We start from the raw sequence: 115,343 nt of genomic DNA, 5'->3' as shown, positions 1-115,343 counted from the left end.
CAATAAGGGGCAAAAGACGAGCACTGTCAAACACCAATTGGTGTTCAGCGAACGGCCCGCCCCGCCGGGGACTCGCAGAATATCAGAGCACGTAGCCGAGGCGCAGCAGCACCGCCGGCCCGATCGATACGTCAAGTTTGCTGTTGCCCCCGACGGGCGCGTGGAACACCCCCAATTCGATTATCCATGCACGCTGCTTGGGCAGGAGAAAGTGAAGCTGCACGAGGACCTTAATCGTCAGGTAGCTGGTGGCGTCCATGAACGTGATATTGGCCAGATGACCCAAGCCGAACGCGATCACCGGTCTGAGCAGCATGCGAGCCCGCGGGAATTCGTACGCGTACGCGACCGGCAGGGAGACGTCCAGAAGAAACTGCTGCTGGCCGGCGGCCTCGATGTTATGCCCGTCAATCCAGATACCGGAGTAGGCGTGACGCGTGAACGGGACCTCCCAGAACAGTCCCAGGGAGAGATCAATCATGGACTGAAGGTTGCGTTCCGCCCCATAATCAATGGTGGCCCGGCCGATGATACCCGCCCTGATCCCCACCAGTCCTTTGCTTTTCGGGGCGTAAGGCAAAACGGCGAGGACACTGACAGACGAGAGTAATATGACAGCGCTGATCGCGGCTGTTATCCTCCTGGCGCTGTCCATCTCGACTCCGAAGCGATCCGTACCTGATAGTCCTCATCGCTATGACGACTGCTGAAGCCCCTTTGTCAACAAGGAACTAGCTGCCCGTGCGGCAAAGTGTCGTCAAAATATGATTCCCCCCGAAGGTGTTTTTCAGTATATTCCGGCACCATGAGCTACCTGGTATTTGCCCGGAAGTACCGTCCGCAGACGTTCGAGTCCGTTGTGGCACAAGAACATGTCACCCGCACCCTGCGCAACGCGCTGAAGAACGACCGCATCGGCTCAGCCTACCTCTTCTGCGGACCGCGCGGGACGGGCAAGACGACGGTGGCCCGTATCCTGGCCAAGGCCACAAACTGCGTCAACGGTCCCACCGAAACGCCGTGCGGGGAGTGCCCCGCCTGCGTCGAGATCACCGCCGGTTCATCGCTGGACGTCCTGGAAATCGACGCGGCTTCGAACACGGGCGTCGACGACATCAGAACGCTCCGCGAGAACGTCCGGTACCTCCCGACCGGCGGCAAGAAACGGATTTACATAATCGACGAAGTCCATCGCCTCTCCGGCTCGGCTTTCGATGCTTTGCTCAAAACGCTCGAAGAGCCGCCGCCGCACGTGATATTCGTGTTCGCCACGACCGAACCGCTGAAAGTGCCGGAGACAATCCTTTCGCGCACACAGCGATTCGACTTCCGGCGCGTCTCGGTGGACGACCTGGCGTCGCACCTGAAAAGTATCGCCCGGCAGGAAAACCTCCGCGTCGACGAGGCGTCGCTGAACCTGCTGGCGCGCAAGGCTGACGGTTCGGTCCGCGATGCCCTGTCGCTTCTCGACCAGATTGCCGCCTTCGCCGGTGACAACATCTCGGAAATCGACGTTGTCAGCGCCCTGGGCCTGGTGGACCGCAGGTTTCTGTTCAAATTCGTGACGTCCGTGGCAAAGGCGGACAAGGCCGAAGCCCTGCACCTGATCAAGGAGCTCTTTGAGGGCGGCGTAGACGTCGGCGATTTCGTGGCTGAACTGCTGGACCACCTGCGGTCCTTGCTGGTGCTGGCCACCGACGAGAACGCGGCCGAGCTGCTGAACCTGCCGGACGCGGAATTGAACGAGTATAAGACCCAGGCGGTGGACTTCACGGTGGGAGATGTCCTGCGCCTGATGAAGATGGTCGCTGACCTCAATGCCGACCTCAGATCCGGTCTGGACCAGCGTCTGCTTCTCGAAATCACGGCCGTGAAGATGGCTGAACTGGAATCAACGGTGCGACTGGAAGAAGTGCTGGCCCGAATCTCGTCGGACGCGGAAGCGCCGGGGGCCGCCCCGGCCGAGGATACCGGTCAACCCGATATATTCGCCGAACCTTCTCAAAAAAAAAATCCCTTAGGTCGAGCGGCTGGACAGCCGCCCGTCCCGGATGAGACCCGGCCGACCGCCGATCCGTCCGCCTACTCCCGGTCGATCAATCTTGCGCAGGTGAAGGCCGGCTGGGAGAATTTCCTGGCCTACCTGCGAAACGACAACCGGATGCTGGCATCCCAGTTGAGCATGGCCGTTATCCGTTCAGTTCAGGATAATGAGCTGGTCCTTGTCTTTTCCGGGGCCGTGGAACCGTCACTGCAACTGGTCAGCAAGCCGGAGAACAGCGGCCTGATTACCAGGCTGCTGCGAGAGCACTACAAGGCCAACCTGCGCCTTACGGTTGAGAGGGACCGCAACAACTCGCAACCTGCCGGGGATCACGACGAGGGCCCGTCCGCCGGGATCAACTCCGGGGACCTGGTCAAGCGATCCCCGCGTCTGAAGAAACTGTTGAAACTGGTCGATGGTGAAATCATAGGTGTAAAAAAAATACAGTAGCGTTCAAAATGGCAAGCAGAGGAGCATATCTATGACAAAGGGCGGTCTGGGCGACATGATGAAACAGGTCCAGAAGATGCAGAGCAAGATGGCCCAGGTGCAGGCCGAGCTCGAAGCCGCAGAGGTGGAGGCCTCCGCCGGCGGCGGCATGGTGAAAGTGACCGTGAATGGCAAGAACGAAATCCTGTCGATGTCCATCGACCCGGAGGTTGTGAACAAGGACGATGTCGAAATGCTCCAGGACCTCATCATGGCAGCCGTCAACCAGGCGCGTGAAAAGGTACAGGAACTGCAAGCTGAACAGATGTCGGCTCTGACGGGCGGCATCAAAATCCCGGGCATAAGCCTTCCCTTTTGAGATGCGCCTGAACCATGTTTGACTCCGCGGGATCCGTAGAACGGCTCGTCAACTGGCTGTCCCGCCTGCCCGGTATCGGGCGCAAGTCGGCCGTCAGGCTGGCCTTCTATATCCTCAAGCTGTCGCGGGAGGAGGCCTGCGAACTGGCTGACCTCATCCGCGAGGTCAAGGACAAGGTCAGTTTCTGCTCCGTCTGCAACAACGTCTCCGAGACCGACCCGTGCCGCGTGTGCACCGACGCCAATCGAAACAGGAGCGTCATCTGCGTGGTGGAGGAGGCAACCGACGCCGCCGCCATGGACAAAGTCGAGGGGTACAACGGCCTGTTTCACGTGCTCGGGGGGCGGCTGTCCCCGCTCGACGGCATAGGCCCCGACGATCTCAAGATCGAGGGACTGATAACCCGCCTCAAGGACGGGGTCACGGAAATCATCCTCGCCACCAACCCGAACGTCGAAGGGGAAGCCACGGCCGCGTATCTTTCCGGATTGATTAAGCCCATGAGCGTCAAAGTAACGAGAATCGCGCGGGGCTTGCCGGTCGGGTCCGACCTCGAGTACGCCGATTCGGTCACTCTGTCACGAGCCCTCGACGGCCGCCAGGAACTATAGAGAACGACATGACTTCACGCTCCGTTCACACCCTGGGTCTCGTTCTGCTGGCCGTAGTCATGCTTGCGTGGTACTCGGGGCACGCCTTCCTCGCCGGATTGTTCGAGAACAACTGGTCGTTCAGTCACTGGGGGTACCTGCCCGGGTGGTACGGCTACCTGTGGCTGGTCCTTCTGGCGGCGGCCATGTTGCTCGTATGGAGATTCGCCGCGCGCCTCGGCAGCGCCCTTACCTCCGGGCGCGTCGTCGTCATCGGCCTGATCGTGCTCTTTGTCCTGTTTGTTCTGTTCCGTTTCGATTCCATCGTGTACGGCGGCGGAAACCTCCGCGTGGCCCAGATATCACAGGTTCCCAGGATCATGTTTCGCTGGTTCGAATTCGGCGCCGTGGGTCTGGCTGCGGCCGTCTACAAAGTGATCCTGCCGTTTGCGGCCAGAGCCGACACGGCGGCAGGAATAGCCTGGCGCATCATCTCCTTCGGAGCGGCCGCGGCATCACTCGTGGGAGCTGCCCGGATCGTGTCGGAACTGACCGAAGACCGCGCCCGTCGTTTCTTCTGGTTTGTCATCCTTCTCTTTGGACCGCAGACGATACTGTATCTCGGTTTCGTGGGCGTGGAGCCGCTGATCGTGGCGGTAACCATCTGGTTCTGTCTGCTGGCCGTGCGTCTGGAACGGCAATTCCGTCCCGGCCGGCTGGCGGCCTTGTGGGGAATCGTACTGGGCGGGATTATCATTCACTATACCCTTGCCTTCCTGGTCCCGGCCGCCGTCTACCTGACTATCGCGACTCCCGGCCGGCAGAAAGCGCGATCCCACCTGGCCTTCCTGTTCTCGGCGGTCGCCTACGTGGCTCTGGTCGTCCTGCTGTATCGCCAGGCGCACAATTCACTGGAATTCTCGGCCTTTATCCTGTTCCCGGTGGCCGGGCCGCCTCACACCGACTACGGTCTCTTCTCACCGAGGAGGATCGGGGATATCTTTCAGTTGTTCTTTCTGTTTGCCCCTCTTGCGATAGTCATGAAGCTCGTTGCCTTTGCGTCGCGAGTCTGGATGAAGCCGGGCCCGGCCGGCATGGCGGCATGGCTCACGGCCGTGGCCGGGGTTACCGTGGTTTTTGTTCTTAACCCGGTCGACTCCATTGTCGTTGACGCCCCGCGACTGGTCGCCTACCTGACCCCGTTCTCGTTCCTGTTTGTCCTTGTCCTCAGCCGGCTGAACAATGACAGCATGAGGTCGCTGCGGCTCACGTCCGCGCTGGCCGTCGCCTGCGTTTGGTTACCGCTTGCCTACGCGCCGGCGTACACGGCGATTGACCGGGCGGCGCCGTACGCGGAAGACTATTTTGACAAGCACGATGCCTTTCACCGTATCGGCGGTTATGCCTTTCGTGACGCCTACTTCTACAACCGGGACTTCACCAAGGCCGACAAGTGGGAAGTGGACCTGCCGATAAAATCCCCCGATATCCTGAACCTCCGCGGGTGCACGGAACTCGCGGCCGCGGGAAAGGTTAACGACGCGCTGCCCATCCTGCATCGCATTATCGCCAGGCATCCATACTGGCTCGAGCCGAGGGAGATAACGGCGGCCGTTCTGTTAAACGATGGTCAGCCGGACCTGGCCAAACCCCAGATTGACACCTGCCTGATGCTGGCCCCGTACCGCAAGAACTGTCACTCGAATCTGTACACCTACTATCGTAATACGGGGCGTGTGCGCGAAGCGTTCGCGGCCATGGAGAGGGCGCTGCGGATCTTTCCGAACGACAAGGACATTCTTGTCGACCACATGTTCCTGGCCAGCCGCACCGGTCAAGTTGACCTGGCCGACTCTGCGGCCTCCCGGCTGCTCGCCATGGATTCGACCCTGGCCCAGCCGTACCTGGTGAAGGGGAACCTTGCCGAGCGCAGAGGAGAGTTCAGGCGTGCGACCGAATGCTATGAAAGGTTCGTCGTTCTTGCCCCCGGGGACCCCCTGGCACCTTTGGTGATGGAGCGGCTGGAGGAACTCAATCAGCGACTCGACGAGAACTAGCCCGGGACGCGCGGAAGGCCAGGCGCGACAGGCCGTCCAGAGCGGCTACCTTGTACGCCTCGGTCAGGGTCGGGTAGTTGAACACCGTATCGACAAAGTAATCGATGGTGCCGCCGTAAGTCATCACCGCCTGGCCGATGTGGATTAGCTCGTTAGCCCGCTCACCTATGATATGCACGCCCAGCAGGCGGCCTGCATCAATGTCAAAGATCAGCTTGAGCAGACCATCGTGATCGTTGATGATCTGGCCGCGGGCCAGCTCAAAGTATCGGGCCGTGCCCACCTCGTACTCGTGCCCTTGGGCGGCCAGCGATTCCTCGGTCTCGCCCAGAATGGCGACCTCGGGAATTGTCCAGATCCCGAAAGGCAGGAGGTTGTTCAAACAGGCAATGTCGTCCGACCTGAAGGCGTGCACTGCCGCAAGACGCCCCTGGTCCATCGACACGGAAGCCAGTGACGGGAACCCGATGACGTCACCGACCGCAAAAACGTTCGGCACCGCCGTCTGGTACTTCTCGTTGACCTTGATAAGACCCAGGTCGTCCGTCCGTATCCCCAGCCCCTCGAGCCCGAGGGCTTCAGTGTTGCCGCACCGACCGGCAGCGTACAGCAGGCGGTCGGCGACTATTCGGCGGCCGGCTCTCGTCAGCGTGACAACCTCGTCGCCCTCCACCGAGATCTTCTCAGAGACGTCCGCGAGCACAAAGGACACACCGTACTTGCGCATAAGGTACATCAGGGCATCGCCGAGTTCGTGATCCAAAAACGACAACAGGCGCGTTCGCAGATCCACGATCGTGACCTTGACGCCGATATGCGAGAAGATCGAGGCGTACTCGCAGCCGATGACGCCCCCGCCGATGATCGTGAGTCGGTCGGGGATGCGGTCGAGGTCTATAATCGACTCCGCGTCGTATATATACGGGCCGTCAAAGTCGATATCAGGCGGTCGATATGATCGGGTGCCGGTAGAGATGATGATGGCTTCTCCGGTCAGGCTGCGGGTGCCGCCGTTGCGGCCGTGCACGAGAACCGTATGTGGATCGACGATTTCCCCGGTGCCGTGAATGACCTCAATGCGGTGGCGGGCCATATTCTGCGCGATAACGTCCAGCTCCTGCTGGACCACCTGCCCTTTACGATACATCAACTCCCGGACGGTGAGATCTGTTCTCATTGCCGCCGCGAGGCCGTAAACCGAGCGCTGCCGCAACCCGGACATGTAGACAACGGTTTCCCTGAGGGTCTTCGACGGAATGGTTCCGGTGTGCAGGCAGACGCCCCCCTGCACCGATTCCCGCTCGACAATGGCCACCGACCTGTGCATCTTGGCAGCCTGTATAGCCGCCTTCTCACCGGCCGGCCCCGATCCGATGACGATGAGATCGAAGTCTCGCTGGACCATGCGTCGTTATTCTCCCGCTCGTCCTGGTAAAAAACAGCCCGGCGGAGTGCCGGACAACCGGATTGTCAATCGGCAGTGTCCTGGCGGTCGGAAACGGCGACGGGCTCTCCCGGCAGGTCTTCCGGCCGCCCCAACTTCTCCAGGTTCAGCCGAATCTGTCGCAATTCGGATCGGGACTTCTCGAGAGCAGCCGTCAGCGACCGAAGTGAAGCCTCCATACGCTCGTGAAGCCGTTCCAGGCGAACCGACGTTTCCGTGAGTTCGTTAATGCCTGTAACCAGCCAGCGGTTGCCGCGCTCGACGGAAGCCTGGGCCAGGCTCACCTCGGAGTAAACGGCAGCCACGGAGGCGAGAAAGCCGTAGAAGTGTCCCGGAGAACTGGGAATGATTTTCTTCGACAGGGCGTATTCAAACGCCGAGCCGTCCTTGTCGGCGATAAGCTGATAGTAAACGGCCTCGGCCGGGATATACATGACGGCGAAATCCGTCGTCTGCTCGCCCGGCTTGAGATACCGGGAGGCAATGGCGTCCACGTGCTTTTTCAGCGTCCGCGTAAACTCTCTCCGGGCGCCAGCGTCGTCCGGTTGCGCTACCAGCCGTTCATAGGATTCCAGCGGGAACTTGGCGTCGACCGGCAGGAGCCTGTCCCCCAACCTTACCACCGCGTCGACGCGCAGACCGTCGGGGAACCGGTACTGTGTCTCGTAGAGGGAGCGGGGAAGAATCTGCCCCAGCAGGTTCTCGAGCATCAGCTCGCCCACTCTGCCGCGGGATCGCGGCGGTCGCAACAATTCGGAGAGCATCTGGACGTTCTTGCCGACGGAGGCAATGCCGGCTGCCTGCTCGGTAAGTTGGCCGAGCTTGTTTTCGATTTCGCCGAAAGTGGACATGCGCCTGTCGATGGCGCTGGCGCCTTCGGCGAGTCGTTCGTTGACGATTCGGTTGGCCGAATCAATAGATTCGCGCAGCGCCGTCAGTGATTCGGCCTGCCGGCCGATCAACTCAGCCTTCAGCAGTTGCATCGCGGTGTCAACGCGGGACGTGTCCGCCGTGCGCGAAAGGCGGCTCACGCGCGCGATCAGCCACAGGGCCAGAGCCAGATTGAGCAGGACAACGGCAACGATTACGAGGCTGGTGATCTCCATGCCTGCTCCCAGCGGCCTATTCCGGCAGCAACACGCAGTCCCCCCGGGCCGGCATCCGGCCGTCCACGAGGTCCCTCCGGAATTTTACGGCAATGGTGCGGGACTCGCGGTCAAAGTACTCCTCTGACGGGGATATTCCCCAGATGTACTTGGCCAGAAGTCTGTTGGTGGCGTAGTCGTACAGCCCGGCTTCGTTCTCATCGAAACGTACGGCGTACCGGTAACCTTCAAAAGGACGGCGATCGTCAAATTGCTCCGTAAACAGAACCGACGGCTTCCCGTCCAGCCGCTTATCATGGCTGAAAAGCAGGCTGCCCTTCACCGGCTCTTCCCCGGCTCCAGCAAAGACGCACCCGAACCATTCACCGTTCCGGTCGACGCTGAACCGCTCGCCGCTGACGACACCGCGGCCGCGGGCGACTCTTCCGGGCAGGGCGGCCGCCCGGGTGATCAGGTTTTGATCGATGTAGCGCTCGAATTCCGCTTTCAGTTCCTCCCAGTCGCCGACCCCCGCAGCGCCGGCAATTGTCTCCTGAACCTGTTCGGTGGTCAGTGCCGAGAGAGTCTTGAAATCTCCGGAAAGCGCCAGGTAGAGGTCAAGAAAGTTGTCCTGTCCCATCCTGTCGATAAGGAAGAACGCGAACACACCCACCATCGGGTAGGCAATGTCGGCACCGGTGTGCGCTTGAAAGCCCTGCAACGTGAGGATGGAATCCAGTTCGATCAGTTTTTCCCGGTGCAGAAAGACGCCCAGGTCCATGAGTGCCTCTGCATTCTTTCCCCACCGGCCTCCGTATGCCACGGCCACTCCCTCGGCGACGACGGGCAGCGTATACAACGGCAACCGCTGCAGTTTGATGTTTACGAGCAGGTGAACGAGTTCATGCAGGTGCGGGAAGCTGGCGGAGATGATATCGTTGGAGGCCTTGTCGAGCACGCCGCGCGTGGCCTGGCCGGTTATCGTCGCCACTCCCTGGTCGGATGAACAGTAAAAGAACTCTATCTTTTTGTCCTCGATCCGCCTGAGATCGTCCCCCGAAAGATGCAGCGTTCCGGCCAGGCCCTCCACCAGACGGTCGGCTTCCTCGAGGACAGCCTGGTGAATGAACTCCTGCCTGTCCGGATGGACGTGGACACGGAAGTATCGCGACTGGACAATCGGCCAGTCCTCGGCATAGTAATCCTGCGGGTAGCAGAACCACTGCCAGTCGCCGTCGGCTCTGGTGTAGTAGAAATGTTCCACCAGTTGGTCATCGATGACCTGCGAGTAGTGAAGCCTGAAGTAGCGGTCGCCGGGCAGACTCTCCACGTTTTTGGCCGCCGGCATCATATAGTTGGTCATGACCGCGAGATCCTGAACAATGGGAGACACGCAGTCGATTTTCAGCGGGATCCCCGTGTACTCGATGTCGAAGCGGCCCGCGCGCTCCTGTGCCTCGGGTGTCCACATGAGACGCGCGGTCTCGAAGTTCCCCGAGGACAGCACGTCAAAATAGTCGACAATAACGGTCAGCGAAAGATTGCTGCGGGCGGATGCCGAAAGCGCCGTCACGATGCCGAGGGCGAGATATATCGCGGAGCGTAGAAGTGACTTCATCATATTCCTGTGCCGTTCCCTTCGTAGCCGATTCGTCAGATCAATAATACATTCTTATACCGTCAAAGTCCAGCCGCGATAAAAAAAGGCCCCGATCCTGCCGGGGCCTTTGCAATCTGGCCGAATCCGTTAGAAGGCAAAGCCGACGGAAAACCGCTGCGCGGAATTCAGCCGCCCGAAGTCCTGCCAGGAATAGTCGATTACGAGCGAAGCATCCGAGCCGACCGAGGTTCGCAAGCCGCCGCCGAAGGAGAGTGTTTCCTCCTCGTAGTTCAGCTTGTAGCCGCCGCGCAGGAAGAACTTCTCGGCGAAACCGTACTCCGCGCCGATGCCGCCCTGCTGATTGTTGTCGTTAGGGTGCTTCATCTCGGCCGAGACGGTCAGAACGGAGTTCTGAGCCATCTCGAGGTCGTAGGCAACACCGACCCGAAACACGAGGGGCAAGTCGTAAGGCGTTGTCTTCAGTTGAGCGTCAAACGGATCGTTGGCACCGTCACCCAGCAGTTCGTCGTAGCGCACGTCGGGCCCGGAAAACTGCAGTTCCGGTCCCATGTTGGAGATGCTCATGCCCAGACGCAGCGAGCGGAAGCCCGTGTACAGAAGGGTTCCGAAGTCAAAGGCGAAGCCTCTCGATTCCTCCAGGTAGATCTTTTCGCCGACGTACTTGAAGGAGGCGCCGAAGGCGAACTTGTTGGTCAGGTGACGCGCGAAAGAGACTCCGATGGCATAGGAACCGGCGTCGTAGCGCTCCCCCGTACCCTCGGGCATATCCGCCCGCGTGACCTCCTGTTCGTCCATCGACAGCACCGTCGCCGAGGCGCCGAAGACACCGACGTCCTCGAAGTTCTTGGCGATGGCCACATAGTTCAGGTCGACGTCGAGGATCCAGTTGACGTTGGTAAAGCTGACGGCGGCGTTTTCAATCTCAGCCAGGCCGGCCGGGTTCCAGTACATCGCGTACACGTCGTTGGCACAAGCCACCGAGGCCTCCCCCATCGCCTGGTACCGGGAGCCGACACCGATCTTGAGAAACTGCGCTCCGGCGGAACCAACCTTCGACTGTTCAGCGGAGGCTGTCCCCACCAGGGCGAACACCAGCAGAAAAACGACTATTTTTTTCACGCTCCAGCCTCCTTTACTTGATGACGGCGAACCGTCCCAAATGCTCGCCATACGGCGAGTCCAGGTGATAGATGTAAATCCCCGACGCGACCTGCTGCCGGTCCTGCGAAAGCAGATCCCAGCGCGCCGTGCCGGAAACACCTTCATGCTCTATGGTCTTGATGAGGTCTCCGGACAACGAGTAAATCCGGATGGTGCACTTGTCCGGGATATTCTGGAACTCCAGAACGGGCTCCGCGCCCGAAAGCTCAATCTTGGACCAGTTGTGCACAAGGTACGGATCCGGCACAACCCTGATGTCGTTCAGGGAGGCTTTGGCCGTCGCAACGCTGATGCCGTCAACCTTGAAGGTAAAAGCGTCGGCGGGGCTGTTCAGCGGACTACCCTCGATTGTGAACACGTCTCCGACGGCCGGATTGTAGACGGTAGTGTCGAAGCCGAACATCCAGTTGAAATAGTACGGCCAGGCGGTGACGAACGGATCCTCCATTGGGTCGTACGGATAGTTTACGACAATCAGCAGGTCCCGGGGATCCCAGGCACCGTCGAGCCCGAAATCGTACACGACCAGCGACACGCGCTGGTCAGTGGTGGTGTTCCAGACCTCAAACGGCACCGACCAGGCCGTACCCTGGCCGAGCGTGTCGTTGAACGCGCTGGCCACCGTCGAGTTACCGGTGTACCGGAATTCATACGTGGACCGGTAGTGCTCGCAGCCGAAATACACGCCGTAGAAGTACTCAATGACCACCCCGTAGAATGCTCCCGGGTCGGCCACCAGGGTTGCCTCGGCGCCGCCCAACTCCGTCTGTTCCATGTTCAACGGGACCCGGTCGGCGTCGCGGACGACCACTCGCAGACCCTCGGCAACCTCGTACAGGCCGGGGTCACCCTCAGAGCGGGTCTGATTGGCCAGGACGGTGTCTCCCGTGGTCACGTTGATCAGATGCCAGTAAGTACGTGCAGGAGTATCCTCAAACACGACCCTGTAGTCGGCTCCCAGCAGGGCATTCCGGTCGAATACGGTCGGGATAACGTTGCCTGCCGACGGCGAAACGACCCCGGAGTATTCGTGTGCCACCGTACCGGCGGCCTCGTAGAACCCGGCCGGGTCGTCGCGCGGCGTGACGGCCACCACGTTGGGCACTCCGCCGGCGACACCGAACCCGGATTGCAGCCAGTCAACGCCCAGGTCAATAGCCCCGGTGTCATAGGCCACGAGCGTATACCAGTATTCAATGCCGTTGAACAGGTCGGTGTCGATGTAGCTGTGCTGAATCGGATCGCCGGGGGTGCTGACCCAGTAGTCGCCGATGGCCTCATAGTCGACCGCCAGGCAGTTGTTATCGAGGTCCTCGACCACTTCGCCCCAGGTTCTCCCCTGGTTGTCGCTGCGGTAGAGTTTGTAGCCTCGGAAATCGTTTTCGCCCGACAGCGGGTCGGTGCCGAATTCCGCCGTGTCGTCCCATTTCAGGTAGACCTTCTGGTCACTGGCCTCGACGGTCAGTGTCGGCGTTGGCGGCGGTTCGGGACCGACGAAGTAGTTGTCATATAACTGCTGGGCAAGCTCCGCGTTGTCCCGGAACTCGAGACTGTCCTCACCGGCCACCAGCGCGTACACGACCCGAACGGTCTTGCCGGCCTCCAGCGAGATACCGCGAGTGCACTGGATATAGTACTGATCGGTAGGCGGCAGTTGCGGGTCAAAACCGGCCGAGTCAAGAAAGCGGAAACGACCTTCATCGGTCTCCGGCACCAGGCCCCAGTCGCCGGTTCTGAAACCGGTCATACCGATGTCGTCCGGCGTCTCGAGATATTTCGTGCCCATGATGCCGGTCTCGGTTTGCCAGCCTTCATCATAGCTGTCGTAGTCGTAGGTCCAGGCGAGGTTGGCGGCCGAGTCGTAGGCCACCAGGTCATGGAGGCGTCCGTTCTCGCCCGTACCGTCGGGACCGCCGACGTCAAGATCGACGTAGAGTCCGAAAGCAAAGTCGGTGTAGTCGATCGCCGAGGTGTTCGCAATGTCGAGGATCACGAAAACGAAATCCTCGTTGTAGCAGTAGTTCCACTGCAAGACGGTGTGGGTCATCTCGAGGCCCATCAGCGAGGAACCGCCGGACGCGTCATTGAAGCGATAGTGCGACTCCTGCAGTGAAACGGGTCCCCCGGGGAAGAAGATCATGTCGCGCGGATTGTAGTTCTGGGTGCAGACCCAGGCCGCGGAGTCGGCGTTCCACACGCGCCACCCGTGGGCCGGGTTGCCGTTGCCCAGCCCGGTGGTGTCCTCCAGGTTGTAGTCGTAATAGCGCGTCGTGTCGGTCGACAGCAGAATCTTCTGCTGCGGAACGCTCGAGATCAGCGACGGAAGACCCTGAAAGTCATCGTAGGTGTTAGCGACCAGAGTGTCGCCGCCGGCGTCAACGGCCCCCATCCAGTACTTGATTTCACCGATGTAGTCGTGCCCGGAATTGCGCGGCCACTCGCCCGAAGGCAGTCCGTAGTATTGGCTCCCGCCGATGTACCCCCAGTTGTCGACTGTGGTAAGGATGTTACCGCGGTCGTGAATGATCTGGTCGATCGTCAGGGGCGAGGGGAAGAGAGCCAGTCCTCCGGTACCTCCGGTACTGCCGGTGTCGACCCGCGGGGGCCTGGCCGAGATCGGCTTGGCGCTCACCGGCGCGGCCTGCAACAGGACTGCCACCACCAGCCCGAGCGCCACCAAATATGTCATCATGCTCCTTTTCATACTTCCGCTCCGTCAAAAGCTTAGCTCAAACCCCGTTCTGATAGTCCGCGGCGGGGAATAATGCTGTGGGTCGTGATCATACAACCGGTTGGCCTCATCGATCTCCTCCTGATTGGTCGCCAGGCTGCCGGAGACAGACACGGCGTCGTTGTCAGGAAGACCGGTGCGGCTGAAAACGTCGATCACGTTGCGCCGGTTGAAGACGTTATCTACCTCAACAAAGAAGGTCAGGATCTGGCTGGCGCCCGTCCGGAAGTCCTTGTTAAAGCGCATATCGACACTGTAGTAGGCGGGCAGCCGGCCTTCGTTGCGTTCTCCGAACCGGTTGCCGTCGGCATCGGTCTTGGTGTAAGGCAGACCGGAGCCGTAGTAGCCAACCATGGAGAAACCCCAGGCACCCGGCAATTTCAACCCGAACAGGTTGCCGCTCCACTGCGGTGGGACGTGCCAGTCCGCCATGGCCGTGACCGTGTGCCGCTGGTCGAAGTCAAGCGGGTACTCGGTGACCGGCAGGATAGTGTCCGAGGTGTTCAGGTTGTAGTACGGCTCCAGGGCATTGGACCCGTTGCCGCTGGCCAGCATATAACCGTACGAAACGGACCCGCTCCAGTGGGCGTCGCCGGGCAGCTTCTCCAGAGAAACGTCAAATCCCTTGACTGAGCCGTAATCGTCGTTGGTGAACCGCGTCACGGTGATCGTACTGACCCTGAACGACCGGGCCGACACCAGGTCCTTTATGTCCTTGTAGTATGCCGTGGCGTCCAGGCGGATGTCGTCGCCGATCAGGTGATCGAGACCCAGTTCATAGGAGGCGGTCTGCTCGGGAGCCAGGTCCGGATTGCCCAACAGCGGCAGGCCGGAGGAGATGTCGCCTTCGGGGTTGAAGTACAGAAACCTGAAGGTCGGCATCTGGTAGTACACTCCGTAGTTGAAGTGCATCACCGTCTTCGTCGAGACGGGGAACGAGACGCCCAGGCGCGGCGACCACCTGGACTTGGGATCGGCGTCCTTGTAGTGCGCCACCGTGTCCTCCGGTGTGGAGTTGTACTCGATGTCGGCGTCACGATAGTCGTAACGGAGCCCGACATTGACGACGAAGGCGGCGTACTCAATCTTGTCCTGGAGGAAGCACGACGCGTACAACGGGTTGGCCTCGTACGTCTCGTAGTAGGGCTTGGTATTATAGAACTGCCGGAAGTCCTTGGCGATGTCATACTGGCGGTATTCGAATCCCGCCTTGACCTGGTTGTTCTTGTCGACCTGCTTGACCAGGCTGCCGCTCAACGAACTGTACTTCGTCTCGCGAAACGAGTAGGTCGGTTCGAAGTCATCGCCGGTGGTAAAGCCGAATATCTCATAGGGATCGGAGTTGTCCGGGTTGTTACCGTAGTTGTCCTCGTGGATGGTCCCGTCGTAGGTGCCGTCCGCATCCTCTGAATAGCCCGGCCACCGGCTCCAGTGAACGTCCATCAGGTGTCCCGGCGCCGTGAGCGTGCGCGTCGAAAACCGGTTGAACGCGGCCGACAGGATGGTACGTTCGTTGAAATGGTAGTTTCCGGACACGCCGGCCAGGTAGGCTCGCTTTTCGAATGACGGCAAACCGTCAAGGTTGAAGTCATACGACCGCCCGTTGACGTCTCGATGCGTGTACAGGTCGCCATTGGAGTCGAAGAACGTCACGTTCGACTTTAGTTTCAACCTGGGCGTCGGCTGCAACGACAGCTTGGCCGCCGTCGTGTAGCTTGCCTCCCGGTCATGGGGAAGGTGTGTCCGCTTGTCCAGGTACTCGCCGGCGGCGAAGAAAGAATATCGTTTGCCGTCAAGTCCCGGCACCGGCCCGGAGACGTCGAAGCTGAGCGACCGGTTGCCGTGCCGGTCCATTTGGCCCCAGTCGGCGTCGCCGACGGAGTACGTGTGCGTGAAGCCCTCGTAGGACCGCAGGCCGCCGCGGTAGGCATGGCCTCCCTCTCGCGTAACCGCGTTAACCACGCCCGAAAGGGCCTCGCCGTACTCAGCGGTGAACCCGCCGGAAGTCAGCGAAAGCTCCTCGAGAGCGGTCGGCATAATCCGAATGCCGGCTTTGTTCACGAACGGATCCTGTACCGAGAACCCGTCGAAGTAGTATGAAATCTGACCGGACCGCCCGCCGCGCACGTGCAGTTCTTCGCCGCGGTCGACCACCACTCCCGGGTAGTTGGTCAACACGGTCTGAACGGTGACGATATTGGGCAGGTTCTTCAACCGATCAGCCGTGAAAATGCTGCGCGACGCCGTCAGGTCCCGCCGAATAATCGGCTCGGACGCGTACACGACCACCGCCTCCCCCAACTCGACCGCTATTTGGTCGAGATTGAAGTCGACCGGAGTTGTTAGATCGACGAGTATTCGTACTTCCTTCCGGGTGACCGTTTCAAAACCGACGTGGGTGGCGACCAGGTCGTACTTACCCACCGGGACGTTGATAATGAAGTACTCTCCGTCCTCGTCAGTCTTGGTGGCCAGGCTGGTGCCCGCAACGCGAACCGTCGCTCCGATTACCGGCGCCCCTGTGTTTCCGTCCTCCACCGCACCCGAGACTTTGCCGGTCACACCGGCTTGCACCGGTCCTGCCGCGATCACCAGCAGAAGTGTCAGGGTTGCGGGAAGGAAGTTTGACAACCGTCTTTTCAAGGCTTCCTCTCCAGTATTTCAATGGTTCCGCTTGTATTCGTCCACGTTGACAAAAACTCTCACGGTGTCGAATGATGATTGTCGCAGGTGACTATCTGTGAAGATCGGATTACCGGGGAAAAACTTGACTCTACCTTATACGGTTTTTTCGGGCGGTTGCCGACTTCGCCCGGAACGCTCGGGGTCAATTAAACTTTTACCGATTTATCCCGATACCTATCCGATAGACAGGGCGAGCACTTATCATCCCGGAAACCCGGAGTGACAAGGGCCGGCGCAAAAGGGATCTGGTTACCTATTTTATGGTGCCCCTCATTGGCTAGCAACTGGACCAAAAGAACTCTTGTGGGACTACTGTGTCTTGCCGTGCTGGTCGTCGGCCACGCCCGGGAGGCGCGGGCACAGAAAGTCGCGGTTCTGACCACGGACAGCCTGATATCAACCCTGCGAACCATCAGCGGGGCCATCAAAGTTGTCCAGAGTCAACACCCCGAAGCTGTTTTTATACAGTACCTTATATCCCCGGATTCGGCCCAGTGCAGCCGCCAGATCGACTCCGTCAAAGCCGCCAGGCCGGCCATCATTCTAACGGTCGGAAGCGGCGCCACGGAATGCGCCAAGGATAATTTTACCCGGACACCGATCGTGTTTTCCGCCGTCATGTACCCGGTCGTCTCGGGTTTCGTGGAATCGCTCGTGAACCCCGGTCACAACATAACCGGCGCCTCTCTGAATATCCCGGTGAACATCCAGTTTCGGAATTTCCGGAAGATCATTCCCAAGCTCCGAACCATCGGCGTGCTCTATTCGAGCAACACGGCCAAGCTCATCCCGCCGTCGAAGGTGGTGGCACAGCAACTGGGGCTGGACCTTGTGGCGCTGGAGGTGAACGACCAGAAGGAACTGCCGCGGGCGCTGGATTCCCTGACCGGGGTTTGCGACGGAATCTGGTCCGTGGCCGATCCGAACCTGTTCAGTCCGCAATCGACGAAATTCATCCTGCTGCATACGATCCGCCGGGGAGTCCCCTTCATGGGTTTTTCCCGCTACGTGGTCGAATCCGGGGCTCTGTTTGCACTCGATTTTGACTACAAAGCGGTCGGCCGACAGGCCGGGAAGACTGTCAATCGGATACTTGAGGGAACGAACCCGGGTGGAATCAGCATCACTTCGCCCGACATTATCTGGTTTCACTACAACGAGAAGACGGCCCGCCATATCAGCGTTACTATCCCGGACGACATGATTGCGATCGCCAAGGAGGTATACCGATGAGCCTCTTTGGTCGCCTGATTCAGGTCAACCTGCGGACGAGGTTCGTCCTGCCGATTTCGGCGATGGTGGTCGTCAGCATGCTCATCACCAGTGGTTACCTGCTTAAGCGCCAGGATGACGGCTTCCGGCGCGAGCTGGAAACCAGCGGCAAAACGATGATACAGATGCTGGCCATGAACGCTGAAAGCGGTGTCCTGTTTGAGTCCACCCACGAGTTGGAGGACCTCCTGCAAGTGCTGGCGCCGTTCGAGACGGTCGAGTTCGCCATCGTCATCAATCTTGCCGGGGACGTGTTATCCCGGACCGGTAATTGTGCCATCAGTCCGACGGTATGGAAGGTCCGGGACCTTGCCGGCGACCAGCAGGTCGAGACGGCCAAATCGTACGTCACGGATTCCTCCGGGCAGGGGATTCTCATTCTGACAGCGCCCGTGCTGACCCAGCGCGAGAGGATCAGCCGCGAGAATCTCGGCATCACGAGCGGACTGGACAAGTCCATCCCCTACTCGTACGAGCCGGAGCTGATCGGCTACATCGCGCTCGGTCTGTCGGAAGAAAGCGTCAACCGGTCAATCGCCGAAGGGCGCATCGTCGTCATTGTGCTGGCCCTGCTCATCGTCCTGACCAGCATCATCCTGGTCACCTTCATCGTAAGTGCCATCACCAATCCGGTCACGGAACTGGTGAAGGTCACCGATCAGATAAGCCACGGGGACCTGAGTCGGAAGGTGGAAATCAACCGTAACGACGAGATCGGTCACCTGGCCAAGACGTTCAACAAGATGATTGAGTCTCTCAAACAGTCACGAGACGAGATCGAGCAGTACAATCGGACGCTGGAAGAGAAGATCATTGAACGGACCAGGCAGCTCGAGGAGGCGCAGGCGCAACTCATTCAATCCGAGAAGATGGGCGCTATCGGTCAGCTGGCCGCCGGAGTGGCTCACGAGTTGAACAACCCCCTGGGCGGGATTCTCGGGTACGCCCAGTTCACCCTCGAGAAACTGTCCAAGAACGTCCCGGAAAAGACGACGACCAAAGATATCGCCAGCTACGTGAAATACGTCTCCGATATCGAGGCCCAGGCGCGGCGCTGCAAGACCATCGTGCAGAACCTGCTGAAGTTCTCGCGATCCTCGCGGACGGTCGATTTCGAGGAAATCGAGGTGAACAGGGCGATCGAGGAAACGATCAGCTTCGTTGAACATCAACTGCGCATCAACCAGGTTGAACTGATCGTGTCGCTGACGCCGGGCATTCCGACAATTCAGGGAAACATCGGGCAGCTTCAGCAAGTGTTCACCAATCTCATAATCAACGCCATGCACGCCTCCGAAAAGGGAACCGCCATCGAGATCGTCAGCCGATATTCTCCCGCGGTCGGAGAGTTCGGCGGCGCCGTCGAGCTGCTCTTTATCGACCACGGACATGGCGTATCAGCAGAGAATCTCAAGAAAATCTTTGAACCTTTCTTTACGACCAAGGAGGTGGGCAAAGGCACCGGGCTGGGCCTTTCGGTCAGCTACGGTATAATCCGCGACCATGGGGGCGAAATTCTCGTCAAGTCCGAGGTGAGTGAAGGCACGACCTTTACGGTTGTTCTGCCGGTACAGAGATCGCCCCGCTCGTCCGATACAGTAAGGGAAAGCGAAACCAGTCTGAGGGGTTAGCCGGGTACCTGCATGAGTACGGAAAACAGGCACTCAATACTCGTAGTCGATGACGAGGAGATCATCCGCGATTTCCTGTCGGAAGTACTGGAAGATTACGAGGTTACACTGGCCTGCGACGGTGATGAGGCTATAGCCAGGTTGAGGCAGCGCCGTTTCGACCTGGTGATCACCGACCTGCGCATGCCGCGAGTCCCCGGAGAAGAAGTGGTCAAGGCAGCACAGGAGATCGACCCGAGTACACGGGTGATCGTGATCTCGGGCTATTCCAGTCTCTACACGGTCAGCCGATCGGTTGCCAGCGGTGCGTGCGCGTTTTTGTCCAAGCCGTTCAGCATCAAGGAACTGATCCAGACGGTGACAACTGCCCTGGCCTAGAAACGGTGGAGCGATGGCAAGAATACTGATAATTGACGATTCGCTGGTGATGAGAAACCTGCTGACGGATTTTCTCACTGAACTCGGCCACGAGGTAGATGTATCAGCCGACGGCCCGGAGGGGCTGCAAATGGCCTTGAGCAACGATTACGACGTCTGCATTTGCGACATGCACATGCCGAAGATGCACGGTTACGACGTCATGAAGGAGATTACCCCGCAAAAACCCGAACTGCGGCTCATTTTCACTGATTCGCTGCCCGACTCACTTTCGGAGAAGGTGCACCGGACCGGCCGACACCACCTCCTGAGAAAGCCGTTCGAACTGAACCAGTTGCGGGAAACTCTGGACGCGATCCTCAAACCCGTCAGGAAAACATGAGTCTGTCGCAAGAACGGACATTCCGCATTCTCGTCGTTGACGACGAAGAAATCGTGCTTTCGCTGGTCACGGACGCGCTGGAAGACGAGGGGTGGGAGGTAGTCACGGCGTCCAACGCAGACGAGGCGCTGCGCCAGATGTGTGGCGGGCCGTTCGACCTGATACTCAGCGACATCCGTATGCCCGGTACGGACGGCATTGAACTGGTGCGGCGGGTCCGGGAGCAGGCGCCCGACATAGCCGTCCTGTTCATGACCGGCTACGCCAACCTCAGCTCCGCCAAGGAGGCGATCAAGCAGGGGGCCATTGACTACATAATGAAGCCGTTCGAGTTGATGGAGATCCGCCAGGCCGTGCACAGCGCTGTCCAGAAGAAGCTCGAAGCCGAAGAGCGCAGCCCCGACCACCAGCTCAAAGGGCTCTCCGATCTGAACTACATGCTCTTCCACGCCGGTGACCGCAAGTCGCTGATCGTTTCATCGCTGAAGTTCGCGCTGATGCACCAGCACGCCGACCACGGCTCCATTCTGTTCGTCGACCCCGACCAGGATCGCTTTATCATGGTGTCGATCAACGACGATTCCACCCAGGAGCGGTCTCTGGCCAAAGAACCCCTGGCTTCCTGCCTGGATTCAGCCGAATCCGACCTGTTGCGAGAGCCGGTCATCATTTCCAGCTTTGAGGAACACCCGGTATTCAAGCATAACCCGGACCCGAATCTGAAACCTTACCTGTGCCCTGACTGGATGCACGAGAATCTGCACATGGTGGTCGTCCCGGTGACGCGCGCCGACGGGTTCTATGGCATGATCATGCTGGGTTTCGAGGACGACACCGTCAAGCTCTCCGGCCGAACCCTGCAGTTTCTGGCCATCACCGCCAGCCAGCTGGCCATCACGCTGGAAAACCTGTCACTGCTGGAACAGTCACGCCAGGCGTACGCCCGTCTCAAGGAACTTCAGGATGAAACCATCGAGTTGGAGAAGATGGCTACGCGCGGCCAGATGTCGGCGGAGATCGGCCACGAACTGAACAACTTTCTGGGAGTAATTGCGGGCAGCATTTCCCTGCTGGACGTCCACCTGAAAAAACAGGACCACCGGGAGGCGAGCCGGCACGTCAAAACAGCGGCTGAGACTATCGAGAAGATAAAGACGTTCACGGCCAACCTGATGGATCTCCATCCAATCTCTTCCCGCAAGGAGATCCTGTACTTCGACCGCGTTATCCGGGAAGTCATCGAGTACCTGACGCCTCAGCGGCGGTTTCGAGACGTTCAGATCGACATCATAGAGCTGGCCGACGAAATCCCGTTCCAGGCCGATGCCATGCAGATCCAGCAGTTGCTGTACAACGTTTTTAACAACGCCGCCGACGCCACTCAGGAGAAGGGCGACGGGCAGATCGCCGTTTCCGTGATGACCGATCCTGAGCGGGAATCGTTCCGGGTCACGGTCTCCGATAACGGCGTCGGGATCGAGCCGGAACTACTGGAGAAGGCGTTCAGCCAGCGCTTCACGACCAAGCCGACCGGCCACGGATTCGGACTGGTTGTCTGCCAGCGGATAATCGAGAACCACGGCGGCGAACTGTCGATCGACTCGGCTCCGGGCGAAGGTACCACGGTCACTATCGACCTCCCCATGGCGGTCCGAGTGCCTCAACCGGCGTAGCCGCCCCAGAGCGCCCCTCAGAACTTCCTGCTCCCCCGCTGCGTCAACGCTTCTCCCCTGGCACACAACGGACACTCTTCGGGGGCCCAGCTGTCAGCCGCCACGGTAGCCAGCGGATGGAACGGGTAGTCGAGGCTGACGGTGCCCCCGGAGCGATCAAGCAACTCGCCGACCGCGACGATATCGGCCTCGTACGTTTTTACCAGATCGATGACCTCGAAGACCGAGCGCCCGGTGGTCATCACGTCATCAACGATTATCACCTTCTGCCCCCTGGCAAGCGAGAAGCCGCGTTTGAAGATCCGCCCGTGCTCTCCGGGCTCGGCATAGATGGATTCGATGCCCAGGTACCTGGCAACATCGTAGGCGATGATGATCCCGCCGGTTGTCGGGCCGACCACCGTGTCTGCGTTCAGGGCCGCAAGCTGATCAGCCAGTTCACGACACATCCGTGTGCAGACGGTGGGGTTTTTCAGCAACGTGAATTTCTCGTAGTAGACGTCTGAATGCCGGCCCGAGGACAGCTTGAAATGCCCGCTGAGCAAAGCCCCCGAGTCTTTGAAAAGCTTCAGAATCTCGTCAGTAGTCATGTTTCCTCCACATGGCGGGCCAGGCAGGCGGCGGCGCGACGGGTAATCCGGCGCCGGGGGCGGCCCGCAGCCCGTTTTGGCACGGAACATACCCAACGGGCCCGGATGTGGCAACTACCCAAAAAAAATATTGCATCTTAAAAAAGTATACGCGTATTATACTAACAGTAGAGAGAAAAGCGGAGAGAGTTGAGTCATTTGAAAATCTCTAACACCTCTCCCATGAAGGTTGTCTCTTCATCGCTGCGTGCACGCCGTGACCCGTTTTTCGAAACGGCAGCGAACACTAAATGCGGGAAGTGGCTGTAAAAACCCTTTACCGTGTAAAGCTGGGAGTTTTTCAAATCACGACGCTCTCTCCGTTAAAAGTATGAGCCGCCCCACGGGCGGCTCTTTTTGTCTGCGGGGCGTTCAAAGATCGGTGCTGCGGGCGGGATAGGGACGGGCGCGGCTGCGGGTAACCTTATACGGACCGGGGTCGGAACGGATCCGGGTCGATCACGTGCTTGATGGCCTTCTCGTAGTCCATGGTGAAATCGACCGGCTTGACCAGTATGAAATAGCACTCGGCGCCAGCCGAGGCCAGGTAGAGACGGCTGCGTTCGATCTCACAGACGCCTTTCTCCCGGGTCACCCCGACCCCCGGCTCGAGCACAAAAACCTCGATCAACTGGCGGATGTTCTTGAAAACCTCGGCAAACGACCGTTTAAACTGATCAGAAGTGGAACCTCCCACGAAGTTCCCCTCGTTGTCCAGCCGGAAGACGTGCTGCACGCCGGAAATGGCGCACAACTCGTCGTAGAGAGTGACCGGCCGCCTCTGCGGCCGGGAGGGCAGGCCGACGGAAAGCGGGATTCCGGATGACTCGTTTCTGATGATGGCCAGGACTTCCGTGTGCTGACGCTTGACGGCTTCCTCCACCTTCTCCTGCCTGGCCAGCGAATCGATGGGCTTGTCGAGCCCCCGCTCGATCTTGTGCACCACCTTCCCACCGTCGAGTATGGTGGTGGTGATACGCGGTAACGGGCGGTGGGCGTATTCGGTCTGCACTTGCAGCGTAATGTCACGCCGCTTGATAATGGACGTCCGACCCGCCGGTATGTACGTGCTTGCCGCCATAATACGAACCACGAAATCAGCGAATGCCTCTGTTCGTTACTATATCGGCAGAATTAACAGCTGGAATAACCGCAGGACAGGCAGAGGTAACAGCCGGCATCGAACTTCATGGCCGACGCGCACTCAGGGCAGATATCGGCCGCTTCCCCGTGCTCGAATGACCCGGCCGATGGCCGGCGGGAACCGAAGTGCTTCTGCAGCACCTGCGCAATAGCGTCCGGGATGGAGAATACCCGGCTGCCTCCCGAGAAAACCTGGGCCGAGCCGCCTATCCCCCGAAGTTGCTTGATTATCTGCTGCACCGGAACCGACGAACGAAGGGCGAGCGATATCAGCCGGCAGATCGCCTCCGTATCGGCCATAGTAGTGTAGCCGGATCGGCCGATCTGCGCGAAGACCTCGAAAGGCCGGCCGTCCCTGACGTTGATCGTCACGTACAGGTTGCCGTACCCGGTCTTGATCTTTTCAGTAAAACCGCTCAGAACAGCCGGTCTTCGGGCCACCGCCTCACTCGGCTCCGGCCCGACGCCGGGAGGTGCCGCGGCGGTATCAACCCCCGAGGCCGAGGTGGCCAGAACCTGGTCCGGGCGTGAATAGTCGCGGTAAATAGTCGCCCCTTTGCACCCCGTCTGGTAGGCCAGCTCAAAAGCAGAACGTACGTCCTCGCGGGTGGCACTTTCCGGGAAGTTGATGGTCTTGGAGACCGAGGAATCGCAGTGCTTCTGGAAAACCGCCTGCATGCCAATATGATCCTCCGGGCTGACGTCGGCCGCCGTCACGAACAGCGACCGAACCTCCTCGGGGATATCAAGCAGATCGGCAATGGAGCGCCGCGACGAAATCTGCTTCACCAGGTCCTCGGAATAGAAACCGCCGTCGCGGGCGGCCTGCTCAAACAGCCGGTTGACCTCCGTCAGCCGGGTACCGTCCATGACGTTTCGTTCGAAGGCCAGCGAGTAATACGGCTCGATCCCGGAGGAGCAACCCGCAATGATCGAGATCGACCCCGTGGGCGCAATCGTCGTCACGGTGGCGTTGCGCATGGCCAGCTCCTCGCCCCGGTAAACCGACCCCTCCCAGTTGGGGAATTTCCCTCGAGTACGCACCAGTTCCGAGGACTGGTTTCTGCCCTCGGTCTCGATGAACTGCATGATTTGCTCGCCGAATTCCTGTGCCCGGGGGCTGTTGTACGGCAACCGGAGCCTGACCAGCATGTCCGCCCAGCCCATCACCCCGAGGCCGATCCGGCGGTTCTTCCTGGTCTGATCTTCGATCAGGGAAATGGGGTACCTGTTCTGGTCGATGACATTGTCAAGGAAGTGCACGGCCGTATGAATGACCGAGGCCAGGCGTTCCCAGTCCACGGCGTCGCCGGGATGCGCCGGGTCATAGGCCGGCGGCAGCGGGTCCCTGACAAAGCAGCCCAGGTTTATCGAGCCCAGGTTGCACGAGTCATAGGGCGGCAGAGGCTGCTCCCCGCAGGGGTTGGTCGATTCAATCACCTCGGACGGCGAGGTCGGGTTCAGCCGGTTCATGCGGTCGACGAAAATGATCCCCGGCTCGCCCGTACGCCAGGCATGGTCGATAATCTGCTGCCAGACGTCGGCGGCGCTCAGGCAGACCTCTGTGTCGTCGATACGGTGAGTCTTGCCCGTGTGCGGATTGTGCAGGGCGTAATCCCGCCCCTCGGCAAGCGCCTCCATGAAAGCGTCGGTGACGGCCACGGAGATGTTGAAGTTGGTAATCTCGCCGGGGTCATCCTTGCAGGCAATGAACTCGAGGATATCCGGGTGGTCCACCCTGAGAATGCCCATGTTGGCGCCGCGCCGGGTGCCCCCCTGCTTGACCGCCTCGGTCGAAGCATCGAACACCTTCATGAACGACACCGGTCCGGAGGCCACGCCTGAAGTCGAGGCCACCACCGAATTGCGCGGGCGAAGGCGAGAAAATGAAAACCCGGTCCCGCCCCCGGATTTGTGTATCAGGGCGGCGTACTTGTTGGCCTCGAAAATCTCCTCCATGGAGTCGCCCACCGGCAGGACAAAACAGGCCGAGAGCTGCCCGAGCGGTTTGCCGGCGTTCATCAGGGTCGGCGAATTGGGCAGAAAACGCAAATCCGCCATGACGTTGAAAAACTCGACGGTGGTCTGGTCCACCTGCCGGTCGTCAGCGCCGTAAGCGCGGTCGGCCTCGGCGATGAACTGCGCCGCGCGCAGAAACATCTCCTTCGGCGTCTCGACCACGCGCCCCTCGTTATCCCTGCGAAGGTAGCGGCGACGAAGGACGGTCAGGGCGTTGTCGGTTAGTTCGACCTGTTCTCTCATGGCTATACTACACCTATCGGAAGGGCACTCAGGCGCCCTTATCCCTGTCCATATTATAACGAATATCCGGGCCGAGAGGGGATCACTTTTCAGAGGGTCGCGCCGCACGAAGCAAGGCCGAGAAAAGACCGCCGGCCTGATTAAAGCGGCTCCCGGCTCTCGTGGACTGTCTGCCCGCGCCCTACTCCGCCGGGAGCAGGTCGGGATTGGAGTTGGCTATCATGTCGAGGTAGCCCAGGCCCTTGAGGCCGTAGTAAGCTTCGCGCCGCGAGTAAACCTTGTCCTGAAGGGCCCGGTCCAGAGTGATGAACTTGTAACCGGCGTTCTCCAGGGCGCCCAGCAGTTCGTCGAGGTAGACGGCGTTCAGCCGGTTGGCGCGCAGGAGCAGTATGTGCCGGACCGGCCGCTTGACCAGATCCAGGGCCAGCCGTTCCATGCGCTCCAGCTCGTCCAGGACATGGTTGATGTATTCGTTGAGAAGTTTGTCAAAGGCCGCCGAGTCCGGGACTTTGCCAAGTTTGTCCAGCGACAGGTTATACAGGTAATCCTCCGGGATGACGGTGGCATGGACCACCGCGACGTTCTGATCCGCCAGGAAAAGCGCGGCCTGCTTTTTCCCCTCGACCGTGGTGCCGTAATGAAGGTACGGGTACCGGAAATACCGCTTTTTCTGCCCGAACCCGGAGAGCATCGGCTCGATTGTCGCTATGCCGCGGCGAATATCCTCGATGAAGGCCTCGATCCCGATGTAGTTGTAATCCTGGTTGGTGAAAGTCATACTCCCCAGGGTGTGGCCGTCATTGAGCCACTGGCCGAGAATGTCAAAGGAATCCTCGATCCCTTCTCCAACTATAAATCCGGCGGCCTTGACCTTGTGCCGCTTGAGAGCATCGAGGATCAGGTAGTTGACCGCCTGGCGGTCCACCTCGCCGAAGGACCGGGCCGCCGGCAGTTCATCGAACGTGATGCAGATCTCCTTGTTGCTCTTTTTGCCGTCGCGGGATGCCGTTTTCTGAGCCAGCACCGGAAGGGCGGTCAGAACGCACGGAAGAAGCAGGATCAGCAATCGCCTGGTAGCCGCGGGCCGGAAATACATCAGTTCACCTCACCTTCTGGTACGCCGTAAAAACTGGCAGGTACGGCACTTCCCGGTCGCCCAAGGGCTGCCCGGGCCGGGGCTGCAAAACCCCAAGTAGTAATGCGCAAACAACTTAAGAGTGGCGCAACGACCCGACGTAACAATAACCGCGACGTTGTGGCACAAGAAACAGGGGCCGGAGTGCATTTCGCGAGTATGCCGGTGTTTTCCACACCTTGATTTTGCCCGAAAACTCCCGCCAATCAACAAAAAAAGCGAGCCGATCCCGGACCGGCCGAAAGGCCGGCCTCGGCATTGGTTCCGGTAACCCCTTGCGCTGAAACGTCTTAATGCCCAGAACTGTTTTTTGTTGACTTTTTTGTTATAAGCTCTTCACAAGTGGCAAACTTTTTCGTATATTGAGTCTCTCCAAGCGCAGGCCTTCAGCAGAGGTGAATCATAAAGACTGATGTTTGAGGGAGGAGTGGTATGAGCAAACGGGTAATTATTGCTGTCAACAACATGATATTCACTTCCAAGATTATGTCGGTGCTGGACAGACTGGATGCGGAGGGCATCAAGGCCATAAGATCAGATGACATTTTCAGCAAGGCTCATGAGCTGAAGCCCGATCTGATCATCATTGACCTGAACCTCAATGGAATTGAGGCACCGTCACTAATCAACAAGTTGCGCTCCTACAATGCCACCAGCAAAATCCCGATTGTCTGCTACTCACCGCATATGCTTGCCGATCAGATGAAGGCGGCCCTTACCGCCGGTGCCAACGAGGTATTCCCCAACTCGAAAATGACCTCGCGGATGAACCAGATTCTGGGCAAATACATTGAGAATTAGCCCCGACGGCCGGTAACAGGAAGATTCGGCGAATATACGACCGGCGGCCCCGCAAGGGTCGCCGGTCGCGTTTTGCCTGAGATTCTACGGGCAGTCCGCCGGCGGGGTTTGAGTCAGGTAAAGGTAGTCGATAAGCACCGTCAGGTCGGCGATATCCACCACCCCGTCAGGGTCGCCGTCGAGGTTGGCTTCCTCGATACACACCGGCGGAGTATGGCTGATAAACAGGTAATCGATCAGAAATGTCAGGTCGCCCAGATCGACAAATTCATGCTCATCCCAGTCTACATTGCCGGTGATCCCGTTGCAGCACCCGGCGCCCGCAAGAGGAATACCCTTCACCGCATTCACGGTCGGGGCGGTCTCCAGCGGCGAACCTCCCACCGCCATGGAGCCGCAGTCATACGCCGTCACCGCAATCCAGTAAGGAACACCCCCCAGCAAGCCGGTTATGGTGTATTCGTACTCGTAGTACTTGAAGTAACCATCACCGGTCAGGTACTTGCTGGCGGAATCCGGCGGCACGTCTTCGGAGCGCTTGTACGGCGGCTCAAGTGCGTCAGCGAACCGCTTGATGAACGGGGTCTCCAGCCCAAACTTGGCCGCATTAGCACCGAACGGCTCGAAGTACATGATCGTGCCATCGTGCAAATGCGGGCGGGTGCGGGGATAGTCCAGGGGGTACCAGAGTCCATCGTCACAGCCGGCGGGGGCGTAATGACATCGAAGCTCGTCCAGTGTCCGCGGCGGTCCGAAGAGTTCCCATCCCATGACGTCATCCCAGACGTAGGTGAGGTAATCCTCGATATCGTAGGTAGCCAGCTTTGAAAAGCTCGACGCTGACTGATTCGTTGCCAGGTACGCGTTGTAACCCTCAAAGTCCTTGTTGTGAGAAAGCGCGTCGAAAGCCGTCTCTGACAGGTGGCCGTTCCAGTGGATTATCAGACCTTCAAAGATCGGCTCGACCCGGACCACCGGCGGCGGCGGCGGGCTGGCCGCCCGGAAATCCGGCACACCATCCCCCTTGCGCGGCGTAAAGATGGTATCGTCGCCGACCACGCAGGTGTCAACCCGACCGGCATAACCGTCGTCGTCAGAATCGTAGCCGGGGTTGTCGTAAATCCAGTCCGCCCAGATGGCGTTACGGGCCAGGTCGGAGAAGTCGAGGTTTTCATAATAGGCGTCCGGGGCCGCCGGGAGGTTGTAATCATTGCCCATAACGGTGTGGAGGTTTTCACCGGCTACGTAGGCAAACGACAGCGGCAGGCTCTGACCGGGGTCGATATCGAACGGCCCGAACGAGAGCAAATAACGCGTGTCAAACCCGGTCGACAGATAATCCTTAATATACGGGTTGGGAGGCAACCAGATCGGATCGTCATCGCTGATGCTGGCCGTGTAGATCTGATCGTAGTCAATCTCGCCGTTGCTCAACACGTGATACTTGTTTCGATCTCCTTCGGGGGTCCCCATTCCACCCGTGCCGAAGTCCCGATACGTCGCCCGCGCCTGGGGCCCGAAGTCAATCCACGGGTCCATGTTGCTGATCCACCAGTTAAACGACACATTTGGCGACTCCGTGGGTGCGCGGACAATACTCACGCCTGTCACGTGGGGCACGTGCAGGCTTGACGGCTGCAGCAGGTCACCTTCGTTGTCAGCTATCCATGCCAGGTTCACCACGTCGCTATCAGAACACTGCTCCGGAAGATACTCCGCCGGGACGCGGCGCAGGAAGCCCGAGATATCATCCTGAGCCCCGACGCCACCACTGAAAGCCTCTGAATGCACGTCACCGTCGACGTAAATACCCAGGTAGAGCTTACTGAGCGGCTCAGTACCGATATTCCTGATCTCGTAGTCGAAAAGCACAAAATCTTCAGCCACCGGGTAGCTCCACGCGTAGGACCGCTGAGTGACCTCGACGTTTAGTGGGATATGGGGTCTGCCGTCCATGAAGTCATAACATAAACCCGTCACCCCGAAGGTGAAGGTATCCGCATACACGGCGATATAGTCCTGTTCGGAGACAGCCCCGTAATAGGCGGAACTGGTCGGGTCAACGGTGGAACGATAGACCATTTCGCCGAAAGGAGCCTCATCAGGGTGCAACTCGGCACAGTATTGCCAGCCATCCTCCCCCACTGAGACGAGCGTATCGGTGCCGACGATCGCGCCGATCCAGAAAGCACCCCCGAAGAGATATCGTGTATTGGATCCTTTAGGGTACTCGCACGAGGGCACCGGTTCTCCCGTGAAGCAGTCCTGCTGAGTAAAAGAGAACTGGCTGCCAAAGGTGCCCAAGTTGGTTACCGACAGGGCGATGTTGCCCACGTTGTGCGCCGCTGTGCAGTACGCCGGACTGGCCATGGCGGTGCTTGGTGTCTCACGCCCGGGTGCGGGATCGGCGACCGCGCGCCCGAAAGTGACCGAGGCGGGCAGAGAACACAGCGTTGCCGCGACTATTAACGGTCTGAAATGTTTCATTTGCTTTCCCCCCGAAACAGGTCTGCTGGATTCGTTACGGGTGATGCCGGCGGCCCCAATGATTGTTCTCGCTTCGCGTCATTCTCTTGCTCCGCCAACCTTCGGAAGTATCGTTCGCGCACCTGTGACTGATTAACCGGAACCGGGGCATCCGTATACCTCGTGGAAAGGGGAGGCGTGACCAGGTACGGATCATACAGCCAGGACAGCACGGTGTCGATGACCGTCTGCGCGGCTGATTCCTCCAGGGCGAACGGCGTGAACATGAAGAATGCGGTTCTGAACAGGCCGCGATTCAACCGGTGCGCCACGTCCCTGCCTTCAAACGTATACTCAGGCCCGAGGAAGTGGCCGCCGGGATACAGGGAGGCATAACTGTACATCGGTTGGACATCCGCGCCAAGCTGATACCAGTCCACTTCCGGCATGGCGGCCAGCGTGTCTACCCAGGGATAAATGTACTCCCACCTATATCGGCGATGAAGCAGCGCCGAGTCCACAGTCAGATCGGGCCACTGTTCCTCGTCATAGCTGTGCGCACCGATGAAGTCCTCAATTCTGCAGCCCGCCTGCACCTTCATCCGGGCGTCAAAATAGATGTGCCATTCCCACCCTGAGAAGACCATCTGCTCGACACCGAAGTAGAAGCTGAAACCCTCAGCGAGGTTCGGAGGTATGGCGGAGAAAACGTCAAACTGCGGCGGGGCTGCCTCATCACCGTATATTAGCGTCCGGCCGCACATCCAGGCGTTGACACCGGCGTCGATGACGGTCAACACATCACCGCTGATCGCCCACCATGCCAGACATCCGGGGAGGACATTGTCGTCGACGAAGACCACCGTCTTGTACGCAAGCACTTCACGAAGCGTAACCCCGATTCCCATAGCACTATTAACGACCCGATAGTCGCGAGTTGGTTCGTAGTCAATCGTCAATCCGCTGCTGCCGGCCCACGAATCGAGGGCGCGATCCCAGAATGCTCTTGCGCTGTCTCTGATACAGGCATTGATAGAAAACCCCTGCTGAAGGTCCAATATGCCGACGTCGTGCTCATAACGCGGATCGATGACCCGGCACGCTTTGAAATCCGGAGTGGGGTCGTACAGATTGGAGTCGACCACATCGCGGGCGCGCACCCAGAAGATGAAATACTCCTCCCGGGTGGTGTCGTCCGAATCATAACGGTAAACGTCGTACAGCGTGTCAGTCAGGTCGAAAACCCAGACGTCGCCCGGACCGTCCCCCTGCGACCGCAGGGCCACACGGTCAAAGAGCGGATCGTCGACAAAATCCGGATCGTCGACATCGAGAACCGTATCGAGCCACCCGTACACATTCGCCCCCGTGATGGTGTCCACGAAGACCGTGTCGCACGTGATGACAAAGCCGACCGAATCGTCCCCGATCGGCACCGGGACGCTGTCGCAGACGATAATGCCACCCCCCTCGCCGAAAAGGTATACTTCGCCGGTGAGGCACCGGAAAGCAGGTTTGATGAATCGGTCGGTCAGTTCCTCCCAGGTGCTGTCGTGAATGGTATCGGAAACGTACGGGCCGTACAGGCGCCATTCGCATTCAAACGGCGGCGGGTAGTAGGGGTGGTCGACCAGATCAAACGCCTCCCAGGAGATGGGAATCCCCGTTACGGGTGAGCCGGGCGCAGGGGCATCGATATACGGCCCGACCGGGAAATACAGAATTTTCGTCCTCGGAGGGCAGTTCGGCGGGGCCGGGCAGGGCGGAAGATCGGAATGGGTAATGAATAGATGATCTATCAGCGCCGTCAGGTCGCCGATATCAATGACCCCGTCGGGATCCCCGTCGGTGTTGGCCTCCTCCCGGTTCGGCAGCCGCGCGTGACTGATGAACAGGTAGTCAATCAGAAACGTCAGGTCACCGACATCGACAATATCCGCGTAGTCGCAATCGACGTTGCCGACCATGCCGACACAGTAGCAACCGGGAAGCGCACCCGGATCGTCCGGCTCAGCCCGCGCCGGGTCGGCGATAAGCAGTATGACCGTGATCAGGCCCAGGAAAGGCCGTACTATCCCTCGGCTAACGAAATGCTTTGTCACAATACTCCCCCTTCGGGTCACGAACTTCCGCCCTGACCGGACGGGCAGTCCTCGACTGAAAAACTCTAGCCTTTCTGTCTCAGGTACTCCAGGCGGGCTGTTGCGGTGATTTACCCTCTGGCTGCGGAACCCCCAGCTCAACCTTCTACATCAATCAGACGAATCCACTCATGATCTGTCGAACTCGTTTCGTAAGACCAGATACCTTGCATTGCAAGGATCGACTTGCCCGGGCGATGGATACACGAAGGAGTAAAGTCGTTGCCCCGCTGCTATCATATTATTATAACCATAACCGTAGGAATGTCAATCAGTTTGTATGACGAGCAAACGGCCGTGCGGCACGCGGCGACAAGAAACAGCCCCCGGCGGTCAGGCGGCCAAGGGCCTTATCTATATGCGGAAGGCGGGACTCGAACCCGCACGAGTTGCCTCACTACCCCCTCAAGATAGCGTGTCTACCAGTTCCACCACTTCCGCAATCGATATCAATCACAGATTACTACGTGCTAATTGCTGTCCGGCTGCGGCGGCAGAAGATCGACCGGCTGGTCCTGCACCGTGGCCCGGGCGATCGAATCCTGTCTCGTCGCCTCCTGCGCCGCCTGCTGCTGCTGGAGCATCCGCTCCTGTTCCTCGGCCATTTTGCGGGTCACGACCGACTCACCGGTCTGCTGCACGTCGGTCGTGGTTCGCGTCTTGGCCGACATGAATGCCAGAACCCCGCAATTGACCATAAACACAATCGCCAGCACGGTGGTCGCTCTGGACAGGAACGATGCGGCACCCCGCCCACCGAACACGGCGCCGGAGAGACCGCCGCTGAACGCGGTGCCCGCCAGCCCGTCTCCTTTGGCGGACTGCATCAGCACAACCAGCATCAGGGCGATGGAAATAAGGACATGGAAAACTACCCAGATGGTGAACAAGTAATTCGCCTCCGTTCAAACTGCTTCAATAATCGCTCTGAAGTCATCCGCCTTGAGTGACGCCCCGCCGACCAGCGCACCGTCAATGTCAGGCTCCCGCAGGAGCCCGGCGGCATTGTCGGGCTTGACCGATCCGCCGTACAGGATGCGGACCGCGTCCGCAGCTTCGCCGTAACGGCTGGCGAGTCGTTGCCTGATAAACCGGTGCACGTCCTGCGCCATCTGCGGCGTGGCCGTGCGGCCCGTGCCGATCGCCCAGATCGGCTCGTAGGCGATGACTATTCCTTTCAATTCATCGACCGTTAACTCTGAAAGTGTACCGTCAATCTGCCGTCCCACAACCTGCTCGGTCTCGCCCCTCTCCCGCTCCTGCAGCGATTCACCGACGCAGATGATCGGGATGAGGCTGGCTTCGAGGGCACGCCTGGCCTTGGCGTTGACTATACGGTCGGTTTCGGCATGGTACTGCCGTCTTTCAGAATGACCCAAGATAACGTAGCGCACCCCCACTGTCAAGAGCATCTCCGCGCAGACTTCCCCGGTATACGCACCGGGCCCGTGGGCCGACATTTCCTGGGCACCCAGCGCGACAGCCGAACCGGACAACAGACGATGTGCGGCTTCCAGGAACGGGAAAGGCGGACAGATTACCATGGTCGCCTTCTCGTTGCCTGACAGCCCGGCCAGCAGTTCCGTAATGAGCGCCTCGGTCAGGTCGGCGGTACCGTTCATTTTCCAGTTACCGGCAATAATGGGTTTTCGCATATCAGACCACCCTCGCCTTGGACACGTCGGTCAGCGCGGCAACGCCCGGCAGCGTCTTGCCTTCGAGGAACTCCAGCGATGCGCCGCCTCCGGTCGAGATGTGTGTCAGCCGGCCGTCCAGCCCTTGCTGTGCGACGGCCGCCGCGGAATCGCCTCCGCCAACCACGGTAGTCGCGCCCTCGTCGGTCAGATCGGCCAGCAGCCTGGCCACGGCGGCGGTGCCGGCGGCAAACGGCTTGCACTCAAAAACCCCCATCGGGCCGTTCCACACCACCGTACGCGCACTTCTGAGCGCTTCGGAAAAGAGCGCAATCGTCGCCGGACCGATATCCAGTCCCATCATTCCGTCCGGTATCTTGTCGATATCGACCACTTCGGTCGGCACGTCTTCGGAAATCTCCGGGGCCACCACGACGTCGGTCGGGAACACCAGCCTCACTTTTGCCTGGTCCGCCCGCGAGATGATCTCCCGGGCCAGCTCAACCTTGTCCTGCTCCAGCAGGGAGTTACCGATAGGATACCCCCGGGCCTTGCTGAAAGTAAAGGCCATGCCGCCGCCGATCAGCAGGATGTCCACCTTGCCCAGCAGGTTCTGTATGATGTCAATCTTGCCGGATATCTTGGCCCCGCCGAGGATGGCCGCGAACGGCCGCGCCGGATCGGTGATCGTCTGCGCGAGAAATCGGAGTTCTTTTTCCATGAGGAACCCGGCGGCGGCCTGATTGAAATAGCGCGTCACGCCCTCGGTCGAGGCGTGCGCCCGGTGGGCCGTGCCGAAGGCGTCGTTGACGTAAATGTCTGCCAGGGCGGCCAGTTTCCCGGCGAACTCCGGGTCGTTCTGTTCCTCGTCGGCATGGAAACGCAGGTTTTCGAGCAGCAGGCAGTCGCCGTCCTTCATCCTGTCCACGACGTTGGACGCCTCCGGGCCGATGCAATCCTCGGCAAAGAGCACTTCCCGCCCGAGCAGCTCCGAGAGCCGCTCGGCCACCGGCCGGAGCGACATCTCGGGTACAGGTTTGCCTTTCGGACGGCCCAGGTGCGAACATGCGATGACCCTGCCGCCGTCATCAAGTATCTTGCGGATGGTGGGCAGGCTGCTGCGGATTCGCCGGTCGTCGGTAATGTTCCGCCGGCTGTCGAGCGGGACGTTGAAGTCGACCCGCAACAGCACCCGGCGGCCGCGAAAGTTGATATCCGAGACGCTTAGTTTGCTCATTTGGACGTGTCCTTTCCCGGCTACATCATCAACATCATGTCAATCATGCGGCAGGAGAAACCCCACTCATTGTCGTACCACGCGAAGACCTTCGTCAGCCGACCTTGCACCGACGTCAGGGCCGCATCAAAAACACAGCCGTGGGGGTTTCCGATGATGTCAGTCGAGACGACGGGGTCCTCGCAGTATTCAAGCGTCTTGGACAACGGTCCGGACGCGGCCGCCTTCTTCACGGCGGCATTGATCTGGTCCACCGTCGCTTCCTTCTCTAGGATAACGGCGAGATCGACAATCGATCCGTCCGGAGTAGGCACGCGGATGGCGGCACCGTCCATCTTGCCCTCGAGCTCCGGGATCACCTGGGAGATGGCGCGGGCGGCCCCGGTAGTGGTGGGGACCATCGACAGGGCGGCGGCACGTGCCCGCCGCAGGTCCTTGTGGGGCGCATCCTGCAAACGCTGATCGGCCGTGTAAGCGTGGATGGTCGTCATGACACCGGTCTGGATGCCGAAGTTGTCGAGCAGCACCTTGACCATCGGAGCCAGGCAGTTGGTGGTGCAGGAGCCGATTGAGATGATGTGGTGCTTCGATTTGTCGTACTGGTCGGAATTGACGCCGAGCAGAAACGTACCGTCGTGCCCCTTGGCCGGGGCGGAGATCAAGACCTTTTTAGCCCCCGCATCCAAATGCTTGGCTGCATCGTCGCGCTTGGTGAACCGGCCGGTGCATTCCAGCACGACCTCGGCGCCCAGCGATTTCCACGGCAGCCTGGCCGGATCCAGCTCCTTGAGAACCGGTATCTTCTTGCCCTCCACAACGAGGCTGTCACCCTCGAGGCCCACTTTGCCGGGATAGCGTCCGTGGATCGAGTCATACTTCAGCAAATGCGCCAGCGTTTTCGCGTCCGTGATGTCATTGACACCTACAACGTCTATGTCGGTGCCGCGAGCCGCCCTGAGAACCAGCCGGCCGATCCGCCCAAACCCGTTAATGCCTACCTTCATCGAATCCTCCCGATCCTGAACTCCAAGATTTACGATTCCATATCGAACAGGTACTTAACGCCCACAGTGAAAGTCAGTGACGACCAGTCGTTGACACCGATAATGGCGCTGCCGAACCGGATCGGCATATACTGGGCATTGAACTCAAGCCCGACAGCGGCGGCCACGGGCCAGTCAAATCCGCCGCCGACGACAAAGTCAAAGGACGTTTCTGAGGCTTCCTCGTAAAAAGCGGCGAAACCGGCGTATTGCCCGCTGGCATACTGAATGTCGTGCCTGGCGTGGTAAATCCCGCCACCAACCGAAAGGTACGGGTGATACTTCGGATTTAAAGCCGATAACGGGTAGTACCTCAGTCTCAGCAGAACCGGGTACACGATGAGACTGCCCGAATAGCTGGTGCCGGACTCAAGAAGCTGAATGTCGCCGCGGCTGACTATGCCCGCCGAGAGTTCGCCGACCAACTGCGTCATGATGCGGTAACCGAAAAACCCCTCGATGTAGAAACTGGCCGAGTTAAAATCGTTGTTGAAGATCGAGGAGCCCAGCGTGTCGACGGTCATGGGGATTTCGCCGAGGTTCCCCCAGACGCCGATTCGCAACCCGGCCTGATGACGGTGGTTGAATGACTCCCTCGGCTCCGGACTGCTCTCACCGGCCGCCGCGGCGCCGACAGTCAAGAAGAGTACTGCCAAGCATAGAAAGAAAGCAACCCCCACCGGGACCATCCGCCCGCAGAGACGTGAATACATGCAGTTTGCCGCCTTGTTGAAACTTCCGGACATATACAAAATCTAACCCTAACTTGCTCCCGCTCAAAAAGTTATACCGCCCGCTTCCGGCGAGAGGTACAGAATCCTAATATATCCTCCGCAACAATAGTGTCAAGTCATTTGGCACTCTCGGCACGCTCATAGAAGATGAGCCGGTTGTTTCCAAAATCGAATAAAACACGGAATTGTTCCAGGAGAAGATTACCTATGCTGCCGGCCAGCTCTTCCGAACCGGAAATACCCTCACCGCCCTCGGGCAGCAGCACCCTGAGCGACTCAACGCGCACGTCCCCGAAAGCAAACGATGCGGCATAGGCGCTTCTTCCCTTTACCGACCCGCCCAGTCCTGAGAGCGTCCGGGATATGGGACGTATGTCCTGAAGCTGCTGATCCAGGTTGTGCCGTTCGACAAACGGTGCGTGCACCATGACGCCGAAGGGGCTGCCCAGGTCGATCAGGAAGTCCCCTTCGGTTCCGACCAGTCGGGCCTCAATGGTGGGCACGTGCATCGTCAGGTGGAACGGGACCTCGCTGCCGCCGGCGGGAAGTTCCCGGCTGCCCGGCTCATAGACGGTCAACTGTCTCCCGGCATAGTCGATGAGAACGGGAAAGCGGGAAAGAAAATCGAATCCGAGGACACCGCCGAACGGAGTGCCGTCGCTGCCGGCACGACCGATTCCTTCCAGGTTGACGGCGCCCGCCACCTGATCCAGCAGCGTCAGCGGTCCGATGTTCACCGAGTCGATTCGCACAAGCGTAACCTCCCGGTATCCGCCGATCCCTTTGGCCGGGAGAGACCCGACCGAAGGCAGATTGAGATCGGACAATATCGGTTCGTGGAAGACATTGGCCGAGGCGCCGGAATCCAGGATGAAACGCGCTCTCTTCCTGCCGTTCACGGTGCCGGTGACATAGATGTGTCCGAAGCTGAAGTCAAACGGTACCGTGACGGAGCGGACATCGGCCGGGAACCTGAAATCCACCTGACCGGCGGCAGGCTGCCTGAACAGGGCGTCATCAAGCGGTTGGTCAAAGAGGACGCGCCCAACGCTAAACTCAAGGACGAGCGGTGCCCCCACAATCTCGGCCCGCGAGAAGAACGGTATCCGGATGCCCGATACATCCCGGTAATCGTCGGCCGTGGTACGCGTCTGGGTGTTGTCGAGCCAACTGATCATCAGCCGCTGCAGGCCGGTCTCAACGTCCAGGTAAACCAGCACGGTGTCGGTGTTCAGCGGAACCAGGGCGATCTCGTGGCAGGTTCTTCCGTCGATCACGGCCGTGCCCCGGTACTCCCTGCCGCCCGGCATGCGGTCGTCGAAAAGGAACGAATAGGATTGAAAGTACGCCTGGCCAAGCAGTTCACGCTTCTCGAACCCTTCCAGTCGCGAAGTAACGCCGTTGAAATCTCTCTGCCAGGCCACCTGACCGTCGTATGCATGAACAATGGAGACGGATCCCAGGCTCAGTTCGAAGTACACACGGTCCGGTTTCGCGTACACGGAAACGAAAGTTCCCTGCTGACCGTTGATAGATACCGTTCCCTCAGTCCGGTAGTTGTCGACCGTGGCCAGCCGTTCCAGGGCGGTGCGGCCGCCGATCGATACGATCAGGAGAGAATCGAGATTGACGGCTTCAGAAAGCGACGGGCCCAGGGTCAGGGCAAGGGCTGCCAGTATGTGCCTAAGGCGTGTTTTAAGCATGGCCGACCTGCCGTTTATCGGGCTTGACGTCCCCGACCGGAATAAACCCGCTATGACTAATACTCCTGCCACCGGTAGTCAGCCGAAACAATCAGGCCGATCAGCGCCCATGAGAGCATGAGTGCCGTGCCCCCATAGCTGAGAAACGGGAGCGCCAGGCCGGTCACCGGCATGAAACCCAGTGTCATGCCGACATTGATCACGAACTGGAACAGAAGAATACCCGCGGCCCCCATGACCACCAGGGAGGCAAACCGTGATCGACACCGCACCGCAATCCGCATCGCCCGGTAAAAGATGAAAGCGAACAGAGCGAGGACGACAAACGCTCCCCAAAGGCCCAGCTCTTCACCGAGCACGGAAAAAATAAAGTCGGTGTGGCGTTCCGGCAGGAAGTCCAGCCTTGCCTGCGACCCGCCCAGGAGGCCTTTCCCCCAGACGCCGCCCGAACCAATGGCGATTTTGGACTGGATGATCTGGTAGCCCGCCCCCCGGGGATCACGACCGGGGTCAATGAACGTCAGCATGCGCAGCTTCTGGTAATCGGCCAGCCGTCCCCACATGTACGGAGTGATGATGCCGAAAGCCAGGTTGGCAATCACTGTGAAAATACCGAAGAGCATGCCCGGCCGCAGGAGAAACAGGAAGACCAGCAGCACGGCGAAGTATATCGCCCACGACAGCCAGTGGAAGGCCGTCACCAGCGACACGATCGGAGAGAGAATCAGCAACAGGTACCACGGCGACAAACCGGACCAGAACCAGAGCACGAACAGGATGATCGGGAATACCAGCGACGTGCCCAGGTCGGGTTGGTTGACAATCAGGGCCGCCGGCACGGCCGTCAGCAACGCCGAGACGGCAAGGCGCCGCTTGGACGTCACGGGCAGTTTCGTGTAGGCCAGAAAACGAGCCAGGGCCAACAGCAGGGCCAGCTTGGCGACGTCCGAGGGAGCCAGGTTGATCGCACCGAACGAGAACCACCGCGCCGGACCGCCCCCGGACCCACCGACCATGAGGACCAGGATCAGGAGAACCAGTGCAGTCCCGTAGAATACATAGGCCGTAACGTCGAACAACCTCAGGGGCACGTGGATAACGGTCGCAAAGAGAACCAGGGCAAAGACCAGCCAGAGCATTTGCCTGAGGTGGTACGCGCGCTCAAAGGGGCTGGCGGCGTGATGTTGGGCCGACATGATCAACAGAACGCCGGTCAACGACAGCAGCAGGGCGGCGATGATCAGTTTCCAGTCCAGGTCGCCGTATTTCAGCATCACGGTTCCTCCCGGTCACCGGTGGCCAGGAACTCGTCGCTGCTGCGTTCCTTCATCATGTAAGCAGATATAACCCGCTTGACAACCGGCGCTGCAATCTCGGACCCGTGGCCGGCGTTCTCCACGATGGCGCAGACAACGATTTCCGGCCTCTCAAGAGGCGCAATGCCGACGAACAACGAATGGTCCTCACCGTGTGGATTCTGCGCCGTTCCGGTCTTGCCGCCAATCGTGTACTCGTCGTTGCGCAGGCTGCGCGCCGTCCCCTTTTCACCCTCGACCACCAGACGCAGCCCTTCGTTGAGGTCGTCAAGCGTCTTCTGGGAAAACGGAAGGGTGAACGCGACGCGGGGGGGCACGGTGACGGTCTCGCCGTTCAGCCTGGAGATGGCCCTGACGATATGGGGCTGGTACACGATCCCCCGGTTGGCCAGACCACAGAAGAACTGGGTGAGTTGAAGCGGCGTGGTAAGAATCTCCCCCTGGCCGATGGCGTTGTTCAACACCAGGGCGCGGGTCCATTTCCCCGTGCCGTAACGTCCGTTGTAGTAATCACTGTTCGGGTTGAGTCCGGCGACCTCGTTGGGCATATCCACCCCCGTCACACGCCCAAAACCGCACTTGCCGATGTAATCGCTCAGCAGGTCGACACCGAGTTTAAGACCCGTCTGATACAGATACACATCGCACGATCGCTCTAACGCCTGGATCGGCGTCAGCGTGCCGTGACCGCCTCGATCCCAGCAACGAAAGTTACGATTGCCGAACCGCATGCTGCCATAGCAGGGCATGAAACCCGGGTCCTGAGCAAAAATGCCTTCATCGAGCCCGGCCCCGATAGTCACCAGCTTCAGTGTCGAGCCGGGCGGATACAGGCCGGACAGCGGCCGGTTGATAAGCGGATTGTTCGGATCGTTGCGCAGCGCCTGCCACACTGAATCCGGAATCACGGAAGAGAATATGTTGGCGTCGTAGCCCGGGTACGACGTCATGGCCAGGATCTCGCCCGTCCGGGGATCCATGGCCACGATGGCACCGCAGCAGAATGTGTCCAGAGCGCTGACACAGGCCTGCTGCAGATCCAGGTCAATAGTGAGCGTCAGGTCGCTGCCCGGTATCGCCTGCAGCCACTTTTTACCTTCGTACGGCCCGAGAATCTGTCCTGAAGCGTACACCTCGATGTAGGCGGTTCCCTCTACGCCTCGCAGCAGGTAATCGTACTGTTTCTCCAGACCCTTTTTCCCGATCATGCTTCCGAGGCGCAGATCGGCCAGCCCGGCCTTGCCCAGTTCATCCTCTGATACCTCGCCCACGTAGCCGGTGAACGACTCGGCGTCCAGCCCGTCAGCGTACTCGCGCACCCGTTCCATGTGATAGCTCACTCCGGGGAACCGGCGCGATTGCTCCTCCAGGACCGCCAGCATTTCGAACGGTATGTCCTTCTTGACCGCCGCCGGCTGATACCGACTGACCAGGTTGCGCCGAACGCGTTTGCGGATTTCGGTCGTATCCAGCCCGATTACGGTGGAGAGGTTAAGCAGACTGACCCCGGCCACCTCTTCGGCGGGCACAACCGAGACGGTATAGGACGGCCGGTTGTCAATCAGGACACGCCCACTGCGGTCGTAAACGATCCCCCGTCGCGGCACCAGAGGCACCACTCGAATCCGATTATATTCCGACTGGGCGGCCAGTTCAGCGTGGTTTAACACCTGGAGCTTGATCAGGCCCCCGATAAGAAAGAGCAAGAGGGCGGCAACTACCAGCAGGCTGGTCTTCTCTCGGCCTGCCAGCGAGAGCTTGAAACGGTCCATTTTGCAACTCAGAAAATGGCTTTAAGCTTCTGATACGTCACCAGGCCTTCTTTGAAGGCAAAGAACAGCATGGCAAGAATGCTCGTGTACACGGCCCCGGTCAAGGCGTTGGCGAACAGGAGATACGGAAATCCGCCGGCCTGATCGATCAGCAGCACCAGTACATTATGAAGTAGTATGCCGCAGAACATCAACAACAACTTTGCGAACAGGGAGTCAAGATTGAGGCGGGCCCGCACGGTGTAAGCGACCTGCGCGACCAGCGCAAGGGCCAGAGCGTGCCAGCCGAAACTCTGAGGCAGCCCCGCCGCAAGCACCAGACCGGCGGCAAAGCCGAACCAGACGGAGATCACGTCGGACTTGTAAAGAGTTACAGCCATCACGAGAAAGGCGGCCAGGTTGATGCTCACCCCGAAGATGGAGGTGACGTCGCGCCAGATCACCTCATGCATGCCCAGCACGAAAAGGTACAGTATGTAAGGTATCAGTCTCATCTCATGTCCGGCCGCAGGATGAAGAGTTCTTCAAGGGAACTGAAGTTGGCCGCCGGCGTCAGCCGGACCTTGCAGAACGGCTCGTCCTCGGGCCGCCGGATCGAGGCTACGGTGCCTACCACCAGGCCCGCCGGGTAGATTCCCCCGAGACCCGACGAAATAACCAGTTCCCCCTCGCTGATCTGTCCCTGAATGGGGAAATTGTCGAGAATCATGCCTTCCGAGGCCACGTATTTGACGATACCCATTTCGCGGCTTGAAGTGACCCGGACGGCCGTCCGGTTGGCCGGATCGGTAAGCAACTGGACCGTCGCATTATCCGGCATCACGGCGACGATTCGCCCGATAAGACCTTCCTGGTTGATCAGCGTCTGGTCGACAAACACCGAATCATGGTAACCACGGTTGATAACCGCCGAGACCGGCATACGCTCTCCGGATACTGACAGGACCCGGGCGGGCAGCAGTTTGTATCCGGGCGGCGGCTCAAAACCCAGCACGGAGCGCAGCCTGATGTTCTCGAGCTTCATTTCCTCCAGCTCAGACAGCCTCAGGGAGGCCTCGACCAGGGATTGGCGAAGGCGATGATTCTCGGCGTTGACGGCGCTGAGTTCTTCGACGGAGCGCTTGATCTTGGCAAACGGTTGGTAGAAAACGACCAGCGCGGTCTGGCTGACGTACCCGTTAAAGCGCTGGCTGCCGAAAGTCAGGAGGGCAGAAAGCACGATAACCGCAATGAAGTGAACGTTGCGCCAGTGTCTGGACAGAGTGCCGGAAATCCATTTCATACCGCAGCCGATCCCTGCCGAGCGGTGGTTACTTCACGTTGTCCATCAACGCCAGGACATCACCCGGCGAGGTGGCCCGCATGAGCTTCTCGCGATTCTCTTCCGACTTCATCAGGTACGACAGGCGGGCCATGACGTTGAGGTGGGCGCCGATAGCGTCTTCCGGGGCCGCAATCAGGAAAAGCAGATGAACCGGCTTGTGGTCCATGGCATCGAAATCAACACCTCCCTCGCTGCGGCCGAATGCGATGACAATGCCCTTGGCCGAACTCGTCTTGGCGTGCGGAAAGGCTACGCCGTACCCGACACCGGTCGTGACCAGTTTCTCCCTTTCCCTGACGTCGTTCATCAGGGTATCATGGTCCTTGATCATATTCGACGTCGCCGCGAGATTAACGAGCTCCATGATGACGTCGTCTTTCGCCTTGGATTTAAGACTGAACGCCACCAGACTTTCATCGCAGAACTTGGAGAGTTTCATCAGTCGCACCTTCACTCATTGATTTTCTCGGCCTCTTGAAGCAACAGAACGGGGATATCATCGGTTACCCTGTACCTGAGCTTGCACGCCGTACAGGTCAGGGAATCGTTGGCCCGGTCATACTCCAGCGGCCCGTGACACTTCGGGCAGGCAAGCTTGTCCAACAGCTTTCTCGACAGCACCATACCGGCACGTCCTCTATTCCTTGAACCGGCCCATCCGGCGGTACTTGGCCAACCTCTCGGCCAGCAGCACATCAACCGGTTTCCCCTTGAGTTCTTCAAAGACCGCCACGATCTCAGCCTTCAGTAGAGCGGCCGCCTCTTTGGGATCGTTGTGGGCTCCGCTGGGCGGCTCAGGAATTATCTTATCGACCACCCGAAGCTCCATCAGATCCTCCGATGTCAGCTTCAGCGCCTCGGCGGCCTCCGGCGCCTTGGCCGCATCCCGCCACAGGATGGCCGCGCAGCCTTCCGGCGAGATGACGGAATACCAGGCGTGCTCCATCATGAACACGCGATCACCGACGCCGATGCCGAGGGCGCCGCCGGAAGCACCTTCGCCGACGATCGCAATGACAATCGGCACCTTGATGGCAAACATCACCTGGATGTTCTTGGCGATAGCCTCGGCCTGCCCGCGCTCCTCGGCCCCGATCCCGGGATAAGCGCCGGGCGTGTCAATCAGCACGAGAATCGGAACACCGAACTTCTCGGCCAGGTAGAACAGTCGGCGCGCCTTGCGATACCCCTCGGGGTGAGCCATACCGAAGTTGCGAAACAGCTTCTGTTTGGTGTCGCGTCCCTTCTGCTGCCCGACTATCATGACCGGGTCACCATGCAGCCGGGCGAAACCGCCCACCACGGCTTTGTCGTCGGCGAAACACCTATCCCCGTGCAACTCGACAAACTCGGTGGTCATCATCTCGATGTAGTCGAGCGTGTAGGGGCGTCTCGGATGGCGGGAAAGCTGCACCCGCTGCCAGCGCGTCAGGTTGCTGTATATCTCCTCGCGGAGACGGTGCAGTTTCTTTTCAAGTGAGGTGATCTCGCCGTCAAGCTGGATGCTTTCACCCACCGAGAAATCGCGCATGTCGGAGATCTTCTTCTCCAGTTCGATTATGGGTCGCTCGAAATCCAGATACGGTCCCTCACTCATCGTACATATAACTCCCCTGGCGGTTGCTGCTCCCGTCTGCGCTAAGGGCCTGACGGCCGCTTCCGCGAACGGCTCAGAGTGGTCATAAAGATATAGAACGCAACGGAAATTACAACCATAAAAAGGACCAGAAATCCGAACACCCAGCGGCGATTGAGATAGATCATGGCCACGGTAAACACGCCGAAGGCCAGCGACAGGCCGTAGAACAGAATGACTACGGTGCGCGGTGACAGGCCGGCCAGCGACAGATAGTGAAAAAGGTGACGGCGGTCGGCCTTCATGAGGCTTCTACCGGCTACCAGGCGGCGTGACAGGGACACGACCGTCTCGAGGATCGGCACACCCAGGGTCAACAGCGGCAGGTACAAAGCGGCCGCCGTCAGGGTCCGGATGGGCACCAGCAATGAAATGACGGCAAAGTAGTAACCGAGCTGCAGCGAACCGGAGTCGCCCAGGAAAATGCGAGCCGGGTATCGATTGTACCACAGGAACACGGCCAGGAATCCGATCAGGGTGCAGGCGAAGATAACCACCGGCTGGACACCATAAATAGTACCGACTGCAACAAGCGTTCCCGCACCGATCAGCGAGACTCCGGCCGCCAGACCGTCCAGACCGTCGATCAGGTTGATGGCATTACTCAGGCCGACCACCCACAGGACGGTGACCAGTATGGACAACGGGCCAATGCCCACTGAGCCGACGAAAGGAATCGTCAGCGGATCGATTTTCATGCCGCCCATGTACAGCATCAGGCCCGCGGCCACCTGGGCCGCCAGCTTGATCCACGGCGACAGCGGCGACAGGTCATCCGAGAGACCGACAAGAAAGATAATCAGGGCACCGGCCAGCACGTACGGCAGGACCGGTAACTGTTCCCCGAGAACGTCGGGAAACAGGAGGGCCGCTATCCCGATCGCGAGCCAGAAAGACACGAACATGGCCGCGCCGCCCAGAATCGGCACCGGCTTCTTGTGCCGCTTGTGATGCCCCGGACGGTCCATCAGGTCGTACGCGACGGCAATTCGCATCGCCACCGGAACCAGTACCGCCCCCGCTACGAGACCGATGCCGAAGACCGGAAGACCGATTTGCCACCACACGGTCATGCTCCCCGTCTTGGTTCCGGCAACAGCGACGTCAGCAGGAAATTGGCGGCCAGAAGAACCGGAAGGACGAGACTGGCGTAGGTGCCCGGCTCGTGTTTACGAAAGTACTTCCAGACCGATCGGTGGTGATGCCAGCGACGGCGGAGGCGACCGGCGTTGCTGCCCTTCCGCCAGTGATGGACCCCCCCGGAGGCGGGAACAAACACATTGACGTAGCCGTCGTTCACGAGACGCAACGAGAGGTCGGTATCCTCCATGTACATGAAGAAACGCTCGTCGAAACCGCCGACGTGCCAGAAGAGGTCCCTGCGAATCATGGCCATCGTCCCGGCCACGGCATCGACGATCGTGGTCTTGTGAAAGTCAGGCATCGTATAACGGTGCGTATCCCGTTTGCGGGCTGTCCGGGGCAGGCGCGCAAAGAACGACCCCCGGGAGAACAGCAGGTTTTCGACGGTGGGAAACCTGCGGCAGGTTGCCTGGAAGGTCCCGCTGGGGTGACGGAGACGCGCCCCGGCCAGACCGATCCGGTCTTTCCGAGCAAAGACGGCCAGAATATTCCTGACTCCGTCAAGATCAACCCTGACGTCGGGATTGAGGAAAAGCAGGAACTCTCCGCCGGCGATCCCGGCCCCCTGGTTGCAGGCGGCGGCGAACCCCCGGTTGTCACGGTTTGTCAGGACACGTCCACCGGGGAAATGCCTGGCCGCCACGGTGGCGGAGTGGTCGGAGGAGTTGTTGTCAACAACGATTACTTCGTGTTCCAGATGATGCAAGGCCGCCTTCAGACCTTCCAGGCAGTCTTCCAGCAACGGCATCGAGTTGTGGGTAACGATGATAGCGGAGATTCTGTTCTCAACTGCCGACACTGCTACAGATCAATTCAGCTTGCCGAATATCGCCTTGAGGCGCAGCCACCAGACCATCCACATGGCCTCGCGCATGATTTTCTTGGACATTTTGGAGGTCCCCGCCACCCGATCAATGAAGATGATCGGTATCTCCTTGATACGGAACCCCTTCTTCCAGACGCGCATATTGACCTCGATCTGGAACGAGTACCCGGAAGAATGCACGCTGTCCAGGTCGACCGCCTGAAGCACCTCCCGGCGAAAGCACTTGAAGCCGCCGGTGGCGTCCCGTATGGGCATGCCCGTTAGTATGCGCGTGTACACGTTGGCGTAATATGAAAGCAACAGGCGGGTCATCGGCCAGTTGATAACGTTGACACCGGAAATGTAGCGCGAACCGATCACGAGGTCATGATTCTGAATCTCACGCAGGAAATGCGTGATGTATTCCGGACCGTGAGAAAAATCAGCGTCCATCTCAAAGATGAAATCGAACTCGCGCTCGATGGCCCACTTGAAGCCGGCGATATACGCCCGACCCAGACCCTGCTTCCTTTCCCGATGCAGGACGCTCACCTTGTGCTCTTCGGCGGCCAGCTGGTCGGCGATTTTGCCCGTACCGTCCGGCGAGTCGTCGTCCACGATCAGCACGTGGATCCGCGCGTCGAGCGGAAGCACGGCATGTACAATCTTCTCGATGTTTTCCCGTTCGTTGTAGGTCGGAAATATGATGAGGGCTCGCTGGGTGTGTGCCATGGTGACTATTCGCCTGTTCCTTTTGGCCTGGACCGCCAGGCGTGAAAACCAATAATAACGAGTAGATACAGACAAGTCAACCAGGTGACCAGCCGTCCCGTCCGGTAACGTGAGGAGTCGAACTTGAAGAGCACCTGGCGGGCACCGGCGGGCACCGCCACCGCCCGGAGAGCGCCATAGGCACGCAGGAGCCGGGCCGGTGCACCGTCGACAAACACCTTCCACGCGTCGTAATACGTGTCGGTCAATACGAGAATCCGGTTGGCCGTGCACTGAAGGCCCACGACGACGGAATCGACGGCATGATCGATCACCCAGGCCGAATCGGGGCCGGGCACGTCGGAAGCTACCTGCAGATCGGGCATCTCCTCCAGGTAGACTACGCGTCTGAGGTCCTCGGGGCCATCCAGGACGTTCGGGTAGATCTGCTGCCGATCATTGAAAACCTGGAACCTGTCGACGAGGTATGCCCGCGGCAGGGCATTATCGTTGCGGAAAACGCGCACGGGACCAAGGTCTGCCTCGAGGGCCAGCGGCGCGTCGCCTAAGAAATCAGACGGAAGCTGCCGATCCGCCGGCATGACCAGATAGCGCGTGCCCACGAGGTTGAGATACCGCGGCTTGTTAAGGCTTGACTTGCTCAGATCACCGAGCAAGTTGTCATACCATCGCAACTGGTTGCCGTGGTAGCCCACCGGAACCTCGATGTGATGATAGGGGAGGTCGTTTCCTTCGAAATTCAGGAGGTTGAGCACGCGATAGCTGCCGGGTTTGCGGGCAAAATAATCGGTCATGGCGTTGGGCGCAAAGTACCGCGCGTACGTGCTCTCCTCGATAACACTCACAAAACGCGAATCGAAGCGAATACCGGCTATGACCGGGATGGCCACCAGGGCGAGCAGTACCCACGTTCCCGTGCGGCCGGTACGGTAGGTCCATACGCCCACGGCCACCAGGGCCGCAAAGAGAAATCCGAGCCAGGCCCCACTCTGAATGGCCGGCAGATTCATCAGAGCCAGGTCAAACCGGCTCGTTCCTGTACGCACCATCGTCGTCGCCGCCTCGCTGTAAAAAAGCGAACACCAGGCCTGGATCATCCCGCGGCCCGCCACCGTGAACAGGAACGCCAGCACGAGCATTACACCCGGCACCGCGAACAGAAGGTAGTCGAAACGTCGACCGGTTTTCCCCTTGGACGAGGGGGCGGCATCCCGCACGAACTGGATGCCCATGCCGGCCAGGAGAGCAACTGAAAACGAGAACAAGAACATTATCATCGACGGCGCCCGCAGCGACGAGACCTTGGGAATCAGGGCGTAGAACAGCCGGAATAACGGCGTGGTCCCTCCCAGGGCGTAGAAAAGGGCAAAGAGGGCCAGCCCGCTGAAGAAGTACGCCTCCCTCCGGCGGCAGAAGCAGGCGCCGAGCAAAGCCAGAAAGAGCGGCACCAGCCCGACCGTCTCCGAGTTGTCCTTGAACGCGTTCTTGCCCCAGTAGACGGTCCGGGCCTTGCGGGAAGACGCACCGCTAAACTCCGGGATGACCAGCGAAAACGCTTCCTCCTCGTGCATCGACCATGACGTCGCCCACTGCCACCCTTTCTTCGTCTCCGCCCGTGGGGAGAACTCGCTCGTGTAAAAGTAACCGGGATAGAACTGGATGGCGGAAAGCAACAGCCCGACAACAACGGCATACACCGTCAGAAGCCCCGGCCTGACGAGCGGCCCGAGGGATCGCTTCCGTCTGAACAGTACGACCAGTTTGAATACCGCATACAGGGCCACCGCCCAGAGCGTGAAATAGGACATCTGCGGGTGCGGCGACAGAATGATGACGCCGATCACCAGCCCGAGAAGCGAAAAGTTGAGAAAGGATTTGCGTTCGAAACCGCGGTCGAGAAAGAGCATGACGAGGGGAAACAGAGTAGCCACGAATATCTTGCCGTCATGTCCGGGCGCCACCAGCGAGACGAGATACCCCGCGAACATGTAACAGACCGCCGAGAAGAGGGCGGCGATTCGTGACAGCTTGAACTGGCGCGCCGCCAGGTACATGAAGAGGCCCGCCAGGAACACGTGCAGTAGCAGGTTCCAGCCGAGCATGCGGCGAAGCGGTCCGAAAAACTTCAGCACCGAAAGCGGGTAGAAGATGTCGCCGTGGAAGGCCTCGACGAACGGCATACCCCCGAATATGTATGGGTTCCACTGAGGGACGGCACCGTATTCCCGAACGTAGTCGACGTAGAAGGAGCGGAAGAAATACCCGGCCTGGAGCGTGTCGGAGCCGTAGAGCATCTGTTCTGAAAAGACAAAATCGCTAAACAGCCAGATTACGGCCAGAAAGAGAACGGCGAACACGACCAGCGGAAAAAAGGGCGAAGACTCCAGGCGGAGAGTTTTTGACGTCCCCTGCGCGGCGGCGGTTGTCGCTTTTCGTTTCTGAGCCAAGCCTGTCTCCTGCCTGCGGTTACTTCCTGACGGCCAGCGCTATGGCGGTAGCCAGGGTCTCAATAACGATCGTCCAGATGCGGGCCATTATGGCTACGGCGGCGCCCAGAGGCCCGATGAACGGCATCAGAAACGCGCCCATAACCAGCTCCCTCGGACCCAGACCACCGGGAGCAAAGAGCATCAGGTATCCGACCTGGTACGAAACGTTGTAGAGGCCAAGACATACAATAAACCCAGGGCTGGACGCACCCATTACGGCTCGGATGAAGAGCCAGAAAGCCGCACCGTAGACAATCCAGGCGATAAAATAGCCGAGAAAGATAACGGGAGCAACTTTTTTATCCCCCGTGAAGACGACCGGAGGACGGCCGGCACGCCGCAGAAGCCTGTTGCCCAGATTGAGAATCGGCTGCAGCCACAGGATGATGGCGGCACACCCGGCCAGAATGAGTACGGCGATCACATAAACCGAGGCGCTGCCTACGACAGCGGCCGGTGCGCCCGCCACCTGAGGCTCAATCAGCGCGGCCAGGACAAAAACCAGCAGTGAGGCGGGCACGCAGAACACCTGGATCATCACCGCTGAAGCCGTCGTGGTCTCGGGCGGTATCCCCTGCCGGCGGGCCAGGTAAAGCATCCCGAACACCTGCCAGACCTTGCCCGGAATATACCGGCCAAGGTTCGAAAGGTACGCGATGCGAAAAGCCATCATCGGCGTGACGCGATGACCGAAACCGCCGATAATGAGCTTCCAGCTGCCGGACAGTATTAACAGCGCCACAAGACCGCCCAGGATCGACAGGCAGAGCATGGGCACGTCCACCTGCCATTCATAGTCCTTTATGTCCGTCCAGTGGCCGGCCACCTGCCTGTACAGGAAATACAGGATGACGACCGTAAGAGCCAGCTTGAGCAATCTCACCAGGTGTTTTTTCATCGCCATAAGCCGTGCGTTCTCCGGGTCCGAGAAGCTAAGCCTCCGCGCCGGGTTGAGGCCGGTCATGGCGCTGCGGCGTTTTCCCCTGGCGGTAATCGCGCCACTCGCGCCACGTGGGAGTGGTGAAATACCGGCCTTCCCCCTGCGGCCGCCGGGATATCGACTCGATGCCGTCGCGGCGGACGGCCTGGATGAACGCGGCCAGCGCCCCGATCCCCTCGGTCAGCATTTTTGCCCTTAACTGGGCGGGATTTTCGTCGTGAACCGGCGTGAAATGCTGGAGCACAATGTCACCCGCGTCGAGTTTCGGCGTCATGAAGTGCAGCGTCCAGCCGGCTCTGTCGTAATCCCGGCAGAAGAGCGTCCAGAACTCCGACTTGACACCACGGTAATCCGGAAGGATACCGGTGTGCAGGTTCAGAAAACCGTTCTTGATCCGCTTGAGCGTCCGCGCAGTGATATAGGAGGTTCCGAACCCGACCACGAGATCGTCGTCAGCGAACAAACAGGTGTTGATGTTTTCGACCTTCTCATGGCGCGGCATGGGGAGGTCGGGCAGGCTCTTTCGCCCCTGCCGTTCAAACCAGCGATTGAGCAGATACCCAAAGAGGAAATTCACGGGTCCGGCGCTTTTCAGTTTGCGCCAGTAGAATTTCCGGGACGGTCGGCCGGTTTCGATGATGACACGGTCGAGGCAACCGGTGTCGAACAACCGGGCGGCCAGACAGCGCCCGTAGATGGAATCATGCGTTACCAGAATCACGTTCATCGAAAAGAACCCCGGCCAGCTCGCGGATATTGACAAACCGGACGGTGAAATCGTGCTGTCCGGCCAGACGCACCAACGTCCGAATATTCAACTTCAAATTCTCGTAACTGTACAGGTACCGCCGCCAGTCACCCAGGGCGGAGACGATCTCGTCAATGTGAAAATAGGTGACAAAGAAATCAGACCCGGTTCTGAAGAAATCCCTCAGCAGCAGGCGGTACAAAAACGGCGCCGTGGTCGTTGTCAGCATCACGCGCTCGGTGCGAAAGCGAATCGACAGCAGCCTGTTCCTGAGCGTGTACGTCGGAATCATCCGGACACCGTGCCAGAGGCTGGGACGGTAGGCGAAACGCGACCAGTCCGAGGCGTCCGTTCCCTTCCGGCCCGCAAAGCGGTAACGGGGCAGCGGCGAGTAGTCAACCCGCACCCCGGCCTCGTACAGGTGACGGATGGAGAAATCATTTTGAAACGTCCAGCCCATGTGCACCAGGTCCGGTCGCCCCAGCGCCTCCGAACCGAGGCGGATGTTCGCCAGGATATTCTCCTCGGAAACGTCCTGGCGCCCGTCGCGGTCGAAATAGTGCAGGTGCCAGGCCAGGGCACAGCCGCGGCCGGCGGCTTCGTCCCACGTCTTACGGTATCGCTCGTAACAGTAGGCGGCGCTGCCGTGGAAATCACGAACCTGGGAATCGGCCCGGATGTTGAACGTCCACTTGACGTCCTTCAGGTCAAACAGGCGCGGGATGGCCTCGATGCCCCGCCAGGTCAGCTCCCGCGGGTAGCTGTCCCGGTCCGGATCGCAGTCCACACCTATCGCTACGTACAGCTCTCTCATCGTATCATCAGTTCGGATACAGACTGCACTCTCATGCCGTTGCACGGCAGACTGCACAATGCCGCAGGAATGTACTTTTTTTCTTATACCGCTGGCAACGAAAAAGGTGGCTCGCGCCTCGAGGACCGGTCACTGTACAGCGGGCCGTCGTCGCGGTAACGTCTCTAGACACTGCTCAGCCGGCCCTTCGAGTCAAAAAAAAACCGCCGGCGGGCGGTCGCGACGGACGCAAAGGCCACTGCGGATGCGCGGCGCCTACGTCGTATCCTCGTTCCGGTGCTTGCGTTCCTGGTGCGCAGCGCCGGTCTTTTTTCGAAGGTCAGCGATTTCTTCCCTGAGGGCCGTAAGCCCCTCGGCCATAAAGCCCATCATGAACAGGCCCATGCCCACACCGATCAACAGCACCGTGAGGGTCAGCAGGTTGCGCTCGCCATGCCCCGCGATGTATCTCAGGTAGAGGGCAAAAAGGCCCACCAGCACACCGAGGAGAAACATGAGCGCGCCGGCCGCACCGAAATACAGCAACGGCTTGGCCAGAAACGTGATCTGGAACTTGACCGCCAGCATGTCGAGCACGCCTACCGGTATCCGCCAGACGGAAAACTTCGTCTTGCCCCATTTCCTCTCGTACACCGGCACCTTTCTCTCTTCGATCCGAAAGCCCTCGTTGGCGGCCAGTACGACAAGGTAGCGGTGCCAGTCGCGGCGCAGGAAAATGCTCTCGACCACTTCACGTCTGAACGCCTTGACGGAGTTAAGGTCATGGACGGCCAGGTTGAAGATCCTGCGCGAAAACCAGTTGTACACGCGGGAGACGAAACGCTTCTTGTATTTGCCCTGCTTCCAGCCGGTGCAGATGTCAGCGCCACGGGCGATCGGCTCCACCAGGGCGGGGATGTCCTCCGGAAGGTACTGCAAATCAGCGGGGTAAAATATGAACACGTCGCCCCGGGCGGCCGCAAACCCGGTCTGGAGTGCCTCGGTCAGGCCGCGGTTGCGCTGGTGCGAGGCGAACCGGACGAAGTCGTACTTGCGCGCATTCTCCATGACTTTCTCGAGGGTGCCGTCGGTGGAACCGTCGTCGACAAGGACCAGTTCCCCATTGAACGGGGCCGTGCCGAGCATCTCGCCGTACAGCCGGCACAACTCGTCGATGTTGCCTTCCTCGTTCAGCGCGGGAACGACAGTCGAGACGAAGAAATCGTATTTGGGCTCCGCTTGCACGTCTGTTAGTCCCTGTCGAGGGCACCAGGATCAGTTTCTGATAATCCTGTTTCCCTGGTATACGCCTTTTTGCTTCATGTCCCGATATGCCAGGACGCGTGTCTTCGCCGGCAAGTCGGTCGTTATTACCGTTCCCGATGCGATATCACAGTCATCGCCGATCTTTACTCCCGGTTCAAGGACGACACCGCCGCCGATCCGGCACCGGTTTCCGACCCGGACCGAGCCGGACAGGAAACACCCGGGGCCGAAAAGGTTGCTGTCCCCGATAACGTTATGGTGGTTGATCACGGTGGCCGAAGAGATCACGTTGTTGTCACCGATACTGGCGAACGGCTCAATAAGACTATGGTCAAACACGAAGTTGCCGACTCCCATGGTGATTAACGGCGGATTATCCCTGTACAGGCAGGCAAAGTCAAAACGGTCCCGGAACCGGTCGAACAGGTCGCTCCTGAGTTTCATGTCTTTGCTGAAGGTGATAAAGAGATCATACTTCTCGGGATCAAGCTTGTCAACGTCGCTGAACTTGCCCAGGCTCTCGATGGTGCCGGGCGACAGTTGTATATTGAGTTCACCGAGGTCGATGGGCTTGCTTACGTTATCATCGACAAAGACGATATCCCTGTAAATGGGGACGTTGCCAATGCTGTTCTGAATCTCGGCGATCCTGTTGATAATGTAACGGGCGCCCTTCCCGCCGCCGATCAGGCACAGAGTCTTGCTGCCTTTACCGGAGCCGCTTTTTACCATTATCCCAACCTGCAAACGCTGCTACTGCGTTATATCGCTTTCACACTGTATATCGTACAGATTCTTGTATTCCCTGATAATGTGCACCGGCTCCGACCAGTCCGACTCGTCATTCCCCGACGACGCCGTTGCCGCGCCCCCGTTAATTATGGCCTCGTACACCTGCTTGACGTTGGTCTTCAGATCCAGGTCGTGAAGGCACGCGTGGGGAATGGCCTTCAGCAGCCACGACATGTCCTGGCAATGCGTGGGGCCGTACATGCGGTCGTCACACTGCATGGTCCTGATTATGATCCTATGATCCTTCTTGTGGTGCTCCCACATTTTGCCGGCGACGTTCACAATCTGGTCGACCGTCAGCGTCATGAAATCCGAGAACATGATTTCAACGATGGGAATGTACCCCTTGAGGGCAAGCCCGTTGGCTACGCCCACCATCATAGCCTCGGATATGGGCGTATCAAGAATGCGGTCGCCGAATTGTTTTGTCAGGCCCCTCGTTACCTTACAGGCGCCCCCGTAAGGATCGCGGATCGACTGCCCCACCAGAACGGCATTGGGGTACGTCTCCAACAGGTATCTCAGGACTTCGTGAATTCTCCGCCTATAGGTAACCATGAAACGCCTCTTCGACCATCTCCTTGACGTGGTGAAATTCGTCGGGATCATAGGAGGAATGCAGTACATCCGCTTCCTTCCTCCATTCAGCCGTTCTCTCCTCGGACGGCCTGTAGCGTTCGGTGTCGTTGCAGCTGTGGCCGCACAGGCGATTGGTATCAGCAATGATCAGACTCGGCCTGAGTTCGTCAAGCCGTTTCAGATGATCCCTGGTGGCGTCAAAAACCTGTTCAACCGTTGCGGATTCGTCAAAGACCGTTTTCTGTACGTCAAAAGCGGCACTCAGCCCGCTGCCGACGCGATTGGCATAACGTGAACTGTGGGAGGTTCTTGACATGGAATACTTGTTGTCAATTATAACGAAGGTTACCGGCAGCGACTCCTCGGCGGCGTAATTGAGGGATTCATAGAAGATGCCTTCGCCCAGCGTACCATCACCGATGAAACACAAAATGCGCCGGTCGGACTTCTCCTTTTTCAGCGCCGTGGCGGCGCCGATGGCGACGGGAGTCATGGATCCCTGGATGCCGTTGCTCATGAAGGCGCCGGGATCATACAGGTGCTGCGTGCAGCCGTCGAACACCTGCGTTATGAGAGAGCTGAGGTTATTCGTTACCGCCAGGAACTGGCCGTGGCTTCTATGGTTGCCGAGAACCCAGTCGAGCTTGTTCAGGTCGCGAAAAGCTTCCACCACGCCGACGTCGACACATTCCTGGCCGATAGAGAGATGAACCGTGCCCGTCAATTTACCAGCCTGAAAGGCCCGAAGAAAACCCTCTTCAGCATATCGATTGAGAAAGATCTTCTCTTGCAAAGTCATGCCTACTCCAGGAAAAAACCGTAAAGGGCCGCTACCGATGTACAGGCGGCGCCGTTTCTTCGATACAGTATACCAACATACATCGGCGGCGGCCGTTCCCAAAAGCTCCGTCAGGTTTTGACTGTCCACAAACCAGCCGGCGGATTCTCCCTGATTATACAGGTGAGAGCCTTCATATTTCAAGCCGGGAGCGATTCTACCAGCCTCCCGGCAGCCTGACGACGCGTGTCCATTGCAAGGAACGAAGATCGCCGGCCATATTCAACCGCTTTTTTCCGTCAATCAGCGACTTACAAGCTACATGTCGGCAACCGGCGCCCATCTCGCCATCAGCCGCGGCGCCTCTTCCCTCTCCGACCCGACGCCCGGACCCCGCCGCGACCGGGGCCTTGGCGCCACGCCGGTCCCGCTCCGGCCGGGCAGGCTGTCGGCCGGCCGCGAGGTCGCGGCTCCCGGCCTATGTGCGTGCAAGATAGTCAGATACGTGAAACAACGGGTCCTCGCCGCCGAAATAGCAGCGGGGTTTCGGCCGACCTGCTGCGAACGCAGGAACAAAGACTGAGTTAGTCGATGTTGTATATGATATCGCACCCGCGAAAACGGAAAACCCAAACGTGGTTTGAGGAGGAAGCATGATTCGCAAGACCAGTTGGCTTCTTGTTGTCATCGTCTCGATGCTTGCCGTCGCCGCCACGGCCGACGACCACGGCAAATCCAACCCGGAAGGCACGACCGAAAAGGCCGACCAGAAACGCGTGACCCTGAACGGCACCCTCGTATGCATGGGCTGTGATCTCAAGAAGGCCGAGAACGCACGCGCCGAATGCAGCGAGTACGGCCACACGCACGTGCTGAAGACCGAGGACGGCCGCTATATCAACCTTCTGGAGAACAAGTACTCCGCCGACCTGCTTCAGGCCGACAAGTACCACAATAAGAAGATGGAAATTCACGGCATCCACCACGCCAGCGCCAACGTCATAGACGTCGAGGCTTACGCGCCCCAGGGTGGCAAGAAGATGTCCTGGTGCGATCACTGCAAGGGCATGGATGCCTGCATGGCCAAGTTAGAATAACGCGACCTTCGCTAAAGAACCGCGGCATCGCGGTTGTTTTAAGCACACAGCTGCCGGACCACAGGTCCGGCAGTTTTTTTTCATCCGGGCGGCGGGAACGGTCTCTACAAGTCAACGTCGAGTATTGTCTCGGAGGTCTCGTCCGCCTCCGCGATCACCGAGCCGTCAGAGGCCAGCACGGCGGACCTGCCGCCGAATTCGTTCACGCCGTCGTTGCCGATCGCGTTTATGCCCACCACCGGGCACCGGCATTGTCTCGCCCGTTCGATAAGCAGCCGCGACCAATCGCCTATTCGCACGCGCGGAAAAGCCGCCGGGACAAAGAGCGTTTCGACCTTCCGGCGCCTCAACTCAGTGAATAGTCCCTCAAAGCGGATATCGTAACAGATGGCCACGCCGACCCGCCCGAAATCCGTCTGCCAGATTCCGGGTGACGTTCCCGCCGTGTACACCTTGTCCTCGTTCATGGCTGGAAACAGGTGTACCTTGGAGTACGTAAGGTACCTGCCCTCGTAACAGTACAGGTACACGTTTTGCAGGCGTGCCTCTTCATCCCGCACGGGCAGGCCGCACATTACGCGCAGCCCGTAGGGTGCAAACAACTCGAGCCAGCTTTCAATCGGCTTCACCGCCCGGCGGGAATACAGGCACCCGCTGACGGCCAACTCACCAAAGCAGATCAGCTCGATGCCGTCCTCCCGGGCGGACCGGAGATACGCGGTCAGGTCACGGTTGGTGACGTCCTTCTGGACAACGCGTGTTCTCATGACGGTAAAGTTCTGCGGACCGCCCGGCAGCTTTCCCTCTGCCGCCGAAAAGGGCCGGCGCTAAGCCTCCTCGTCAAAGACCACCCGGCCGCCCAGAATCGTCTTGACCACCTGTCCCGAAAGCCGCCGTCCGACAAACGGGGAATTGCGCGACCGGGACCGGAAGCGGTCGGCCCGGACGATCCATTTCTTGTCCGGATCGATGATGGTGATGTCGGCTACGCCACCCTCGCTGAAGTCTCCGCCCTGCAGCCTGAAAATGCGAGCCGGATTCACGGTCATCTTGCGGATGGCGTCACCCCAGTTCAGGTAGCCTTTGTCGATAATGTGAGTCTTGACCAGCCCGAGCGTCGTTTCAAGGCCGATCATGCCGGAAGGCGCCCGGTCGAATTCACAGTCCTTGTCCTCGTCCGGGTGGGGGGCGTGGTCGGAGGCAATGCAGTCAATCGTTCCGTCCACGAGCCCCTTTATCACGGCGTCACGGTCCTCGGCGCTGCGGATGGGCGGATTGACGCGAAGGTTGGTGTCGAACTTCTTCCCGATCTCGTCATCCGTTAACACAAAGTGGTGCGGGCAGGCCTCGCTGGTGATCGGAAGGCCCTCGGCTTTGGCCTGGCGAACGGCCTCGACCGCCCGTCTTACCGAGAGGTGATGGATGTGCAGGCGTGCACCGGTCATACGGCACAGGGCGATATCGCGCAGCACCGCGATCTCTTCGGCCGCGGCCGGTCGACCGGTCATGCCCAGGCGGCTGGACTGGAACGACTCGTTCATCACTCCGTCCGCGCACAGGTACTGATCCTCGGCGTGCTGGGCCACCGGGATATCGAACATCTTGCAGTACTCGAGGGCTCGGCGCATGATCTCCGGATTCTGGACATAGTTGCCGTCATCAGTGACCGCTACCGCCCCTACCTTGACGAGGTCGCCGATCTCGGAGAGTTCCTTGCCTTCAAGGTTCTTTGTAATGGCTCCAAAAACGTAAACGCGGGCGTCGGCCGTCTTGGCACGATCCTGAACGAACTTGACGGCTTCCTGGTTGTCGATACTCGGGTTGGTGTTGGGCATGCAACAGACGGCCGTGAAGCCGCCGGCGGCCGCCGCCCGGCAGCCGGTCTCTATGGTCTCGGCATCTTCCCGGCCGGGCTCACGGAGGTGCACGTGAACGTCGATCAGACCCGGCACGACCAGCCTGCCGGCGGCGTCGATAATCTGGTCGTGGTCGAAAGATCGGAGCATTTTGTGGAGGGCGGCGGATTCCTTCTCGACGCGCGCGATCCTGCCGTCCTTGATGAACACGGAGGCGTCCCGGCCGAAACCGAGTTTGGGATCGATCACCTGCCCGCCCGCAATCACCATGTCATACTTCCTGGAGGTCATGTTCACTCCTCTCCTTCCTTACGCCCCGACAGCAGGTACAGCACGGCCATTCGCACCGCCTGGCCGTTGGTCACCTGTTCGAGAATGACGGACCGATCGCTGTCGGCCACTTCGCTCGTGATCTCCACGCCGCGATTCATCGGCCCGGGATGCATGATGGTATAGTCCTTGTTAAGGCCTCTCAGACGTTCCCTGGTTATGCCGAACAGGTTCGTGTACTCGCGCTGCGACGGGAGCAGCCCCGCCTGCTGCCGCTCAAGCTGGATGCGCATGATGTTGACCACGTCGGCGCCGTCAAGGGCCTCTTCGATGTCGGTGTAGGCGTCGCAGCCGAATTTCTCGACCTCGGAAGGAAAAAGCGTGGCCGGCCCGCACAGGGCAACCGAGGCGCCCATCGTCCTGAGCCCCCAGATGTTGGAGCGAATCACCCGCGAGTGTTTGACGTCACCGACCAGGACCACCCGCAGGCCGTCCAGCCCGCCGTACTTCTTGTAGATCGTATACATGTCCAGCAGCGCCTGCGTGGGGTGCTCGTGGGAACCGTCCCCGGCGTTGATGATGTTGGCGGCCATGCACTGAGTAAGATAGTACGGCACCCCGGGCGAATTGTGACGCACCACGACCATGTCGATCTTCATGGCCTCAATGTTCTGCACCGTGTCGCGCAGCGATTCTCCCTTGGCGACGGAGGACGTGGACTTGGTGAAATTGACCGTGTCCGCCGAAAGGCGCTTCTCGGCCAGCTCGAACGAGATGCGCGTGCGCGTGGACGGCTCGTAGAAGAGGTTGAGAACCGTAATGCCGCGCAGGGTGGGCAGTTTCTTGATCGTCCGATCAAGCACTTCACGGAAGGTGTCGGTGGTCCTGAGGATTTTCTCGATGTCCGTGCGCGGAACGCCTTCCAGTCCCAGCAGATGTCGCGAAGAAAGCCGGCTCACTTTTTCGCTCCTTTCTTGGAGGCGGGACGGCGCCCGCCCGTACCCCCGGCGCCGGTCTCCCCCGCCTTCGCCTTCGGGCGCTTGCGTTTTCCGGTCGCCGATGACCTACCGTGGAGAACGTACACGCGGTCGGCTCCCTCCTTTTCAAGCACCTCGAGCACCACCTGGTCGGCGCGATTGGTCGGGATGTTTGCGCCCACGTAGTCAGCCTTGATCGGCAGTTCGCGATGGCCGCGGTCGATAAGCACCGCCAGTTGAATCGACCGGGGGCGCCCGAAATCGATGATCTGATCCAGGGCGGCACGAACGGTCCGGCCGCTGAAGAGAACGTCATCGACCAGGATTAAATTCCGATCGACCACCGAAAACAGGATCTCGGTGCGCTGGATAACCGGCTGGTCCAGCTGGGAGTGCACGTCGTCACGATACAGCGAGATATCCATGAAGCCGACCGGCACACGAATGCCCTCGAGCTGCTCGATCAAGTCGGCGATTCGCCGCGCCAGGTGTGCTCCGCGAGTCCAGATCCCTATTATGGCCAGAGTTTCAGCTCCGGCGTTGTGCTCGAGAATCTCGTGGGCAATCCTGGTCAGGGCACGGCTGATTTTCTTCTCGTCGAGAATTATCTCAGGTTTATGCGGCAAGGTTGATCCTCCCGTTAGAATTGGAAAACGGCTGGCAGTCAGGTCCAGGTTGCAGATGTGCGGAAGAGCGGCTTTTCAGGTATATCAACGTATTCATCGTTCTCGACCTTTTGTGACCTCACGGGATCACATTAAAAGGCGTTGGCCGTTTACGGCCGGCACCGGGCGAACGACAACTGGGCGCGGCAGGGGTCCTCACGACCCGACCGCACTGCCTTAGACTAAAACGATCCGGACACAGAGTCAAGCGGTCGCTCGAAAAAAACGGGGTATTAACCCGGTCTCTCCGGCAGGTTAAACGTACGCGAAAACGGCGACACGACATCCCGGCATTCGTCGCGGGCAAACAGGTCGTCCACCGTCGTTTCGACCGCTTCGCCGTTCCCTTTCAGCCACAGCACCCGGTCCGCCACGGCTTTGATCAGATCCCCTTCGTGACTGATCACCACCAACCCGACGTTGCGGCTCTTAAGCAGCCGGGACAGCGCGAGAAAGCGGCTGACACCTTCAGTATCGAGACCGCAGGTCGGCTCATCGAAGACGGCAAAAGCAGGAGCCATCGACAGCACTGCGGCGAAGGCCAGCCGGCGTTTTTCCCCCATCGACAAAGTAAAGGGGTCCCGTGTGCCGAATCGCGCGGGATCAAGATCGACCAGGTCAAGCAAAGCGGCAAGTTCCTCCGGCGACAGGTGCCGACCCATGTTTTTCGGGCCGAAGGCGATTTCCTCCTGGCAGCTTGACAGGAAGAACTGCCGCTCGGGTTGCTGGAACGACCCGACCACCTGCCCGGTCACTCCGGCCCCCGGCAGAGACTTGCCGTCGCGATCTATCATCCTGACGATGCCTTCCACCGGTTGATATATGCCGCACAGAAGGAGTCCCAGAGTGCTTTTGCCGACACCCGTCGCACCGATCACGGCGAGAACCTCCCCGCGATTAAGAACCAGGTTCAGGTCCCGCAGCAGTGGTTTCTGAGCAGCATACCCGAAGCCGACACCTTCAAGATGAATAGCCCGCAAAGTCCGGCCGTGAGGCTGCGCGGGCGCCGCAAGGGCAGCCGGCAGGGCCTTCGCCGACGCCTGGCTGTCCGTAAGGCAGAGGCGGGCGCGGTCAACTACGGCGGCATCCGCGAACACTTCGCCCGGCCGGCCGTCGGCAACTACGCCACCTTCGGCCAGCACGATCAGGCGGGGATAACGGGCGGCCACCGACGGATACTGGGTGATGCGAACCTCGATCAGGCCCGGCTGGGAGGTCCTTATGCGGACCAGTTCCTTCTCCAGAATCCGGCGGCCGGGAACGTCAAGAAATGAATCCGGTTCGTCCAGGACGAGCACCGGCGGCCTCGAGACCATCAGCGCCGCCAATGCCACCCGCTGCTTCTCTCCCCCGGAAAGCTCGGTCGTCAGCCGTCGGAGCAGGTGCTCGATCTGAAAGGAACGGGCGGTTTCGGCGACCTTCCGCTCCATCTCACGGCACGGCATGGCCTGATTCTCCAGAGCAAAGGCGATCTCCTTTTCCACCAGCGTGGCGACCATCTGGTTGTCGGGATTCTGGAAAAGGACGCCCACGCGGCTGCGGCCGTCACGCTCGCCGGCCGGGCACCCGTTGACCGTGGCCGAGCCGCCGTAACCCCTGACCAGGCCCGCCAGAATGTGGGCCAGCGTCGTCTTGCCGGACCCGTTCGGGCCCATGATACAGACTGACTCCCCCTTGCGCAGGGTCAGGTTCACATGTTCGAGAACCGGCGGTCCGCCGCGACCGTAACGATATGAGACGTCCTTGAATTCAATCATATAAAACAGACCGACCCCTTGACGGCAGAAGTCGGTAGACTATGACAGAGGCCGCCGAGTCAGCCGGCGTAGTTGACATCCTGCAAGCGCGATGCTTTGGTTTCATCCAGGCGGCGCACCGGCGTGGAATGAGGCGCCGATGTAACCACCTCAGGCGACTGCTCGGCCTCGCGCGCAATCTGCTTCATGATCGCCGCGAAGTGCTCCAGCGTCTCCCTGGTTTCCGTTTCCGTCGGTTCGATCATCAGGGCCTCAGGCACGATCAGCGGGAAGTAGTTGGTGGGCGCATGGACTCCGAAATCCAGCAGTCGCTTGGAGATGTCCGCCGTCCTGACGCCGAGTTTCTTCTGCCGATTGCCCGAAAGAACAAACTCGTGCATGCAGTGCGAAGTGTACGGCAGGTCGAAATCGTGGCGCAGGAGCGCCAGCAGGTAGTTGGCGTTGAGGACGGCGTTCTCCGAGGCCCGGAGCAACCCGGCACCGCCAAGGGTCCGGATATACGCGTAGGCGCGCACCATGCTCGCGAAATTCCCGTAAAATGAATGGATGCTGCCGATCGAATCGGGCCGATCGCTGTTCAAAGACAGCTCCCCTTCCTCATTCCTCTGCAGCACCGGGTACGGCAGGAACTTCTCCAGCTCGTCGACGACGCCGATGGCCCCGCCGCCCGGCCCGCCGCCGCCGTGAGGCGTGGAAAAGGTCTTGTGCAGGTTGAAGTGCATCATGTCGAACCCGATGTCGCCGGGGCGGAAAATACCCATGTTGGCATTCAGGTTGGCTCCGTCCATGTACATCAAGCCGCCGCCACGGTGAACAACCTCCGCGATTTCGGCAACGTTGCTCTCGAAAAGCCCCACCGTGTTCGGATTCGTCAGCATCATCCCGGCCACGTCGTCAGTCATCACCTCGGCCACCGCCTCCGGCGATATCATCCCCCGTTCGTCCGACCTGACCTGGACGGTGGTGTATCCCACGGACGATACGGAAGCCGGATTGGTGCCGTGCGCCGAGTCGGGAATAATGATCTTGCTGCGGTTGGCGCCCCGCTCAAGGTGACAGGCGCGCATGATGAGCAGCCCGCACAACTCACCGTGAGCGCCGGCCACCGGCTGGAGGGTCACGTGCGGGAAGCCGGATATCTCACTCAGATCGCGGGCCAGGTCCCACATAAGTTGCAGGCTGCCGACGGCACTGCTGCACGGCGCCAGCGGATGAAGACGGGTGAACCCCGGCAGCGCCGCCGCAACATCATTGAGCTTCGGGTTGTACTTCATCGTACACGAACCAAGGGGGTAAAAACCCCGGTCGATGTGGTGATTTTTCACCGACATGTTGACGAAGTGACGCACCACCTCGGGCTCGGCCATTTCCGGCAGGGCGGCATCCTCGGTACGCCGGAATCCGGCCGGGATGGCCGAGAGGATCTCCTCCTCGGTCCGCCCGGTCTCCGGCAGCGTGTAACCCACGCGACCGGGCACCGATTTCTCGTAGATCAGAACCTTTTCTTCCACCGTAGTCACTTACCTCGCGCGCCGACACAACGTTCGGCTGGCACCATGCTATTTATCCCCTGCCGCCGGGTTCTTCAGTTTCTCAATCTGACTTTGCGCGTACTCAACGTCTTCAGATTCCGGGTAGTGCTCGATGTAGCCCTCGAAGGCCTCAATGGCCGTAGCCGTATCGCCTTTCTGGTGATAGATTATGGCCTTGTAGATTTCCGCATCCTGGGCGTACATCGTGCCTGCGAAGTCTTCGGCAATCCCGCTGAATTCCTCGAGGGCGCGGTCATAGTCCCGGTCGCGCCGGAACAGGTCGGCGATGGCCGTGCGCGTCTCCCCGGCCAGCGAGTCACGCGGATCGCCTGCCTCGAGCACGCGGGAATACCAGGCCAGCGCTTCTTCGGAACCGCCGCGATACTTGTACTTATCCGCAATCTCGGAAAAGAGGGTACGGTCCGATTCGGTCTCGGCCCGACGCAGCAGGTCGTCGAGCGTCCCTATGCCGTTGGCATAGTCGCGGATTGTCTGGAGGAACTCCTCCGCCGGCTTGTAGCCGACAATCCGGTCGATCTCCTGTCCGTCTTTGTCCATCAGGACGGAGGTGGGATATCCACGCACGTGGTACTGTTGGGCCAGGACGGTATCAACTTCAGCATTGACCTTGGCCAGCACAACGTCATTAGCAAAGAAATCAATGGCAACACTATCTACGAACACGACCGTGTCCAGCATCTTGCAGTACTTTCACCAGTCGGTGTAGAAGTCGATCAGAATGTTGCGGTTCCCGTCCGCGGCGGCCGCCGTCGCGTCCGCAAAGCTGGTGTGAAACGGCGCCATGGTCAGGCCGGCCACCGACACGCGGTCCTTTGTGGCCGTACACGACAGCCCGGCAATGGCCAGTACCGCCAGAACGCCAATGATGATCACTTTCTTTGTCATGCACTTCTCCAATCTCGTAGCAGTTGATCGCTTACCTGTTATCCAACTCCTGAAAGTCATCTCCCAGCACGGCCTGGAGAATCAACACCGCTTCCTGTTGGAACTCCCGAGGAACCATCAGCACCTCGTTGCCATCGCCGGAGCGCGGCAACGCCGCCGATACGGCCGTGACCGACTCACCGCCGTCGAACGATGAAGACAGCACAATCGACGGGATGTTGTTCGAGTCCAGGACGCCTTTGGCAACGGTGGATTTCACCTCGCCGGCCACCTGGCACACCCGTACCCAACTGTCGTCCGGCGTCTCCGCCGCCGCCTTCAGCCACGAATGAGCCATGAGCGGTTCATGGCAGTCGGGACAGACCGTTTCGTCCGGCCGAAACTCGTAATTGCATTTCGGACAAATGGGCATTCACTTCTCCTCACGTCGCCAGCTATCCCCAAGAGTCATGTCCAAAACCTCGGCGGCCTCCTCAACGTGCACCGACGGCACGGATACCTCGAAAAGGGCCGACTTGCTGGAGTAAAACGGGTGCAGCGGCACTCCGATATCCCCGAAGAAGCCCGATTTCGAAATAACCACCGCCGGAATCTCGTACGATTTCAGAACCTCCCTGGCAAAATCAGCGGACACTTTGTCGACAATCGTCCCGAGCAGAACCCACGAGGCCTCCTCATCGGTATCCGTGCCTTCCCGCAACTCCCTGCCGCAGATGGGACACTGCGAGAGGCTCTCCTCCCACTCAGTCCTACAAACCTGACAATACACCACTGCCTGCCAACTCCTTCAGGCCGTCCACGAGCTTCTCGATATCGGAGGGGGTTCTCAACTCGGTGAAAGCGACAATCAGGCAGTTTTCCAGCCCCTTATACCAGCGACCGGCGTTGATCCCCGGCAACACACCGTGCCGTTCGATCATGCTCTGGACCACCTCGATAGCCGGACGGGGAGTCCTGATCGCGAACTCTCTCACGAACGGAGCCTGTGAAAACGGCGCGTAACCTTCCAGGGCCAGTATCTGACGGGCGGCCAGTTGAGCGTTTTCCGCTGACAGTAGAGCCACCTTCTTAAGCCCGGTCCTGCCCATCAGGCTCATGTAAATAGCCGCCGCCGTGGCGCACAGGGCTTGATTGGTGCAGATGTTCGAAGTCGCCTTTTCGCGGCGGATGTGCTGCTCGCGCGTCTGAAGCGTCAGCACAAATCCCGTCTTGCCCTCTATGTCGGTCGTTCTTGCGGCCAGGCGCCCCGGCAGACTGCGAATCAACTCTTTCTTGGCGGCAAAGAATCCCAGCAGGGGACCGCCGAAAGACATGGGCATGCCCAGCGGCTGGCCCTCGCCGACCGCGATGTCCGCCCCGTACTCGGCCGGTGTTTTGAGCACGGCCTGGGCGATCGGGTCGACGGCAAGCACCAGCCTGCTCCCGACCTTGCTACTGGCGTCACGTACCGGCTCGATTTCTTCGAGATGACCAAAGAAGTTCGGTTGCGCGACCAGCACACAGGCAGTCTGTTCGTCAACTGCATCGACGAGCCGGTTCAGGTCCGTGACCCCGTCCTTCATCGGCACCGTCACAACCTCAATACCCCGGACGGGAAGGTAAGCGTTGACAACCTGTCGGAAGAGCGGGTTGACCGTGGCCGAGAGGACCACTTTCTTGCGGCGGGTCACGGCCGTGGCAATGATAGCCGCCTCGGCAGCCGCCGTGGCGCCGTCGTACATCGACGCGTTGGCGACCTCCATGCCCGTCAGGCGACAGATGTGAGTCTGAAATTCGTAAATAACCTGGAGCGTACCCTGGGCAACTTCGGCCTGGTACGGGGTATAGGCCGTCATGAACTCGGGACGGCCCAGAAGGGCCGTGAGGGCCGAGGGAATGAAGTGATCATAGACGCCGCCGCCTGCGAAACAGGTCAGCCCCTGCTGATTCCGGCTGGAAAGGCGTTCAATATCGGCCAGCAATGCCGGCTCGGACATGGCCGGGATATCCAGCGGCCGATTGAGTCGCAGCTTTTCAGGAACGGTGTCAAGCAAACTCTCGAACGAATCGACACCAATGGTCTTGAGCATGCGGCGACGGTCATCCCCGGTGTTGGAAACGTATGGCATAACTTACCTTCGCAGCGAGCAGAAACACGGTTTCGGCGCCCCCGCCGGTCCGCCTAGTGTTCTTCCACGAGCTTGGTGTAGACCCCCGGATCGAGAAGCTCTTCGATCTGATCGGTGTCGGGGATTTCCACCTTGATCATCCAGCCCTCACCGTACGGATCGCGGTTGATGGCCATTGGATCATTCTCGAGCACTTCGTTGATCTGAACGACTTTGCCCGTGACCGGCGAGTATAACTCCGACACCGCCTTGACGGCCTCGATGGTACCGAACGCACCCATCTGCGCCACGTCGATTCCAACCTCCGGCAGTTCCACGAAGACGATGTCACCGAGTTCGGACTGTGCCCAGTCGGTGATGCCGATTGTGGCGGTGTTCCCGTCAACCCTTACCCATTCGTGTTCCTTGGTGTATTTCAAGTCAGCAGGTACGTTCACTGGAAAACCTCCCTCCGCTTACTCGGAGTCTTTGTTGATCGTTACCGTTTCATGCCTTCCAGACGGTTCCCCTGCGGATTCTGCCTCGCCGGGGCGCCTGAGTGTGACGGCGGTCTTCTGGGGAACCTCGGGAGCCTCTTGTAGATTCCCATACTTTTCAAGAAAGGAAGTGTCGTAGACGCCGGCGGTAAAGTCGGGGTGCTCGAAGATTTTCCGGTGGAACGGGATAGTCGTCGGGACACCCTGAACGACGAACTCGGTCAGCGAGTGTTTCATCCGCTGAATCGCTTCACGGCGGCTGCGCGCCCGGACAATCAGCTTGGCCAGCATCGAATCGTAGTACGGTGGTATCACGTAACCGGCGTAAACGGCCTTGTCGACCCGAACCCCCGGCCCTCCCGGAACGTTTATCGCCTCGATCTTCCCCGGACTCGGCCGGAAATCCTTTTGGGTGTCCTCGGCGTTGATGCGGCACTCGATGGCCGCCCACCGGGGTCGCAGGTCCTCCTGGCGGTAGGTCAGCTTCTCGCCCAGCGCCACCAGGATCTGATCCTTGACAAGGTCGACCTCGTACGCTTCCTCCGTAATTGGATGCTCCACCTGGATGCGCGTGTTCATCTCCATGAAGTAAAAGTCGCCCTTACTGTCGACAAGGTACTCGATGGTCCCGACGCCGCGATAGTTGACGTTCCTGGCGCCCTGTAACGACGTCTGCCCCATGCAACGACGCAATTCGTCGGTTATCGCCGGGGACGGCGTCTCCTCGATCAGCTTCTGGTGACGGCGCTGAATGGAGCAGTCACGCTCGCCGAAGTGGAAGAAGTTGCCGTGCACGTCACCGATAACCTGTATTTCGACGTGATGTGGATTCACGATCACCTTTTCAAGGTACAGGTCGGGATTGGAGAAGGCGTTCGCCGCTTCCGTGGATGCGACGTGAAACCCGCGCTCGAGATCGGCAACGTCGTGGCAGATGCGCATGCCCTTGCCGCCGCCACCGGCTACCGCCTTCAACATCACCGGGTACCCGACCTCCAGGGCGATTTCCGTGGCACGCTTAAACGAGGCCACCACGCCGTCGGAACCGGGAATAACCGGCACCCCGGCTTCCCTCATGAGGTTCTTGGCCGCAGCCTTGTCCCCCATCTGGCGAATCTGCTGAGCGGTGGGTCCAATAAAGGTGATCCCGCATGATTCGCAGACGTCGGCGAAGTCGGCGTTTTCGGCCAGAAAGCCGTAGCCCGGATGGATGGCCCCGGCGTTGGTCACTTCAGCGGCCGCGATAATGCGCCTGAAATCCAGATAAGACTGCCTGGGTTGGGGCGGTCCGATGCACACGTCCTCGTCCGCAAAGCGCACGTGCAGGGCGTCACGATCCGCCTCGGAGTACACCGCGACGGTTTTCAAACCGAGTTCGCGGCAGGCACGAATTACCCGTAGCGCGATTTCGCCCCGGTTGGCAATCAGAACCTTATCGAACAATTTTCCGTCCTCAACAATCGTGAGCGCGACCCTGCCAGGCCGTGCTAAATTAGTTGCCTATGATAACCTATTCCCCCCGGGTTGACAATAGACAAGGTGGAAAAAGTAGACCGGCCATAAGTTAGCACACTATCACACCTTGCCGAAGGCGCCAAGTCGACCGGTGGCGCGGAGCAGCCCGCGAAGAACAACGGGTCGCTCGGCCTGCGTTCCCCTTGCCGGCAACCCTGACAAAACGACGGCCACCAGCACGTACGCGCTGGTGGCCCTGACTTTGCCGAAATCTTATCGATCAATACTTCGAAAAGCCCCCCGGCGCGTCGCCGGCGCTCTTGCCGGCCGATCCAGACTGTTCCTCCGTCCAGCGATCCGCGGCGCCGGTGATCCCCTTGAGCCTCAGATCCAGGTCGTCGGGATTGCTGGCATTGGCCATCGCATCCTCAAACGAGATCATCCCCTGCTTGTACAACATCATGATGGACTGGTCGAACGTCTGCGTGCCGTACTGAACCCCTCCCTGTTCGAGCAACTCGGGCAGGTCAATCGTCTTTTGCGCGTCGAGAAGGCAGTCCTTTATGGCACCGGAGTTAATCAGGACTTCGAGGGCCGGAACCCGCCCGTGCATGTCCGAGCGCGCCAGGAGGCGCTGGCAGATGATCGCCTTGAGCGTTCCGGCCAGCAGCAGCCTGATCTGCTGATGCTGATGAGGGGGAAAGAATGAGATGATACGCGTTACGGTCTCCACGACGTTAAGCGTGTGCAGGGTCGTCAACACGAGGTGGCCGGTGTCGGCCGCCGTCAGTGCAATTGACATCGTCTCCAGATCACGCACCTCACCGATCAGGATGACGTCGGGGTCCTGGCGAAAGGCGTGGCGCAGGGCGGATGCAAACGTTTCCGTGTCCCCGCCCACCTCTCGCTGCGATATGATGGACTTCTTGTCCCGATAGATATACTCGATCGGGTCCTCGATGGTCAGAATGTTGCAGGGGTGATCGGCGTTCATCTGCTCAATCATGGCCGCCAGGGTGGTCGACTTGCCCGAGCCGGTGGTACCGGTTACGATTATCAGACCGCGGTGTTCCAGGGCCAGTTTTTGCACGGTCGGCGGAAGATTCAACTCCTGGAACGACGGCACGGTGGTGTTGACGGCACGAATGGCGATACCGGCCGTCCCGCGCTGGCGAAACAGGTTAATACGGAAGCGGCCCAGTTTGGCCACCGAGAGAGCCAGGTCCATTTCGTTCTTGCGGTAGAACCGTTCGATCTGCTTTTCGTTAAGCACCTGGGTCATAATCTGGTCCATGGACTCGATGGTAACGGGATCGGTCGCGATTTGCTCGAGCCTGCCGTCCACTCGAATATGTGGCCGGATGCCGACACGGATATGCAGGTCCGATGCGTTCCGGTTGAGCATCTCAACCAGCATCTGCTTGAGTGTCATCCAATTCCCTTTCCAGAATGGCGCTCAGCCGGCCAGGTCGATCAGGAACAACACCTGACCGAATTCCACCGGCTTGCCGTTCTCACCGAGGATCTTCACCACCCGCCCGCTGACTTCCGACTCTATCTCGTTCATGAGCTTCATGGCTTCAACAATGCAAACCACCTGGCCGGACGTGATTTTTTCGTTCTGCGAGACGTAGGCATCCGATTCGGGCGAGGGTGCCGCATAGAACGTACCCACCATGGGCGACTTTATTTCAACCAGGCGGCCGGTGTCCTCGACCGTCTCCGGCGCCGGCGGCGCAGCCGCTCGGTCGACCGGAGCGACCTGAGATACGGCCGGAGCCACCGCCTGGGCCGTGTGCACGACGGCGGGCGCATCTCGATCGCCGTTTGAGCTGGCCGCGTTTCGCTGTGTAATCCGTATCCTGCGCCCCCAACTGGAAACTTCCAGCGACTCTATTTCCGACTCTTCGACAAGACGGATGAGCTTCCGGATGTATTTCTCACTCATAAACATTCCCCGCGGGTGATCCTTCCCTAATCGACCGTCTCCGTTACCGTCCGCAGCAAAGGCGGCCCCTCAACGAAGCAGAAAATTATACTCTTATCAGCTTATAGCTCCAACAATTTTTTTTCGGCCCGGTTCAGTATGGTGCAGCCGCCGCGCGTGACAATTACATCGTCCTCGATGCGCACCCCTCCCCAGCCGTCAATGTAGATGCCGGGTTCAATGGTTACTACGTTGTTAGCCTTCAGCTTATCATCCGAAAGCGGCGACACGCGGGGACCCAGATGGATAAAATAGCCGATACCGTGACCGGTCCCATGACCGAATTTCGTGCCGTACCCGGCTTTCTTGATGATATTCCGGCACACCGCATCGACCGCTCGCGCCGAAACCCCGGCCTTGACCTTCCTGATCCCGGCCAACTGCGCCCTGAGCACGATCCCGTAGATTTTCTTCTGTCGCGCCGTTGCCCGGCCGACCACCACCGTGCGGGTTATGTCCGAGACATACCCGTTGACCGTGGCGCCAAAGTCAAGAGTGACGAAATCTCCCCTGGCCAGCTTCTTGCTCGACGCCGTCCCGTGGGGCATGGCCGAACGGTGACCTGATGCTACAATGGTCTCGAAAGCGGGTCGTTCGGACCCGAGCATGGTCATCTGGTACTCGAGCTCGGCGGCCAGTTCTCGTTCGCGGATACCCGGGGCCATCAGCGCCAGAATGCGGTCAAAGGCAGTGTCCGAGATGGCCACGGCTTTGCGGATACTGTCCAGTTCCGCGGAGTTTTTCACCCAGCCAAGCCGGGCCAGGGGCCCGTCGGCCTTCACCAGCAACACGTCCGGCAGGGCCTGAGCAAGCTGTTCGCGGGCACCAACGGTCAGGTATTCGGCGCTGAAACCGTATCTCCTGTTCCGAACATTGAGATCGGGGAATTGCTTCAGGGCTGCAATGAGCGCTGTCTTCACCGTGTGCACTTTCGCCCCCCTGATCTGTTTTTTCGCCTGGATGGTGTACCGTGAGTCAGTGTAAAACTCCGCACCACGGCGGTTTACGATCAGCAGACCGGCCGTGCCGGTGAAGCCCGTGAGGTACCGAATGTGGTCGAGATGAGTGACGATTAACCCGTCCAGATTATCCGCCATGAGGTTTTTGCGCAGCTCGTTAAGTCGTTTGCTGGACATGGTCAGTGTTCCCTTTCTCCGGCCTTTTTCTCGGCCTCGCGGAGTTTCTCGTGCAAGCGGGGATTATCGCAGTCCTCATTGAGTCTGCGAAATACTTTGACGGCCAGGCGGGGGTAGCCTTGAGCCAGGTAGAGATCGCCCATGGTCTCGGTAAAAAAGAGCACTTCACGGGTGGCCCCTCCGGCGCCGGTCGCGGCCGTCTCCTCGCCGCGCCGCAGTGCGATGGTACGGGTTCGCTCCTTCTCGCGATGTTTCAGTGCACATTTCAGGCCGCGGCAACGGGGGTCAATCTCGATGACACGCTGGTACTTGGCCATGGCCGCGGGCACGTCGCCCCCGGCATAGTTGATGTCACCCAGGTACTTCAGGGCCATGATGTTATCGGGATCTTGCGACAACACATGGTAGAACTGCTCGGTAGCGGATTCAACCTGTCCCGCAAGGTAAAGCGCTGTCGCGTATATCAGCCGGCCCGAGGTAAGCCGGGGATTGTCCTGAAGGTGTCTACTGCAAATCTCGACGGCGTTCGAGTACCTGCCCTCGGCAAGATGTCTGGCGGCGTTTGCCGGCCAGTAGCCCTGTACCGCAAGTTCGTCGATCAACGATCCGTCCGCTTCGGTGTCTTTTGCAGTCATAAGCTCACAAGAAAGACAGATTGGCGCCAAAAAGCAAGCCGGGCAACCCGGACGGCGAGCCGGCGGCACCCAGACGGCATCACGATAACTTCCTTATGAGGGCGCTGGTCGACTGACCTCTGGTCAGACGCACGCGTTCGACCCGGCCGCCGGAGGATCGCACAAAGTCGGCCCCGACGATCTGGGCGAGTTTGTAGTCGGCTCCTTTGACCAGGACGTCGGGTCTGATCTGCCGAATCAGCTTCTCCGGTGTATTCTCCCCGAACACGACAACGTAATCCACGGCCGAGAGCGCCAGGAGGACGGCCGCCCGGTCGTTTTGTTTTTGCACGGGGCGTCCCGGCCCCTTCAACCTCCGGGCCGAGGCGTCCGAGTTCAGGCCGACGATAAGCACGTCCCCGTAAGATTTCGCTCCGGCCAGATACTCCACGTGGCCCCGGTGCAGGATGTCAAAGACGCCGTTGGTGAATACGATGGTTTTCTTGCGACGTCGCAGCCGGTTCACCTCGGCGGCGACGTCCCGGCGGCGAAGGAGACTGGAATTCTTCACTTGAAACCCGAATCGCTTCTCACAAAACGTGACCGGAATCGCTCCCGGCCGACGCTACGTTACCGTTCCTGATGTTTCGATTCAGCTCTTTCATGAGCTGATCAGCCGTAACCGTGGCCGTCCCCACTTCGGCTACCGTGCAACCGGCCCCGGCGTTGGCCACAATGGCCGCCTCAACCAGGTCCGCGCCGGCACAGACGGCCGAAACGAAGGTTGCGATCACGGTGTCTCCCGCCCCGGTGACGTCGTAGACGTGACGCGCGAAAGTGCGTATGTGAGTGGCCTCGTGGCCCACGCGGAACAGCGACATCCCCTCGCGGCCGCGAGTGATAAGTATGGCTTTTGCCTCCAGTTTTTCCAGGAGGCCCTGGCCGACCGCAATCAGATCCTCCATACTGTTTATCCGCCGCCCGTAGGCAAAACCGGCTTCATGGTGGTTCGGCGTGATAAGCGACACCTTCCGGTAGTCGTGGAAGCGCGTCTCCTTGGGATCAACGGCGAGGAAAACGTCCCTAGTCAGGCAGACGTCAATCACCTTCTCGAGCAGGGGCAGGGTGATCACACCTTTGCCGTAGTCGGACACGATAACGGCCGAGCACTCATCGACGGCGGAAAGGAACGCCTGCATGACCTGCTGCTCGACGGTCGGCCCGAGGCCGTGGCGTTTTTCACGGTCGGCGCGCACCACCTGCTGGCTGTGCGCAATGATGCGGGTCTTGATAGTGGTCGGCCTGGAGGGATCCGTAACCAAAAGGCTGTCGTCAATGCCCTTTTCCCGAAAGAGCGCGGTGAGCTTTCCGCTGGCGTCGTCGTCCCCGACGACGCCGATCAGGGCCGGCCGGTCGCCCAGGGCGCGGATATTGGCCGCCACGTTGGCCGCTCCACCCAGCAGAAGACGGGTTGAGTCTACCTCCACCACCGGCACCGGAGCTTCCGGCGAGATGCGGCCCACTTTCCCGTAAAGGTACTCGTCCAGCATCACATCGCCGAGAATAAGCACCCTGGAGCGGCCAATGCCGGCCGTTATCTCGTCAACACGATGTGGCTTCAGTGGCATCGACGCATCCCGACAGGTTTCTTCTTGTCAAACCCGATGCTTCGCTCGTTTTTTGTTGGGTTGACATGGACGGGCAATATATTACAATGGTTGTCCCTGTACAAGCAAGCAAAACCTGTCAGTTTGAAAGGATAGCTAAATGGTTCAGCCTCAACAGCAACTCAATATCGAGTTGGGAGAGAAGGAGGCCGAGGGGATTTACGCCAACCTGGCCATGATCACCCACTCGCCGACGGAGATAATCATCGATTTCGCCCGGGTTATGCCGCGCTCACCGAAAGCGCGGGTTCAGTCCAGGATAATCATGACGCCGATGCACGCCAAGCTCCTGCACAAGGCCCTGGCCGAGAACCTGAAGAAATTCGAGGCACAGTTCGGCGAGATCAAGCTGCACGGCGCTCCTCACGGCACCTCCAAACCGATTGGATTCGAATCCACGAGCGAAACGGGCGGTGACAAGTGACCCGGGGATACGTCAGTATCGTTCTGCACAGCCACCTGCCGTACGTGCTGTCACACGGGCGCTGGCCTCACGGCACCGACTGGTTGAGCGAAGCTGCGGCCGAGACGTACCTGCCGATGTTGCGGATTATCAACGAACTGGTCGGTGAAGGATGCCGGCCGAAACTGACGATCGGCCTCTCGCCCGTTCTCTGCGAACAGCTTGCCGACGCCTCTTTCAAGGAAGAACTCGTCAGTTACGTGAACCACAAGCTTGAAGCTGCCCGGCACGACCACGAGGAGTTTTCGCGCTACGACGAGACCGACATGCTCGCCAACGCCCGTCTGTGGGAACGGTTTTACGGGCTCACGCTGGAGCACTTTAACAACGTCAACCAGGATATCGTTGGGGAATTCCGGCGTTTGCAGGACGCCGGTCACGTGGAGATCATGACCTGCGGCGCTACCCACGGTTACTTCCCCCTGCTGTCGCGGGATGAATCCGTCCAGGCCCAGACCAAGGCGGCCGTGAAGAATTACCAGAAGCATTTCGGGTGCAAGCCGCCCGGTATGTGGCTGCCGGAGTGCGCCTACCGGCCACGGTACGAATGGAAACCACCGGTGCCCATCGGGGGCGATCAATCGGCCTATATGCGCAAGGGGGTCGATGAACTCCTGAGCGAAAACGGCCTGGACTTCTTTGTCGTGGACAACGCGTTGCTCAAGGGCGGGAAGTCCATCGGCGTGTACATAGACCGGTTCGAGGCGCTCAAGCTCCTGTGGGGGCAGTTCCAAAAGAGCTACCAGCCCCGGGCCGAGGAAGCGGACAAGTCGCCGCGCGAGGTCTACCTGGTATCATCGGCCCCGGAAGGCAAGAAACCGACGGCCGTGTTTGCGCGCGACCCGGACACCGGCCTCCTGGTCTGGTCCGGGGAATGGGGGTATCCCGGCGACGGTCACTACCTTGATTTCCACAAGAAACGGTTCCCCGGCGGTCTGCGCCACTGGGCGGTGACGTCGCCCAAATCCGACCTGGCGGACAAGACGGTGTACCATCACGAATCGGCGTTGGAGCGAGTCACGGAGAACGCCGCCCATTTTGCCGGCAAAGTGCGTGACATCCTTACCACCTACCATGACGAAACCAAGCGGGCAGGTATCCTTGTCGCCCCTTTCGACGCCGAGCTGTTCGGCCACTGGTGGTTTGAGGGGCCGTTGTTCCTCAAGGAGGTTATCAGGCACGTTTCCACCAGTAAGGAACTCGAACTGACGTTTCTCGGCGAACACCTGAAACGCAGCAAACCGGACAGGGTAGTGTCCCTCCCCGAAGGAAGCTGGGGACAGGGCAACCACCACTACATCTGGCTCAACGAACAGACCGAGTGGACCTGGAAGCACATCTACGAGTGCGAGGCCCAGATGTGCCGGCTGGCCCGGTTCTGGCTGGACAACCCGGATCGGCACGATCACGACCTCGAAGTGATCCTCAAGCAGCTCGCGCGTGAGGTGATGCTCCTGTCCGCGTCCGACTGGCAGTTCCTGATCTCGACCTGGGCGGCGCGAGATTACGCGGAGATGCGTGTATCAGAACACTACGAGGATTTCAAGCGACTGGTGTCGATGGCGGACCGCAAAATCAACAGGGAGGAGATATCGGACGGAGACTGGTTCTTCCTCGATGACTGCTGCCAGCGTGACCGCCTGTTTCCGGAAATTGAAATCGAGTGGTTCGCAAAGGTCGAGTTCCCGGCGTAGGGACCGGCGGCAGCTTACGTTTTAACTTGCACGGCGGCCGGCGGCTGGCTCATAATGCCGCATGGCCGTCGTCAGGGAAACAGTCAAGTGCCCGTACTGCTTTGAGCCGATCATGGCCAAAGCCACCAGGTGCAGACACTGCCACGCCGACCTGGTATCAACGACCAGGAAGAGGACTTTCGGAAAGCACAACACCTTTCGTACCGGTTTCCTGGCCGGTGTGCTCTTCACCATTATTATGGCGGTGCTGATCTACCTGCAGTTTAGCTCGTAGCTGAATCAGTGGTGGCTGGTCGGGCGGTCACACTTCCCGCAGGATCTCATCGACTTTCCCGAGCACGGCGTCAACCGTGATTTCCTTCATGCAGCGCATGAAGTCATCCCCCTTGTTGGGGCACCTGTTCTTGACGCAACTGATGCATGCAAGATTGTCACGGTAGATTAGTCTCTTGCGGTCTGAGATCGGCGAGGTCTCCTTTGGATCGTCAGCGCCCGACAGGACAACCAGGGGGCTTCCAACGGCCGCCGCCAGGTGCGCCGGTCCGGAATCATTGCCGATGAGCAGATCCGCGCGCGCAAACACCGCCGCCAGTTCCGTCAGCGACGTCTTCCCGGCAAGGTTAACCACCCGGCTGCGGTCGACAGCCTCCACAATGTCGTCGCCGGCTTTCCGGTCGTCGCTCGAACCGACCAGGACAACCTTGAGCCGGCTCCTGTTTAACAACTCGAGGATCAACTCCGTGTAGCGGTCAATCCCCCAGCGCCTGGATTCAGCCACGGCCCTGAAAGCGATAGCGACATAGTCGTCGTCGGGCGCTACGTCAAACCCGGCAAGTAGTCTCTCGCCGGCCTGAACGTCGGTTTCGGCCAGGAACAGGCGGGGCTGCACGTACTCCAGTTCAACCCCGGAGGCCCGCCGCAGGAGATTGAAATAAACGCGGGACCGGTGCTCGGAGTTCAGTGGAGCCGGCAGGGGCAACGGACGCGTCAACAGCAGCCGGCGGCCATCCGCTATGTAGCCGATGCGTTCGCGAATCCCCACCAGCTTGAACGCCGACGCCGCCCCGAACGACGGCGGAAGAATGAACCCGATGTCAAACTTCCCCGGGGCGATTATCTCCTTGATCTTGACCACGCCGATCAGCCCGTGAACGTGTCGGAGGGGAATGCTCAGCGTGCCGTCAACGGCCGGATTACCGGTGTACAGCTCAACGAGGTGCTCCGGCGCAAGTACTGTCACCGTCGAACCCGGGTACGCCTCGCGAGCCTCGTTGATCATGGGCATCGCCATGATGCAGTCACCCAGGTGGTTGGGTGCGCGGATCAGGATATTCCGAATCATCAGCTCGTAAACTTGCCTTCCAACTCAACCCTGTTGACGAGGTACTTCCTCAGTTCATCAAGGTACCTGTCTCTGCTCTCGAGGTAAAATATCTTACTTTCCAGGAAGGTCAACCGGGAAATCTGGCCGTCAGCCAATCGGGATCTGGCAATCTCCAGCTTATCGCTGGCCAGTTCGATCTGTTTGCGCATGATCTCCAGGCGGCGATAGCTGACGTCAAGCTGGTTGGCCAGGCTGGTAATATCGGCGCGCGCCTTCGTCCGTTCGCCGTCGTATTCCAACCGTGCCTGCTCGGCCTCGAACCGCGCAGCTTTGACCGCCGCACCGCCGGCCCCGCCGTCCCACAACGGCAGCTTGAACTCCAGGGTCACGCCCCAGCCGGCCGTGCTAATGTCATCATCGCTCGTCACCAAGCCCTGAGTCGACTGGTCATATCGTTCCGCCTCGACCCTCTGCCGACCGAAGGAGTAATCCGCTTTCAGGTCGCCCGTCAGGCCGTGACCGGCCGCGGCGTAATCGGCAGATCGCTTCGCCTTGGCAAAAACCAGCTCGGCCTTACGTATCGGCACCGACTGTTCCCAGGCCGCGATCAGCCGTTGCTGAACGGCACCGCCCAGGTGTCCGGATATGACGGGTTCCGACGGATTCAGAGCCTCGGTTACACCGGCGTCGAGCAGCGTGGCCAGTTCACGCTGACGATCTCTCGCCTGCATCTCGATCTCGAAACTCTCCAGTTCGGCATCCAGGCGGGCGGACGCGGAGACAAGGAAGTCATCCTCGGAGACGATTCCGTCTTGAAGTTTCATGGAGTCGATGTCGGCTTTCAAGCGGGCTGACTCCAGCTTGTCCGAATAAAGCTCCTCCCGTATGGAAAGCTGCAGAACGCCCATGTACGCCTCGATAACCTCCGTGGTCAGGGCCGCCTGTTCCTCGTGCCGGGCAAGGCGGGCAATCTCAAAGTCGTCTTTCTTGTTGTGCAGCTCGAACTTGGCCGCCGAAGGACGAAACAACTGCTGCTCCAGGGAGAACCTGAAAAACCCGCGGCTTGACAATTCGTCGACAAAGTAGCCGGAATCGGCGCTGTACCGGGTGTACGGATACCGGCTGTCGAGGCGCGCCAGGTTGGCGGTGGCAACGAACGTGCCCCCGACTACCGGTACGCTCTGCTTTAACTCGATGAAAGAGTTGAGCGTGAAATCGCGCGTCTTGTACAACCGCTTTTCCGGGTCCGCCCCGAACAGCCGATAGGACTCGTCATTCGTGTAGGCCGGCGCGTTCCCCTGGATGGAGATCTCCGGCAACAGGAAGTTGATGCGGCGGGCGTAGTAGTTCTGCTCGGCCACTTCCTCCCGGCCCCTGATAATTCCTCCCCGGGCGCTGCGGTCAACGGCCATGTCGATGGCTTCATCGAGCGTGATGTCACGGGGATAAGCGCACGTCGCCGCTGCGACCGCAAGCGCAAAACCAAAAAAAACCAGCCGGCGCCGGCAGATTGAGCTGTAAACAGATTGCAATGGCAGCATGGGAAAAACCTCGCACAGCAGGGTGGTTATTCATATCTCAGGGCGTCGATCACGTCGATCTTAGCCGCTTTGTGGGCGGGGAAAATGCCGAAGACCGTGCCGACCGTAGTCGACACGACTACCGCGAGGACAATAGAGAACACGGAGACGACGGTCGGCCAGCCCGCATAAAACGAGATGGCCCGTGAAATGATCAGACCGAGCGCCAGGCCGATGCTGCAGCCGATCAGGCAGATCGTCACCGCCTCGACCAAAAACTGGAACATGATGTCACCGCGCGTGGCGCCGACCGCGCGCCGAATGCCGATTTCCCGCGTGCGCTCCAGCACCGTCGCCAGCATGATGTTCATTATGCCGATGCCGCCGACCAGCAGCGACAGCCCGGCAATGGCCCCCATCACGATGTTGAATATCCGTTGCGTCTTCTGCGACTGCCGCAGCAACGACTCGGGCACCACGACCTCGTAATCTTCAACGCCCCCGTGGCGGCGCCGCAGGATGCGCTCGACGAGTTTTGTCACCGCCCTGACGTGGTTCAGGTCGGTCACCGTGATGGTCAACTGGTCGATCTCCGGCACGTTATACGCCGTCTCGGCGCTGCTTTCCACGCGTCCGTGGTGAAATACCATGTTCTCGGTCATCGGCTCCACCCGGTCGAACTTCTTCCGAGCGGTGTTAAAGGGAATGTAGACGTCTTCGTTGAAATTCTTGAGCCGTAATCCTTCCACCTTGCCGCGGCCGATGTACTTGTCGGCCATAATGCCGACGACGGAGAAATCCTGGTCGCCGATCCGCACCGTCTGGCCGATCGGATCCTCAAAGGCAAAGAGACTCCGCTTGGCCTTGGCCCCCAGAACGCAGACCTGAGCCGAGGCCGTGTTGTCGCTCTTGGCGATAAACCGGCCGTAGTCGACCTCGATGGACGAGGAGTAAATGAACTCCGGAATGGTCGCGACTACGCGGACGGCCGCCTCGCTGCTGCCGTGGCTGATGGTGCTGAGAGGTTCGAAGCGCTGCGGGACGACGTTCGATACCAGTTCGGTAAACCGTCCGATGTTCTCGCCGTCGGCCAGGGACAACCCCAGCGAACGCTGGAAACCCTCGGCGGAACCGGCCTCTTCCTCCGGAACGCGAGCGTTCACAATGATATTGTTGATGCCGAGGACTTCAATCTCCTCAAGCGCGGCCTTTTCAGCCCCCTCGCCGATGGAAAGCATGGCAATAACGGCGGCCACGCCGATAATGACGCCGAGCATCGTCAGAAACGTGCGCAGCTTGTGCGTGCCCAGCGATTCAATTGAAATCTGAACCGTCCGGCGGTACTCCATTACCGCGATCCCCGCCCGCCGGGCCGCTGCCCACCTTCCGGGCGCTGCGGAACCTCCCGCCCCTTGTTCATCTCCGGTTCGGTGGCACGATCACCGGGGAGGCCTTGCGTCTCGAGCGTGGGATCGACCAGGCAGATCGTTTCGCCGCCTTCCAGCCCGGCGAGGATCTCGATATCCATATCGTTGCGCCGCCCCACTTCGACCTCTCGCGGTTTGCGATTCTCCAGGTAGACCAGCGTCCGCCCCTCCTTCTCGAACACCGCCTCGAGCGGGACGGATACAACGTCGCCCAGGCGGCTGATAACAATGCGTCCGGAGGCCGACATGCCCGGCTTCAGGTCGTCGTCCTTGTCCAGTATGTCGATCTCAACGTCAAAAACGTTGATCTTGGAGCCGGGCTCTTTCCGGCGCGCCAGCGTCCCCTTCTTCCTGACCTGCCCGCGATACGTCATGCCGGGGAAGGCATCCAGGCTGACAATCACCGGCTGGCCGGAATCGACCTTGGCGGCGTCCACCTCGGACACGGTGGCCTTGACAATCATCTCGGAGAGATCGGGAAGGTTGACCAGCCCCTGCCCGGGCCAGGGGGAATCACCCTCCTGAAGCTTACTCATGGTGCTGCCCTTCCAGATTTCAAGATAGACGACCATGCCCGGTATCGGTGCCGTCATCGTCATCTGGGCCAGTTCGCGTTCGGCCTTGTTGACCTTCTCCTGGGCGCGCTGGACCTCAAGCTCGGCCTTCTGGACGTCCGAACGAATCTGATCCAGCTTGGCGTCGAAATTCAACTCGGCCAGCTCCAGCTCGAGTTTGGCTTCCTCGGCCGCGCGGGGGGCCTCGTGCTTTTTCTCGTCATAGTTGCGCCGGGCCTGTTCCAGGTTCAGGTTCAACTGTTTCTCCTGGATGGAGTACTCCTGATTGGCCCGGGCCAGGTTGGTCTCCGCGATTTTCAGCGACGATTCGTTGTCAGTCAGATCGGCCTGTTGCGAGGTAGCGTCAAACGTGATCACGGGGTCGCCGGCCTTCACTATCGAACCCTCCGGCGCCAGCCACGTAACCTGAAGGTTTCGGATGCGCGGCGTGCTCAGCACAAAGGCCTGCTTGGCGTCGATCTCGCCCGTCACACTGAGCGATATGAGAAACTCTCCGTTCTTTACAACGGCCGTGGCGATCTCCACCGACGTCGAGAAAATGGCGGTCACGCCGAGATACCCCCCGAGGATGACGACTACGATAACGACTGCATATATCAGCTTTTTCAAGATCAACCTTTCTGCCTATGTCCAGGGGTAATATACACGACCCTGCCCGTTGCAAGTGATCAAATCGGTCACGCCGAACCGATTGCGGTGAAATGTCTTCATTCAAATACTTTTACGCTCGCACGGCGACTTCGGTTTCAGGATCCCGGCAACTTCCACCGGCGGTGCGTCCACAGCCACTGGTCAGGGTATCGCCGTATCTGTTCCTCGAAGAACCGCGTATATTTTTCCGTTATCTGACGAACGGCTTGCTCCTCATCTTCCAAACGGGGCGGGTAGATGGCCTGCCCGGCGATTACGACGTGCCGGTCGTACCGCTCCCGGCGCAGCAGGTACGGGATAATCGGGCTGCCCGCTTTCAGCGAGAACAGGGCCGGTCCCCTGACCGTGGCCGCCGGGCGGCCGAAAAAATCCAGGACCACCGCCGCCGATGCCGCGTGCTGGTCCGGCACGATAGCCACAACCTGGTTCGCGCGGAGCGCCCGAAACACCTCCCTGGCCCCCGACGGCAATTGGATGACGCCCACGCCCCAGGTCTTGCGAAAGCTGAGCAGCAACTCGTCGAACTTACGATTGTGCTGCGTTGCCACCACAAAACTGACCGCCGACGCTACGGTCGCCAGCCATGCGCCCAGCAACTCCCAGTTACCGAAGTGCGCCGTCAGAAAAATCGCCCCTTTGCCCTCCGCCTGCACCTTCATAATCTGGTCAGCACCCGCACCAACCGTGATCCGCTTCACCTCGTCGCGCGTCATCACGGGAAACCGGGCCACCTCGACGGCCGTCCGCCCCGCGTTCTGGAAGACCCGCCGGGTGAGGGCGCGAAGCTCATCGTCGCTGTAATCACTTCCGAGCGCGCGCTTGAGATTGTCAAACGCGATCCGGCGACGTGACGAAATCAGTGCGTGGGCGATACTGCCCAGGGCGGCGCCGAAACGGTCCGCCGTACGCGGCGCCACGCTCTGAGCCAGCCGCGTCAGCGCGAGAGCGGCCAGGTACTCGATCCGGTCACTTACCGTCGCCACGGCTCGTCTTCGTCGTCTGTCCGTTCGGGATTCTCCGGATCGCCGTAATCGAAATCCGTCGAGTGCAGGCGTTCCTGTTCTTCCCACTGCTTGTAGTACTTCCGGCGTCTCCTGAACTGGAGAATTGCCCCGACGATAACCACCACCGCCAGAGCCAGCCAGAGCCATATTGTATCCATGAACAGCGTTACAATGTTAAATCGCTTTAACACAAATAAGCGAAATTCCGCCTCGAAGTCATCATAATTCGAACCCGTCGAGGCCATCAGCGCCTCGTCGACCGACCCGCCCGAAGCCAGCACGTCAAGCAGGAGATTGGCCGCCTCCGGGCCGTAACCCTCGAAAAGGTAGGTCACGGCCAGGTACGACTCGGCGTAGGCCACGTGTGCTTTGCCGGCGTTGAAGCGGTTCAGCCGGTCAACATCGCGCAGCGGGATTACCTGTCCGAACACCGCCGCCTTGCTCATGGCCAGGTTGTCCGACCAGCTCCACTCCCGCGACACCGTCATGGCCAGCCCTTCGTGGAGCCATCGCGGCGCCAACCCGAGGCCGACCCGGTGGTCCAGCGCAAGGTGCGCATACTCGTGGGCCAGCATCTCGCCCAGACCGCGATTGAGATTGAAGTGGTCCGGCGACTTGATGACAATCCGGCCCCTGTGCGGCACTGCCGCCGCCGCTCCCCAGTCCGGAAACCCGCCGCCGATCAGGGCCGTAAACCGGCCCAGGTCCTTCACAAGGTGCACCTCCGGTTTATAGTCGAGGGTATCCCGCAGAAGTGCCTCCAGCCGTGCACGCGCATCGTTAAGAACCGAATCCGCCGTTTCGATATAGTGCGGTGAGTCAAAGTAATAGATGAAATGATCCCGCTGGACCGGCTCAGACGACGGCTGCGCAGACGACGTCCCGCACGCAGCAAGCCACAGCATGAAAGCCGCAAGCCCGTATCGTAACGGTAGCTTGACCATTTCTCTAATATAGTAACTGACAGGGCAAAAGAAAGCGCGGCGGGTGGCTATTGCCGCGGCAGCAGCAAGAAGCATTTCCGATGGACAAATGCGTTGGGGATGTTTTTATTGTACCGGGGCGGCGTATTTACCCCGCGAGTTTACAGCATCCACCCCTGATGATTAGTGTCCGGTGAATGATACCGGGAGAATACGTCTGACATGGGCATTCTCGGCACAAGACGGCGACCACACGGCACAGCAGCCCTGGCGTTGCTACTCTTGCTGGCGTCTGCACCATTGGCGGGTGAGCGGCCGGGCCCGCGGCCTGTCGGCAAGAACGAACTGGTCGTCTCGCAGACGCTTCACAACCAGGGCAACATTCAGTTTACCTTCATGAACGACGGGAACTTCGCCTGGACCCCGAGGTGGGACCCCGCGGTGGATCCGGTCACCGGGGACCGTGTGATTTACTGCATCTACCCAAGAAACTCGGACAACGTATATATGCTTATGGCCAGCCTGGCCGTCGGCGGCGTGGTTGACGGCGACACCCTTGTCACCTGTGCAGAGTTCTGGCCCGACCTTACGCCCTACGGTGCCTTCGACTACCAGTCGATAGATGTCTCGCGCGCCCTGTACTCCGAAAAAGCCCATTCCATGTATGACATCATCTGCCAGTACTCCGATACCTGTACCGATCCCAACCTTGTCAGTCGTTGGCATGTTCCGCTGGAGCTCACCGTCAAACAGCGTTCCATGGCCTGGTCGGGCGGCAGGATCGGTGAGTTCATCCTGTTCGACTTTGAAGTGACGACCACCGGGACAAAGCGAATCGAGGATGTCTTCGTCGGCTTCCACTTTGCCACCGGCGTGGGTCACTGGACCTGGCCGACTTCGTCTGGCAATTTATGGGGGTTTCTGAAAAGCCGACCCTCGCCGGAGGGCTGCGACTACCGGGACATCGTAAACGTCGCCTACTTCATGGAGAATGACGGCTCCCCGGTTGACGGCAGGTTTGACTATCGATCCCCCCTTGCCGCCATGGGCCTGAGCATCCTGGGCATGCCGTCCAGAGAGTGCATAGTCAACTACAACTGGTTCACGAGCGTACCTGGCTACGAGATGGTCTGGCACCCGCGTCGCAAGCCGAGACCGGGGGAACGCCTGCGGGACTTCGGTAGCGGATCGGAGGCGTCCTGGTTCGGCATGGACCACGCGAACCAGTACTACCTCATGAGCCATCCGGAGTTCGACTATGATGCCATAACCACCGCCATCGACAAGTCGGACCAGGGCTGGATGCCGCCACCGCCATACGCCGAGGAGATCGCCGCCGGTGACTTTGGCTTCTGTCTTCTGTCCTTCGGCCCCTTCGACCTCGGCCCCGGTAACGTCCTGCCGTTCACTATTGCCGTTGTGGCGGGCGACAGCGTGCACCACGACCCCACCGCCTACGACCGCCTTTTCAACGCCCACTTCCCCTTTACGTTCTACGAACAGCTCGACTTCTCCAACCTCGCCGAGAACGCCAAATGGGCCCGGTGGGTCTACGATAACCCCGGCGTCGATACCGATGGCGACGGCGACTCCGGGCTCTTCCGCGTCTGTAACGGCGACACCACCTGGTACCAGGGCGACGGCGTCCCCGACTTCCGCGCCGATTTGCCGCCATCGGCACCCTTCGTCAAGATTCTGCCCTCCACCGGCAAACTCATTATCCGCTGGAACGGCTATTTCTCCGAGACCACCATCGACCCCTTTACCCGGGTGAAAGACTTCGAGGGCTACCGCGTCTACGCCGGCCTGGACACCCGCAAGTCCAGCATGACCCTGCTGTCTTCATGGGACCACCACAACTTCAACCGCTACACCCTCACCCAACTGGCCGACTCCAGTTGGAAGTGGATTTGTCATGAACTGCCCTTCACGCTCGACTCGCTTACAGCGCTTTACGATAATCCCGATCTCGACCCCCTGCACTGGACCCGCGCCAACCCCCTGAACCACCTGGACACGTTTTACTACTTCACGACTCAGGACTACAATGTCTCCGACCTGACCAACCGGCGCCAGATCCACAAGGCCTACCCCGAAATCACCGTTCCGCCGCCTGAGGACTCAGCCCTCTGGACCGAAGACGAGTTGACCTACGAGCACGGCCGCCCATTACCCAAATTCTACGAGTACGAGTACGTTTACGACCGCGTCCTGCCCACCATCCCGTACTTTGTCGCCGTCACAGCCTTTGATTTCGGTTTCGCCAAGGGCGGCATCCCGGCCAAGGAGAGCAGCCTGCTGAACAACCTCATCGAAGCCTACGCCCAGATGACCGCTGACCTGGTCGAGGAAGCACAGCTCGACGCCTACGTCTATCCCAACCCCTGGCGGGTCGACGAGGACTACCACGAGCGGGGTTTCGAGAACCGCGACAACCGGCAGATTCCCGGGCGGTCGCACCGCATTCACTTCGCCAACCTGCCCAACGTCTGCAAGATCTCTATCTACTCCCTCGATGGTGACCTCATCCGCGAGATTGACCACGATTTCCCCGCCGGCGGACCTGAAGCCATGCACGACGAGTGGGACTTTATCACCGACTACACCATGCGCGTCGTCTCCGGCCTGTACTACTACGTTATCGAATCGCAAGGTCGCACCCAAATCGGCACCTTCGCGATTATCTGGTGACGTCCGAACGTCGCCAGCCGTCTTCCCTCGACGTCATCGGCCGTTCTCCCTGGACATCACCGAAGCTTAGAACATTTCCGATGGACAAATGCCTTGGAGATGTCGTTATTGTACTGGGGCGGCGTTTTTACCCCGGGAATTTACAGCATCCACCCCCGATGATTAGTATCCGGTGAACAATACCGGGAGGGTACGTCTGTCATGGGCATTCTCAGCACGAGCCGGCGCCCATACGGGACAATGGCCCTGGTGTTGCTATGCCTGCTCTTGCATGCAGCCCTGGCCTCTGCTCTGGGCGACCCCGATGACCCGTACTTCAAAATTATCCCGCACAACCAGGGCAACATTCAGCTACCCATATCGAACACGGGGGAGTTCGGCTATAGGGGCCTGGAAGGTTATGTCATCGATCCGTTCACCGGCGAGAGAATTGAAGGCCCCATTTATCCTCGGGGAAGTGACATACATACGTTGGGGGGTATGCTCAGGATTGGGGCTATTATCGGCGGCGATACCATCGCGGCCGCTCCAGGATGGACCCACTTTCTCCCGGATGTTTACCCGGCCGGGGATTTCACCATGGCATCCATCAATGTCAATCGTGACATATACTCTGAGGATGCCCACTCAGAGCTTGACCTCTACTGCGAGTTCTTCGATACTCTCAGCGTGCCGACCTGGAACCCCACCCTGGGCATTAAGGTCTCACAGCGCTCCATGGCCTGGAGTGGCGACCGCGTGGACGATTTTGTGCTGCTGGACTGGGAGCTGGCCAATATCAGCGGCAAACGCCTGACACGGGTGTACGTCGGATTCTGGAGCGGCCATGTGCATCAACACACGTCGCGACTCTTTCAGTCGACACCCCTGGTTGGGTTTCTGCGCACGTACGCCCAGGAAGATGAATGCGGTTACTACTATGATGACGTGGACGTGGCCTACGGGATGGATAACGATGGTGACCCGGTGAATGGTGCGTGGGACTATCGCTCTGCGCTGAGTGCGGTGGGTATTACGATTCTTCGGATGCCGGGCGATTCGGCGAAGGTTAATTTCAACTGGTGGGCGGGTCTATGGGACGGGGAGGTGGTGCGCAACTTCTGGGGACCCAGACGAGGCGGGACTCCGGATAACCCCCTGCGCACCGTTGACCCGCTTTCTCACGAGGACGGTGACATGTACTACTACCTGAGTCTCAGGGAATTCGACTACGACCAGATTCTCAGCGCCCTTGACTTCAGGTACGCCGGCTGGCTGCCCCCGTCACCCTTAGCTCGCGAATACGCATCCGGGGCGCCCGGCTACTTTCTTCTCTCCTTCGGCCCCTTCGACGTGGGCATTAACCAGAAGACCAGCTTTACGATTGCCGTGGTGGGCGGTGAGAACGTCCACCACGACCCCACTGCCTACGAGCGGCTCTTCAGCCCCTCATACCCCTGGCCCTACCGCGAATATCTTAATTTCTCCGAACTGGCCGAGAACGCCAAATGGGCCCGGTGGGTCTACGACAACCCCGGTGTCGACACGGACGGCGACGGCGACTCCGGGCTCTTCCGCGTCTGTAACGGCGACACCACCTGGTACCAGGGCGACGGCGTCCCGGACTTCCGCGCCGACTTCCCGCCGCCGGCACCCATGGTCAAAATCCTCCCCTCCACCGGCCAACTGGTCATCCGCTGGAACGGCTACTTCTCGGAGACTACTGTTGACCCCTTCACCCGGGTAAAAGACTTCGAAGGCTACCGCGTCTATGCCGGTCTGGACACGCGCAAGTCCAGCATGACCCTATTGTCATCGTGGGACCACCGCAACTTCAACCGCTACACCCTCACCCAGGCACCCGACTCCAGTTGGAAGTGGTTCTGCCATGAATTGCCCTTCACGCTCGATTCGCTTGCCCTTCTCTACGACGACCCCGATTTCGACCCCCTGCGCTGGACCCGCGCCAACCCGCTGAACCACCTGGACACCTTCTACTGCTTCACGACACAGGACTACAACGTCTCCGACCTGACCAACCTGCGCCAGATCCACAAGGCCTACCCCGAGATCACCGTTCCGCCGCCCGAGGATTCCACCCTCTGGACCGAGGACGAGTTGACCTACGAGCACGGCCGTCCGTTACCGAAGTTTTACGAGTACGAGTACATCTATGACCGCCTCCTGCCCACCATCCCGTACTTTGTCGCCGTCACGGCCTTTGACTTTGGTTTTGCTAAGGGGGGCATCCCGGCCAAGGAGAGCAATCTTTTGAACAACCTCATCGAGGCCTACGCCCAGATGACGGCTGACCTGGTGGAGGAGACACAGCTTAACGCCTACGTCTACCCCAACCCCTGGCGGGTCGACGAGGACTACCACGAGCGGGGTTTCGAGAACCGCGACAACCGTCAGATTCCCGGCCGGTCGCACCGCATTCATTTCGCCAACCTGCCCAACGTCTGCAAGATTTCGATCTACTCGCTCGATGGTGACCTCATCCGCGAGATTGACCACAACTTCCCCGCCGGCGGACCCGAAGCCATGCACGACGAGTGGGACTTCATCACCGACTACACCATGCGGGTAGTGTCCGGCCTGTACTACTACGTCATCGAATCGCAAGGCCGCACCCAGATCGGCACCTTCGCGATTATATGGTGACGGTATAGAGCAACGGGGGATTGCCGATTACTGCTCGTCGGTCTTGAAGAGTTCGTCGTAAATCTGTCGGGCGCGGGCATTGTGAGGATTGAGCCGCAGCGATTCCTGGATTGAAGCTTTCGCATCTTCGGGGCGTCCAAGTTGATGGTAGGACGCCGCGAGCTTCATGTGAATGTTGCTGTTGAACGGAAAGCGCAGGCGGGCGCGTTCGAGAATAAGGGCGCCTTCCACAGTCCTGCCATCTATTTCGAGCGCGGTGGCGTAGTTGATGTGAGCATCGGCGTTGTTCGGGTCGAGAGCCAGGGCACGCTGGAAACAGCGCAGCGCCGGGACGTTCTTCCCCCTTTGGCTGTGAATGTACCCGAGGTTGAGCCAGGCGCGCGCATGCGTGGAATCAACACCCACGGCACCGCGGAAGTACGACTCCGCCTTTGCCATGTCGTTCTGTTCGGCGTACGATGTTCCCAGGACGAACATATCCTCAGCCCTGACCTGGTCCGGACGAAGGCCCAGCAGATTGTGATTGCTCTCCCAGGCAAGAAGGGCGAAGAAGAACAGGAACAGCACCAGGTTCTTGCCCTGCCTCCGACGCGCAAAAGCTGCCGCTCGGTGGACCGCGTACACGGCAAACAGCAGCAAAACCGGTATGAGCGGCTGGCGAAACCGTGCGCAGACGAAAAAGAGAAGCAGCGTAAGGAGATACGATCCCGTCAGGAGATACAGCAGGAGGTGCTGCCGCCAGCGTCCCAGCGAGAGCACGATTCCGATCACCGCCAGCGGCGCCAGAAGACCATACGGAAAGTAGACCACACCGGTGAACATCAGCGGCCTGATAAGGAGCGAGTAGTCCCGCACCAGGTACACGTTCTGGTTGTTGGGGATCTCGTAACCGTTGACAAAAAGGCGCAGCTTGTGCCACAGCAGACCGACAAAGCGCCCCGGCGAACGGCTGATCTCCTGCCAGGCCATGCCGTACCAGAAGTCGGCCACCTCGGATCGTTTCAGGGGTCGTTTTGCCACGGCCTCGGCCATGGCAATGGACTGGTCATAGCCCCCCTGCCAGGTAGGATCGACACCCGGCACCGTGGCCGACCAGCCGTTGGCTTCGCGGTTGTTGCCGACAAAGAGGTTGTACCCGCCCTGCCAGGAGATGAACACCAAGTCGCGGGAAACGGCGTAATTGCGAACCGTCACGGGAAGAATAACAATGAGGGCCGCGACGCCGATAGCGACGTAGCCGATGATCGCCTTCTTCAGGCCGATGACGGGTTTTATCACCAGCCATATCCAGACAATAAGCACCGGCCCCAGCAGAAGTATGTTGGGCCGGGCCAGGGCCGCCAGGCCGAGCAACGCGCCTGACAGCACGAAATTCAGAAGGCGGGGATTGGATTCGCTTCGATACAACTGCCATATCAGCAGGGTTGTCAGAATTGTCATTATCGAGGTGATAAGCAGCGAGGCGTCGTAATATATTAATGAAGGGTATAATGCCGCCAGGCCCGCCGCCCAATAGGCCACCGACCTGCCGAACAGCCGCAGCCCCAGGGCCAGGACCAGCAGGGGCAGGAATGACCCGAGCAGGATTTGCAGTAAACGCGACCAATAAAGAGAATAGCCGGTCATCCGGTATACGGCGGCAAAGAAGTACGGATAAAGCGGGGCGCGGAAGAACGGTTCGGGATCCATGCCGGTCTCGGAATTGATTTTCTCGGCCAACTCCAGGTGATAGCGTTCATCCATGATGGGGTTGGCGACGGTCGGCAGGGTCTGGACCTGATTAAGGTAGACCAGCCGGACGGTGAAGGAGACGATCAACAGCAACAGGGGAATGAACCAATCCTGATGCCGGCGCGTCCATGTCCGAACCTGCGACTCCATAACGGGCCAAGTAAAGATCTATCCGGAGGGACCGCAAGCACAATTGCCGACGGGGCGGCGGCGCGGTCGGACCCGGGTCATTATCGACCCCGCTGTTGACAAGGCCGTTTTTTCAGCCAATATTGCAGCCGGTCAATTTGCAGTCCCCTGAACATACGGAGATCGGTATGAACATTTTCGAGTACGCCATGAAAATGGAAAGCGACGGTCGGGAATTCTACCTCGAGCACGCCGAGAAGCAGGATATCCCGGCTCTCAGAAAGATTCTTCTCGAGCTTGCTGAGGACGAGCTCAAGCACTACAACATCTTCAAGGCGCTTCGTGACGGAAAACCGGCCGAGTACAGGGAAAGCGAGAAGACCCGGATCATTACTACGGTCAAGAACGTCTTTGAGTCTCTCAAGGCCGAAGACAGGGAGTTCAGTTTTCCACGGGAGGCCAAGAACGTCTGGGAACAGGCGCGCGAAATCGAAAGAAAATCGGAAACCTTCTACCGCGAAAAGGCCGACGGAGTCGACGACGGCACCCAGAAAGGCATCCTCACCAGCATCGCTGACGAAGAGCACGAACACTGGGTCACGATGGAGAACGTCATCAGGTTTCTTGACCGGCCGAACCACTGGCTCGAGGACGCCGAGTGGTCCAACCTCGAGGATTATTGATCCGGGCACCGGCCGCCGGGCCTTCGGGGTCCTATAGTCCGACAAGTTCCCGCAGCCGCGCAACTTCCTTCTCGGTCAGGTGGCGCCACTGGCCGGGGCGAAGGTTCTTCAAGGTTATGCCCGCGAAATCCACGCGGGTGAGTTCCTCGACCGCGTGTCCGACCTTGCGGCAGAGCTGCTTGACCTCCCGTTTCCTGCCCTCCGTCAGCACCAGCCGGATCCGCGTCAGTTTCCCGACGTACCCGAGAATACTGACCTGTTGCGCCCTGCCGATGTAGCCGTCCTCCAGCGGCAGGCCGTCGCACAGCCGCCCGGCGTCCTCGGTCTTGAATTGCCCCTGGACCCGGGCCTCGTACGTTTTCTTCACCTCGTACTTTGGGTGCGTCAGACGGAAAGCAAGCTCACCGTCGTTGGTCAAAAGGAGCACTCCCTGGACATCGTAATCGAGCCGCCCGACCGGGTAGACACGGTGCCGGAGGCCCTCCAGGCAATGCTTTACGGTCCGTCGTTTGAATGGATCGAACAACGTCGTCATCACCATCTTCGGTTTGTTCAGCGCCACGTAGACAGCCTGCGTGGCCAGAGTGACGACCGTGCCGTCAATCTTCACGACGTCCGTGGTTTCATCAACGATAACGCCGGGTTTCTGCACCGTCGCACCGTTCAGCGTCACGCGCCGGCCCGTTATCAGGGCTTCCGCGCCCCGGCGGGACGTAACGCCGCACATGGAGATGTACTTGTTGATACGAATCACGGCGCACTACCCCGATCGATGCGCCTGCCAGCGGATGATGTCGTGCTCAGGAAACGTTCTCAGGCCTGCCGGCCGCTGGCAGATCGGCATTGACGCTTGACTCCTCACCGGATTCTTCAGCGCTTTCCCGGACAGCTTCAGTCTCAGTCGAAGATTTCAGGACCAGTCGAGGGAGCGGTGTTCCGGCTGGGGATACGGAGTCCGGATCCCGGGAGGCTTCCAGCAGGCACTGACGTCGTTGAGGGTCGAAAGTGCCGTCGACTATGTTCAGCTTCTGCTCCCGCCCGTCAACGGGCGAAGCGTGCAGGAATTGCAGTTCGGTTTGCGACTGGTTCTGCTGAGCCGCAATCATTTCTTCTATTTCCGACATCTTCGGCAAGTCTTCCAGGCAGTTCAGGCCGAAGAATTTGAGGAACTCGTCGGTGGTCTGATATTGCAGCGGCCGGCCGACGGATTTGGCCCGCCCGGCCATGGTGACCAGGCCCTTTTCCAGCAGATTCTGAATGACACCGTCCGAGGCCACGCCCCGAATGTGCTCCACCTCCGAACGCGTCACCGGCTGGCGATAGGCAACGATAGCCGCCGTCTCCAGGGCCGCCCGGGTAAGCCGAAGTTTGCGCCGCCTCGTAAACAACTCTTCGACAAAGCCGACGTACTCGGGAAGGATATAGTGCTGGTAGCCTCCCGCGATTTCCCGGATACGAAAAGCTGATCCGGTCTGGGCGTACCGGCTGTTCAGTTTCGCCACCGCCGCGGCCACGCGAGAGGGGGTCGCACTTGCCAGTACCTGGTTGATCCTGCCGACCGGCAGCGGTTCCGGTGAGGCCAGTATCAAGGCTTCAATAGTCGAGTCGATGTGTGCATTTTCCATCATTGCATAGCCGCCTGCTCACTTGGTGTTGATACCTCTACCAGATCTATCCCCTGGAGGGGAGCGTCGAACGCCACTCCGCGATACACTCGCAATTCGGCGAACGGCACCGATTGAAATACGCGTATCCGCCGGGTGCGGGTCAATTCCAGTACGGCAATAAGCGTCACGACGGCAACCAACCTCCCGGGATTGTCCGCAAACAGCTCCGGGAACGTTGCCTGCTCCCGGCTTCCGAGCAGGTCCAGTACCGCCCGGATGCGATCCTCGATGGTGATGTCATCCAGATTGACCCGGTGCGCCGATTCCGAGCGACGGGCCGAAAGAACGTCCGTAAAGGCCACCAGAAGTTCATACAGCGTGGTGGCCGAGCTGACGTCGCGCTTGGTCTCGATCCTGTCCACCGGCAAAGCGGGCACGTACACCCGTTCCTCTTCAAGCGCTTTTTCCCGCAGTTCCTCGCCGGCCTCCTTATACTTGCGGTACTCAACCAGCGCCATGATAAGTTCCTCGCGCGGATCCTGTTCGTTGGCCTCGGCCTCGTCGCGAGGAAGCAGCAGCCGCGTCTTTATCCGAATCAGCGTCGCCGCCACGAGGATGAATTCGCCGACCAGCTCCAGGTTGAGGGTCTTCATCATCTCGATGTAGCGCAGGTACTGTTTCGTGATGCGGGCGATCGGAATATCGTAGATATCGACCTCTTCCCTTTTGATCAGGTACAGCAACAGGTCCAGCGGCCCGTTGAATACGTCGAGATCGACACGATAGTTGTCCGTCTGGTTGTCGATAATGTGGTCCGTCATTAAATCTATTCCCGATAATCCGTGTTCATCGCCGAGCGAACCTTCGCCAGCACCGTGCGCGCCCGGGCCTGCGCACGATCACGCCCGTCGGCCAGGACATCCCACACGAAGTCCGGTTTGGCGGCCAGTTCGGCGCGCCGGTCCCGGATGGGACGCAGCGCCTCGTTCAGGCTGTCAGCCAGCCGTTTCTTACAGTCCACGCAGCCAAGCTCGCCGGTCCGGCACTCAGGCGCAATCTCGTCAGCGGCCTTCGGCGTGTACACCCGGTGCAGCATGTACACCGGACACCCGTCCGGATTCCCCGGGTCCCCCTTCCGAATCTTGTTTGGATCGGTAAAGAACGTCCTGATCTTCCCGGCCGTCTGTTCCTCGGTAAAGTCGATCGGAATGTGGTTGTTCAGCGATTTGGACATCTTGCGATTGTCAGAGCCCAGTATCAGCGGGACCTCGGTAAAGAGGGCCGCCGGTTCCACCAGCGTCTCGCCGTACAGCGCGTTGAACCGCTTCGCCAGGTCATTGGCCAACCAAATGTGTTTTTCCTGGTCTTTGCCGACCGGCACTTTGTGCGCATTGTAGGCGCAGATATCCGCCGCCTGAAGAACCGGATAGCCGAGGAACCCGTATGAGTCCAGCTCGTCCTTCTTTTCCTGGTAGGTGGGCAACCGCACCAGCGCGGGAACAGAGATCAACATGGAGAAAATCAGGTGCAACTCGGCATGTTCCTTGACCTCGGACTGAATGAAGATGGCGCACTTGAGCGGATCGAGACCGGCCGCAAGGTAATCCACGGCCATCTGAAAGATCAGTTCCTTCAGACAGGACGGATCCTTGTACTCGGCGGTCAGAGAGTGCCAGTCGGCGATACAGCAGTACATCTCGTACCGATCCTGGAGCCTGACCCAGTTGCGAAGGGCTCCCTCCAGATTGCCGATGTGGACCGAACCGGTCGGCTGCATGCCCGAAAGAATTGTCTCTCGCTTAACCTGTTTGTTCATAAGCAGTTCCAGCGCCTTGAGGTTCGATATTATCCAAAAGCCGGCCACAAATCAACAAAAAAGCGTGGCCGTTTCCGCTTTTTTGCGTCGGTTCCGGTACCGTAAACGGGAGTATATGACGAACGCCGTTGCCCGTTGCCGTCATGATTGTACGATTCATCACGCATAGACATTGGCATGTTCAGACAAGGGGAGGCGATACGGACGGGGCGGTACCGAAGCGTCTCAGTCCATGAACAGGAACTGGCGCCATCGGTGGTTGGCGGCGCCGATGTACCGTTGAATAAACGTAATATTAGTCGGACGGCGGGGTTTCTTCAGCAGTTTCATGCGTGCTTCCGGCAACGTCCTATCACCCTTCTTATTGTTGCAGCGAACGCAGGCACAGACCATGTTTTCCCATATATCCCTGCCGCTGCGGGTCTTGGGGATGATATGGTCGACCGTCATGGCACCCTTGCTGGCGCCGCAATACTGGCAGCGGTGACCGTCGCGCGTGATGACGTTCTTCCGCGTCAGCATGATGTGTTTGTACGGCACGCGTCGATACTGCCAGAGGCGCACGATTGAAGGGAGAGCATAACTGCGCGAAACCGTGCGGATCTTCAGACCGTCGGCCGTCTCGATCATTTCCGCCTTGCCCTGAAACAGGAGAACGAATGCCCGCTTTGCCGAGCACACGGTCAGCGGCTCGTAATTCTGATTGAGCAACAGGACATTTCTGTTAATGAAAGAGCCGTTCACGCCAGCCACCGATCTGCAAATCTACCAATACCTGGCCGCCCCCGGCTGCCGCTCCGGCTGTCGGACACGAGCCCGACTCTGACGAGGACTCCCCCCAAGCACTAACCAAGGGCGCCCAAAAAATATCAGATGTCCCGTTAAATTAGGCCATTTTGCCGATCTGTCAACAGGATTCTGGTAAATCCGCACCGCACCGGCGCTAACCGGCCAACCGGCCTGAAGTAACGGCCCCGGCCGTCAGCAGGACAGCATAAAAAAAGCCGCCTTTTTGGGGCGGCTTTTCTATGTAAAAAAGCGAACCGGCCCTTGCCGGCCCGCCACCCACCTTACGCGAGGTCCTTGTCCGTTATACCGTACCGCTTCATTTTATCGAACAACGTGGTATAGTCGATCTTAAGGACCTTGGCGCACTTGCGTTTGTTGCCCCGCACTTCCTTGAGAACGCGAATGATGGTTCCCCGCTCGGCCTGTGCCTGGGCATGCGACCCTATCTCCTTGAGCCCCGCGCCCTCCCGAAGCTGAATTTCGTCGGTGCGACGAATACGAATGGCCAGATGTTCCGGCGAGATCTTCTTGCCTTCGGCAAGAATAACCGCCCGCTCGATCGTGTTCTCCAGCTCGCGGACGTTGCCCGGCCAGTGATACTTCTCCAGAAGGTTCAGGGCGTCACGCGTGAGCGACCGCGGCGGTTTCTTCATCTCGCGGCAGTATTTCTCGATGAAGTACTCGGCCAGGGCCGGGACGTCATCGAGGCGCTCTCTCAGGGCGGGAATGTGCAGCGGAAACACCGACAGACGGTAGTACAGGTCCTCCCGGAATTTCTTCTGCCGGATCAGTTCCTTGAGATCCATGTTGGTTGCCGCGATGACGCGCACGTCGACGTCGACCGTTTTCGTGCCGCCGAGGCGTTCGAAATTCTTCTGTTGGAGGATACGCAGCAGTTTGGCCTGCAGCGCGATATCCATGTCCCCGATTTCGTCAAGAAAGGCCGTGCCGGTGTTGGCAATCTCGAACTTGCCCATCTTGCGGGCATGCGCCCCCGTAAATGCCCCCTTCTCCGAACCGAACAGCTCATTCTCGAGCAACTCCCGGGGAATGGCCGCACAGTTTATGGCGATGTACGGTCCGTCCTTGCGGTTGGACAGGGAGTGAATCGCCCGCCCAAACAGCTCCTTGCCGGTCCCTGATTCCCCGTCGAGAAGCACCGAAGCATCGGAGACGGCCACTTTCTTCACCAGCTCGCACAACTCGACCAGCTTGTGGTTCTTGCCAATGATGTTGGCAAACCCCTGGTCGGCGAAAAGCTCCTGCCTCAGCAGTGTGTTCTCGGCCACCAGCCGCCGGTTCTCGAGGGCACGGCCGATCAGCACGCAAAGGTGTTCGGTGTCGAACGGCTTCGTAATGAAATCATACGCCCCCTTCTTCATGGCCGTCACGGCGTCCTCGATCGTGCCGTACGCCGTCATGAGGATGACCGACGTCTCCTCGTCGATCTCCTTGACGCCGGAGAGCACGTCCAGTCCGTCGATATCAGGCATCCTCAGATCCGTCAGCACCAGATCGTAGGACTTGTTCCGCACCAGGTCGAGGGCCTTCTTCCCGTGCTCGGCCGTATCGACGCGGTATCCCTCCTCCACCAGAGTCTGGCAGAGCATATTGCGCATGGAATCTTTGTCTTCGACGACCAGTATGCTGGGCACTTTTGCTCCCTGAAGATGGACGTTGCCTTCGGGCCTCACCTTGTGAGGATTCACCTTTTCTATCGGCAGGCAGCGCCGGCATTACAGGAAGGCGGCTGTGCAATTATCGGACAATAAGGTGCGGAACAGGAAGTTAGGTGAGTCAGCGACCCACCGGCATCCGTCCCGCCGCGCGCCCGCACACGTTGGCAGTAAGGAAGTAACTTGCCGACGGGTGCACGACGGCGTTGAACTGGTCGTAGTGAAACGTCAGCCGATAGTATCCGCTGCCGAGGCTCCGTACCAGCAGAGGCAGAACCACCCGTGAGCGGTCGTCGACGAGGTTGACGGCCGCCGTGCAACTGTCCTCGGTGACGTGGAAACTGATCGACGGACTCAGGTGGGCGAACGGATCCGGTCGGGCGACATAAACGGAATCAATCTGCTCGGAACGAATGAGGGTGAACAGCGTATCGGCCGCGACCAGTTGCGGATCGGTCCAGGCAATCTCGTAGTGCCCGCCGGACTCGGGCGTCGGCTGATTGTAAAGTCGAGCCTGCCTCCCGCCGCAGCCCGTCACCGTAGCCACCAGAACGATCAGAACTGCCGTTCTCATTTGCGATACCTGATCCTGCCCAAGTGGAGATAATCACCCACCTGCAGCTTTATCGTGTAGCGCCCGGAAGGGACCCGGGCGTCGGGTTGCCAGCGAAACGAGTGGAACCCTCGGTGCATGAGTGAATCCGCAATCGGGCTGTCCACGAAGCGGCCAACCGTATTCTCAATAGAGAGCGTGACCAGGGCCGAATCCTTCAGTAGCTCAAACCCGATGACACCTGAATCCGGATAGTGGTCGGTCACCAGCCGGCTCGACCGCTCCCAGTCCTTGTAGATCACGCGGAGAAGGCCGCCCTGCACCCCCGCGCAGTCGTGGGCGACGTACCGGTAGCTCCCGGTATCGACAAACCGGCCGGAGTCATCCATTTTGTCCCAGTAGACATTGAAATATCCCGGCGGCATGAGCGTGCTGAAAAGGTGTCTGACGGTATCGTTCCGGGCGCCGACGATTGTTACCGTCACGCGGCACCGCGCCTCGCGTTCCAGTTTCAGCCACACCCGAACATTTTCAGCGTCGACCGTATCGTACGGCCTGGTGGTCAGCTGACCCCAGCTCTGTGCGCACAGCGATGGCGCGAACAGGATCAGAACTGTCGTGATTGACAACACGACTACTGTCGATGACGGACCGCGCATATTTCAACAATTGTACAATCAGGCCGCCGTTTCAAGTTAAGAAATCCGGATCTTTTGCCGGCGACGGGATACGACCCGGCCTTACTGCCGTCCCCCGCCTGCGGAAGACTCACGGTTTGCAGTTGCGGCACGGCGAAAGACCGATCGCCAATCCCTCTTCGCGGGTGGCAAATACACGGTAGGTTCCGGGCGCGAGTTCCTGCACCGACCGGCAGCCCGGACGGTGCAGACGGAACGAACCCTGTCTGGCGATATACCGGTCTTCGGGAGCGTAGTCGATTCCCCACAGACCCGACCTCTCTTCCATCGCCCGGCGCTGTGCCTCGAGAAGCTGCCGTATCGCGGGACTGTCGAGCCGACTGTCCCCGAAAAGATACAGGTACCCGAGCCCTCTTTCCAGGATCACCCGGTTTACGAACAGCGTGTCCACGTAGAGGTAACCGAGCAACCGTCCGTAGCGGTCCCGCCGTTGCTCGGCGAACCGGATTACAGCCGTCTCTCCCACGGCCAGGGAATCCAGAAGTCGCGTGGCCTCGTCAAACAACGGGTCACCCTTCTCCGGCGTATCGATGGCCAGCAACCGGAGCCGGTCACCTCCGCGCAGTTCCACGGTATCACCGTCGAGCACTCTGGCCACCACGAACCTGTCCGACGGTCTGCGTTCCCGGCCGATCTCCTCGACCAGCCGGAAGGCTACAATCAGCAGGGCCAGCACGAGCACTACCGATATCGTCAGCAGCCGTTTGCGTTTGCTTGTGCGTTTAGACGACATTGCCCCCGAGTCTGACTTCGGACCACCCGGCGGCCGTGCGCTCCACCTCGACCAGGCACTCGACCTTGTCCCGGATGTCCTCGATATGGGTAATCAGCAACATTTGCGGAAACCGTGCTTTGAGATTTGCCAGGCTGTCGAAAATCAATTCGCGGCGCACCTCGTCCTGAGATCCGAACACCTCGTCCAGGATGACAAACGAACGTTCCAGCCCGGCTGACTCCGTCAGCGCCAGGGATATCGACAGGCGCAGGCACAGGTTGGCCAGATCCTTCTCACCGCCGGAGAAACGAGCCACGCCGTAATACTGCGTCGAATCCAGGATCCTGAGATTATACAGCCTGTCCAACTCCACCATGCTGTACCGTCCGGCCGTCATCTCCGAGAACAACTGACCGGACAGCTCGGCCAGGCGCGGCCTGATCCGCGCGATCACGTGGGTGCGAAAGTCGCCCAGCAGTTTCTGAAGCTTCTCGCCATAGAACTGATCCGACCGGTATGTTTCCAGTTCCTTCGCCGACCGCTCCAGTGCCGAGAGTTGATCGTCAAGCAACGCCAGCTCTCGTGTTGACAGTTCAAGCTCCTTGGTGAGGTTGACCAGCGATTCCCGTTCTTTGTCAAACGCCTGCTGAGCCCTTGCCAGGTCATCGGCGGACTGTTGGAAAACTGCCTCATCGTAGCCCAGACCCTCGAATTCTTCCGCCAGTCGTTTCATGGTGGCTTGCATCGAGGCGAGCTTCTCCCGCACTTGCTCAAGTTCACGCCGGGCCGGTTCGAGTCGTTGCAGGCTGCCAGTCAATTCATGGCATCGCCGGCGGGTGCGTTCGAGTTGATCCACTTTCGCGGAGACTCTCTCCAGCTCAACCGGATCGGAGGGAACCTCCCCCATCTCCTGCAACTGTGCCGATACCCGTCCCTGCCGCGCCTGCAGCGCTGCTATGCGTTGTCTCAGGTCGTGCTCGTCTTTCCGGGCGGCATCCAGTTGCGTTTGCAGCCGGATCTTCCGCCTGGCCTGCCGCTCGAGTTCGGAAAGGCGCTGTTTAAGTTTTTCGCCCCGCGACTGCTGGGCGGCCATCCGCTCGTCGAACGTCTCGAGCGCCGCCGCAAGACGGTCCTGTTCAGTCTCGAGGTGCTCTCGTATAGCCGGCAGGTCGTCGCCGAACGGCCGGTGACATCGATCGCAGACCGTCTCGGGACCGATCTGATTGATCGAGACAATCTGGTCCTTTACGCGGGACAGCTCGCGCCGGGTTGTCTCCGTCTCCCCTTTGACCGTGGCCCACGCCGAGCGCGCCTGCTCGAGCTCCGTCCCCGATGAAGCCAGGAGTTGCTCCACCTGGTCCGGAATATCAGCCAGCTCGCCGACCAGTTGAGCGCAAGCGCGGCCGGCCTGTTCCTGCTTGCTGTGCAGTTCCCCGCTCTCCTTCGTGAGCGCCTCGTCCTGTTCCTGCAAGTCGGCCCGGTGAGCGGCGCGAGTCTTCAGTTGCCTGAGCCTGTCAAGTTCGCCGCGGGCCGGTTCCAACTCGGTCAGCAAAGCCTGGAGTCCTTGCAGTTCGTCGGCTGCCTCGTTAAGTTGCGCGATCTCGGTTTCGAGCCTGTCGACCTGCCCGGCCAGGTGACCGGCTGTTTCCTTCTGGGCCGAAAGCCGGGTCGAGAGCTGGGAGCACGCCGACTTTTTTGATTCGTGCTCCCGGTAAATCGTCGCACGTTCAAGCAGCTCTTTCTGGGCCCCCGCCCGTGCTCCCGCCTGCGTATCGCGTTGTTTTTCAACAAGGTTTACGTGCTCCCGAAGCTCCTGCCGTCTGAGTTCGACACTCTCTCTCTGCGAGAGCTGCCGCTGTACGACGCCGGCTTTCTCGCCGCTGATCCGGATATCCGCCTTGACCCTGTCAATGGCGCTATCCAGCCGTTCGATGCCCAGCATCCCGGCCAGATGTTCACGCCGCTTGTGCGGCGCCAGATCCGACAGCGCATTGAGCTCCGCTTGTCGTGCCAGGAACGACGTCAGAAACCCTTTCAGATCCAGCCCCAGCAACGTCTCGACCCGCGCCGTTGTCTCGGTGCTCCCGACTGCTTCGGTCTTCGTGCCGCAGTACATTTGCGCCTCTGGCCGCTCAGTTTTTCCCACCAGGCGACGGATCACCCGGTAATGCTCCCCGTTGACTTCGAACTGAAGGTCAGCCTGACAGGTGTCTGAGGACGCAACATACGACGACTTGATCTCATCTTTGGTCGAGCGAGCCGCCTGATGACCGTACAAAGCCCACGCAATCGCCTCCACGATCGAGGATTTCCCTGCCCCGTTGGGCCCGATAATACCGATGACACAGTCCGGGAAATCCAGGCGGGCGCGCCGGATCACGCGAAAATTGGCAATATCCAGTGAGACGAGCCGCATCAACACATAAACCGATCATCCCCCGGGCCTGTCAAGTCGATTCTGGCTCCGGCCCGGCCGAGAGGCACTTTGCGGAAAAAATTTCCTTTTTTCTCTTGACAAGCCCGACGAAATCAGTACCTTGCTTTCGAGCGTGTGTAGAAGTTGTAGCCGAATCCGAGAGCCAAATTGCGATTCGCTATAACGCCAAGTACTTCTTTTGCAAGCTTCGAAATTGTTAACGAGACCTATCCGGTTTTAACCTGAAACCGTCAAGGATGTGGTCCGTTTTGTATTTCCGCGCTGTTTGCGGGAAAACTTTTCGGGCGCAGCCTTCGGGATCGGGTTGACAACTGAGAAGCTAAGTTCCTTAAAACCTTTCCCTTATTACTAACCGTAACCAAAGTCACTGAGTTCAGGCCTGAATGGGTTTGAGCTTGGTGGGGAACTTAGGAGGTTTACGAACTCTCGTCCTGAATCAATAGAGCTACGAAGCGTATGTTAACACAACGCCATGGAGTATCAAACTCCAACTCCTAGAATGAGGAACAACAAGTGGATTCGTTAGCTGAGGCAGTAAACTCACCTTTCCCTAGACAGCTTGGTGAGGATGTGTCGAAATGCCACATGCCTGCCGATATAATTGGCAGGTCCGGCAATCGACCGGCTTTGGCGAACGGGTTTATTGCTTTCCTTTTTTATGGAGGAAGTAACTAAATGTTAAAACGACTAACAATGACGGTATTCGTCCTTGGGCTTTTACTCGTCTTGTCTAGCGCTGCCTTTGCAGGCGGAGTTGGTCCCGAGCGGAAGGCTATTGTTGACAACACTGTCAACCTGAGCACCGGCGACAAGGAGCTCACTTCCCCGGCCCTTACGCCACCGGATGTGATCCATAAGGATCTGGCTGACCTTAAGCAGATGCCAACTCCGGTGAAGACCCCGCCGCAGGGAACCGCGCCCGACACCACGACCTGCGACTTCATCAGCTACTGGGACCCGGCCACGGCGTTCGACTTTAGCTGGGATGTGAATGACGGATCGGCGATTGCCATGCGCTTTGACATCCCGAACGAGTACTACGCCGAGGTCTACGGTTCCATGATGTGGATCTGGGACATCATCGACGGCGACGGCTTAGGTGTTCCCGATGTCGTGATCAGCGTGTACGACGATGCCGGCGGTATCCCGGGCAACCTGTTGTACCAGGAGTCCTGGAACACCGGCGCCATCACGTACGGAGTCAACCACGGGTACTACTACTTCCCGTTCGCGACTCCCGTGCAGATCACCGGCTCGAACTACCACATCGCGTGGTCGTGCTCTGGTGGAGACCCCACTGATGAGGTACTCTACGACTCGGATGACGGTGGCTACGTCGCGATGGGCGGTACGGCAACCGGCACGGGCAGAGGCTCGATCTACGACCCGGTGGACTTGGTGTGGTATTCCAACATAGCGAATTGGGGCGGCGCTGTTGACCCCAACTACGACATCTATGCCGACTACTGCATCTTCTACTCGGACTGCTTCTGGGCCGATGGCCTGGCTGGCGGTACCGGGTACGTGGGTCTCTGGATTAACCCGGATCCTGACTGGGCGAGCGGCCGTTTGCTCAACGGTTTTGCGGCGCGGTTCGTCTCCGAAGGTCCGGACACGGTCAAGACGGTCAGAGTCCAGCACCTGATCCCGGCCTGGTTCTTTGGCGACCTTGTAGGCTATGATGCCACGAGCACCAATACCTTCGAGGTCTCCATCTGGCCGGATGACGGCATGGGTAACATCGACATGGTAGCCGGCCCGCTGGCAACGGAAACGTATCCGGGCGGACTGGCCAACCTCTTCCCTGTTACCGGCAACATCGATATCGGCATCCCGTGGGAGAACCTCTATGTCGACTTCACATCCCACAACCTTGTGGTGATCGGCCCGTGGCATGCCAGTATCAAGATGACCAGCGACGATCAGTCGACCGGCTTCGTGCTGCTTGGTCTGAACTCAATCGCCAGCAACCCAGGCATGACCGGCGCATCCGTGAACTTCATGGACGTCCCGGGCGTGCTCCAGTGGGAGCGCACCGGGCTGAGCGTCGGCTGGCTGGACGAAGGTGGCGGTGAAGAGCAAGGAGCACTGGTCCGTGTCGAACTGTGTAGGGACGAATTCTACATTTGCGAGAATCAGGCCCTTAATATGACAGGAGCCCAGTACTTTTGGGCATTTGGCGAGACCGGCTGGGCCCAGAGAGTCAAGGGCGCACCGATCAATCGCGTTGAGAAAGTCGGCTTCTACTATTACGACATAGCCGGCGACGGTTTGGCCCAAGCCGTGGTCAACATTCACGCTGACGGCGGCGCGGCCGGACCCGGCGCTCTTATCGCGAGCTATCCGGTGCCGAGCCCTGTGTTCTACTCTGGGTGGACGGAAGTGGTAATCCCCGGGGGCATTCAGGTCCTCGGTGACTTCTATGTCGCTATTATGTATGACTTTTCAGCCGGCGGTAACGCATCGTGCATAACCGAAGACCGGACTGGCATACGGGTCAACGGCGGCGCGTGGTACCAATACGGAGGTACGTGGTACTCCATTTTCGAAGAGGATGGATACTACGACAACCTGATAGCAGAAGTCTACTTCTGCTCTGTCCCCGTCACCGAGTTCGTCTGTGTGCCCGGTGACGATTGGTCCACGGTTGCTCACGACTTCGCCCGTACCGGCCACTCCATGGACGCTATTGGCGACGCCTGGTGCGACCTGAACCTTAACTGGCAGTGGGAGCACCCGACCTTGGGTGTCATCACTTCCGGTCCGATCATCTGGGACGACTATGTAGTGCAGGCCTTCTCGTCCGCCGTGTCGGGTGGGTACTACATCTTCGACCTGGTTTCGGGCGCTCTTCTTGATCAGATTGACGTCAGTGCGTTCCCGAATGCCATCGGCGGCAACATCCGCTGCATCCCGACCATTGTCGATGTCTATATCGACGATGGCGGCACGCCGGTGCAGAAGCCGGTCCTGTTCGTGGCCGGCGGTACGGCTGCGGCCGTGTCGGCCTATGACATGACCACTGTCGGCGGTCCGATTGTGCAGGTGTGGGAGGCCACGCCGGCGAACACCGGCGGCGGTTTCGAGCTGATGAACTCCATCCGGTACGGTAACTTTATCGTTCTGGATGACGGTAGCCAGGAAGTGTTCTACTTCTCTGACGACGCAGGCTGGATCTACGCGGCGAACGCCGCCGACGGCCTGCCGTACGCGGGGTGGGCCGGCAATGGTTACAAGGTTCAGATGATCGGTAACACGCTGCGTTCCGGTGCCACCGACGGCAACAACCTCTACTTCTCTCTCTTCACAACCGGTGTCGAGGGTGACGTAGTGGCTCTGTACGCCTTCTCTGGTGATCTGGTCTGGAGCCTTGCGGCCGGCGACGGTCTGCAGGCAGACGACCTGTACGGTGTGGAGGAATACATCCCCGGCACCGAGACGTTCAACTCCGGCGTTTCGTACTATGATGGCGAACTGTACTGCAGTTCCAACTCGACGAGCGCCAACGTGAACAACGCCTACGAAGGTTGTTTCTATCGCCTGGCTTCCCTCGACGGTAGTGTCCTGAGCACGGACTTCTCGCAGCGCACCCTGACGACACATCCGATCGTCGATGCGGCTCGAGTATTCCTGCTCACCACCTATACGTGGGGAGCCGATTTCGGCGTGCTCGGCGGTTCGGTACTGGCTTACAGCCGGTTTACCGGCCAGCTTGACTACGCCACCACACCTCCGACGATAGCCGGAGCGGCGTGGGAGAACTGGATCCGGTTCGAAGGCGTCATGAGCTGCGAGCCGGACGGCCGTCCGGACATCCTCATGGGATTCTCCGGCGGCACCTCGGGTGACCTCGGTTACCTGTCCTTCTTCGACGCTGAAACCGGCGAAGAGCTGTTCAACCGTCGTATTGACCACGGTGCCGCCAACAACCAGGGCGCCTCGGGTGCCATGGGTGTTGACTCCTATGGTGAAGTTCACGTGGTCTTTGCCGACGCATGGGGCACTCTGTACGACCTGACAAAGGGTGCGGATCGTCCGCGTCTTGAGATTCTCAAGTGGACGGACGCTGTCGCCGTGCCGTTTGGCTCGCCGTACGACACCCTCATCACGTTTGAGGAAGTGTACACCAACAGCGGGTGCACGGAAGATCTCATCGTGACGCTGGTGGCCGATGAAGCCGCTAACACCACCACTCCTGGTGGCGCTCCCGGCTTCAGCACCGTCCGTGAGGGCTTTGCCGCCCTGACCGAAGGGATGGCCGACCAGATGACTCTGGGCAGCTCGCCCTTCAAGAAGCCGGCCTACCGCAGCGTACCGGCGATCGACTTCGAAACCTGGGTCGATCCTCGCGCTGACGCTGGACGCAGCACTGTCAACAGCGCTGCTCTCGGTGTGCCGATCTTCTTGATCGAATCGTCACCTGGTGACGTCTTCGAACCGGCAGGCGGTGGCTTCGTCACGGCTCCCGGTGATCTGGCCGACATTACGGTGCACGTCAACGGTCCGGAAGTGTCTCGCGGCCCGCATCCCTTCTTTGTCGAGTTCGCGGCGCACAACGATCCGGACTACTTCTTTAACGACAACACCCGTATGCCGCAGGTCACGCTTACGCTGGTCGGTGGCTGCTTGATGGATACCACCAGGCTGTACTTCGGCGTTGGTGCTGCCAACGAGCAGATCGTCGTCAACAGCGCCCGTATGGGTACCGGTGACTGGGGCGTGAACCTTTCAATTGACGGCTACGTTGCCGGCAACTACCAGGGCTTTTACGCCTACGGCGTGAGCCAGCGTCGTCTTGCGCTCAACTCGCAGGATTGGTGGACCGGCGGCGGTGAAGTCAACGGTTGGTGGTCCATACAGCCGGATCCGAACATTATCGACGAGTCGTGCAAACCGGCTCTGGTCCCCGACCAGCTGCTCGGCGAGATCTGGGACGCCGCGACGTCAGCCTATGTCGAGGTCCGCGGTGACGTCATCTACAAGGGCTACGTCGACTCCGTCCAGAACTTCGACGACGGTGCCGGTGGTTGGGATTGGGATCTCCTCAAAGAGGCCCCGTTTGACAACGACTCAACCATGGGTCTGCAGGCCGTCACCAAGACGTTCGGCGCAGTCGATATGCTCGTTCCCGAGTACGCTCTGCTTAACAACGTCCATGTAGAGATCATCCAGTTCCATGAGCGCAACGGCAACGCTGTGCCCGGTTGGAAGTTTGGCGGGTTCTTCGACCACGACTTCTACTCCGACTGGAACCCGGATGGCTTTGACACCACGTTCATCGATCGTGATGTCTCGGCTGCCTGGGTAACAGACGGTGCGAACCCGGCAGGCGCCCAGATGGGCTTCATCAAGCTGCCGTTCGGCCCCGGCTTCGAGCCGATAAAGAACGTCACGCCGTTGGAGCGCCAGCAGTGCGTTACCTCGGCGGATCGCATTTACTTCGACTCGCTGTTCTTCTACTGGAGTCAGCCTCCGGGTCAGACGTACGGTCACGACATGGACGGTGCGGACGATCAGGATGCGGCCTACTGCTACATTGAGCATGACTTCGAGGAGAACGGAACCCTCAAGTTCGCCATCGCTACCTTCACCGTTGACGGAATCGCTAATACTGCGGTCGCCGACGAGAAGGTTGCGGATCTGGCCATACTGGTGAACAAGTGGGTCGGCTTCGGTCGCGGCGACGTAAATGATGACGGCAAGGTCTGCCTGTCCGACATCATTTGCCTGGCCGAGTATGTCAACTTAATTGGCCCGGGTCCGTATCCGTTCAAGCACCTGGGTGACGTTGACGGCGACGGCGACATCGACGCCGCGGATGTTCAGTACATGGTTGATTACTACTTCAACTATGGTCCTGGTCCAATTGGCGACTGGACAATCGACGGTCTGAGCTAAACTGTCGACAACGACTGTTTAGACATACATGTTGAGAAGCGAGGGTCTGGGACCCTCGCTTCTTTTTTGTGTTCCCTGAACGCCCGGCGCGGTATAATACGGCATGGCCGACTCCGAGCACTCACCGGACATCAACTTCCTCGGACCGCTGCTGCACGATCTGTTCGTCATCGACGCCGTGTATCGTCACGGCCGCCGGATCGTCGTAACCATGAGCTACCGCTACGAGCGGCAGCGGACCAACAAGCTTTTCAGGGAACGGCTTCGCCTGTCCGGGTACAGTTTCACGCTGCATGAATCCGACGAGCACCTGACGCTGACGATTGATCCCCGGCGCCGGTTTCGGATCCCCGTGGTCAACCTCGTGCTCTTTGTCCTGACCCTGTTCTCGGTCTACTTCGTCCCCGTCTTCTTCAAGAGCCAGGCCGGCGCGGCCACCTGGTCGGAAGTCATGGACCGGACTCTTGGCGCCCTCGGCCGCGGCGCCGGGCTTGAATTCACCCTGGCCATGATCTCCATCCTGTTCGTTCACGAGATGGGTCACTTCGCGGCCAGTCGGCGGCGCGGGATCGTTACGTCGTGGCCCTACTTCATCCCGGCGCCGAACATCATCGGAACCTTCGGGGCTATCATTAAATCAAAGTCCCCGTTCTGGAACCGCCGGGACCTGATCGAGGTTGGCGCGGCCGGGCCCATTGCCGGGTGGGTGGTGGCTATAGCCTGGCTGATCTACGGCCTGTCACGGAGCGTTATCCTGCCCTCCGAACTCGTGCCGATCGACCAACTGGCCTTCTCTCTGGAGGGGGAATCTCTCCTGATGCGCTTTCTCGTGCCCATATTCGTCGGCAGTGCCCCCCCGGGCTCGTTTTACGTCTTCACGGAAGCTGCCTTCGCCGGGTGGGTGGGACTGCTGGTGACGGCCATGAACCTGCTGCCGGTGGGCCAGTTTGACGGCGGCCATATCGTCTACGGACTGACCATGAGAAGGCAGAAGGTGCTGGGGTGGATTGCGATGATCGGCCTGTTGGCCATGGGCTTTGGCTCTCCGGTCTGGTGGGTCTTTGCCGCCTTCGGATTTATCTTCGGCGTGGCTCACCCGCCGACAATGGATGACCGCCGTGCCACCAGCCCGACGGCACGGGCCATGGGTATCGCGGCTATGGTGATTCTGCTGATTTCCTTTACGCCCGTGCCGTTTCGGTAGGCGGCACACTCTCCGACGAGCTCGCCCCGGCCTCCCGGCCGTATAGTTCCTGGAAATTGACTCCGCCGCTCTGGATAAGGTTCAGAAAGACATTTACGAGTTCGGGGTCAAACTGGGTTCCGCGATTATCGATCAGTTCCCGGACGGCCACGTCCAGGGGCGCCCCGGAACGGTAAGGGCGGTCGGACATGATGGCGTCGAAGGTGTCAACGACGGCCAGCAGCCGGCCCTCGATGGGAATTTCCTCGCCTTTGAGTCCCTTGGGATACCCGTTGCCATCGTACCGCTCGTGGTGGGCGATAATGTACGGAATCGACGGTTTGAAGAGCCGAATCCCGCGAATAATGCGAAGGCCGAGCGAGGGATGGCGGATCATCCGCCGGCGCTCTTCGTCGTCCAGCCTGCTGGGTTTGTTCAGGATGCAGTCGGGGACGCCGATTTTGCCGATGTCATGGAGAGTGCAGCCCATGATGAGATCGCTGATGCGTGACTCATCCCATCCCAGTCGGTGGGCGACCAGTGCAGCCAGTTTTATGACGCGGTCGGTATGACCGGCCGTGTAGGCGTCGCGAGCTTCAATGGCGTTTGCCAGCGCCCGGATAGCCTGCAGGTATGACGTTTGGAGGTCCTGGTAAAGATGGGCGTTGGTTATGGCCGAGGCGGCGGAGTTGGCCAGTATTGTCAACACGTCCAGCTGACCCGGCGTCACGCTCTCGAACCGCGTCATGACAAGCAGGTTGATAACGCCGTGACAGCGGGAACCCAGGATGATTGGTTTGGATATAAAGATCCTGGTCACCTGCTCGCCGTCAACCGTCACCCGTTCACTGTTTATGATAGGCTTAACGCTCTTGGTCAACGTGAACGGTTCCAGTGTAGACTCGTCGAGCAGCCCCTGTATATCCGCGCCGTCGTCGGTTTCATGGATTTTTCGGGAAACTTTTCCGGTGGCCGGATCGACCGCGAGGATCGTCGCGGCGGTCGCGGAAAGCTCAGTGATGCATGACCTTAGAACCATCCGCAGGTATTCGTCGATGTCGCCGTTCGGCGCCGCGGTATTGGCCACCTTGAGAAACTCGACCTGGCCGCGCAGCCGCAGGTTGTCCCTGACCACCTTCTGATGTGCCAGGCCGCGCCGTACGGTCGCCCGGAGCAGCTCAAGTTTGAACGGCTTCACGAGGAAATCGTAGGCCCCCCGTTTGAGCACGGAGATGGCGGTCTGTACCGTCGGGTGGGCGGTGATCAGGATAACAATCGCGTCGTCGTGGTATTTGAGCGTGGTCTCCAGCACCTCGACACCGGAAGACCTCCCCATCACCAGGTCCGTCAGCACAAGATCGACCGGATGAGACCTGATATGCTCCAGCGCCCGGTGCGGGTCGCAGAAGGAAACGATCTCATCCTCACCGTTGGACAGCAACTCGACAATGATGTTGCAGATGTACTGCTCGTCATCGACGACGACAATTCGCGATTTCTCGGGTCCGACCATGGTTGTCCTCTCTGCATCGACGTGTCTGGTTTACTATCGGAAGAAGCGAGGAAATGAGCACGGCCGTCCAATGATCTGTTGAAATTTTGCGCTCGGAGAACGACTATGAATCAGGAGAGAACCGGTCCGCCCGGTAAGACGAACGGACGAGTGGTCCCGACTGGACGTTCGGTATCCCGGCGTCCCGGGCCAGGCGACCCAGAAGCTCGAACTCCTCGGGAGGAACGTACCGGACGACCGGGAGGTGGTCCGAAGATGGAGACAGGTATTGTCCGATGGTCAGAATGGTGACTGAGTGTTCGGCCAGGTCGACGAAGGCACTGGTCAACTCATCGCGTGTTTCCCCAAGGCCCACCATCAGTCCTGATTTTGTTACCGCCCCGAACTCGCGCCTGGCCCGCTGCAGCAGTTGCAACGAGCGACGGTAATCCGCCGCCGGCCTGACTTCAGGATACAAACGCTCGACGGTCTCAACGTTGTGGTTGAAAACATCCGGACGCGCGCTCATAACGATGTCCAGCCCCCGGGGTACTCCTTTGAAGTCCGGGGTGAGAACCTCTACCGTGCATTGCGGCAGCCGCCGCCGAAGTTCCTCGATGCACCCGGCAAACTGTCCTGCCCCGCCGTCCGGAAGATCGTCCCGGGTCACCGAGGTCACGACGACGTGGCGCAGGCCGAGGCGCCGGGCCGCCAGGGCCACCCGGGCCGGTTCGGTTGCATCCGGCTTAACCGGCGTGCCGCCGGGGACATCACAGAATCGGCAGTTGCGGGTGCAGATCGGACCGAGAATCAGGAACGTGGCCGTGCCGCGACCGAAACATTCGCCACGGTTCGGGCAGTTGGCCGCCTGGCAGACGGTGTTCAGGCCATACTCCTTCAACAGGGCGCTGACCTGACCGAACCGCGGTCCTCCGATCGCGCGCACCTTCAGCCAATCCGGCTTACGCCCTCTCGGCGGGCCGTCTTCGGTCGCTCTGTTGAACTGCTGTCCCACTGCTGCTCTTGCCTTCTGAACCTCAGATTGCTCGGCTTTGCTGTCAAGTATACCTGAAATCGCTCGATAATCAAGAGTAAGAGCCTGATTCGCAACCGGAGGAGCGCCATTGACTGTACTTCGACTGCCCGCTGCCCTCGGGCTTGCCCTGATCGTTTCGGTATCGTCCCCGATGGCCGAGGGGAAACGAACGGCCCGGCTGGAGAGAATCGGCGATGCCGCACCGGGAGAACTGCTGGAGGCGCCGACGCTTGCCGCCGCCGACACGTGCATTCTGGTCGGACACAGCGACATCGTCTGGCGCATCGACGCCTGGGTGACCGGACAGGAACTGTACAAGTCGCTCCTTGACCCTGCCTCCGGCTGCACCGACCCGTACCCCTTCATGGTCACCGCGGTGAACATGTCAATGATGTTCGACGCCGCCACTCCCCTGCGGGTTTCGGTCGACATCGAGGACGTCGACTACACCACCGTTCCCGGTTGTCCGATCCCCGGGGTGCTGCTGGCCATATCAGCCGATTACATGCTGGAGGTCCCGGCCGGAGGAGGTTACTTCGACATCTGGATTCCGCTGGATACGCCGATTATCGTTGACGGCCCGTTTTTCGCCGGCTTCTACATCGCCAATCCCATCGACCCGGCCGTAAACGCGGCCGTGGTAACCGATTCCCTGCCCATCGAGTGCACCACCTTTAACATCTGGGATGAGTCGATAGGCTGGATCGACCTCGTCGACAATGCTTATTACAACTTCCCCGGCCGCCTGGTGCTGGAAGCGTCCGGGATACCCGGCGGCACGGGCGGCACGGCCACCGCTCCACAGACTGCGGTGCTTTCACCCCGGGCGGGAGACGTGCTGTACGCCGACGTCGACCTGTGGTGTTTCGATACGTCAGGTTCCGATGCCGTTGACTACGCCTCGTTCGAATACTCCACCGGGGGGTCGTTCGTGGAAATCACCCGGGACTACGACGGTTACCGGCCGCTTCGCGACGGCCTGTCCGACCAGGCAAGCGGCTCCGGATTCAGCTACAAGTGGGATTTCTCGTCGCTGACCGAAGGAACGTACACGCTGCGTACCACCATCTATGATACGCTCGGGCGGAGCTCGTCGGTGCTAACCACCGTCTACCTGGAACCGACACCGCCTATCCCCGTAATCACCACACCGGACAACGGCGAGGACATCTGCCCGCCGCTGAGCGTCATCATGACCTGCGCCGACGACAACCTGTCCACCGTCGAGATGTACCGTTCCGAAGGCCGGACGGAATACTCGGCCGGGCTTACGCCCATGAGCCAGTTGATCGTCGGCGATGCCAACGGCAATCCTCTGGACGGCAACCTGGCCGTCAACGGCGAGTACGGCACGTATTACAGCGGTCCCGTCGCGGCCACGGTGGCGCTGCAGGCCTGGGCCGACCGCGGCGTGACCAGCCTGGTGAGTGGTTCCGAGACGATGGAGATGGTCGCCGAACAGTTGGCTGTCCTTTTCAGCACCCGGGCGAACACGGGAACGTATGACGAGGACCTTTACACGGGACTGGCGGCATATTCTGCCTCTCACGGCGACAACCTTGAACTGGATTTCCTCCGAAGCCCGGATTACCACTCGCTGCGAACCTGGGAGGAGGAGGAAGAACGCATCGTCATCCTCGGGCTGTCCGGCCAACCGGCGCTTTACCTTACGGTCGACGGTTTTCGCGGGCCGACCGAACCGGACAGCACCCACGTAGTCTCGGTTGCCAACCCGCTGACGGGGACGATCCAGCACCTGAGCTGGCGTGACGACACGGACTATCCTGAGATCGCCGTGAACGGCACCTGGCAACGAGTGGACGTCATGATCTCACTACTGGCCGGGTCGTGGACGGTCGAGCGCACGCTGGTCGGTATCGATTTCACCGGCGCCGACGGCTGGTCGCTCGTCCTGCAGCAGTCCGGGACGAACGAGGACAGCCTGTATTTTGTCCGCGCCGTGGGCAGAGATGCAACCAGCTACCGCGGAGCTTCAACTGTGCTCGTTCGCGCGAATTGCACGCAGGTGTACGTCAACGGCGACTACAACGATGACAGAGTCACCGATATCGTTGACTTGATTATCCTGGTTGATTTCATAGCACGAGGCGGACCTCCCCCCACAGGCGGAGCCGCCCGGGCCGACGCCAACTGTGACCACTACATCAACATCACGGACGTCGTCTACTATATCAACTTCCTCATGGAACGCGCGTCTCCGCCCTGCTACTGAGCAAAGCACGTGAAAAAGAGCCGCCCCGACGGGCGGCTCTTTCGTTCACTTGCGCGCGGCCGATGCCTTCACGGCCCGTCGCGCTATATCCGGTGACACACCGCAAATGTCGATCAGGCTGTCCACTGCCTCGTCCAGGTGGCCCAGCCACTCCCGTTCAGGGTACGTGGCCCGCAACTCGTCGGTCAGCTCGTCCGCAATCGCTGCGATGTACAGAGCATATTTCTGACGCTTACCGACCTTGAGAAACGGGATAACGTAACGCTTCGCCAGGTAACCGATCAGCGTCAGGCCGACCGTGCCCAGCAATCCGATCAAGGACATCGGGTTACCGATGAACGCTTCCAACACAACCCCCTTTGTTTACCATCGTTAGTGTTCGCCTTACCAGACAAGCTGCCAGCTGGTCGTGGCAGGCACGGTGAATCGCCGCCGCAGAATCGTCCCGTCCTGCCGGCTGATGGAGATCTCGTACCGCGTGTCCTCGCCGATCAGGGAATCGGAGGGGATGACATCCAGATAGAAATACCCGGCCGAGTCCGTCTGCGTGGAAACAGAGAACGGCGAGACCAGCAGGTTTCCCGATCGTGCTACGCCGCGCGGCAGAGACGCCGACACGGCGGCATAGTTTTCAGGTTGCCCCTGAACGTTGCTTACAAACCCGTACACCCGGCACAAATCCGGCGACGCAGGCGTCCCGGGATCGAAGCTGTACCCGTAAATCGTGTCCACGCCGTTCCCGGCAACGACCACCGTATCGTAGCCGGCAAAGCCGTAACCAGTCGCGGCGGCCACCACGAGGAAGCTGTCACTGTCGAGATTGAAGTCGACGCAACCGTCGTTGCCGGTGATCCCTGTGGCAACCAGGGCCGTCTGATCGAGGTTTCGTATTGCCAGCCGGACATGCGGAATCACCTGCTGAAGTGCCGAGTCGTAGGTTTGAAACCCAAAGGCGTACAAACCGGAACCGGAGCCGGCGGTGGATACTTCGGCATCCAGATATCCGCCAAACGTCCCGGCGGTCGTGTGGTTGGCCTGCGGCGTGTTCCATACCCACCGGGCGATTGAACTCGAGTCGGTCCCGCCGGAACCGCCCTGAAGGTTGTTGACCAGCCAGGTCCCGATATCGGAGCTGTCCACGTGGGCGGTGTCCCGATTGCGCCAGATCTCCCGGGCTATTTCCTCCACGGCGCCGGCCGCTACCTCCGATGCCCCGATGGCATCGCCGGAGATCACTCCCGACGTGATGGCGCCGGCTGTAAACGCCGCCGCAGTGATGGCACCCGAGGCCAGCTTTGGGCCGGTGATGGCACCGGTGGCTATCTTCTCGGCGGTTACCGCACCGGCACCGATCTCTGCAGCGTCAAGCGTCCCCGTCACGTCGTCAAGGTTGATGCCGATATTGTCGGTGGCAGTAAGCGATGAAACCCAATCGTCCTGATTCTGAAGCGTGTCCAGTGCCGCCAGGAGCGAGTCGATTATCAGGTGCAGGCTGTCAAGCGCCCTGCCGGAGCGCTCCGCCGCCAGCCCGGCTGAATCCAGCCCGCTCTCGAAGTTCGAGTTGATGATCTGGAAGTACCCGTGGACCGGCGTGATGAGGTCTGCACCCGTGTTGTCGTCGACAACCAATATGTAGGTGAACACCC

Annotated in this window: 97 protein-coding genes and 1 tRNA gene; 20 read left to right on the top strand and 78 right to left on the bottom strand. The window is 59.7% G+C overall.

The window, feature by feature from the left end:
* Window positions 1–82: 82 nt before the first annotated feature.
* The gene (locus VMY05_08080; protein ID HUV31028.1) at window positions 83–655 is read right to left on the bottom strand and encodes a hypothetical protein; all 573 of its coding nucleotides are present in this window, start codon (window positions 653–655) and stop codon (window positions 83–85) included.
* 150 nt (window positions 656–805) lie between these two features.
* Between VMY05_08080 and dnaX the strand changes: the two genes are divergently transcribed.
* Genes dnaX through VMY05_08060 form a run of 4 tightly spaced genes read left to right on the top strand, consistent with a single transcriptional unit; the run spans window position 806 to window position 5,499 of the window.
* Complete coding sequence (gene dnaX / locus VMY05_08075; GenBank protein HUV31027.1) at window positions 806–2,494, top strand: DNA polymerase III subunit gamma/tau; 1,689 nt, start codon at window positions 806–808, stop codon at window positions 2,492–2,494.
* 31 nt (window positions 2,495–2,525) lie between these two features.
* Window positions 2,526–2,852 carry a YbaB/EbfC family nucleoid-associated protein gene (locus VMY05_08070; protein HUV31026.1) on the top strand — a complete coding sequence of 109 codons (327 nt, stop codon included), beginning with the start codon at window positions 2,526–2,528 and terminating at the stop codon, window positions 2,850–2,852.
* Between the two features lie 14 nt (window positions 2,853–2,866).
* Window positions 2,867–3,463 (top strand): recombination mediator RecR, encoded by a 597-nt coding sequence (recR, locus tag VMY05_08065; protein ID HUV31025.1) that lies wholly within the window; start codon window positions 2,867–2,869, stop codon window positions 3,461–3,463.
* Between the two features lie 8 nt (window positions 3,464–3,471).
* A complete protein-coding gene (locus tag VMY05_08060) occupies window positions 3,472–5,499 on the top strand; it encodes a hypothetical protein (GenBank protein HUV31024.1) in 2,028 nt (675 codons plus the stop codon).
* Here the strand turns inward: VMY05_08060 and sthA are convergent.
* From sthA to VMY05_08030, 6 genes are all read right to left on the bottom strand, one after another.
* Window positions 5,474–6,904 (bottom strand): Si-specific NAD(P)(+) transhydrogenase, encoded by a 1,431-nt coding sequence (gene sthA, locus VMY05_08055; GenBank protein HUV31023.1) that lies wholly within the window; start codon window positions 6,902–6,904, stop codon window positions 5,474–5,476. The two genes, VMY05_08060 and sthA, sit on opposite strands and share 26 nt — an antisense overlap.
* Before the next feature lie 65 nt (window positions 6,905–6,969).
* Window positions 6,970–8,049 (bottom strand): DNA recombination protein RmuC, encoded by a 1,080-nt coding sequence (locus tag VMY05_08050; protein ID HUV31022.1) that lies wholly within the window; start codon window positions 8,047–8,049, stop codon window positions 6,970–6,972.
* A gap of 16 nt (window positions 8,050–8,065) precedes the next feature.
* The gene (locus VMY05_08045) at window positions 8,066–9,646 is read right to left on the bottom strand and encodes a hypothetical protein (GenBank protein ID HUV31021.1); all 1,581 of its coding nucleotides are present in this window, start codon (window positions 9,644–9,646) and stop codon (window positions 8,066–8,068) included.
* 129 nt (window positions 9,647–9,775) lie between these two features.
* The gene (locus tag VMY05_08040; GenBank protein HUV31020.1) at window positions 9,776–10,768 is read right to left on the bottom strand and encodes a PorV/PorQ family protein; all 993 of its coding nucleotides are present in this window, start codon (window positions 10,766–10,768) and stop codon (window positions 9,776–9,778) included.
* Between the two features lie 13 nt (window positions 10,769–10,781).
* Window positions 10,782–13,514, bottom strand: coding sequence for a hypothetical protein (locus tag VMY05_08035; protein HUV31019.1), 2,733 nt, complete (start codon window positions 13,512–13,514; stop codon window positions 10,782–10,784).
* A gap of 12 nt (window positions 13,515–13,526) precedes the next feature.
* Entirely contained in the window at window positions 13,527–16,184 is a 2,658-nt protein-coding gene (locus VMY05_08030) for a TonB-dependent receptor (protein HUV31018.1), read from the bottom strand.
* Window positions 16,185–16,529: 345 nt separating this feature from the next.
* Here VMY05_08030 and VMY05_08025 point away from each other — a divergent pair, with 345 nt between their 5' ends.
* The 5 genes from VMY05_08025 to VMY05_08005 are packed head-to-tail and all read left to right on the top strand — an operon-like array spanning window position 16,530 to window position 21,562.
* Complete coding sequence (locus VMY05_08025) at window positions 16,530–17,459, top strand: ABC transporter substrate-binding protein (GenBank protein ID HUV31017.1); 930 nt, start codon at window positions 16,530–16,532, stop codon at window positions 17,457–17,459.
* Entirely contained in the window at window positions 17,456–19,129 is a 1,674-nt protein-coding gene (locus VMY05_08020; protein ID HUV31016.1) for an ATP-binding protein, read from the top strand. The genes VMY05_08025 and VMY05_08020 overlap by 4 nt, the downstream gene beginning before the upstream one ends.
* Before the next feature lie 12 nt (window positions 19,130–19,141).
* Window positions 19,142–19,507 (top strand): response regulator, encoded by a 366-nt coding sequence (locus VMY05_08015; protein ID HUV31015.1) that lies wholly within the window; start codon window positions 19,142–19,144, stop codon window positions 19,505–19,507.
* 13 nt (window positions 19,508–19,520) lie between these two features.
* Complete coding sequence (locus VMY05_08010; GenBank protein HUV31014.1) at window positions 19,521–19,889, top strand: response regulator; 369 nt, start codon at window positions 19,521–19,523, stop codon at window positions 19,887–19,889.
* Complete coding sequence (locus VMY05_08005) at window positions 19,886–21,562, top strand: response regulator (protein ID HUV31013.1); 1,677 nt, start codon at window positions 19,886–19,888, stop codon at window positions 21,560–21,562. The genes VMY05_08010 and VMY05_08005 overlap by 4 nt, the downstream gene beginning before the upstream one ends.
* Before the next feature lie 17 nt (window positions 21,563–21,579).
* Here the strand turns inward: VMY05_08005 and pyrE are convergent, their stop codons facing one another.
* The 4 genes from pyrE to VMY05_07985 form a co-directional block, all read right to left on the bottom strand.
* Window positions 21,580–22,152, bottom strand: a complete 573-nt coding sequence (pyrE, locus tag VMY05_08000) for an orotate phosphoribosyltransferase (protein ID HUV31012.1) — start codon at window positions 22,150–22,152, stop codon at window positions 21,580–21,582.
* Between the two features lie 463 nt (window positions 22,153–22,615).
* Entirely contained in the window at window positions 22,616–23,272 is a 657-nt protein-coding gene (locus VMY05_07995) for a hypothetical protein (GenBank protein HUV31011.1), read from the bottom strand.
* A 53-nt stretch (window positions 23,273–23,325) separates the two neighbouring features.
* Window positions 23,326–25,596 carry a vitamin B12-dependent ribonucleotide reductase gene (locus VMY05_07990; protein HUV31010.1) on the bottom strand — a complete coding sequence of 757 codons (2,271 nt, stop codon included), beginning with the start codon at window positions 25,594–25,596 and terminating at the stop codon, window positions 23,326–23,328.
* A 181-nt stretch (window positions 25,597–25,777) separates the two neighbouring features.
* The gene (locus tag VMY05_07985) at window positions 25,778–26,692 is read right to left on the bottom strand and encodes a polysaccharide deacetylase family protein (protein ID HUV31009.1); all 915 of its coding nucleotides are present in this window, start codon (window positions 26,690–26,692) and stop codon (window positions 25,778–25,780) included.
* Between the two features lie 471 nt (window positions 26,693–27,163).
* Here VMY05_07985 and VMY05_07980 point away from each other — a divergent pair, with 471 nt between their 5' ends.
* Window positions 27,164–27,532 carry a response regulator gene (locus tag VMY05_07980; protein ID HUV31008.1) on the top strand — a complete coding sequence of 123 codons (369 nt, stop codon included), beginning with the start codon at window positions 27,164–27,166 and terminating at the stop codon, window positions 27,530–27,532.
* A gap of 84 nt (window positions 27,533–27,616) precedes the next feature.
* On the opposite strand, the gene VMY05_07975 is transcribed toward VMY05_07980, so the two are convergent.
* The 27 genes from VMY05_07975 to VMY05_07845 form a co-directional block, all read right to left on the bottom strand.
* The gene (locus tag VMY05_07975; GenBank protein ID HUV31007.1) at window positions 27,617–30,019 is read right to left on the bottom strand and encodes a hypothetical protein; all 2,403 of its coding nucleotides are present in this window, start codon (window positions 30,017–30,019) and stop codon (window positions 27,617–27,619) included.
* Window positions 30,016–32,100 (bottom strand): hypothetical protein, encoded by a 2,085-nt coding sequence (locus VMY05_07970; GenBank protein HUV31006.1) that lies wholly within the window; start codon window positions 32,098–32,100, stop codon window positions 30,016–30,018. The genes VMY05_07975 and VMY05_07970 overlap by 4 nt, the downstream gene beginning before the upstream one ends.
* A gap of 398 nt (window positions 32,101–32,498) precedes the next feature.
* Window positions 32,499–32,580 (bottom strand) — tRNA-Leu (locus tag VMY05_07965).
* 29 nt (window positions 32,581–32,609) lie between these two features.
* The gene (gene secG / locus VMY05_07960) at window positions 32,610–33,029 is read right to left on the bottom strand and encodes a preprotein translocase subunit SecG (GenBank protein HUV31005.1); all 420 of its coding nucleotides are present in this window, start codon (window positions 33,027–33,029) and stop codon (window positions 32,610–32,612) included.
* Between the two features lie 15 nt (window positions 33,030–33,044).
* The gene (gene tpiA / locus VMY05_07955; GenBank protein HUV31004.1) at window positions 33,045–33,794 is read right to left on the bottom strand and encodes a triose-phosphate isomerase; all 750 of its coding nucleotides are present in this window, start codon (window positions 33,792–33,794) and stop codon (window positions 33,045–33,047) included.
* Window position 33,795: 1 nt separating this feature from the next.
* Window positions 33,796–35,010 carry a phosphoglycerate kinase gene (locus tag VMY05_07950; protein HUV31003.1) on the bottom strand — a complete coding sequence of 405 codons (1,215 nt, stop codon included), beginning with the start codon at window positions 35,008–35,010 and terminating at the stop codon, window positions 33,796–33,798.
* A gap of 20 nt (window positions 35,011–35,030) precedes the next feature.
* Window positions 35,031–36,014 carry a type I glyceraldehyde-3-phosphate dehydrogenase gene (gap, locus tag VMY05_07945; protein HUV31002.1) on the bottom strand — a complete coding sequence of 328 codons (984 nt, stop codon included), beginning with the start codon at window positions 36,012–36,014 and terminating at the stop codon, window positions 35,031–35,033.
* 29 nt (window positions 36,015–36,043) lie between these two features.
* A complete protein-coding gene (locus VMY05_07940; protein ID HUV31001.1) occupies window positions 36,044–36,709 on the bottom strand; it encodes an outer membrane beta-barrel protein in 666 nt (221 codons plus the stop codon).
* A 194-nt stretch (window positions 36,710–36,903) separates the two neighbouring features.
* Entirely contained in the window at window positions 36,904–38,490 is a 1,587-nt protein-coding gene (locus tag VMY05_07935; protein ID HUV31000.1) for an aspartyl protease family protein, read from the bottom strand.
* Between the two features lie 56 nt (window positions 38,491–38,546).
* Complete coding sequence (gene rodA, locus VMY05_07930) at window positions 38,547–39,764, bottom strand: rod shape-determining protein RodA (protein ID HUV30999.1); 1,218 nt, start codon at window positions 39,762–39,764, stop codon at window positions 38,547–38,549.
* A complete protein-coding gene (gene mrdA / locus VMY05_07925) occupies window positions 39,764–41,578 on the bottom strand; it encodes a penicillin-binding protein 2 (GenBank protein HUV30998.1) in 1,815 nt (604 codons plus the stop codon). The genes rodA and mrdA overlap by 1 nt, the downstream gene beginning before the upstream one ends.
* 8 nt (window positions 41,579–41,586) lie before the next feature.
* Window positions 41,587–42,072, bottom strand: a complete 486-nt coding sequence (mreD, locus tag VMY05_07920) for a rod shape-determining protein MreD (protein HUV30997.1) — start codon at window positions 42,070–42,072, stop codon at window positions 41,587–41,589.
* Window positions 42,069–42,860 carry a rod shape-determining protein MreC gene (mreC, locus tag VMY05_07915; protein HUV30996.1) on the bottom strand — a complete coding sequence of 264 codons (792 nt, stop codon included), beginning with the start codon at window positions 42,858–42,860 and terminating at the stop codon, window positions 42,069–42,071. Before mreC ends, mreD begins: the two co-directional genes overlap by 4 nt.
* Window positions 42,861–42,888: 28 nt before the next feature.
* Window positions 42,889–43,341 (bottom strand): PTS sugar transporter subunit IIA, encoded by a 453-nt coding sequence (locus tag VMY05_07910; protein HUV30995.1) that lies wholly within the window; start codon window positions 43,339–43,341, stop codon window positions 42,889–42,891.
* Between the two features lie 11 nt (window positions 43,342–43,352).
* Window positions 43,353–43,526, bottom strand: a complete 174-nt coding sequence (locus VMY05_07905; GenBank protein HUV30994.1) for a Trm112 family protein — start codon at window positions 43,524–43,526, stop codon at window positions 43,353–43,355.
* A gap of 13 nt (window positions 43,527–43,539) precedes the next feature.
* Window positions 43,540–44,499, bottom strand: a complete 960-nt coding sequence (locus tag VMY05_07900) for an acetyl-CoA carboxylase carboxyltransferase subunit alpha (protein HUV30993.1) — start codon at window positions 44,497–44,499, stop codon at window positions 43,540–43,542.
* Window positions 44,500–44,540: 41 nt separating this feature from the next.
* On the bottom strand, window positions 44,541–45,605 hold the full coding sequence (locus VMY05_07895; protein ID HUV30992.1) for an MraY family glycosyltransferase: 1,065 nt from the start codon (window positions 45,603–45,605) through the stop codon (window positions 44,541–44,543).
* A gap of 2 nt (window positions 45,606–45,607) precedes the next feature.
* On the bottom strand, window positions 45,608–46,480 hold the full coding sequence (locus tag VMY05_07890) for a glycosyltransferase family 2 protein (GenBank protein ID HUV30991.1): 873 nt from the start codon (window positions 46,478–46,480) through the stop codon (window positions 45,608–45,610).
* A gap of 9 nt (window positions 46,481–46,489) precedes the next feature.
* Window positions 46,490–47,218 carry a polyprenol monophosphomannose synthase gene (locus VMY05_07885; protein ID HUV30990.1) on the bottom strand — a complete coding sequence of 243 codons (729 nt, stop codon included), beginning with the start codon at window positions 47,216–47,218 and terminating at the stop codon, window positions 46,490–46,492.
* 5 nt (window positions 47,219–47,223) lie between these two features.
* On the bottom strand, window positions 47,224–49,665 hold the full coding sequence (locus VMY05_07880; GenBank protein ID HUV30989.1) for a hypothetical protein: 2,442 nt from the start codon (window positions 49,663–49,665) through the stop codon (window positions 47,224–47,226).
* A gap of 19 nt (window positions 49,666–49,684) precedes the next feature.
* Window positions 49,685–50,611, bottom strand: coding sequence for a lysylphosphatidylglycerol synthase transmembrane domain-containing protein (locus VMY05_07875; GenBank protein ID HUV30988.1), 927 nt, complete (start codon window positions 50,609–50,611; stop codon window positions 49,685–49,687).
* Window positions 50,612–50,639: 28 nt separating this feature from the next.
* Entirely contained in the window at window positions 50,640–51,374 is a 735-nt protein-coding gene (locus VMY05_07870; protein ID HUV30987.1) for a formyltransferase family protein, read from the bottom strand.
* Entirely contained in the window at window positions 51,349–52,209 is an 861-nt protein-coding gene (locus VMY05_07865) for a hypothetical protein (GenBank protein ID HUV30986.1), read from the bottom strand. Before VMY05_07865 ends, VMY05_07870 begins: the two co-directional genes overlap by 26 nt.
* A 255-nt stretch (window positions 52,210–52,464) precedes the next feature.
* Window positions 52,465–53,433, bottom strand: a complete 969-nt coding sequence (locus tag VMY05_07860; GenBank protein HUV30985.1) for a glycosyltransferase family 2 protein — start codon at window positions 53,431–53,433, stop codon at window positions 52,465–52,467.
* 30 nt (window positions 53,434–53,463) lie between these two features.
* The gene (locus VMY05_07855; protein ID HUV30984.1) at window positions 53,464–54,186 is read right to left on the bottom strand and encodes a DapH/DapD/GlmU-related protein; all 723 of its coding nucleotides are present in this window, start codon (window positions 54,184–54,186) and stop codon (window positions 53,464–53,466) included.
* A 21-nt stretch (window positions 54,187–54,207) separates the two neighbouring features.
* Window positions 54,208–54,804 carry a hypothetical protein gene (locus VMY05_07850; GenBank protein HUV30983.1) on the bottom strand — a complete coding sequence of 199 codons (597 nt, stop codon included), beginning with the start codon at window positions 54,802–54,804 and terminating at the stop codon, window positions 54,208–54,210.
* Entirely contained in the window at window positions 54,791–55,624 is an 834-nt protein-coding gene (locus VMY05_07845; GenBank protein HUV30982.1) for a thiamine pyrophosphate-dependent enzyme, read from the bottom strand. The genes VMY05_07850 and VMY05_07845 overlap by 14 nt, the downstream gene beginning before the upstream one ends.
* Before the next feature lie 632 nt (window positions 55,625–56,256).
* On the opposite strand from VMY05_07845, the gene VMY05_07840 reads away from it, so the two are divergent.
* A complete protein-coding gene (locus VMY05_07840) occupies window positions 56,257–56,700 on the top strand; it encodes a hypothetical protein (GenBank protein HUV30981.1) in 444 nt (147 codons plus the stop codon).
* Window positions 56,701–56,804: 104 nt separating this feature from the next.
* Here the strand turns inward: VMY05_07840 and VMY05_07835 are convergent, their stop codons facing one another.
* The 19 genes from VMY05_07835 to rfaE1 all read right to left on the bottom strand — a co-directional run bounded on the left by VMY05_07835 (window position 56,805) and on the right by rfaE1 (window position 74,067).
* Complete coding sequence (locus VMY05_07835) at window positions 56,805–57,467, bottom strand: nitrilase-related carbon-nitrogen hydrolase (GenBank protein ID HUV30980.1); 663 nt, start codon at window positions 57,465–57,467, stop codon at window positions 56,805–56,807.
* 60 nt (window positions 57,468–57,527) lie between these two features.
* Window positions 57,528–58,847 carry a dihydroorotase gene (locus tag VMY05_07830; GenBank protein ID HUV30979.1) on the bottom strand — a complete coding sequence of 440 codons (1,320 nt, stop codon included), beginning with the start codon at window positions 58,845–58,847 and terminating at the stop codon, window positions 57,528–57,530.
* A gap of 2 nt (window positions 58,848–58,849) precedes the next feature.
* On the bottom strand, window positions 58,850–59,785 hold the full coding sequence (locus tag VMY05_07825) for an aspartate carbamoyltransferase catalytic subunit (GenBank protein HUV30978.1): 936 nt from the start codon (window positions 59,783–59,785) through the stop codon (window positions 58,850–58,852).
* Window positions 59,782–60,429 (bottom strand): bifunctional pyr operon transcriptional regulator/uracil phosphoribosyltransferase PyrR, encoded by a 648-nt coding sequence (gene pyrR, locus VMY05_07820; protein ID HUV30977.1) that lies wholly within the window; start codon window positions 60,427–60,429, stop codon window positions 59,782–59,784. The genes VMY05_07825 and pyrR overlap by 4 nt, the downstream gene beginning before the upstream one ends.
* Window positions 60,430–60,701: 272 nt before the next feature.
* Window positions 60,702–62,225 carry an ATP-binding cassette domain-containing protein gene (locus VMY05_07815; protein HUV30976.1) on the bottom strand — a complete coding sequence of 508 codons (1,524 nt, stop codon included), beginning with the start codon at window positions 62,223–62,225 and terminating at the stop codon, window positions 60,702–60,704.
* Between the two features lie 59 nt (window positions 62,226–62,284).
* Window positions 62,285–63,745 carry an aminomethyl-transferring glycine dehydrogenase subunit GcvPB gene (gene gcvPB / locus VMY05_07810; protein HUV30975.1) on the bottom strand — a complete coding sequence of 487 codons (1,461 nt, stop codon included), beginning with the start codon at window positions 63,743–63,745 and terminating at the stop codon, window positions 62,285–62,287.
* A 39-nt stretch (window positions 63,746–63,784) separates the two neighbouring features.
* Window positions 63,785–64,456 carry a thioredoxin fold domain-containing protein gene (locus tag VMY05_07805; protein HUV30974.1) on the bottom strand — a complete coding sequence of 224 codons (672 nt, stop codon included), beginning with the start codon at window positions 64,454–64,456 and terminating at the stop codon, window positions 63,785–63,787.
* Between the two features lie 12 nt (window positions 64,457–64,468).
* Window positions 64,469–64,663: a hypothetical protein gene (locus VMY05_07800; GenBank protein ID HUV30973.1), complete on the bottom strand. Its 195-nt coding sequence runs from the start codon at window positions 64,661–64,663 to the stop codon at window positions 64,469–64,471.
* A gap of 31 nt (window positions 64,664–64,694) precedes the next feature.
* Window positions 64,695–65,075 (bottom strand): hypothetical protein, encoded by a 381-nt coding sequence (locus tag VMY05_07795; GenBank protein ID HUV30972.1) that lies wholly within the window; start codon window positions 65,073–65,075, stop codon window positions 64,695–64,697.
* Window positions 65,076–65,435, bottom strand: a complete 360-nt coding sequence (locus VMY05_07790) for a hypothetical protein (GenBank protein ID HUV30971.1) — start codon at window positions 65,433–65,435, stop codon at window positions 65,076–65,078.
* Window positions 65,413–66,771: an aminomethyl-transferring glycine dehydrogenase subunit GcvPA gene (gene gcvPA, locus VMY05_07785; protein ID HUV30970.1), complete on the bottom strand. Its 1,359-nt coding sequence runs from the start codon at window positions 66,769–66,771 to the stop codon at window positions 65,413–65,415. The genes VMY05_07790 and gcvPA overlap by 23 nt, the downstream gene beginning before the upstream one ends.
* A 53-nt stretch (window positions 66,772–66,824) precedes the next feature.
* On the bottom strand, window positions 66,825–67,208 hold the full coding sequence (gene gcvH / locus VMY05_07780; GenBank protein ID HUV30969.1) for a glycine cleavage system protein GcvH: 384 nt from the start codon (window positions 67,206–67,208) through the stop codon (window positions 66,825–66,827).
* An 18-nt stretch (window positions 67,209–67,226) separates the two neighbouring features.
* Window positions 67,227–68,690 carry an acetyl-CoA carboxylase biotin carboxylase subunit gene (accC, locus tag VMY05_07775; GenBank protein HUV30968.1) on the bottom strand — a complete coding sequence of 488 codons (1,464 nt, stop codon included), beginning with the start codon at window positions 68,688–68,690 and terminating at the stop codon, window positions 67,227–67,229.
* Between the two features lie 292 nt (window positions 68,691–68,982).
* Complete coding sequence (locus tag VMY05_07770) at window positions 68,983–70,134, bottom strand: PilT/PilU family type 4a pilus ATPase (GenBank protein ID HUV30967.1); 1,152 nt, start codon at window positions 70,132–70,134, stop codon at window positions 68,983–68,985.
* Between the two features lie 24 nt (window positions 70,135–70,158).
* Window positions 70,159–70,650 carry an acetyl-CoA carboxylase biotin carboxyl carrier protein gene (gene accB, locus VMY05_07765; GenBank protein HUV30966.1) on the bottom strand — a complete coding sequence of 164 codons (492 nt, stop codon included), beginning with the start codon at window positions 70,648–70,650 and terminating at the stop codon, window positions 70,159–70,161.
* A 101-nt stretch (window positions 70,651–70,751) separates the two neighbouring features.
* Window positions 70,752–71,825, bottom strand: coding sequence for a Xaa-Pro peptidase family protein (locus VMY05_07760; protein HUV30965.1), 1,074 nt, complete (start codon window positions 71,823–71,825; stop codon window positions 70,752–70,754).
* 2 nt (window positions 71,826–71,827) lie between these two features.
* Window positions 71,828–72,460, bottom strand: a complete 633-nt coding sequence (locus tag VMY05_07755) for a tetratricopeptide repeat protein (protein ID HUV30964.1) — start codon at window positions 72,458–72,460, stop codon at window positions 71,828–71,830.
* A 79-nt stretch (window positions 72,461–72,539) separates the two neighbouring features.
* Entirely contained in the window at window positions 72,540–73,010 is a 471-nt protein-coding gene (gene rfaE2, locus VMY05_07750) for a D-glycero-beta-D-manno-heptose 1-phosphate adenylyltransferase (GenBank protein ID HUV30963.1), read from the bottom strand.
* Window positions 73,011–73,029: 19 nt separating this feature from the next.
* Entirely contained in the window at window positions 73,030–74,067 is a 1,038-nt protein-coding gene (gene rfaE1 / locus VMY05_07745) for a D-glycero-beta-D-manno-heptose-7-phosphate kinase (GenBank protein HUV30962.1), read from the bottom strand.
* A gap of 139 nt (window positions 74,068–74,206) precedes the next feature.
* On the opposite strand from rfaE1, the gene VMY05_07740 reads away from it, so the two are divergent.
* The 3 genes from VMY05_07740 to VMY05_07730 all read left to right on the top strand — a co-directional run bounded on the left by VMY05_07740 (window position 74,207) and on the right by VMY05_07730 (window position 76,537).
* Window positions 74,207–74,530, top strand: coding sequence for a DUF3467 domain-containing protein (locus VMY05_07740; GenBank protein ID HUV30961.1), 324 nt, complete (start codon window positions 74,207–74,209; stop codon window positions 74,528–74,530).
* Entirely contained in the window at window positions 74,527–76,263 is a 1,737-nt protein-coding gene (locus VMY05_07735; protein HUV30960.1) for a 1,4-alpha-glucan branching protein domain-containing protein, read from the top strand. The genes VMY05_07740 and VMY05_07735 overlap by 4 nt, the downstream gene beginning before the upstream one ends.
* Window positions 76,264–76,324: 61 nt before the next feature.
* A complete protein-coding gene (locus VMY05_07730) occupies window positions 76,325–76,537 on the top strand; it encodes a hypothetical protein (GenBank protein HUV30959.1) in 213 nt (70 codons plus the stop codon).
* Window positions 76,538–76,564: 27 nt separating this feature from the next.
* Here the strand turns inward: VMY05_07730 and waaF are convergent, their stop codons facing one another.
* From waaF to VMY05_07700, 6 genes are all read right to left on the bottom strand, one after another.
* A complete protein-coding gene (waaF, locus tag VMY05_07725) occupies window positions 76,565–77,605 on the bottom strand; it encodes a lipopolysaccharide heptosyltransferase II (GenBank protein HUV30958.1) in 1,041 nt (346 codons plus the stop codon).
* Window positions 77,605–79,128, bottom strand: a complete 1,524-nt coding sequence (locus VMY05_07720; GenBank protein ID HUV30957.1) for a TolC family protein — start codon at window positions 79,126–79,128, stop codon at window positions 77,605–77,607. Before VMY05_07720 ends, waaF begins: the two co-directional genes overlap by 1 nt.
* A gap of 26 nt (window positions 79,129–79,154) precedes the next feature.
* On the bottom strand, window positions 79,155–80,456 hold the full coding sequence (locus VMY05_07715) for an ABC transporter permease (protein ID HUV30956.1): 1,302 nt from the start codon (window positions 80,454–80,456) through the stop codon (window positions 79,155–79,157).
* Window positions 80,456–81,718 carry an efflux RND transporter periplasmic adaptor subunit gene (locus VMY05_07710; protein HUV30955.1) on the bottom strand — a complete coding sequence of 421 codons (1,263 nt, stop codon included), beginning with the start codon at window positions 81,716–81,718 and terminating at the stop codon, window positions 80,456–80,458. Before VMY05_07710 ends, VMY05_07715 begins: the two co-directional genes overlap by 1 nt.
* Before the next feature lie 137 nt (window positions 81,719–81,855).
* Window positions 81,856–82,743: a lysophospholipid acyltransferase family protein gene (locus VMY05_07705; protein HUV30954.1), complete on the bottom strand. Its 888-nt coding sequence runs from the start codon at window positions 82,741–82,743 to the stop codon at window positions 81,856–81,858.
* Complete coding sequence (locus VMY05_07700; GenBank protein ID HUV30953.1) at window positions 82,731–83,708, bottom strand: hypothetical protein; 978 nt, start codon at window positions 83,706–83,708, stop codon at window positions 82,731–82,733. Before VMY05_07700 ends, VMY05_07705 begins: the two co-directional genes overlap by 13 nt.
* 279 nt (window positions 83,709–83,987) lie before the next feature.
* Here VMY05_07700 and VMY05_07695 point away from each other — a divergent pair, with 279 nt between their 5' ends.
* Both VMY05_07695 and VMY05_07690 read left to right on the top strand, forming a co-directional pair.
* Window positions 83,988–86,378, top strand: coding sequence for a hypothetical protein (locus tag VMY05_07695; protein HUV30952.1), 2,391 nt, complete (start codon window positions 83,988–83,990; stop codon window positions 86,376–86,378).
* A gap of 201 nt (window positions 86,379–86,579) precedes the next feature.
* Entirely contained in the window at window positions 86,580–89,021 is a 2,442-nt protein-coding gene (locus VMY05_07690) for a hypothetical protein (protein HUV30951.1), read from the top strand.
* A gap of 27 nt (window positions 89,022–89,048) precedes the next feature.
* Here the strand turns inward: VMY05_07690 and VMY05_07685 are convergent, their stop codons facing one another.
* Entirely contained in the window at window positions 89,049–90,902 is a 1,854-nt protein-coding gene (locus tag VMY05_07685; GenBank protein ID HUV30950.1) for a tetratricopeptide repeat protein, read from the bottom strand.
* A gap of 167 nt (window positions 90,903–91,069) precedes the next feature.
* Between VMY05_07685 and VMY05_07680 the strand changes: the two genes are divergently transcribed.
* Entirely contained in the window at window positions 91,070–91,564 is a 495-nt protein-coding gene (locus VMY05_07680) for a ferritin family protein (GenBank protein HUV30949.1), read from the top strand.
* A 31-nt stretch (window positions 91,565–91,595) separates the two neighbouring features.
* Here VMY05_07680 and VMY05_07675 read toward each other — a convergent pair whose 3' ends face one another.
* The 10 genes from VMY05_07675 to VMY05_07630 form a co-directional block, all read right to left on the bottom strand.
* Window positions 91,596–92,318: a pseudouridine synthase gene (locus VMY05_07675; protein ID HUV30948.1), complete on the bottom strand. Its 723-nt coding sequence runs from the start codon at window positions 92,316–92,318 to the stop codon at window positions 91,596–91,598.
* A 46-nt stretch (window positions 92,319–92,364) separates the two neighbouring features.
* Window positions 92,365–93,192 (bottom strand): SMC-Scp complex subunit ScpB, encoded by an 828-nt coding sequence (gene scpB / locus VMY05_07670; GenBank protein ID HUV30947.1) that lies wholly within the window; start codon window positions 93,190–93,192, stop codon window positions 92,365–92,367.
* Window positions 93,189–93,992, bottom strand: coding sequence for a segregation/condensation protein A (locus VMY05_07665; GenBank protein HUV30946.1), 804 nt, complete (start codon window positions 93,990–93,992; stop codon window positions 93,189–93,191). The genes scpB and VMY05_07665 overlap by 4 nt, the downstream gene beginning before the upstream one ends.
* Before the next feature lie 5 nt (window positions 93,993–93,997).
* The gene (trpS, locus tag VMY05_07660) at window positions 93,998–94,987 is read right to left on the bottom strand and encodes a tryptophan--tRNA ligase (protein ID HUV30945.1); all 990 of its coding nucleotides are present in this window, start codon (window positions 94,985–94,987) and stop codon (window positions 93,998–94,000) included.
* A gap of 225 nt (window positions 94,988–95,212) precedes the next feature.
* Window positions 95,213–95,731 (bottom strand): HNH endonuclease, encoded by a 519-nt coding sequence (locus VMY05_07655; protein HUV30944.1) that lies wholly within the window; start codon window positions 95,729–95,731, stop codon window positions 95,213–95,215.
* A gap of 326 nt (window positions 95,732–96,057) precedes the next feature.
* Window positions 96,058–97,431 carry a sigma-54 dependent transcriptional regulator gene (locus tag VMY05_07650; GenBank protein ID HUV30943.1) on the bottom strand — a complete coding sequence of 458 codons (1,374 nt, stop codon included), beginning with the start codon at window positions 97,429–97,431 and terminating at the stop codon, window positions 96,058–96,060.
* 142 nt (window positions 97,432–97,573) lie between these two features.
* Complete coding sequence (locus VMY05_07645; protein HUV30942.1) at window positions 97,574–98,026, bottom strand: hypothetical protein; 453 nt, start codon at window positions 98,024–98,026, stop codon at window positions 97,574–97,576.
* Complete coding sequence (locus tag VMY05_07640; protein ID HUV30941.1) at window positions 98,023–98,634, bottom strand: hypothetical protein; 612 nt, start codon at window positions 98,632–98,634, stop codon at window positions 98,023–98,025. Before VMY05_07640 ends, VMY05_07645 begins: the two co-directional genes overlap by 4 nt.
* Before the next feature lie 139 nt (window positions 98,635–98,773).
* The gene (locus VMY05_07635; protein ID HUV30940.1) at window positions 98,774–99,436 is read right to left on the bottom strand and encodes a thermonuclease family protein; all 663 of its coding nucleotides are present in this window, start codon (window positions 99,434–99,436) and stop codon (window positions 98,774–98,776) included.
* Entirely contained in the window at window positions 99,426–101,834 is a 2,409-nt protein-coding gene (locus VMY05_07630) for an SMC family ATPase (protein HUV30939.1), read from the bottom strand. The genes VMY05_07635 and VMY05_07630 overlap by 11 nt, the downstream gene beginning before the upstream one ends.
* Window positions 101,835–102,581: 747 nt before the next feature.
* Between VMY05_07630 and VMY05_07625 the strand changes: the two genes are divergently transcribed.
* Both VMY05_07625 and VMY05_07620 read left to right on the top strand, forming a co-directional pair.
* Complete coding sequence (locus VMY05_07625; protein ID HUV30938.1) at window positions 102,582–107,753, top strand: dockerin type I domain-containing protein; 5,172 nt, start codon at window positions 102,582–102,584, stop codon at window positions 107,751–107,753.
* A gap of 103 nt (window positions 107,754–107,856) precedes the next feature.
* Entirely contained in the window at window positions 107,857–108,957 is a 1,101-nt protein-coding gene (locus VMY05_07620; GenBank protein ID HUV30937.1) for a site-2 protease family protein, read from the top strand.
* On the opposite strand, the gene VMY05_07615 is transcribed toward VMY05_07620, so the two are convergent.
* Together VMY05_07615 and lipA are read right to left on the bottom strand one after the other, a co-directional pair.
* Entirely contained in the window at window positions 108,935–110,449 is a 1,515-nt protein-coding gene (locus tag VMY05_07615) for an HD domain-containing phosphohydrolase (GenBank protein HUV30936.1), read from the bottom strand. The genes VMY05_07620 and VMY05_07615 overlap by 23 nt on opposite strands.
* 103 nt (window positions 110,450–110,552) lie before the next feature.
* Window positions 110,553–111,443 carry a lipoyl synthase gene (gene lipA / locus VMY05_07610; protein HUV30935.1) on the bottom strand — a complete coding sequence of 297 codons (891 nt, stop codon included), beginning with the start codon at window positions 111,441–111,443 and terminating at the stop codon, window positions 110,553–110,555.
* A 109-nt stretch (window positions 111,444–111,552) separates the two neighbouring features.
* On the opposite strand from lipA, the gene VMY05_07605 reads away from it, so the two are divergent.
* Entirely contained in the window at window positions 111,553–113,697 is a 2,145-nt protein-coding gene (locus VMY05_07605; GenBank protein ID HUV30934.1) for a hypothetical protein, read from the top strand.
* Window positions 113,698–113,742: 45 nt separating this feature from the next.
* On the opposite strand, the gene VMY05_07600 is transcribed toward VMY05_07605, so the two are convergent.
* Together VMY05_07600 and VMY05_07595 are read right to left on the bottom strand one after the other, a co-directional pair.
* A complete protein-coding gene (locus VMY05_07600) occupies window positions 113,743–114,045 on the bottom strand; it encodes a hypothetical protein (protein ID HUV30933.1) in 303 nt (100 codons plus the stop codon).
* A gap of 36 nt (window positions 114,046–114,081) precedes the next feature.
* Window positions 114,082–115,343 (bottom strand): hypothetical protein (locus VMY05_07595; protein HUV30932.1); only part of this gene is annotated, 1,262 nt, incomplete at its 5' end.

Source organism: Acidobacteriota bacterium, from assembly GCA_035529075.1.
In the GTDB taxonomy this organism is placed as follows: Bacteria; Zixibacteria; MSB-5A5; order GN15; family FEB-12; genus DATKXK01.
Note: the sequence above shows the minus strand (reverse complement) of the source record. Positions and strands in the feature narration are given on the sequence as shown.

Excerpts from the sequence above, each read along its gene's own strand:
- VMY05_08080 (HUV31028.1), bottom strand. The coding sequence starts at position 655 with ATGGACAGCGCCAGGAGGATAACAGCCGCGATCAGCGCTGTCATATTA.
- dnaX (HUV31027.1), top strand. The coding sequence starts at position 806 with ATGAGCTACCTGGTATTTGCCCGGAAGTACCGTCCGCAGACGTTCGAG.
- VMY05_08070 (HUV31026.1), top strand. The coding sequence starts at position 2,526 with ATGACAAAGGGCGGTCTGGGCGACATGATGAAACAGGTCCAGAAGATG.
- recR (HUV31025.1), top strand. The coding sequence starts at position 2,867 with ATGTTTGACTCCGCGGGATCCGTAGAACGGCTCGTCAACTGGCTGTCC.
- VMY05_08060 (HUV31024.1), top strand. The coding sequence starts at position 3,472 with ATGACTTCACGCTCCGTTCACACCCTGGGTCTCGTTCTGCTGGCCGTA.
- sthA (HUV31023.1), bottom strand. The coding sequence starts at position 6,904 with ATGGTCCAGCGAGACTTCGATCTCATCGTCATCGGATCGGGGCCGGCC.
- VMY05_08050 (HUV31022.1), bottom strand. The coding sequence starts at position 8,049 with ATGGAGATCACCAGCCTCGTAATCGTTGCCGTTGTCCTGCTCAATCTG.
- VMY05_08045 (HUV31021.1), bottom strand. The coding sequence starts at position 9,646 with ATGAAGTCACTTCTACGCTCCGCGATATATCTCGCCCTCGGCATCGTG.
- VMY05_08035 (HUV31019.1), bottom strand. The coding sequence starts at position 13,514 with ATGAAAAGGAGCATGATGACATATTTGGTGGCGCTCGGGCTGGTGGTG.
- VMY05_08020 (HUV31016.1), top strand. The coding sequence starts at position 17,456 with ATGAGCCTCTTTGGTCGCCTGATTCAGGTCAACCTGCGGACGAGGTTC.
- VMY05_08015 (HUV31015.1), top strand. The coding sequence starts at position 19,142 with ATGAGTACGGAAAACAGGCACTCAATACTCGTAGTCGATGACGAGGAG.
- VMY05_08010 (HUV31014.1), top strand. The coding sequence starts at position 19,521 with ATGGCAAGAATACTGATAATTGACGATTCGCTGGTGATGAGAAACCTG.
- VMY05_08005 (HUV31013.1), top strand. The coding sequence starts at position 19,886 with ATGAGTCTGTCGCAAGAACGGACATTCCGCATTCTCGTCGTTGACGAC.
- pyrE (HUV31012.1), bottom strand. The coding sequence starts at position 22,152 with ATGACTACTGACGAGATTCTGAAGCTTTTCAAAGACTCGGGGGCTTTG.
- VMY05_07995 (HUV31011.1), bottom strand. The coding sequence starts at position 23,272 with ATGGCGGCAAGCACGTACATACCGGCGGGTCGGACGTCCATTATCAAG.
- VMY05_07990 (HUV31010.1), bottom strand. The coding sequence starts at position 25,596 with ATGAGAGAACAGGTCGAACTAACCGACAACGCCCTGACCGTCCTTCGT.
- VMY05_07985 (HUV31009.1), bottom strand. The coding sequence starts at position 26,692 with ATGTATTTCCGGCCCGCGGCTACCAGGCGATTGCTGATCCTGCTTCTT.
- VMY05_07980 (HUV31008.1), top strand. The coding sequence starts at position 27,164 with ATGAGCAAACGGGTAATTATTGCTGTCAACAACATGATATTCACTTCC.
- VMY05_07975 (HUV31007.1), bottom strand. The coding sequence starts at position 30,019 with ATGAAACATTTCAGACCGTTAATAGTCGCGGCAACGCTGTGTTCTCTG.
- tpiA (HUV31004.1), bottom strand. The coding sequence starts at position 33,794 with ATGCGAAAACCCATTATTGCCGGTAACTGGAAAATGAACGGTACCGCC.
- VMY05_07950 (HUV31003.1), bottom strand. The coding sequence starts at position 35,010 with ATGAGCAAACTAAGCGTCTCGGATATCAACTTTCGCGGCCGCCGGGTG.
- gap (HUV31002.1), bottom strand. The coding sequence starts at position 36,014 with ATGAAGGTAGGCATTAACGGGTTTGGGCGGATCGGCCGGCTGGTTCTC.
- VMY05_07935 (HUV31000.1), bottom strand. The coding sequence starts at position 38,490 with ATGCTTAAAACACGCCTTAGGCACATACTGGCAGCCCTTGCCCTGACC.
- rodA (HUV30999.1), bottom strand. The coding sequence starts at position 39,764 with ATGCTGAAATACGGCGACCTGGACTGGAAACTGATCATCGCCGCCCTG.
- mrdA (HUV30998.1), bottom strand. The coding sequence starts at position 41,578 with ATGGACCGTTTCAAGCTCTCGCTGGCAGGCCGAGAGAAGACCAGCCTG.
- mreD (HUV30997.1), bottom strand. The coding sequence starts at position 42,072 with ATGAGACTGATACCTTACATACTGTACCTTTTCGTGCTGGGCATGCAT.
- mreC (HUV30996.1), bottom strand. The coding sequence starts at position 42,860 with ATGAAATGGATTTCCGGCACTCTGTCCAGACACTGGCGCAACGTTCAC.
- VMY05_07910 (HUV30995.1), bottom strand. The coding sequence starts at position 43,341 with ATGAAACTCTCCAAGTTCTGCGATGAAAGTCTGGTGGCGTTCAGTCTT.
- VMY05_07905 (HUV30994.1), bottom strand. The coding sequence starts at position 43,526 with ATGGTGCTGTCGAGAAAGCTGTTGGACAAGCTTGCCTGCCCGAAGTGT.
- VMY05_07900 (HUV30993.1), bottom strand. The coding sequence starts at position 44,499 with ATGAGTGAGGGACCGTATCTGGATTTCGAGCGACCCATAATCGAACTG.
- VMY05_07885 (HUV30990.1), bottom strand. The coding sequence starts at position 47,218 with ATGGCACACACCCAGCGAGCCCTCATCATATTTCCGACCTACAACGAA.
- VMY05_07875 (HUV30988.1), bottom strand. The coding sequence starts at position 50,611 with ATGGCGATGAAAAAACACCTGGTGAGATTGCTCAAGCTGGCTCTTACG.
- VMY05_07870 (HUV30987.1), bottom strand. The coding sequence starts at position 51,374 with ATGAACGTGATTCTGGTAACGCATGATTCCATCTACGGGCGCTGTCTG.
- VMY05_07865 (HUV30986.1), bottom strand. The coding sequence starts at position 52,209 with ATGAGAGAGCTGTACGTAGCGATAGGTGTGGACTGCGATCCGGACCGG.
- VMY05_07855 (HUV30984.1), bottom strand. The coding sequence starts at position 54,186 with ATGGTAAAAAGCGGCTCCGGTAAAGGCAGCAAGACTCTGTGCCTGATC.
- VMY05_07850 (HUV30983.1), bottom strand. The coding sequence starts at position 54,804 with ATGGTTACCTATAGGCGGAGAATTCACGAAGTCCTGAGATACCTGTTG.
- VMY05_07845 (HUV30982.1), bottom strand. The coding sequence starts at position 55,624 with ATGACTTTGCAAGAGAAGATCTTTCTCAATCGATATGCTGAAGAGGGT.
- VMY05_07840 (HUV30981.1), top strand. The coding sequence starts at position 56,257 with ATGATTCGCAAGACCAGTTGGCTTCTTGTTGTCATCGTCTCGATGCTT.
- VMY05_07835 (HUV30980.1), bottom strand. The coding sequence starts at position 57,467 with ATGAGAACACGCGTTGTCCAGAAGGACGTCACCAACCGTGACCTGACC.
- VMY05_07830 (HUV30979.1), bottom strand. The coding sequence starts at position 58,847 with ATGACCTCCAGGAAGTATGACATGGTGATTGCGGGCGGGCAGGTGATC.
- VMY05_07815 (HUV30976.1), bottom strand. The coding sequence starts at position 62,225 with ATGATTGAATTCAAGGACGTCTCATATCGTTACGGTCGCGGCGGACCG.
- VMY05_07805 (HUV30974.1), bottom strand. The coding sequence starts at position 64,456 with ATGCTGGACACGGTCGTGTTCGTAGATAGTGTTGCCATTGATTTCTTT.
- VMY05_07800 (HUV30973.1), bottom strand. The coding sequence starts at position 64,663 with ATGACAAAGAAAGTGATCATCATTGGCGTTCTGGCGGTACTGGCCATT.
- VMY05_07795 (HUV30972.1), bottom strand. The coding sequence starts at position 65,075 with ATGCCCATTTGTCCGAAATGCAATTACGAGTTTCGGCCGGACGAAACG.
- gcvPA (HUV30970.1), bottom strand. The coding sequence starts at position 66,771 with ATGCCATACGTTTCCAACACCGGGGATGACCGTCGCCGCATGCTCAAG.
- VMY05_07770 (HUV30967.1), bottom strand. The coding sequence starts at position 70,134 with ATGACACTCAAGCAGATGCTGGTTGAGATGCTCAACCGGAACGCATCG.
- accB (HUV30966.1), bottom strand. The coding sequence starts at position 70,650 with ATGAGTGAGAAATACATCCGGAAGCTCATCCGTCTTGTCGAAGAGTCG.
- VMY05_07760 (HUV30965.1), bottom strand. The coding sequence starts at position 71,825 with ATGTCCAGCAAACGACTTAACGAGCTGCGCAAAAACCTCATGGCGGAT.
- VMY05_07755 (HUV30964.1), bottom strand. The coding sequence starts at position 72,460 with ATGACTGCAAAAGACACCGAAGCGGACGGATCGTTGATCGACGAACTT.
- rfaE1 (HUV30962.1), bottom strand. The coding sequence starts at position 74,067 with ATGCCACTGAAGCCACATCGTGTTGACGAGATAACGGCCGGCATTGGC.
- VMY05_07740 (HUV30961.1), top strand. The coding sequence starts at position 74,207 with ATGGTTCAGCCTCAACAGCAACTCAATATCGAGTTGGGAGAGAAGGAG.
- VMY05_07730 (HUV30959.1), top strand. The coding sequence starts at position 76,325 with ATGGCCGTCGTCAGGGAAACAGTCAAGTGCCCGTACTGCTTTGAGCCG.
- waaF (HUV30958.1), bottom strand. The coding sequence starts at position 77,605 with ATGATTCGGAATATCCTGATCCGCGCACCCAACCACCTGGGTGACTGC.
- VMY05_07720 (HUV30957.1), bottom strand. The coding sequence starts at position 79,128 with ATGCTGCCATTGCAATCTGTTTACAGCTCAATCTGCCGGCGCCGGCTG.
- VMY05_07715 (HUV30956.1), bottom strand. The coding sequence starts at position 80,456 with ATGGAGTACCGCCGGACGGTTCAGATTTCAATTGAATCGCTGGGCACG.
- VMY05_07700 (HUV30953.1), bottom strand. The coding sequence starts at position 83,708 with ATGGTCAAGCTACCGTTACGATACGGGCTTGCGGCTTTCATGCTGTGG.
- VMY05_07690 (HUV30951.1), top strand. The coding sequence starts at position 86,580 with ATGGGCATTCTCAGCACGAGCCGGCGCCCATACGGGACAATGGCCCTG.
- VMY05_07685 (HUV30950.1), bottom strand. The coding sequence starts at position 90,902 with ATGGAGTCGCAGGTTCGGACATGGACGCGCCGGCATCAGGATTGGTTC.
- VMY05_07680 (HUV30949.1), top strand. The coding sequence starts at position 91,070 with ATGAACATTTTCGAGTACGCCATGAAAATGGAAAGCGACGGTCGGGAA.
- scpB (HUV30947.1), bottom strand. The coding sequence starts at position 93,192 with ATGATGGAAAATGCACACATCGACTCGACTATTGAAGCCTTGATACTG.
- VMY05_07665 (HUV30946.1), bottom strand. The coding sequence starts at position 93,992 with ATGACGGACCACATTATCGACAACCAGACGGACAACTATCGTGTCGAT.
- trpS (HUV30945.1), bottom strand. The coding sequence starts at position 94,987 with ATGAACAAACAGGTTAAGCGAGAGACAATTCTTTCGGGCATGCAGCCG.
- VMY05_07645 (HUV30942.1), bottom strand. The coding sequence starts at position 98,026 with ATGAGAACGGCAGTTCTGATCGTTCTGGTGGCTACGGTGACGGGCTGC.
- VMY05_07635 (HUV30940.1), bottom strand. The coding sequence starts at position 99,436 with ATGTCGTCTAAACGCACAAGCAAACGCAAACGGCTGCTGACGATATCG.
- VMY05_07630 (HUV30939.1), bottom strand. The coding sequence starts at position 101,834 with ATGCGGCTCGTCTCACTGGATATTGCCAATTTTCGCGTGATCCGGCGC.
- VMY05_07620 (HUV30937.1), top strand. The coding sequence starts at position 107,857 with ATGGCCGACTCCGAGCACTCACCGGACATCAACTTCCTCGGACCGCTG.
- VMY05_07615 (HUV30936.1), bottom strand. The coding sequence starts at position 110,449 with ATGGTCGGACCCGAGAAATCGCGAATTGTCGTCGTCGATGACGAGCAG.